88 protein-coding genes and 5 pseudogenes (2 of these 93 running past the window's edge) are annotated in these 115,343 nt (G+C 71.1%); 53 read left to right on the top strand and 40 right to left on the bottom strand.

Going from position 1 to position 115,343, the window contains the following annotated elements; translation table 11 throughout:
• Positions 1-108: the final stretch of an energy-coupling factor ABC transporter ATP-binding protein gene (locus QE416_RS03460; protein ID WP_373458834.1), read on the top strand. The gene continues 597 nt to the left of window position 1, outside the view; the window shows 108 of its 705 coding nt (coding positions 598-705); its start codon lies beyond the left edge, outside the window; the stop codon is at positions 106-108.
• Positions 102-698, top strand: a complete 597-nt coding sequence (locus tag QE416_RS03455; RefSeq protein WP_307313512.1) for an energy-coupling factor transporter transmembrane component T — start codon at positions 102-104, stop codon at positions 696-698. Before QE416_RS03460 ends, QE416_RS03455 begins: the two co-directional genes overlap by 7 nt.
• A 142-nt stretch (positions 699-840) precedes the next feature.
• Here the strand turns inward: QE416_RS03455 and cofE are convergent, their stop codons facing one another.
• Both cofE and QE416_RS03445 read right to left on the bottom strand, forming a co-directional pair.
• On the bottom strand, positions 841-1,623 hold the full coding sequence (cofE, locus tag QE416_RS03450; protein ID WP_307313510.1) for a coenzyme F420-0:L-glutamate ligase: 783 nt from the start codon (positions 1,621-1,623) through the stop codon (positions 841-843).
• Between the two features lies 1 nt (position 1,624).
• Positions 1,625-2,131: a GNAT family N-acetyltransferase gene (locus QE416_RS03445; protein WP_267788390.1), complete on the bottom strand. Its 507-nt coding sequence runs from the start codon at positions 2,129-2,131 to the stop codon at positions 1,625-1,627.
• A gap of 142 nt (positions 2,132-2,273) precedes the next feature.
• Between QE416_RS03445 and QE416_RS03440 the strand changes: the two genes are divergently transcribed.
• Complete coding sequence (locus QE416_RS03440; RefSeq protein WP_307313506.1) at positions 2,274-2,834, top strand: acyl-CoA thioesterase; 561 nt, start codon at positions 2,274-2,276, stop codon at positions 2,832-2,834.
• 13 nt (positions 2,835-2,847) lie between these two features.
• On the opposite strand, the gene QE416_RS03435 is transcribed toward QE416_RS03440, so the two are convergent.
• Both QE416_RS03435 and QE416_RS03430 read right to left on the bottom strand, forming a co-directional pair.
• Positions 2,848-3,825, bottom strand: coding sequence for an acetylxylan esterase (locus QE416_RS03435; RefSeq protein WP_307313504.1), 978 nt, complete (start codon positions 3,823-3,825; stop codon positions 2,848-2,850).
• Positions 3,826-4,092: 267 nt separating this feature from the next.
• The gene (locus tag QE416_RS03430) at positions 4,093-5,193 is read right to left on the bottom strand and encodes a S1 family peptidase (protein ID WP_307313501.1); all 1,101 of its coding nucleotides are present in this window, start codon (positions 5,191-5,193) and stop codon (positions 4,093-4,095) included.
• Between the two features lie 255 nt (positions 5,194-5,448).
• Here QE416_RS03430 and QE416_RS03425 point away from each other — a divergent pair, with 255 nt between their 5' ends.
• The 4 genes from QE416_RS03425 to rocD all read left to right on the top strand — a co-directional run bounded on the left by QE416_RS03425 (position 5,449) and on the right by rocD (position 13,190).
• A complete protein-coding gene (locus QE416_RS03425) occupies positions 5,449-9,147 on the top strand; it encodes an aldehyde dehydrogenase family protein (protein ID WP_307313498.1) in 3,699 nt (1,232 codons plus the stop codon).
• Between the two features lie 167 nt (positions 9,148-9,314).
• Positions 9,315-10,829 (top strand): alpha-N-arabinofuranosidase, encoded by a 1,515-nt coding sequence (locus tag QE416_RS03420; RefSeq protein WP_210076077.1) that lies wholly within the window; start codon positions 9,315-9,317, stop codon positions 10,827-10,829.
• Positions 10,830-11,091: 262 nt separating this feature from the next.
• Positions 11,092-11,976, top strand: coding sequence for a dimethylargininase (gene ddaH, locus QE416_RS03415; RefSeq protein ID WP_210076079.1), 885 nt, complete (start codon positions 11,092-11,094; stop codon positions 11,974-11,976).
• A complete protein-coding gene (gene rocD, locus QE416_RS03410; RefSeq protein ID WP_307313491.1) occupies positions 11,973-13,190 on the top strand; it encodes an ornithine--oxo-acid transaminase in 1,218 nt (405 codons plus the stop codon). The genes ddaH and rocD overlap by 4 nt, the downstream gene beginning before the upstream one ends.
• Before the next feature lie 135 nt (positions 13,191-13,325).
• Here the strand turns inward: rocD and QE416_RS03405 are convergent, their stop codons facing one another.
• Complete coding sequence (locus QE416_RS03405; RefSeq protein WP_307313489.1) at positions 13,326-14,864, bottom strand: molybdopterin-dependent oxidoreductase; 1,539 nt, start codon at positions 14,862-14,864, stop codon at positions 13,326-13,328.
• A 145-nt stretch (positions 14,865-15,009) separates the two neighbouring features.
• Between QE416_RS03405 and QE416_RS03400 the strand changes: the two genes are divergently transcribed.
• From QE416_RS03400 to QE416_RS03370, 7 genes and pseudogenes are all read left to right on the top strand, one after another.
• Positions 15,010-16,056, top strand: a complete 1,047-nt coding sequence (locus QE416_RS03400; protein ID WP_307313488.1) for an acyl-CoA dehydrogenase — start codon at positions 15,010-15,012, stop codon at positions 16,054-16,056.
• Positions 16,050-17,417, top strand: a complete 1,368-nt coding sequence (locus tag QE416_RS03395; RefSeq protein WP_307313487.1) for a PIG-L family deacetylase — start codon at positions 16,050-16,052, stop codon at positions 17,415-17,417. Before QE416_RS03400 ends, QE416_RS03395 begins: the two co-directional genes overlap by 7 nt.
• A 5-nt stretch (positions 17,418-17,422) precedes the next feature.
• Positions 17,423-18,133, top strand: a complete 711-nt coding sequence (locus QE416_RS03390) for a glycosyltransferase family 2 protein (RefSeq protein ID WP_307313486.1) — start codon at positions 17,423-17,425, stop codon at positions 18,131-18,133.
• 86 nt (positions 18,134-18,219) lie between these two features.
• Positions 18,220-19,401 carry a zinc-dependent alcohol dehydrogenase gene (locus QE416_RS03385; RefSeq protein ID WP_307313482.1) on the top strand — a complete coding sequence of 394 codons (1,182 nt, stop codon included), beginning with the start codon at positions 18,220-18,222 and terminating at the stop codon, positions 19,399-19,401.
• Between the two features lie 67 nt (positions 19,402-19,468).
• Positions 19,469-21,196: a circularly permuted type 2 ATP-grasp protein gene (locus QE416_RS03380; RefSeq protein WP_267788365.1), complete on the top strand. Its 1,728-nt coding sequence runs from the start codon at positions 19,469-19,471 to the stop codon at positions 21,194-21,196.
• Positions 21,190-22,122, top strand: coding sequence for an alpha-E domain-containing protein (locus QE416_RS03375; RefSeq protein WP_115917012.1), 933 nt, complete (start codon positions 21,190-21,192; stop codon positions 22,120-22,122). Before QE416_RS03380 ends, QE416_RS03375 begins: the two co-directional genes overlap by 7 nt.
• Before the next feature lie 46 nt (positions 22,123-22,168).
• Positions 22,169-23,015, top strand: a pseudogene (locus QE416_RS03370) (transglutaminase N-terminal domain-containing protein).
• A gap of 135 nt (positions 23,016-23,150) precedes the next feature.
• Here the strand turns inward: QE416_RS03370 and QE416_RS03365 are convergent.
• Complete coding sequence (locus QE416_RS03365; RefSeq protein ID WP_210076093.1) at positions 23,151-23,786, bottom strand: TetR/AcrR family transcriptional regulator; 636 nt, start codon at positions 23,784-23,786, stop codon at positions 23,151-23,153.
• A gap of 72 nt (positions 23,787-23,858) precedes the next feature.
• On the opposite strand from QE416_RS03365, the gene QE416_RS03360 reads away from it, so the two are divergent.
• The gene (locus QE416_RS03360; protein WP_307313475.1) at positions 23,859-25,328 is read left to right on the top strand and encodes an MDR family MFS transporter; all 1,470 of its coding nucleotides are present in this window, start codon (positions 23,859-23,861) and stop codon (positions 25,326-25,328) included.
• Between the two features lie 15 nt (positions 25,329-25,343).
• On the opposite strand, the gene QE416_RS03355 is transcribed toward QE416_RS03360, so the two are convergent.
• Positions 25,344-26,339 (bottom strand): LacI family DNA-binding transcriptional regulator, encoded by a 996-nt coding sequence (locus tag QE416_RS03355; RefSeq protein ID WP_307313472.1) that lies wholly within the window; start codon positions 26,337-26,339, stop codon positions 25,344-25,346.
• Positions 26,340-26,476: 137 nt separating this feature from the next.
• Here QE416_RS03355 and QE416_RS03350 point away from each other — a divergent pair, with 137 nt between their 5' ends.
• The 6 genes and pseudogenes from QE416_RS03350 (at position 26,477) to QE416_RS03325 (ending at position 34,172) form a co-directional block, all read left to right on the top strand.
• Positions 26,477-26,857, top strand: a complete 381-nt coding sequence (locus tag QE416_RS03350; protein ID WP_210076100.1) for an L-rhamnose mutarotase — start codon at positions 26,477-26,479, stop codon at positions 26,855-26,857.
• Complete coding sequence (gene rhaI / locus QE416_RS03345; RefSeq protein ID WP_210076102.1) at positions 26,854-28,020, top strand: L-rhamnose isomerase; 1,167 nt, start codon at positions 26,854-26,856, stop codon at positions 28,018-28,020. The genes QE416_RS03350 and rhaI overlap by 4 nt, the downstream gene beginning before the upstream one ends.
• Before the next feature lie 2 nt (positions 28,021-28,022).
• A complete protein-coding gene (locus QE416_RS03340) occupies positions 28,023-29,339 on the top strand; it encodes an MFS transporter (RefSeq protein WP_267788357.1) in 1,317 nt (438 codons plus the stop codon).
• Positions 29,340-29,369: 30 nt separating this feature from the next.
• A complete protein-coding gene (locus tag QE416_RS03335) occupies positions 29,370-31,418 on the top strand; it encodes a bifunctional aldolase/short-chain dehydrogenase (protein ID WP_307313469.1) in 2,049 nt (682 codons plus the stop codon).
• On the top strand, positions 31,415-32,848 hold the full coding sequence (locus QE416_RS03330) for a rhamnulokinase family protein (protein WP_307313468.1): 1,434 nt from the start codon (positions 31,415-31,417) through the stop codon (positions 32,846-32,848). The genes QE416_RS03335 and QE416_RS03330 overlap by 4 nt, the downstream gene beginning before the upstream one ends.
• 66 nt (positions 32,849-32,914) lie before the next feature.
• Positions 32,915-34,172: pseudogene (locus tag QE416_RS03325) on the top strand (alpha-hydroxy-acid oxidizing protein).
• Positions 34,173-34,815: 643 nt separating this feature from the next.
• On the opposite strand, the gene QE416_RS03320 reads toward QE416_RS03325, so the two are convergent.
• From QE416_RS03320 to QE416_RS03300, 5 genes are all read right to left on the bottom strand, one after another.
• Positions 34,816-35,811, bottom strand: coding sequence for a S24/S26 family peptidase (locus tag QE416_RS03320; RefSeq protein ID WP_267788353.1), 996 nt, complete (start codon positions 35,809-35,811; stop codon positions 34,816-34,818).
• A gap of 4 nt (positions 35,812-35,815) precedes the next feature.
• Positions 35,816-36,406: a hypothetical protein gene (locus QE416_RS03315; RefSeq protein WP_267788352.1), complete on the bottom strand. Its 591-nt coding sequence runs from the start codon at positions 36,404-36,406 to the stop codon at positions 35,816-35,818.
• Positions 36,407-36,537: 131 nt separating this feature from the next.
• A complete protein-coding gene (locus QE416_RS03310; protein WP_307313464.1) occupies positions 36,538-38,139 on the bottom strand; it encodes a DHA2 family efflux MFS transporter permease subunit in 1,602 nt (533 codons plus the stop codon).
• Between the two features lie 154 nt (positions 38,140-38,293).
• Complete coding sequence (locus QE416_RS03305; protein WP_307313463.1) at positions 38,294-39,667, bottom strand: MFS transporter; 1,374 nt, start codon at positions 39,665-39,667, stop codon at positions 38,294-38,296.
• On the bottom strand, positions 39,664-40,125 hold the full coding sequence (locus QE416_RS03300; protein WP_210076118.1) for a MarR family winged helix-turn-helix transcriptional regulator: 462 nt from the start codon (positions 40,123-40,125) through the stop codon (positions 39,664-39,666). The genes QE416_RS03305 and QE416_RS03300 overlap by 4 nt, the downstream gene beginning before the upstream one ends.
• An 88-nt stretch (positions 40,126-40,213) precedes the next feature.
• Here QE416_RS03300 and QE416_RS03295 point away from each other — a divergent pair, with 88 nt between their 5' ends.
• The 7 genes from QE416_RS03295 (at position 40,214) to QE416_RS03265 (ending at position 48,379) form a co-directional block, all read left to right on the top strand.
• The gene (locus tag QE416_RS03295) at positions 40,214-41,062 is read left to right on the top strand and encodes an alpha/beta fold hydrolase (protein WP_307313460.1); all 849 of its coding nucleotides are present in this window, start codon (positions 40,214-40,216) and stop codon (positions 41,060-41,062) included.
• Positions 41,063-41,377: 315 nt separating this feature from the next.
• Complete coding sequence (locus QE416_RS03290; RefSeq protein WP_307313459.1) at positions 41,378-42,577, top strand: inositol-3-phosphate synthase; 1,200 nt, start codon at positions 41,378-41,380, stop codon at positions 42,575-42,577.
• Positions 42,574-43,440: an SCO3242 family prenyltransferase gene (locus QE416_RS03285; protein ID WP_307313456.1), complete on the top strand. Its 867-nt coding sequence runs from the start codon at positions 42,574-42,576 to the stop codon at positions 43,438-43,440. Before QE416_RS03290 ends, QE416_RS03285 begins: the two co-directional genes overlap by 4 nt.
• Complete coding sequence (locus QE416_RS03280) at positions 43,437-44,948, top strand: EboA domain-containing protein (RefSeq protein WP_307313454.1); 1,512 nt, start codon at positions 43,437-43,439, stop codon at positions 44,946-44,948. The genes QE416_RS03285 and QE416_RS03280 overlap by 4 nt, the downstream gene beginning before the upstream one ends.
• Position 44,949: 1 nt before the next feature.
• Complete coding sequence (locus QE416_RS03275) at positions 44,950-45,834, top strand: TatD family hydrolase (RefSeq protein WP_307313451.1); 885 nt, start codon at positions 44,950-44,952, stop codon at positions 45,832-45,834.
• Positions 45,831-47,000, top strand: a complete 1,170-nt coding sequence (gene eboE / locus QE416_RS03270; protein WP_307313448.1) for a metabolite traffic protein EboE — start codon at positions 45,831-45,833, stop codon at positions 46,998-47,000. The genes QE416_RS03275 and eboE overlap by 4 nt, the downstream gene beginning before the upstream one ends.
• Positions 46,997-48,379, top strand: a complete 1,383-nt coding sequence (locus QE416_RS03265) for a nucleotide pyrophosphatase/phosphodiesterase family protein (protein WP_307313447.1) — start codon at positions 46,997-46,999, stop codon at positions 48,377-48,379. Before eboE ends, QE416_RS03265 begins: the two co-directional genes overlap by 4 nt.
• Positions 48,380-48,602: 223 nt before the next feature.
• On the opposite strand, the pseudogene QE416_RS03260 reads toward QE416_RS03265, so the two are convergent.
• From QE416_RS03260 to QE416_RS03250, 3 genes and pseudogenes are all read right to left on the bottom strand, one after another.
• A pseudogene (locus QE416_RS03260) lies at positions 48,603-49,608 on the bottom strand (sugar phosphate isomerase/epimerase family protein).
• A gap of 38 nt (positions 49,609-49,646) precedes the next feature.
• The gene (locus QE416_RS03255) at positions 49,647-50,837 is read right to left on the bottom strand and encodes a Gfo/Idh/MocA family protein (RefSeq protein ID WP_307317847.1); all 1,191 of its coding nucleotides are present in this window, start codon (positions 50,835-50,837) and stop codon (positions 49,647-49,649) included.
• A gap of 92 nt (positions 50,838-50,929) precedes the next feature.
• Positions 50,930-51,979 (bottom strand): substrate-binding domain-containing protein, encoded by a 1,050-nt coding sequence (locus QE416_RS03250; protein ID WP_307313446.1) that lies wholly within the window; start codon positions 51,977-51,979, stop codon positions 50,930-50,932.
• Positions 51,980-52,278: 299 nt separating this feature from the next.
• Here QE416_RS03250 and QE416_RS03245 point away from each other — a divergent pair.
• From QE416_RS03245 to QE416_RS03235, 3 genes and pseudogenes are all read left to right on the top strand, one after another.
• A pseudogene (locus QE416_RS03245) lies at positions 52,279-53,755 on the top strand (sugar ABC transporter ATP-binding protein).
• The gene (locus tag QE416_RS03240; RefSeq protein WP_267788320.1) at positions 53,752-54,801 is read left to right on the top strand and encodes an ABC transporter permease; all 1,050 of its coding nucleotides are present in this window, start codon (positions 53,752-53,754) and stop codon (positions 54,799-54,801) included. The pseudogene QE416_RS03245 and the gene QE416_RS03240 overlap by 4 nt, the downstream one beginning before the upstream one ends.
• Before the next feature lie 100 nt (positions 54,802-54,901).
• Positions 54,902-56,084: pseudogene (locus tag QE416_RS03235) on the top strand (ROK family protein).
• A 378-nt stretch (positions 56,085-56,462) separates the two neighbouring features.
• Here QE416_RS03235 and QE416_RS03230 read toward each other — a convergent pair.
• From QE416_RS03230 to QE416_RS03220, 3 genes are all read right to left on the bottom strand, one after another.
• A complete protein-coding gene (locus tag QE416_RS03230) occupies positions 56,463-57,728 on the bottom strand; it encodes an NEW3 domain-containing protein (RefSeq protein WP_307313443.1) in 1,266 nt (421 codons plus the stop codon).
• Between the two features lie 76 nt (positions 57,729-57,804).
• Entirely contained in the window at positions 57,805-59,076 is a 1,272-nt protein-coding gene (locus QE416_RS03225) for a hypothetical protein (RefSeq protein WP_307313440.1), read from the bottom strand.
• Between the two features lie 17 nt (positions 59,077-59,093).
• Positions 59,094-59,429 (bottom strand): hypothetical protein, encoded by a 336-nt coding sequence (locus tag QE416_RS03220; protein WP_307317994.1) that lies wholly within the window; start codon positions 59,427-59,429, stop codon positions 59,094-59,096.
• A 79-nt stretch (positions 59,430-59,508) separates the two neighbouring features.
• On the opposite strand from QE416_RS03220, the gene QE416_RS16450 reads away from it, so the two are divergent.
• Complete coding sequence (locus QE416_RS16450) at positions 59,509-60,039, top strand: hypothetical protein (protein ID WP_373458833.1); 531 nt, start codon at positions 59,509-59,511, stop codon at positions 60,037-60,039.
• A 170-nt stretch (positions 60,040-60,209) separates the two neighbouring features.
• Here QE416_RS16450 and QE416_RS03210 read toward each other — a convergent pair whose 3' ends face one another.
• Positions 60,210-63,743 carry a PQQ-dependent sugar dehydrogenase gene (locus QE416_RS03210; protein WP_307313437.1) on the bottom strand — a complete coding sequence of 1,178 codons (3,534 nt, stop codon included), beginning with the start codon at positions 63,741-63,743 and terminating at the stop codon, positions 60,210-60,212.
• Positions 63,744-64,161: 418 nt separating this feature from the next.
• Between QE416_RS03210 and QE416_RS03205 the strand changes: the two genes are divergently transcribed.
• The gene (locus QE416_RS03205) at positions 64,162-64,401 is read left to right on the top strand and encodes a Sec-independent protein translocase subunit TatA (RefSeq protein WP_307313435.1); all 240 of its coding nucleotides are present in this window, start codon (positions 64,162-64,164) and stop codon (positions 64,399-64,401) included.
• Positions 64,402-64,447: 46 nt separating this feature from the next.
• Here QE416_RS03205 and QE416_RS03200 read toward each other — a convergent pair whose 3' ends face one another.
• On the bottom strand, positions 64,448-65,371 hold the full coding sequence (locus tag QE416_RS03200) for a LysR family transcriptional regulator (RefSeq protein ID WP_307313433.1): 924 nt from the start codon (positions 65,369-65,371) through the stop codon (positions 64,448-64,450).
• Positions 65,372-65,442: 71 nt separating this feature from the next.
• Between QE416_RS03200 and QE416_RS03195 the strand changes: the two genes are divergently transcribed.
• Positions 65,443-66,420 (top strand): DMT family transporter, encoded by a 978-nt coding sequence (locus tag QE416_RS03195; protein WP_307313429.1) that lies wholly within the window; start codon positions 65,443-65,445, stop codon positions 66,418-66,420.
• On the opposite strand, the gene QE416_RS03190 is transcribed toward QE416_RS03195, so the two are convergent.
• Genes QE416_RS03190 through QE416_RS03180 form a run of 3 tightly spaced genes read right to left on the bottom strand, consistent with a single transcriptional unit; the run spans position 66,368 to position 68,249 of the window.
• Positions 66,368-66,628, bottom strand: a complete 261-nt coding sequence (locus QE416_RS03190) for a hypothetical protein (protein ID WP_307313427.1) — start codon at positions 66,626-66,628, stop codon at positions 66,368-66,370. The two genes, QE416_RS03195 and QE416_RS03190, sit on opposite strands and share 53 nt — an antisense overlap.
• Positions 66,625-67,596 (bottom strand): WxL protein peptidoglycan domain-containing protein, encoded by a 972-nt coding sequence (locus QE416_RS03185; protein WP_307313425.1) that lies wholly within the window; start codon positions 67,594-67,596, stop codon positions 66,625-66,627. The genes QE416_RS03190 and QE416_RS03185 overlap by 4 nt, the downstream gene beginning before the upstream one ends.
• A 44-nt stretch (positions 67,597-67,640) precedes the next feature.
• A complete protein-coding gene (locus QE416_RS03180) occupies positions 67,641-68,249 on the bottom strand; it encodes a hypothetical protein (RefSeq protein WP_267788303.1) in 609 nt (202 codons plus the stop codon).
• 451 nt (positions 68,250-68,700) lie between these two features.
• On the opposite strand from QE416_RS03180, the gene QE416_RS03175 reads away from it, so the two are divergent.
• The 6 genes from QE416_RS03175 to QE416_RS03150 all read left to right on the top strand — a co-directional run bounded on the left by QE416_RS03175 (position 68,701) and on the right by QE416_RS03150 (position 77,673).
• On the top strand, positions 68,701-70,347 hold the full coding sequence (locus QE416_RS03175) for a PA14 domain-containing protein (protein WP_307313423.1): 1,647 nt from the start codon (positions 68,701-68,703) through the stop codon (positions 70,345-70,347).
• Positions 70,348-70,429: 82 nt separating this feature from the next.
• Positions 70,430-72,049, top strand: a complete 1,620-nt coding sequence (locus tag QE416_RS03170) for a family 16 glycoside hydrolase (RefSeq protein WP_307317846.1) — start codon at positions 70,430-70,432, stop codon at positions 72,047-72,049.
• A gap of 72 nt (positions 72,050-72,121) precedes the next feature.
• Positions 72,122-74,275 (top strand): MMPL family transporter, encoded by a 2,154-nt coding sequence (locus tag QE416_RS03165; RefSeq protein WP_307313422.1) that lies wholly within the window; start codon positions 72,122-72,124, stop codon positions 74,273-74,275.
• A 105-nt stretch (positions 74,276-74,380) separates the two neighbouring features.
• On the top strand, positions 74,381-75,430 hold the full coding sequence (locus QE416_RS03160) for a biotin/lipoate A/B protein ligase family protein (protein ID WP_307313420.1): 1,050 nt from the start codon (positions 74,381-74,383) through the stop codon (positions 75,428-75,430).
• Positions 75,409-76,374, top strand: a complete 966-nt coding sequence (locus QE416_RS03155) for a site-specific DNA-methyltransferase (RefSeq protein WP_307313418.1) — start codon at positions 75,409-75,411, stop codon at positions 76,372-76,374. Before QE416_RS03160 ends, QE416_RS03155 begins: the two co-directional genes overlap by 22 nt.
• 315 nt (positions 76,375-76,689) lie before the next feature.
• Complete coding sequence (locus tag QE416_RS03150) at positions 76,690-77,673, top strand: LLM class F420-dependent oxidoreductase (protein ID WP_307313417.1); 984 nt, start codon at positions 76,690-76,692, stop codon at positions 77,671-77,673.
• Between the two features lie 124 nt (positions 77,674-77,797).
• Here QE416_RS03150 and QE416_RS03145 read toward each other — a convergent pair whose 3' ends face one another.
• From QE416_RS03145 to galT, 3 genes are all read right to left on the bottom strand, one after another.
• A complete protein-coding gene (locus QE416_RS03145) occupies positions 77,798-79,258 on the bottom strand; it encodes a carboxylesterase/lipase family protein (RefSeq protein ID WP_307313415.1) in 1,461 nt (486 codons plus the stop codon).
• 280 nt (positions 79,259-79,538) lie between these two features.
• The gene (galK, locus tag QE416_RS03140) at positions 79,539-80,702 is read right to left on the bottom strand and encodes a galactokinase (protein ID WP_307313414.1); all 1,164 of its coding nucleotides are present in this window, start codon (positions 80,700-80,702) and stop codon (positions 79,539-79,541) included.
• Positions 80,699-81,790, bottom strand: a complete 1,092-nt coding sequence (galT, locus tag QE416_RS03135; RefSeq protein ID WP_307317844.1) for a galactose-1-phosphate uridylyltransferase — start codon at positions 81,788-81,790, stop codon at positions 80,699-80,701. The genes galK and galT overlap by 4 nt, the downstream gene beginning before the upstream one ends.
• Before the next feature lie 132 nt (positions 81,791-81,922).
• Here galT and QE416_RS03130 point away from each other — a divergent pair, with 132 nt between their 5' ends.
• The 3 genes from QE416_RS03130 to QE416_RS03120 are packed head-to-tail and all read left to right on the top strand — an operon-like array spanning position 81,923 to position 83,579.
• The gene (locus QE416_RS03130) at positions 81,923-82,888 is read left to right on the top strand and encodes a LacI family DNA-binding transcriptional regulator (protein ID WP_307313413.1); all 966 of its coding nucleotides are present in this window, start codon (positions 81,923-81,925) and stop codon (positions 82,886-82,888) included.
• 47 nt (positions 82,889-82,935) lie between these two features.
• Positions 82,936-83,199 (top strand): hypothetical protein, encoded by a 264-nt coding sequence (locus tag QE416_RS03125; protein ID WP_307313410.1) that lies wholly within the window; start codon positions 82,936-82,938, stop codon positions 83,197-83,199.
• Positions 83,196-83,579 (top strand): PIN domain-containing protein, encoded by a 384-nt coding sequence (locus QE416_RS03120; protein WP_307313408.1) that lies wholly within the window; start codon positions 83,196-83,198, stop codon positions 83,577-83,579. The genes QE416_RS03125 and QE416_RS03120 overlap by 4 nt, the downstream gene beginning before the upstream one ends.
• A 120-nt stretch (positions 83,580-83,699) precedes the next feature.
• Here QE416_RS03120 and QE416_RS03115 read toward each other — a convergent pair whose 3' ends face one another.
• The gene (locus QE416_RS03115; protein ID WP_307313407.1) at positions 83,700-84,953 is read right to left on the bottom strand and encodes an MFS transporter; all 1,254 of its coding nucleotides are present in this window, start codon (positions 84,951-84,953) and stop codon (positions 83,700-83,702) included.
• 66 nt (positions 84,954-85,019) lie between these two features.
• Here QE416_RS03115 and QE416_RS03110 point away from each other — a divergent pair, with 66 nt between their 5' ends.
• Positions 85,020-85,580 (top strand): CGNR zinc finger domain-containing protein, encoded by a 561-nt coding sequence (locus tag QE416_RS03110; protein ID WP_307313406.1) that lies wholly within the window; start codon positions 85,020-85,022, stop codon positions 85,578-85,580.
• A 13-nt stretch (positions 85,581-85,593) separates the two neighbouring features.
• On the opposite strand, the gene QE416_RS03105 is transcribed toward QE416_RS03110, so the two are convergent.
• The 7 genes from QE416_RS03105 to QE416_RS03075 all read right to left on the bottom strand — a co-directional run bounded on the left by QE416_RS03105 (position 85,594) and on the right by QE416_RS03075 (position 93,489).
• Positions 85,594-86,034 (bottom strand): cupin domain-containing protein, encoded by a 441-nt coding sequence (locus QE416_RS03105; protein WP_267788287.1) that lies wholly within the window; start codon positions 86,032-86,034, stop codon positions 85,594-85,596.
• Positions 86,031-86,600, bottom strand: a complete 570-nt coding sequence (locus tag QE416_RS03100; protein ID WP_307313404.1) for a pyridoxamine 5'-phosphate oxidase family protein — start codon at positions 86,598-86,600, stop codon at positions 86,031-86,033. The genes QE416_RS03105 and QE416_RS03100 overlap by 4 nt, the downstream gene beginning before the upstream one ends.
• 206 nt (positions 86,601-86,806) lie before the next feature.
• A complete protein-coding gene (locus tag QE416_RS03095; protein WP_307313402.1) occupies positions 86,807-88,528 on the bottom strand; it encodes a glycoside hydrolase family 35 protein in 1,722 nt (573 codons plus the stop codon).
• A 24-nt stretch (positions 88,529-88,552) separates the two neighbouring features.
• Positions 88,553-90,073, bottom strand: a complete 1,521-nt coding sequence (locus QE416_RS03090; RefSeq protein ID WP_307313399.1) for an alpha-N-arabinofuranosidase — start codon at positions 90,071-90,073, stop codon at positions 88,553-88,555.
• 74 nt (positions 90,074-90,147) lie between these two features.
• A complete protein-coding gene (locus tag QE416_RS03085) occupies positions 90,148-91,488 on the bottom strand; it encodes a sugar ABC transporter substrate-binding protein (protein ID WP_210077022.1) in 1,341 nt (446 codons plus the stop codon).
• 145 nt (positions 91,489-91,633) lie between these two features.
• The gene (locus tag QE416_RS03080) at positions 91,634-92,569 is read right to left on the bottom strand and encodes a carbohydrate ABC transporter permease (RefSeq protein WP_373458832.1); all 936 of its coding nucleotides are present in this window, start codon (positions 92,567-92,569) and stop codon (positions 91,634-91,636) included.
• Complete coding sequence (locus QE416_RS03075; RefSeq protein ID WP_267788282.1) at positions 92,566-93,489, bottom strand: carbohydrate ABC transporter permease; 924 nt, start codon at positions 93,487-93,489, stop codon at positions 92,566-92,568. The genes QE416_RS03080 and QE416_RS03075 overlap by 4 nt, the downstream gene beginning before the upstream one ends.
• A gap of 110 nt (positions 93,490-93,599) precedes the next feature.
• Here QE416_RS03075 and QE416_RS03070 point away from each other — a divergent pair, with 110 nt between their 5' ends.
• The 3 genes from QE416_RS03070 (at position 93,600) to QE416_RS03060 (ending at position 99,912) form a co-directional block, all read left to right on the top strand.
• Positions 93,600-94,646: a LacI family DNA-binding transcriptional regulator gene (locus tag QE416_RS03070; protein ID WP_267788281.1), complete on the top strand. Its 1,047-nt coding sequence runs from the start codon at positions 93,600-93,602 to the stop codon at positions 94,644-94,646.
• 148 nt (positions 94,647-94,794) lie between these two features.
• Positions 94,795-98,685, top strand: a complete 3,891-nt coding sequence (locus tag QE416_RS03065) for a glycoside hydrolase (protein ID WP_307313396.1) — start codon at positions 94,795-94,797, stop codon at positions 98,683-98,685.
• A gap of 180 nt (positions 98,686-98,865) precedes the next feature.
• The gene (locus tag QE416_RS03060; RefSeq protein ID WP_307313394.1) at positions 98,866-99,912 is read left to right on the top strand and encodes an NAD(P)-dependent alcohol dehydrogenase; all 1,047 of its coding nucleotides are present in this window, start codon (positions 98,866-98,868) and stop codon (positions 99,910-99,912) included.
• 445 nt (positions 99,913-100,357) lie between these two features.
• Here QE416_RS03060 and pgm read toward each other — a convergent pair whose 3' ends face one another.
• Positions 100,358-102,004, bottom strand: a complete 1,647-nt coding sequence (pgm, locus tag QE416_RS03055; protein ID WP_307313391.1) for a phosphoglucomutase (alpha-D-glucose-1,6-bisphosphate-dependent) — start codon at positions 102,002-102,004, stop codon at positions 100,358-100,360.
• A 101-nt stretch (positions 102,005-102,105) separates the two neighbouring features.
• On the opposite strand from pgm, the gene pheA reads away from it, so the two are divergent.
• Positions 102,106-103,068: a prephenate dehydratase gene (pheA, locus tag QE416_RS03050; protein WP_210076900.1), complete on the top strand. Its 963-nt coding sequence runs from the start codon at positions 102,106-102,108 to the stop codon at positions 103,066-103,068.
• Positions 103,069-103,904: 836 nt separating this feature from the next.
• On the opposite strand, the gene QE416_RS03045 is transcribed toward pheA, so the two are convergent.
• Positions 103,905-104,954 carry an LLM class flavin-dependent oxidoreductase gene (locus tag QE416_RS03045; protein WP_307313388.1) on the bottom strand — a complete coding sequence of 350 codons (1,050 nt, stop codon included), beginning with the start codon at positions 104,952-104,954 and terminating at the stop codon, positions 103,905-103,907.
• Between the two features lie 203 nt (positions 104,955-105,157).
• Between QE416_RS03045 and QE416_RS03040 the strand changes: the two genes are divergently transcribed.
• Positions 105,158-105,583: an Asp23/Gls24 family envelope stress response protein gene (locus QE416_RS03040; RefSeq protein WP_307313387.1), complete on the top strand. Its 426-nt coding sequence runs from the start codon at positions 105,158-105,160 to the stop codon at positions 105,581-105,583.
• Positions 105,584-105,799: 216 nt separating this feature from the next.
• Here QE416_RS03040 and QE416_RS03035 read toward each other — a convergent pair whose 3' ends face one another.
• Together QE416_RS03035 and QE416_RS03030 are read right to left on the bottom strand one after the other, a co-directional pair.
• Positions 105,800-107,170 carry a deoxyribodipyrimidine photo-lyase gene (locus QE416_RS03035; protein ID WP_307313385.1) on the bottom strand — a complete coding sequence of 457 codons (1,371 nt, stop codon included), beginning with the start codon at positions 107,168-107,170 and terminating at the stop codon, positions 105,800-105,802.
• 304 nt (positions 107,171-107,474) lie between these two features.
• On the bottom strand, positions 107,475-108,764 hold the full coding sequence (locus QE416_RS03030; RefSeq protein WP_307313383.1) for a diacylglycerol kinase family protein: 1,290 nt from the start codon (positions 108,762-108,764) through the stop codon (positions 107,475-107,477).
• Positions 108,765-108,940: 176 nt separating this feature from the next.
• Here QE416_RS03030 and serS point away from each other — a divergent pair, with 176 nt between their 5' ends.
• Positions 108,941-110,206, top strand: a complete 1,266-nt coding sequence (gene serS / locus QE416_RS03025; RefSeq protein WP_307313381.1) for a serine--tRNA ligase — start codon at positions 108,941-108,943, stop codon at positions 110,204-110,206.
• Positions 110,203-111,102 carry an HAD family hydrolase gene (locus QE416_RS03020; protein WP_307313379.1) on the top strand — a complete coding sequence of 300 codons (900 nt, stop codon included), beginning with the start codon at positions 110,203-110,205 and terminating at the stop codon, positions 111,100-111,102. Before serS ends, QE416_RS03020 begins: the two co-directional genes overlap by 4 nt.
• Positions 111,103-111,144: 42 nt before the next feature.
• On the opposite strand, the gene QE416_RS03015 is transcribed toward QE416_RS03020, so the two are convergent.
• Together QE416_RS03015 and QE416_RS03010 are read right to left on the bottom strand one after the other, a co-directional pair.
• A complete protein-coding gene (locus tag QE416_RS03015; protein ID WP_210076906.1) occupies positions 111,145-111,435 on the bottom strand; it encodes a PLDc N-terminal domain-containing protein in 291 nt (96 codons plus the stop codon).
• A gap of 129 nt (positions 111,436-111,564) precedes the next feature.
• Entirely contained in the window at positions 111,565-112,824 is a 1,260-nt protein-coding gene (locus QE416_RS03010) for a DUF2254 domain-containing protein (RefSeq protein WP_307313377.1), read from the bottom strand.
• Positions 112,825-113,053: 229 nt separating this feature from the next.
• Between QE416_RS03010 and QE416_RS03005 the strand changes: the two genes are divergently transcribed.
• Together QE416_RS03005 and QE416_RS03000 are read left to right on the top strand one after the other, a co-directional pair.
• Positions 113,054-113,800, top strand: coding sequence for a cohesin domain-containing protein (locus QE416_RS03005; RefSeq protein WP_267788262.1), 747 nt, complete (start codon positions 113,054-113,056; stop codon positions 113,798-113,800).
• 41 nt (positions 113,801-113,841) lie between these two features.
• A protein-coding gene (locus QE416_RS03000) for an amidase family protein (RefSeq protein ID WP_307313375.1) crosses the window boundary here: on the top strand, positions 113,842-115,343 show its 5' portion. The gene runs 325 nt beyond the window's last position; 1,502 of the gene's 1,827 nt are visible here — the first part of the coding sequence; it begins with the start codon at positions 113,842-113,844; its stop codon lies beyond the right edge, outside the window.

Raw genomic sequence — 115,343 nt, 5'->3', positions numbered from 1 at the left:
CTCGCCCGACGATGCGAAGCCGCGGTGCTCTTCGCGGACGGTCGCGTGCTCGCCGCCGGCGCGGCATCCGGGATCGTCGATCGCTATGAGCGGTCGCTGACGTGCTGACCGTGTATCGGCCGGGGACGGGGGTGTTTCATCGGCTCCCCGCCGGCCCGAAGATGCTGGCGGTCGCGGTGCTCGCCCTCGCGGTGGCGGTGCTGCCGACCACCCTGTGGGCCGCGGGGGTCGCGGCGGCGGTGGCGGGGGCCTCCTACGCGGTGTCGGCTCTGGGGGCTCGGGAGCTGGCCAGACAGACCTGGGCCCTGCGATGGATCGTCGTCGTCACCGCGGCGGGGCAACTGCTGTTCCTCGGCATCGAACCCGCCGTCGCGAACACCGCGCGCGTGACGGCGGCGCTGCTGATCGCGGCCCTGCTGCCGTTGACGACGCGCGCGGACGAGCTGCTCGACGCCCTCGAGCGAGGACTCGCCCCGCTGCGGCGGGTCGGAGGCGATGCCGAGCGCGCAGCGCTGCTGCTCGCCGTCACGGTCACGACCGTGCCGGTGCTGGCGCGACGGGCTGCCGAGGTGCGCGAGGCGCAGCGGGCCCGCGGTGTGCGGCCGTCGCTGCGACTCTCGATCGTGCCGTTCCTCGTGCTGTCGCTTCGGCACGCCGACCAGCTCGGCGAGGCCCTCGCCGCCCGCGGGGTGCGCTGAGTCGGCGTCGAGACCGCGGGCGCCCACCGTCGGTGCGATGCGTCCTCTTCGCCGAACGGCTGCGGTCTCGACACGCGAGAGCGGTGGCAAGGCGCGGACGACGCGACCGCGGCGTCAGCACCCCGCGCGATGACCCGCCGCGTCAGCCCGCGGCGGCCCGCCCCGCGGCGAAGCCCTCGGCATAGGCCTCGTCGGCTCCCTGACGGAACATGTCCCGCACGGGATCGCGCACGATAGAGCGTGCTCCGGGCAGGTCGAGCTCTCCCACCAGGTCGCCGCGGCCGCGCACGACCGCCACGGGGCGGCGCGCGGCCTTGCCCTTGACGAGGTCGGTGGCCGCGGCGATCTCGTCGGCCACGCAGGGCAGGGTCACGACGAGGGGGCGGCCCTCGGCATCCGTCGTTCCGCGCAGGTCTTCGAACACGTGCACGCCGCCCGCGCCGATGGCGTGATCGGTCTGGCCCTCGCGCCAGGCGCGGCCGAGCGTGTCGGTGATCAGGACGCCGACGTGGGCCCCGGTCGCGGCGCGCAGCCCGGTCGCCAAGGCGCGCGCGGAGGCGTCAGGGTCGATCGGCAGCAGCAGCACGGTGCCCTCGGGGGTGTTGCTCGCGTCGACGCCGGCGGCGGCCGAGACGATGCCCAAGGGGTTCTCGACGATCCGCGTCACGTGCCCGGTGGGGGAGGTGCGCGATGCCACGAGACGCACGGTCTCGCGCGTGATGGCGTCCTCGCGGTCCGCGGCGTGGATGATCCGACCCTCGGCCTTCGACACGATCTTGCTGGTGACGACCACGATGTCGCCGTCGCGGAGCGACCCGTCGACACCGTCACGCAGGGGTTCGGTCGTGGCATCCAGGATCATCCGGACGAGGTCGTCGCCCGCGGTGATCTCGGGAATGCCGTCGAGGGCCCAGATCTGCAGCACGTCAGCGGACGAAGCGCACCTCGGTGAGCTCCTCACCGAGGAAGGGCTGCACCTGAGAGGCGCCGTCGAGGGTGAAGCCGTTGCGCGTGTAGAAGCGGTGCGCGCGGGGGTTGTCATCGGCGACCCAGAGGTACACGCCCTCACCGTCGTCGATCGCGGCGTCGAACAGCTGCTGGCCGATACCGGTGCCGTGGTACGCGTCGAGCAGGTAGATGAAGTACAGCTCGCGCTCGCGCGGAGCGTCGTCGTCGCGCGCCGGGCCCGAGCCGACGAAACCGACGATCTCGCCGTCGACGAGGGCCGCGTGCATGCGGTAATCCTCGCCCTGGGAGGCCCAGTGGGTCCAGAGTTCGGCCATGCGGCGAGGCGAGACGGCCTCGAGGGCGGCCTTGCTGATCAGGTGGTCGTAGGTCTCGTGCCAGCAGGTCGCGTGCACGCGGCCGAGGGCCTCGGCATCCACGTCTCTTACCGGACGGACGACGATGTCGGTTCGGGCTTCCGCAGTCATGGCGCGACTCTACGCGGGCGCTCGTCGCGGGTGAAATCGAGGCGCTCCGGCTCTCGGATGCGCTATACGCCGAGCTGGCCACCTTGTCGCTCGTCTACAACGGGATCGCCGATCCGTGGTCGGATCGCTACGCTCGCCCCTCGTGAACGTCCTCTGGCGCACCCTGCTGGTGCTCGCTCGTGCCCGCCGTCGTCTTCGTCGCGAAGGTCCCATCGATCCGAACACCGTGGCCCGCGTGTCGATCCGCGTCCTGCCCACCGACATCGATCTGCTGCGCCACCTGAACAACGGGCGGTACCTGTCGCTGTTCGACCTCGGGCGGTGGGATCTGTTGACCCGCACCGGTCTGCTCGCCGCGATGACGAAGCAGGGCTGGTACGCGGTGGTCGCCGCCGAGACCATCACGTTCCGTCGTTCCCTCGAGCTCGGGCAGCGGTTCGTGCTCGAGACCCGTCTCATCGGGCACGACGATCGCGCGGTCTACCTCGAACACCGCGCGCTGGTGAGGGGCGAGATCTACGCCCGGGCGATGATCCGTGCCCGCATCCTCCGCCGTACCGGCGGCACGGTCCCGCACGACGAGCTGTTCGCCGCCGTCGGGCGCCCCGAGGGGCTGCCCGACATCGAGTCGTGGGTGCACGACTGGGCCGCCGGTTCGGCGCTGCCCTCGACGAAGCGTCCGGCGCCCAGCGTCTGGGAATGACGGCGGCCGGCGATCACATCCCGAAGCGGGCGTCGAGCCAGGCCACCTGCTTCATCCAGTGGCGGTGGCCGCCGCCCTCGTGGCCGTTGTAGGGATACTCCTCGATGGCCGCATCGTCGGAGCCGAGCGCGTGGAAGGCGGCGAAGACGCCGGAGGGCAGCACCACGTCGTCCATGAACGCCACCGAGAAGTAGGCGGGCTGGGTGATGCGGCGGGCGAGGATCGCCGCGTCGACGTACGACAGGGTGCGCAGCACGCTCGCGGTGTCGTCGCGGTGCACGGCGAGGTAACGCGTGATCTCGGTGAACGGCGCCGAGGGAGTCCGCGTAATGGCATTCGGAAAGTCGCACAGGAACGGCACGTCGGGCATGACCGCGGCGACGGCTTCGCCCGCGAGGGCGGCCGCGGCGATCGAGAGCCCACCACCCTGGCTGCCGCCGGTGACCGCGATCCGCGAGGGGTCGACACCGGGGAGGGCTCGCACCTCGTCGACCAGGCGCACGGCGTCGGCGAAGAGGCGTCGGTAGTAATAGTCGTGGGGATCCCGGATGCCACGGGTCATCACGCCCGGGTACGCGGCGGCGGAGCCGTGCGGGTCGGGGGTGTCGCCCACGCTCCAGGTCGATCCCTGACCGCGCGTGTCCATGATGACGTGGACGTAGCCGGCGCTCGCCCAGTTGAGGCGTTCTCCCGGGAGGCCGCGGCCGCCGCCGTATCCGATGTACTCGACGACGGCGGGAAGCACTTCGTCGCCGTGGGGGCGCACGACCCACCCGCGGATCTCGTCGCCCCCGAAGCCGGTGAAGGTGAGGTCGAAGACGCTGAGGGCGCGCACCGGCACGTCGACCGGGGCGAGGGTGGCGGGCCGGGCTGCGGTCCGCGCCTGCGCGAGGGTGTCGGCCCAGAACGTGTCGAGGTCGGTCGGCGCCTCGAGCGCGGGGCGATAGGCCCGCAGCAGCTCGACGGGCATATCGGTGAAGGTGACGGCCATGGGTCCTCCTGGTACGCGGGGCGAACCGACAGTAGCAACGCGGCGTCGATGAGCGGACGCGACCCCGCGCGTCGACGACGTATCCGGTCTCGGCCGACGCGACCGCGACCGACCCGCCACTCTCCGACCGCGGCATCCCGGACAGGAGGCTCGAAAAACGGTGCCCCGGCCGCCGTGAGGCGACCGCGGCATCCCGGACAGGAGGCTCGAAAAAACGGTGCCCCGGCCGCCATGAGGCGACCGGGGCACCGGGGTACCGGGGGGGGATCAGCTGGTCAGCAGGCGCAGTCCGTAGGTCTGCAGGATCTCGTTCACGGGCTGGAAGTACGTCGTTCCGCCGCTCGAGCAGTTGCCCGAGCCGCCCGAGGTGACGCCCTGGGCCTGGTTGCCGGCGAGCAGTGAGCCGCCGGAGTCGCCGGGCTCGGCGCAGACGTTGGTGCGGATGAGGCCCGAGACCGATCCCTCGGCGTAGCGCACCGTGGAGTTGTAGGCCTGGATCTGGCCGCAGTGCCAGCCGGTGGTCGAGCCCGAGCGGCACACGGTCGCGCCGACGGCGGCGGCGGTCGAGCCCTTCACGGCGACGGAGCCGCCGGAGTAGTTCGACACCGAGCCGACGGGGGTGTGGTTGGGCGTGCTGACCCAGGCGTAGTCGTTGCCGGGGAACGAGGAGCCCTGGAACGTGCCGTAGGTGGTGCTGTCGCCCGCGTCGCCGCAGTGGCCGGCGGTGACGAAACCGCCCTGCACCGCGAAGCCCACCGAGCAGCGGCTCTGGTTGTTGATGTTGTAGGCGATGCCGCCCTGGATCGTCGCGAAGGTCTCCGGGGCCTCGGCTCCGGTCTCGAGGCGCACGGCGCCCGCGGGGGCGTCGAGCGTCGCGACGAAGTCGGCCGCGGCCTGGTCGCCGCCGGCCACCACGTCGACGACGAGGTCGTTCTGCTCGACGTCGATCCACCACGAGGGGATCGCGTCGGGAACGGGGCTCGCCGCAAGCTTCGCGGCGAGCGCCTCGAGGTCGTCGAGGGAGTGCTCCGCGGCGACGGGGACGGCGCCCGCCTCGGCGGCCGCTTCGCGAGCGGCATCCGTGGTCGCCGCGGCGTACACGGTGCGCGTCGACTCGTCGAGCCAGGTGCCGGCGAAGGCGTCGCCCGAGACGGCGGCGACCTCGTCGGCGGTCCCGGCCGCGTCGGCCTGGAAACGCAGGACGTCCTGCGCTCCGGCCACGTCGGTGCCGAGGTCGGCCGCCATCGCTTCGAGCAGCTGGGCGTCGACTCCGTCGACGGCCGCGCCGGGCGATGACGTGGGGGTCTGCGCCAGCGCGGGAGCGGTGGCGGCGGTGGTCAGGAACAGGCCGAGAGCGGTGGCGCCCACGACGGTTTTCGATATGCGGTTCACGTGGAGTGACCTTCCATCCAGGGGGATAAATGGCGGGGTACCCACCGCCATGAAAACACGACGCGGACGAAAAGCGAAGGAATTCCTGTGAATTTCTGATCAGAGTGCAAATATGTCGCCCATTCGGGGGACACGCGATTCGGCCCCCGTGAGCTGCGACCCGGCCGCCGATCCGCGGGTTGCGCGGCGGGCCGCCGAGGTGCCGCGCACGCGCTAATTAGGCTGACGGGCATGAGCACGAACGACCCCGGCGCCCCCGTTCCCGCGCTCTCTCCGGGCCTTCCGGCCCGCGCCGCTCGCGTCGCCGCGACGTTCTCTCGACGAACGGCCCCCGCCTCCGTGCCGCGTCGTGGCGAACTGCCCGCCGACCCCGCCGCCGCGGCGTTCCTGGCCGCAGCCGTCGACGGCGTCTCCCGTCCGGAGTCGCTGACCTCGGCCGCCTCCGCGCTGCACCGGCTCGCCGGTGACCTCCCCGCGTCTCTCCCGTGGTTCGTCCGCGGTGCCCTGCAGCTCGGCGGAGCCGTCGCGCCCGTCCTGCCGAGTCCCGCCGTACCGCTCGCTCGCCGCGCGCTGCGCGATCTCCTCGCCGCCCTCGTGCTCGACGCGCGCCCCGAGCGGCTCAGCCCCGCGCTCGATGCGCTCGGCTCACCGGTCGAGGTGCGCCTCGTCGGGCCCGCCGTCGTGGGTGACGCGGGTGCGCGACGCCGGGTCGACGGCATCCGTTCTCTTCTCTCCCGCGAGGACGTCCCGCGGGTCTGTCTCGCGATCTCCGATGTCGTGGTCAAGCCATCGCCGTGGGCCTTCGACGCCGAGGTCGAGCACGCCGCCGAGCGGCTGCTGCCGGTCTTCCTCGATGCGCTCGCCGCGCGCACCCACGTCACCCTCGTCGCCGAAGGACGCGACGACCTCGATCTCACCGTCGCGGTGCTCACCCGCGTGCTCGAGGAGCCGCGCCTCACCTCGCTCCGGGCCGGTGTCCAGCTGCCGGCGGCGGTCGCCGAGGTCCCCGAGGCCGTCCGGGAGCTGTCGGCGTGGGCGCGCGTGCGCACCTCCGAGGGCGGCGCCCGACTGACGCTGCGTCTGAGCGATGCCCCCATCGAGACCCCGGATGCCGTGTCGGCGGCGCGCCACGGGTGGCTCGCCCCGGCGGTCACGGCTCGAGACGACGTGGATGCCGCCCTCGTGCGCGGCCTGCGCGAGGCCCTGAGCCCGAGGGGGATCGAGGGCTTCGCCCTGGAGCTTGCGACCGCCGACCCCGAACGTGCCGCCCTCGCCCTGTCCCTCGCGACGGAGGCCGGGGCCGAGCTCGCGCTCGCCGTGCCGCACACCGCGCCGTGGACACCGGGGGAGGGGCACCTGTGGACGGCGCCGACCGCGTACCCCGACGACGTCGATGCCGTCGTCGCGCGCCTCGCCGCCCGCTACGCGATCGCGGTGGCCGGTGCCCCCGACCTGCCGCTGGCGGTGCCCGCGTCGGAGGATGAGCCCGACGAGAGCACGCCCGAGGACGCCCCCGAGACCGCATCCATCGCGGCCCGCGCTCGATGCGCCCTGGCCGCAGCCGACCTTCCCTCGCCCGCCGTGCGCGCTCCGCAGCGCGACACCGAGGCCGATCCGGCGATCCTGCGCGAGCGCGCGGCCGACGACGCCGCCGAGCCCGGACTCACGCAGGCGGTGCTGGGCATCGCGCGCGAGGCCGCGGCATCCGCCGACACCTCCGCTCTGGGCCCCGACGTGCAGCAGATGCTGTTCGGCGGACAGGCCTTCGTCGACACCGCCGTGTTCTCGGCTCGCGAGAGCGCGGAACTCGCGGGCGGCGCACCCGGGTTCCGCAATGTGCCCGACACCGACCCGACGCTCCCCGCCGACCGCGCCTGGTCGATGGCCGCCCTCGGCCGGGTCGCCGGTTCGACCGCCGGAGACGCCACGGCCGCCGCGGGACGCATCGACGACGAAGCGGGGCTCGACGCGGTCATCGACCGCGTGCGCACCGCCGCAGAGCCCTGGGGTGCGCTCGCCGCCGCCGACCGGGCCGCTGTGCTGCAGTCGGTCGCACGCAGCCTCGAGCAGCGCCGGGGCGAGCTGATCGAGGTTCTCGCCTCCGAGGGCGGGGCTCTGCTCGCCGAGGCCGACACCGAGGTGAGCCAGGCCGTCGACGCCGCCGCGTACTACGCCGCCACCGCGAAGGAGCTCGATCGCGTGCCCGGGGCCGTGTTCGTACCCGATCGGCTGAGCGTCGTCGCCCCGCGTTGGAACGCCCCGGTCGGGCTCTGCGCCGCCGAGGCCGTCGCCGCGCTGGCCGCCGGATCCGGGGTGCTGCTCACGCCCTCGCCGCGCGCACGGCGCTGCGGAGCCGTCGTGGCCGAGGCTCTCTGGGCCGCGGGGGTGCCGCGCGACCTGCTCGCCTATGTCGACCTCAACGAGGACGCCTCGGGCCGCGCGCTCATCGCCCACCCCGGCGTCGACCGCGTGCTGCTGGCGGGAGCCCGGACGACGGCCGAGCGCTTCGCCGCCTGGCGACCGGCCCTGCCCGTGCAGGCGCTCACCGCCGGGCGCAACGTCGCGATCGTCGCCCCCTCCGCCGACGTGGATGCCGCCGTCGCCGACATCGTCGCCGGGGCTTTCGCCCGAGCGGGCCAGGCCGCCACGGCCGTGTCGCTCGTCATCCTCGTCGGGGCGGTCGGTCGCTCGCCGTGGTTCACCGAGCAGCTCAAGGACGCGGTCTCGTCGTTGCGTGTGGGTCCCGCCGACGACCCGCTCTCCGACATCGGTCCGCTCGTCGAAGAACCCGCGGGCGAGGTGCGACGCGCCCTGACCGTCCTCGGCGACGGCGAACGCTGGCTCGTGGAACCGCGAGAGCTCGACCTCGGACCCGACACGGCCGGCCGCTTCTGGTCGCCGGGCGTGCGTACGGGCGTCACCGCCGGGTCTCACCTCACCCGGGCCGCGGTCGCGGCGCCGGTGCTCGGCATCCTGCACGCTCCCACCGTGACACGCGCGATCGAGCTGCAGAACGCGATCGGCTCGGGTTTCGTCGCCGGTCTCCACACGCGCGACGAGGCCGATCTCGAGCTCTGGCTCGACACCGTCGAGGCCGCCGTGCTGCGGGTCAACCGTCCCTCGACGGGGGCCGTCATCCAGCGCGAGCCGCTCGGCGGGTGGGGCGAGGCGTCCGTGGGCGACGGGGCGATGTCGGGCGGGCCGAACCGTCTCGTCACCCTCGGATCGTGGCGGCCGTCGTCAGGAGGGGCGTCGTCGTCGACCCTGCACCTGCGCGGACTCGACTCGCGCATCACGGCCCTGATCGAAGCGGCCCAACCGACCCTGTCGTACGAGGCGTTCGACTGGCTCCGTCGGGGCGCCCTCGCCGACGCCGTTGCGTGGGATCGCGAGTTCGGTCGCGTCCGCGACGTGTCGCGCCTGGTCGTCGAACGCAACCTCCGGCGTTACCGTCCGGTCGATGTCGCCGTGCGCGCCACCGCCGACGCCGCGTGGGAGGCGGTGCTGCGCGTTCTGGTGGCCGCGGTGCGCTCGGGCTCGGCCTTCAGCCTCAGTACCCCGGTGGGTCTTCCCGCCGCCGTCCGACACCTGCTGGGCGACAGCGGGGTCGCGGTCTCGGTCGAGAGCGACGCCGAGTGGTTGCAGCGTCTGGCGGGTGGCATCCCGGATGCCGCCGACGGCGATGCCGAAACCCTCGTCGTCGCCCCACGCCCCGGGCGCCTGCGCCTCGTGGGCCCCGCCGAGACAGTGGCGACGCTGCGCGCGGCCGTTGCCGAGACGGTCGCGGGCGACGTCTCGCTCACCGTGTACGCGGACGAGGTCACGACGGCCGGCCGCCTCGAGCTGCTGCCGTTCCTGCGCGAGCAGGCGGTGTCGATCGGCGCGTTCCGCTTCGGCGCCGTCGATGCCTGGAGCGCGTCGGTCATCTGACCGGCCCCGCGCTCCGCGCCCGACCCGCGCCCGACCCGCGCTCCGCGTCCGCGGCGGCCTCGCCGAACGACCGCGCCCTCGGCGGTACGGCGCCTCCGCGGGGTTTCGAAAACGTTTAGCGCGGCGCCCGCGCCGGGGTACCGTCGTCGAAACCGCGAGGAGCACCGATGACCGCTGCCCGACTGACCGTCGACCCCCGTTTCGCGATCGGCCCCGTGCGCCGGCGCCTGTTCGGGGGGTTCGTCGAGCACCTCGGCCGCCACGTCTACGACGGCCTCTACGAGCCCGACCACCCCGAAGCCGACGAGCGCGGGTTCCGCCGCGACGTGATCGCCCTCGTCCGCGAACTCGGGGTCTCGACGATCCGCTACCCCGGTGGCAACTTCGTCTCGGGCTTCCGGTGGGAGGACAGCGTCGGGCCCCGCGCCGAGCGGCCTCGTCGCCTCGACCTCGCGTGGCACTCGACCGAGACGAACGAGGTCGGCCTGCACGAGTTCTCGGACTGGCTCGAGGCCGTCGGCAGCGACCTCATGCTCGCGGTCAATCTCGGCACGCGCGGCACGCTCGAGGCGATCGACCTGCTCGAGTACGCCAACGTCCCGGGTGGTTCGGCGCTCTCGCAGCAGCGCATCGACAACGGCCGCGCCGCACCGTTCGACGTGCGCGTGTGGTGCCTCGGCAACGAGATGGACGGTCCGTGGCAGCTCGGCCACCGCTCCGCCGACGACTACGGAAAGCTCGCCTCCCGCACGGCGAAGGGCATGCGCCAGCTCGACCCCTCGATCGAGCTCGTCGTGTGCGGCTCGTCGGGTGCGCAGATGCCCACCTTCGGCGAGTGGGAGCGGGTGGTACTCGAGCACACCTACGACGACGTCGACATGATCTCGTGCCACGCCTACTACCAGGAGCACGACGGTGACGCGGCATCCTTCCTCGCCTCCGCCGTCGACATGGATCGCTTCATCGAGGCGGTCGTCGCCACCGCCGACCACGTCGGCGCGGCGCGCGGCAGCACGAAGCGCATCGGCATCTCGTTCGACGAGTGGAACGTCTGGTACATCGACCGCGTGGATGCCGTGAAACCCACCGCCATCGACGACTGGCCGATCGCCCCGCGCCTGCTCGAAGACGTGTACTCCGTCCTGGATGCCGTGGTCTTCGGCAGTCTGCTCATCTCGCTTCTGAAGCATGCCGACAGGGTGGCGTCGGCGTCTCTCGCTCAACTCGTGAACGTCATCGCGCCGATCATGACCGAGCCCGGCGGCCCCGCCTGGCGCCAGACGACCTTCTTCCCCTTCGCGATCTGCTCGCGCCTGGCTCGAGGGCGAGCGGTGCGACTGCCCCTCGAGGCCCCGACGCTCGACACCGCCCGCTACGGGACGGTTCCCGCGGTGGATGCCGTGGCCACCGTCGACGACGAGGCCGGAACCGCCGCGGTCTTCGTCGTCCACAGGGGGCTCGAACACCCCGTCGCCGTCGACATCGACGTCAGCGCCCTCGGCGAGGTGGAGGTCGTCGAGACCCACCTCCTCCACGACGACGACCCCGGTGCCGCGAACACCCTCGACGAGCCCGAGCGGGTGCGGCCGCGGGCGGTCGAGACGCGCCTGGTGAACGGCATCCTGTCGGTGTCCCTCCCGCCCGTCGCGTGGATCGCGCTGTCGCTGCGGCGCACGGGCTGAGGGACGCGGGTCTCGCGGGACGACCCTCTTCGCGCGCGCAAGGCGCGACGCCCGTCTTTCTCGCGGGACCACCGGCGGCAGGGCGGACCGCCGCGTCGCGCCGCTCGCCTCCGCGCGCACACGCGTGCGACAATGACACCGGCGTGCTCGGACCGACCTTTCCCCGCACGGCGCCACATGCAGCTGATGGGTGCCGCGCGGGTTCGAAGGGCCACCGAGCCCCAGGACAGCGTCCGCCGCACCTTTCCTCCGAGGAGCAGAGATGTCCGCTACCCCCGTCGCCACCCCCGCCGAGGTCACGCCCGGCGAGCGCGTGCAGCAGCACCGTCGGTACCTCATGTGCCGCCCCGAGCACTTCACGGTGAGCTACAGCATCAACCCGTGGATGGAGCCCTCGCGGCCCACCGACACGAACCTCGCCGTGCGGCAGTGGCAGTCGCTCTACGACACCTACACGCAGCTCGGGCACGAGATCGAGCTGATCGACCCGCTCGAGGGACTGCCCGACATGGTCTACACGGCCAACGGCGGCTTCGTGATCGACGGGGTCGCGTACGGTCCCAAGTTCCGCTTCCGTGAGCGCGCGGCCGAGGCCCCCGCGTTCATCGACTGGTTCGCCGCGAACGGCTTCGAGGTCGCCGAGCCGGTCGAGGTCAACGAGGGCGAGGGCGACTTCCTGCTCGTGGGCGACACGATCCTCGCCGGCACGGGGTTCCGTTCCACCGGCGACAGTCACCGCGAGGTGGGCGAGGTCTTCTCGCGCGAGGTCGTGTCGCTGACGCTGACCGACCCGCGGTTCTACCACCTCGACACCGCGATCGCCGTGCTCGATCCCGTGGAGGGCCCCGGCGGCGTCGAGAAGGCGAACATCGCCTACCTCCCCAACGCGTTCGACGATCGGAGCCAGGCGATCCTGCGCGAGCGCTACCCGGATGCCATCCGCGTGTCCGACAGCGACGGTGCGGTGTTCGGGCTGAACTCCGCCAGCGACGGCAAGAACGTCATCATCTCCCCCCGCGCCGTGGGATTCGAGGCGCAGCTGCGCGAGCGCGGATACACCCCCGTGAAGGTCGACCTGTCCGAGCTGCTGCTCGGCGGTGGCGGCATCAAGTGCTGCACGCTGGAGCTGCGCGGCGGTTCGCGATGAGCACCACCGTCGACAACCTCGGCGCTCGTCTGATCGCCGAAGAGGGCGCGCACCTCGCCCACAACTACCACCCGCTGCCCGTCGTGGTCTCGCGCGCCGAGGGCGTCTGGGTCACCGACATCGAGGGCAAGCGGTACCTCGATCTGCTGTCGGCCTACTCGGCGCTCAACTTCGGCCACGGACACCCGGCGATCCTCGCCGCCGCCCGAGAGCAGCTCGAGCGCCTGACTCTCACCAGTCGCGCGTACCACAACGACCGTCTCGGTCCCTTCGCCGCCGCGCTCGCGCAGCTCTGCGGCAAAGATCTCGTGCTGCCGATGAACACCGGCGCCGAGGCCGTCGAGACCGGGATCAAGCTCGCGCGCGCCTGGGGCTATCGCACCAAGGGCATCGCCCCGGATGCCGCGACGATCATCGTGGCGAACGGCAACTTCCACGGCCGCACCACCACGATCGTCGGCTTCAGCGACGACCCCACGGCGCACGACGACTTCGGTCCCTATGCGCCGGGCTTCGTGCACGTGCCCTACGGCGACGCGGATGCCATCGCCGCCGCGATCGACGAGAACACCGCGGTCGTGCTGCTCGAGCCCATCCAGGGCGAGGCCGGTGTGGTGCTCCCGCCCGAGGGGTTCCTGCAGCGGGTCCGCGAGATCTGCACCGAGAACAACGTGCTCTTCATCGCCGATGAGATCCAGTCGGGTCTGGGACGAGTGGGCGAGACGTTCGCGTGCGATCGCGAGGGCGTCGTGCCCGACGTCTATCTGCTCGGCAAGGCGCTCGGAGGCGGCATCCTGCCCCTGTCGGCCGTGGTCGCGAACGAGGACGTGCTCGGCGTCATCCGCGCCGGCGAGCACGGCTCGACCTTCGGCGGCAACCCGCTGGCCGCGGCCGTGGGCCTGCGTGTCGTCGAGATGCTGGCATCCGGAGAATTCCAGACCCGCGCGAAGGCGCTGGGGGCGCACCTCGAGGCGTCGCTGCAATCGCTGGTCGGAAACGGCGTCACGACCGTTCGCATCGCGGGCCTGTGGGCGGGCGTCGACATCGACCCCGCGTACGGCACCGGGCGCGAGGTGGCCGAGAAGCTGCTGACGCGTGGCGTGCTCGTCAAGGACACGCACGGTCAGACGATCCGCATCGCGCCGCCGCTGACCATCCGCGCGACCGAGCTGGACTGGGCCGTCGAGCAGGTTCGGCACGTGCTGTCGGCCTGAGCGCCGGACGGCCCCGCGCCCGCGCCCGCGCCGAGGCGTGCGTGTCCCACTTCGTGCGGACCCCGTGCGGATCTTCTGCACGAAGTGGGACACGGGCCGTCGCGCCGCGGACGGGCGTCGCGCCTCCGACCGCGCTCAGGCCACCGAGACCGTGCGTTCGTCCCAGCCTGTCGCGCCGTCGGGGGCGGGGGCGGCCACGTCGCTCGTCTGCGTCTGACCGTCGGCCGAGATCGCCCGGCACCGGATCGTGTGCGATCCGCTCGTGGCGTTCCACGGCAGGCTCCACTGCACCCAGGTGTCGGCCGAGATCGCGGTCGCCAGGGTCGCCGCCTGCCACGGGCCGTCGTCGATCTGCACCTCGACGCCCGAGACGCCCACGTGCGTCTGCCAGGCCACGCCCGCGATGACGGTGTCGCCCGCACCCACTCGAGCGCCCGACCGGGGCACGTCGATGCGCGACTGCAGCTTGACGGGTCCGCGTTCCGACCAGCCGCGCGAGGTCCAGTACCCCTCGGCCCGGTCGTAGCGGGTGACCTCGAGCTCGCTCACCCACTTCGTCGCCGAAACGTACCCGTACAGGCCCGGCACGACCATCCGCACGGGGAAGCCGTGCTCGATCGGCAGGGGTTCGCCGTTCATGCCGATGGCCAGCAGGGCGTCGCGGCCGTCGGTGAGGGCTTCGAGCGGAGTGGATGCCGTGAACCCGTCGACCGAGTGCGAGAGCACCATGTCGGCCTCGGCCGTCGGCTTCGCCCGCTCGAGGATGTCGCGAAGGGGAACGCCGAGCCAGCGGGCGTTGCCGATGAGAGACCCGCCCACCTCGTCCGACACGCACGCGAGGGTCGCGACGGTCTCTTTCTGGGGGAGAGCGACGAGGTCGTCCCACCGCAGCACGACCTCTTGCTCGACCATGCCGTGCACGCGCAGGGTCCAGGTCGCGGGGTCCACCTGCGGAACGACGAGGGCGGTGTCGATGCGGTAGAAGTCCGACGAGGCGGTGATGATCGGCCCGAGCCCGTCGATGCCGAGGTCGGCTCCGGCCGGGACGGGCGTGGTCGTCGCGGGCGAGGGCAGGCGCAGAGCGGAGCGCACCGCGCTGACGGCGCGCGCGCCCCCGCTCACCGCGACGGATCCGACGGCGGCGAGGGCGCCGGCCATGACGGCCACCCCCGACAGCGCGAGGACGCTGCGCCGCGAGACGCCGTCGTCGGTCGGGGCCTTCGTCGACCGTCGCCGGAGCCGGGCGACCAGCAGCCCGGCCACCAGAGCGGCGGCGGCTCCCGCGACCAGCGACGGGAGGGGTGACAGTGTCCCGGCATCCGCCCGCGTCATCGAGACGACCGCGCCGATCACGCCGAGCGCCACGAGGACGACCCGCCCCCACGGGGCCTTGCGCCGTTCGAGAACTCCGGCGACCCCGGCGACGATCAGCAGCAGTACCGCGATCCCCACGAGCAGGGCCGCCTTGTCGCCCGTGCCGAACAGGTCGATGGCCAAGTCTTTCGCCCAGGCCGGGGCGAGGTCGATCATGCCCCCGCCGATGACGGCGAACGGGCTCGCGGTGGGCGAGACGACCGCCGCGGCGAGCTCGCCGAGGCCGGCGCCGAACACGGTGGCGGCGATCGAGGCGACGATCGCCGCGAGATCACGGCGGCGGGAAGATGCGGGGGTCACGAAGGGAGCCTAGGGAGCCCCGGGCACCCGGGCGCCGCGCGTGCGATATTCACAGGCAACCGGCACCCGTCGCCGCACGGGGTCGCAGACGGAGGGCGGTGTCAAGCTTCTATCCGAAAGTCTCCGCGATCCCCACACTGACGCGGTGAAGTACCGCGACCATTCGGCATCCCCTCCTCTCCTGTCCGACGACGCCCCCGACCTCGACGATGTCCGCGAGGCGCTGGCGGGCATGGATGCCGTCGACGTGCCCGGCCGCGGCATCGCCGCGACCCTGGCCTGGGCGACGACCGTCACCCCGCCGCGCTCTCTCGGCGCGACCTGGGAGCTGCTGGCCTCGGTCTCGGCGCGCGACGTGGCCGCCGCGCGCGTGCTCGAGCCGCACCTCGACGCCCTCGCGATCCTCGACGAGGCCGCCCGCGAGGGGATCGACGTCGACCTCGAGCCCGGCGGGTCGTGGGGGGTCTTCGCGGCGGAGGGGCCCGGCACGCGCCTGGAGGCGCGACGCTCCGCCGGTACCTGGACACTGCACGGGACCAAGCCGTGGTGCTCGCTCGCCGCCCACCTCGATCGCGCGCTCGTGACCGCGTGGGTCGACGACGAACGGCGACAGCTCTTCGCCCTCGACCTGCGCGCCTCGGGCGTCACCGCGCGGACCGGCCCCTGGCACGCCCGCGGACTCGACCGGGTCGTCAGCGCGCCGATCGACCTCGACGGAGCGGTCGCCGTCCCCGTGGGGGAGCCCGGCTGGTACCTGCGTCGGCCCGGCTTCGCGCACGGCGGGGTGGGGGTCGCGGCGTGCTGGTGGGGCGGGGCCCTGCCGCTGCGTGACGCGTTGCAGGCGGCTGCAGCCGTCGACCGCGCCGACCAGCTCTCCCGCGTGCATCTCGGTCGTGCCGATACGGCGCTCTGGGCCGCCCGCACCGTCTTGCGCGAGACGGCGGCGGTCTTCGAGGCCGGGGGTGCGGCATCCGCCGGTCTACGTGCCGCCCGCGCGCGCACCGTGGTCGCCGACGCCGTGGAGACGACCCTCGTCCAGGCCGCGCACGCGCTAGGACCGTTGCCGCTCGTCGCCGACGAGGCGCACGCGCGGCGCGTCGCCGACCTGCAGGTCTACCTGCGTCAGCACCACGGCGAGCGCGACGTCGCGCGAATCGGCGCCGAGGTCACGACGGGAGCGGTCGCGTGGTGAGCTTCGACCATCGCGATCCCGGCACCGACGAGAGCGTCTGGGCCGAGGCTCTTCGCCGAGACCTGCCCCCGCTCGATCTCGACGTCGACCATCTGATCGTGGTGGCCGCGCACCCCGACGACGAGAGCCTCGGAGCCGCGGGTCTGCTCGCGACCGCGGCGGCCCGCGGCATCCCGGTCGATCTTCTCGTCGTGACCGACGGCGAGGGCTCTCACCCCGATTCGCCCACCCACGGGCCCGCGACCCTCGCGCTGATGCGCCGCCGCGAGCTCTACGATGCGGCGCGCATCGTGGGGCTGGTCGGTGAACCGATCTTCCTCGGCCTGCCGGACGGCGGGACGGAGGAGTATCGGGATGCCGTCTCCGCGGCGCTGCGCGAAACGCTCGACGCCGCGGCCGGTCGGCGCGTGCTGGTGCTGTCGCCGTGGCGGGGAGACGGGCACCGCGACCACCGGGTCGTCGGCGAGATCGTCGAGCAGGTCTGCGCCGCCCGCGGGGTGCGCTCGCTGGCCTTCCCGATCTGGCTCTGGCACTGGGGCGGCCCTGACGACGTGCCGTGGGACCGCGTCGAACGTCTCGTGCTCGAGCCCCGCGCGCGCGAGGCCAAGACCCGCGCCCTCGACGCGCACCGCAGTCAGCTCGAGCCGCTGTCGCGAGCACCGGGGGACGAGGCGACGATCCACGCCGGAATGCGCGCGCACGCCGAGCGCGACGCCGAGTTCTTCGTCGTTCCGGAGCGCCCCGCCGCCCCGGCGGCCAGTGTCGGCCGGGAGTACTTCGACGACATGTACGCCCGCCACGACGACCCCTGGGGCTTCGACTCGCGGTGGTACGAGGAGCGCAAACGCGCCGTGCTCCTCTCCGCCCTCCCGCGGCGCCACTACCGTTCGACCCTCGAGGCGGGGTGCTCGACCGGAGCGCTGACCGCGCAGCTGACCGATCGGAGCGATCGGGTGCTCGCCGTCGATCTCGCCCCCGCGGCCCTGGAACGCGCACGGACGCGTCTGGCGGGGCACGACAACGTCGAGCTGCGCCTCGCGACGCTTCCCAGCGCGTGGCCGGAGGGCGAGTTCGACCTGGTCGTGCTGTCGGAGGTGGCGTACTACTGGGCGGGAGTCGACCTCGATCGCGGGCTCACGGCGGCCGCCGCCTCGCTGAGCGTCGACGGTCACCTGGTCGCCTGCCACTGGCGGCATCCGGTCGCCGAGTATCCGCTCAGCGGCGACCAGGTGCACGACGCGCTCGCCGCTCGGGGCGACCTCGTGCGCCTCGTGCGGCACGACGAGGAGGACTTCGTGCTCGAGGTGTACACGCACCCGGGCGTGCGATCGGTGGCGGCCGAGTCCGGACTCGTCCCGTGAGGGCGGTGGCCGTGGTGATCCCGGCGCACGACGAGGAGGCCCTGATCGGGCGCTGCCTGGCAGCGGTCGACCGGGCCGTCTCCCACGCGAAGGAGCGCACGCCCGACCTGGATGTCGCGGTCGTCGTCGTGCTCGATGCGTGCACCGACACCACCGCCGCGCAGGTCCGGCGCTGGCCGGTCGAGGCGGTCGAGATCGGCGCTCGCCGCGTGGGCACCGCGCGGCGGGTCGGTGTCGCTCATGCGCTCGGGGCGCTCTCCGCGAGTCCGGCCGACACGTGGATCGCCATGACCGACGCCGACACCGTCGTGCCGTCGAACTGGATCACGCACCAGCTCGACCTCGCCGAGGCCGGGGTCGACCTCGTCCTCGGAACCGTCCGCCCCGACTTCGCCGACCTCAGCGCCCGCCACGCCGCGTACTGGCGTGCCACGCACCATCGGGGCGCACCGCCCGGGAACGTCCACGGGGCCAACCTCGGCGTGCGGGCGAGCACGTACGCCCGGGCGGGCGGCATCCCGGATCTCATCGAGCACGAGGACGTGGCCCTCGTCGGCGCGGCTCGGGCCCTCGGCGCGCGGGAGCGGGCGAGCGATGCGCACGAGGTCGAGACCTCCGGCCGATTCACGGGGCGCACGCCCGCCGGCTACGCGGCGTTCCTCGCGCGGGTGCACGCCTGGGTCGATGCGCCACCCCTGGCGGCCCCCGGCGCCTGACGCATCGGGCGGGGGCTCGTCAACCACCTCGGCCGTCGCGCACGCGCGTCGCAGACTGATCGTCCCCCGGAACGAGAGGCACCACCATGAAGGCACTGACCTGGCAGGGCAAGCGCAACGTGAGCGTCGAGGAGGTCCCCGACCCCGAGATCCTCGAGCCGACCGATGCGATCGTGAAGATCACCTCGACCGCGATCTGCGGCTCCGACCTGCACCTCTACGAACTCTTCGGCCCGTTCATCGACAAAGGCGACGTGCTCGGCCACGAGCCGATGGGCGTCGTCGTCGAGGTGGGCTCGGCCGTGACGAACCTGGCCGTCGGCGACCGCGTCGTCGTTCCCTTCAACATCTCGTGCGGTCACTGCTTCATGTGCCGCCGCGGCCTGCAGTCGCAGTGCGAGACGACGCAGGTGCGCGAGTACGGCAGTGGTGCGGCGCTCTTCGGCTACACGAAGCTCTACGGGCAGGTGCCCGGCGGTCAGGCGGAGTACCTGCGCGTGCCGCTGGCCGACTACAACCACATCCGCGTCGGCGACGACCTGCCCGACGACCGCTACCTCTTCCTCAGCGACATCGTGCCGACCGCCTGGCAGGGAGTGCAGTACGCGAACGTCCCCGAGGGCGGCACGCTCGCGGTGATGGGCCTCGGCCCGGTGGGGCAGTTCGCCGCCCGTATCGGCGTGCACCTGGGCTACCGCGTGCTCGCGATCGAGCCCGAACCCGAGCGCCGCGCGATGGCCGAGCGCCACGGCATCCTGACCTACGACCTGACCGACACGGTGGTCGACGAACTGATCGATCTCACCGAGGGTCGCGGAGCGGATGCCGTGGTGGATGCCGTGGGCATGGAGGCCCACGGAAACGGCGGCATCAGGCTGGCGCAGAACGCCGTGGGGCTGCTCCCCGATGCCCTCGCGCAGAAGGTCATGGACAAGGCCGGACTCGACCGCCTCGCCGCGGTCTACGCCTCGATCGACCTCGTGCGCCGCGGCGGCACCGTCTCGTTGAGCGGCGTGTACGCCGGTGAGGCGGACGTGCTGCCGATGAAGACGATGTTCGACAAGCAGATCGCCATGCGGATGGGGCAGTGCAACGTCAAGCGCTGGATCGACGACCTGCTGCCGCTGGTCGAAGACCCCGCCGACCCGCTCGGCGTGATGGACCTGGTGACGCACCACGCCCCGCTCGAAGATGCCCCGGGCCTGTACGAGACGTTCCAGAAGAAGGAGGACGGCTGCATCAAGGTGGTCTTGCGCCCCGGCGTCTGAGCCGTGCGGCGGCGCCGCGCGCGGGTGGGAAACGTGTGCGCAACACGGCGCTGAGTAGAGTCGACGCATGGGTGACCTGTTCGACGGTTACGGCTCCACGCTGGCGCCGCGCAAGACCGCTTCCGGCATCCCGGCGTTCGACGAGATGTTCGGCGTTCCGGCGAGTCCCGGAGATGCCGCCCCCTCGCGCGAGGCGTATCGGGAGCTGTACCAGACGCTCGCGCAGATGACGCAGGAAGAGCTGCGCGGGCGCACCGAGTCGCTCGCCAGCTCGTACCTCGCGCAGGGCGTGACGTTCGACTTCGCGGGCGAGGAACGCCCTTTCCCGCTGGATGCCGTGCCCCGGGTCATCGCGTACGACGAGTGGTCGCGCATCGAGGCCGGCGTGAAGCAGCGCGTCAAGGCTCTCGAGGCGTTCCTCGACGACGCCTACGGCAATCAGCACTGCGTACGCGACGGCATCCTGCCCGCGGGTCTCATCTCGTCGTCGCAGTACTTCTACCGTCAGGCCGCGGGTATCCGCAGCGCCAACGGCGTGCGCATCCAGGTGTCGGGCATCGACCTGATCCGCGACGAGCACGGCGAGATGCGCGTGCTCGAAGACAATGTGCGCGTGCCCTCGGGCGTCTCGTACGTCATCTCGAACCGCCGCGTCATGGCGCAGACGCTGCCCGAGCTGTTCGTCTCGATGCGGGTCCGCCCCGTCGGCGACTACCCGAACAAGCTGCTCGCCGCCCTCCGCGCCTCGGCCCCGCCCGGGATCGACGACCCGAACATCGTCGTGCTCACCCCGGGTGTCTACAACTCGGCGTACTTCGAGCACACGCTGCTCGCGCGCCTCATGGGCGTCGAGCTCGTCGAGGGGCGCGACCTGCTCTGCATCGGCGGCAAGGTGTTCATGCGCACGACCCGAGGCCCCCAGCGCGTCGACGTCATCTACCGCCGCGTCGACGACGACTTCCTCGACCCGCTTCAGTTCCGCGCCGACTCGATGCTCGGCGCCCCCGGGCTCATGCTCGCCGCGCGTCTGGGAAACGTCACGATCGCGAACGCGGTGGGCAACGGCGTCGCCGACGACAAGCTGCTCTACACGTATGTTCCCGACCTCATCCGGTACTACCTCGCCGAGGAGCCGATCCTCAAGAACGTCGACACTTGGCGGCTGGAAGACCCGGGCGCTCTCGAAGAGGTGCTCGACCGTCTTCCCGAGCTGGTCGTGAAGCCCGTCGACGGTTCGGGCGGAAAGGGCCTGGTCGTGGGGCCCGACGCCTCGCCCGCCGAGCTCGACGCCCTGCGCAAGCGGCTTCTGGCAGACCCGCGCGGGTGGATCGCCCAACCCGTCGTCATGCTCTCGACCATCCCGACCCTGGTCGAAGACGGCATGCGCCCTCGCCACGCCGACCTGCGCCCCTTCGCGGTCAACGACGGCGACGACATCTGGGTGCTGCCCGGGGGCCTCACCCGCGTCGCCCTCCCCGAGGGGCAGTTGGTGGTGAACTCCAGCCAGGGCGGCGGCTCGAAGGACACCTGGGTCGTCGGCGGCTCGGCCCCCTCCCACGTGGAGTACGGGCAGGGCAACGGCGTCTCGGGACTCGTCGCCGACCAGGCCGCGGTGACCGAGGCGATCCCGATCGTCTACGACGGTCAGCCCGCCCCCTCGACGTCGCCGCGCGACCCGCGGCCCGGCTCGACCTCCGGCAAGGAGCAGCAAGAGCAACAGCAGCAGGATGCCGCCGTGCAGCACGGTCCGCAGGCCGAGCAGCAGCAGCAGTCGCAGGAGGTGCCCGGATGCTGAGTCGCATCGCCGAATCGCTGTTCTGGATCGGGCGCTACATCGAGCGCAGCGACGGAACCGCCCGCATCCTCGACGTGCACCTGCAGCTGCTGCTCGAGGACCCGTGGATCGATGAGGACACCGCGTGCCGTTCGCTGTTGAGCGTCATGGGTTCTGCCTGGCCCGAGAACGTCGACTCCGTACGCCGCGACGACGTCCTCGCCCGTCTCGCGGTCGACCGCATGAACCCGTCGAGCATCGCCTATTCGCTCACCGCGGCGCGCGAGAACGCCCGGCGCGCGCGCGAGATCGTCTCGACCGAGCTGTGGGAGATCCTCAACACCACGAACGCCCGGATGCCCCGGCGCCTGCAGACCGACAAGGTGCACGAGTTCTTCCAGTGGGTGCGCGAGCGCGCGGCCCTCGCGATCGGCATCGTCGACTCCTCGACGAACCGCGACGAGGCCTGGCAGTTCTTCACCCTCGGGCGCAGCATCGAGCGCACCGACATGACCGCGCGCTTGCTGGCGACGCGCTCGCTCACCGAGGTCTCGGGCCCGTCGTGGACGACGATCCTCCGCTCGTGCGGCGCGTACGAGGCGTACCTGCGCACCTACCGCGGCATGCCGAGCGCCCGCAACGCGGCGGAGTTCCTCCTGCTCGACCGGCTCTTCCCTCGCTCGATCATCTACTCGATCCAGCGTGCCGAGGACTGCATGAGCGCCATCGACCCGCGCGCCGACCGCGTCGGTCACTCCAACACGGTGCTCCGGGCTCTCGGCCAGATCCGCAACGACCTCGAGTACCGCCCCGTCAGCGACATCCTGGCGGAGCTGCCCGAGCACATGCAGCGCGTGCAGACGGTGACCCGGGAGGCGTCGGAGGCGATCCGCTCGCGGTTCTTCCCGACGCAGGCCGAGCCGAGCTGGATCGGAGAGATCTCATGACGGATGCCGTGGCCACTGCCCGGATGACGACCTCGGGGAGCCGTCGATGAAACGTCTGCGCATCGAACACCAGACCGGGTTCGTCTACCCGGGCGACGTCGTCGCCTCGTACAACGAGGCGCGCATGCTGCCGCACTCGACCGACAGCCAGTTCGTGCTGAGCTCGTCGCTCGACATCGAGCCGTCGACCTCGGTCAACCAGTACGTCGACTACTTCGGCACGCGGGTGGCGGCGTTCGACGTGCTGTCTCCGCACGGGGCGCTCACGATCACCGCGCGCTCCCTCGTCGAGGTGCGTCCGCGTCCCATCGAACACGCCGACATCACGTGGGAGCAGCTGGCCTCCGAGGCCGCCCGCTCGATCACGACCGTCGAGCAGTTGACGCAGACCCGTCGCACGACCCCGCACCCCGAGGTGGCGGAGCTCGCCCGCTCGATCGCCGCGCAGCACGACCGGCCCGGCCCCGCGGCGCACGCGATCGCCGAGGCGATCGGCAACGCCATCGACTACATGCAGGGCGTCACGGGCGTGCATTCGACGGCGGTCGACGCGTGGGAGGCGCGAAAAGGCGTCTGTCAGGACATCGCCCACATCGCGATCGGGGCCCTGCGCGAGGTCGGCATCCCGGCCCGCTACGTGTCGGGCTACCTGCACCCGAAGCCCTCCGCCGAGGTGGGCGAAGCGGTGACGGGGGAGTCGCACGCGTGGGTCGAATGGTTCGCCGGCGACTGGCAGGGCTTCGACCCGACGAACAACATCGAGATCGGCGACCGGCACGTGCTGGTGGGTCGCGGCCGCGACTACAACGACGTGCGCCCCGCTCCGCGGCGTCTACGCCGGCCCCGGCAAGAGCAACCTCAAGGTCAAGGTCACGATCACACGCGAGACCTGAGGTCCCCGGGCAGGTTCGGACGCGGGCCGTCGTGCGGAGTCCGTGCTCGACAGGCCGGGAGCCGGCATCCCGAACGGGCGTGTCGACCACGACGTCCGCGGGACGGCGCGGCACGGCGGAACGGGATGCCGCAGGTCAATCCTGCGGGCCGACCGCGGATGCCGCGGCGCCGAGCAACCGCTGGACGTCGCGGTGCACGGCGAGCAGGTCCGCCGTCTCGCCGCGGTCGGCGCGGCGGGCCCACTCGTCGAGCGCGGTTCGCATCTCGAGCGCCGCGAGGCCCACGGCGGCCCGCACGGGGAGCTCGCTCAGGCCCACGCGTGCGGCGATCTCGGGGATGAAGCGGTCGGACGAGGTCGTCTCGCGGCGGATGGCGGCGCCCAGCAGCGAGGGCTCGTGACCGATCAGCCGACGCACGCGGAGAAACCTCTCTCGCGCTCGGGCGTCCGCGTGCAGGCGCGCCAGCTCGAGGGCGAAGACGTCTCGGAGAGCGCGGGTGAGGGTGCCGATGTCGTCGCCGTCGGCACCGACCTCGGCGAGGGCGGAGACGAAGCGCTCGTCGTCGATGAAGACGGCGTCTTCTTTCGTGCCCGCCAGGCGGAAGAACGTGCGCGCCGACACTCCCGCTCGAGCGGCGATCTCGTCGACCGTGGTGCGGGCGACCCCCTTCTGCTCGAAGAGATCCAGGGCTGCTTGGCAGATCTCGAGGGTGGTCTCGCGTCGACGACGCTCTCGTAATCCCTCGCCGGCGGGTGCCGCTGCGGTCTCCATATCGGCTACAGTAGTCCATGTCTTATTGGCAGTAACTGCCAACTTGTCTTGAACTGCTCAGATTGGTCTCTCATGGTCGCCACCGGAACCGTCCCCACCGCCGCGCCACCCGGAAGGACCGCCGCCCGCCCGGGTGCGGTCATCGTCCTGCTGGTGGTCGCCGCCTTCGTCGTGATCCTCAACGAGACGATCATGGGAGTCGCGCTTCCCGAACTCATGCGTGAGCTCGACATCACCGCGGCCACCGCCCAGTGGCTCACCACGGCGTTCCTGCTCACGATGGCCGTGGTCATCCCGGCCACGGGCTTCCTCATCCAGCGCTTCCCCCTGCGCACCCTGTTCTTCACCGCGATGGGTCTGTTCACTCTCGGAACCGTCATTGCAGCCTCGGCCCCCGGCTTCGGCGTGCTGCTGATCGGACGCATCGTGCAGGCGTCCGGTACGGCGATCATGATCCCGCTGCTGTTCACGACGGTGCTCAACGTGGTGCCCGCGAACCGCCGCGGACGCATGATGGGCCTCATCTCGATCGTGATCTCGGTCGCACCCGCCGTCGGCCCGACGGTCTCGGGGCTGATCCTTTCGGTCTTCCCCTGGCGCGCGATGTTCATCGTGATGGTGCCGATCGCCCTCGTGGCGATCGCGCTCGGCGCCCGCTGGGTCAAGAACCTCACCGAGACGCGTCGCGTGAGCCTCGACGTGCTCTCGGTGGTGCTCTCGGCCCTCGCCTTCGGCGGCATCATCTTCGGCCTCTCGAGCATCGGCGAGGCGGCCGGCGGACACGCGCTCGTGCCGATCTGGGTCCCGCTCGTGGTCGGTGCGGTGGCGCTGGCCGGCTTCGTCGTGCGTCAGCTGCGTCTGGGCGCGACCGACCGCGTGCTGCTGAACCTCGCGGTGTTCCGCCACTCGACCTTCACCATCGCGGTCGTGCTCGTGGTGGTCGCTATGACGGTGCTCTTCGGGGTGTTGATCCTGCTGCCGCTGTACGTCCAGAACGTGCTGGGTCTCGGCACCTTGTCGGCCGGTCTCATGCTGCTGCCGGGTGGTCTGCTGATGGGGCTCATGGCGCCGCTCGTCGGCAACCTCTTCGACCGCTTCGGTGCCCGGCCGCTCGTTCTTCCGGGGGCGATCGTGGCGAGCGTGGCCCTGTGGGGCTTCGCGACCCTGTCGGTGGACACGTCGATCGGGTTCGTCATCGCCGTGCACTGCGTGCTGAGCCTGGGGCTGGCGTTCATGTTCACCCCGCTCATGACCTCGGCCCTCGGTTCGCTCCCTCGCCACCTCTACCCGCACGGCTCGGCGATCGTGTCGACCGTCCAACAGCTCGCGGGGGCGGCCGGTACGGCGGTGTTCGTGACCCTCATGACGGTGGGCGCGGCGGCGTCGGCGGCGCAGGGCACCGGTGTCGTGGATGCCACGGCCTCCGGCATCCACACCGCCTTCTTCGTCGCGGCGTGCCTGTCGCTGGCGGTCATCGTGCTCGCTGTGTTCGTGCGGACGCCGAAGCAGGTCGAGGGCGCCGAGGCGACGCCCGCGCACTGACGGGCGCGCGGTGCGTCAGGAGCCCGTCGAGGCGCGGGCGATGAGCTCGGGGCGGTAGCGCACGGTCCGTGGCGCGGCGGTCGGGTCGCCGATGCTCTCGAGGAGCAGATCGACCGCCGTCGCCCCGATCGCGTGAGCGGGCTGCCGGATGGAGGACAGCGGGACGACCGTCGCCTGGGCGAAGTCGATGTCGTCGTAGCCGATGAGGGCGAGGTCGTCCGGCACGCGGACCGACCCGAGGATCGTGGCGCCCTGCAGCACTCCGACGGCGAGCAGGTCGTTGGCGCAGAAGGCGGCATCCGGTCGGTCCTCCGCCGGGCGGGCGGCGATCCGCTCGCCCACCGCACGACCGGCCAGGACCGTCAGTGCCGGCGTCGCCAGCACCTCGAGGGTGGCGCCCGGTACCTCGTCGAGCGCGCGGCGCGCGCCGGCGAGGCGGTCGGCGACCTGGCGGACGGAGGCCGGCCCGCCCACGAAGGCGATGCGGCGTCGACCGCGTGACAACAGGTGGTGTACGGCGAGATAGCCGCCCTCGACGTCGTCGACGGAGACGGCGGCGATGCGCGCGTCGGGCAGCTCGCCGTCGACGAGGACGAGGGGGATGCCGGCGGCGGCCAGGGTGGGTGAGGCGAGATCGCTGGGTGTGAGCAGTACGCCGCGTACGCGCTGCTCGCGGAAGAGATCGAGGTAGGCGCTCTCGCGGGCACCGTCATGGCCGCCGTTGCCGAGCAGTACCGTCATGCCGTGCTCCGCGGCGCGGTCTTCGGCGCCGCGGGCGACTTCGGCGAAGAAGGGGTTCGCGCTGTCGAGGACGATCAGGCCGATCGAGCGGCTGTTTCCGGCCCGAAGCTGGCGGGCAGCGTCGTTGCGCACGAATCCGAGGTCGTCGATGGCCTCGTGGACGCGCTCGACGGTCGCGGCGGACACCTTCTCGGGGCGGTTGAGCACGTTCGAGACCGTGCCCACCGAGACGCCGGCGGCGGCGGCGACGTCTTTGATGCTCGGCGTCATCGTTTCTTCCCGGTTGTTGACGAACGTGTGGCGTCCAGGTTACTCTCTGAAACGATTCACCGATTGGAACGATTCAACATCGAATCGTCGGGCACCGTCAGCCCCCTCCGATCCGTGGACGACCACGAAGGAGTGACATGACAGCCCGCGTTGCTTTCACGCTGCGCGTCCGAGCCGAGCTCGCCGACGCGTACGTCTCCCGGCACAGCCCGGTGAGCGCCGAGATGCTCGCCGAGATCGCCGCGGCCGGACGCCGCAACTACTCGCTGTTCCTCGACCGCGCCACCGGCACCCTGTTCGGCTACTACGAGACTGACGACGCCGCCGCCGCGCAGCAGTACCTCGCCGCCTCCCCGATCGCCGCGGCCTGGGAAGCCGAGATGGCCCCCTTCTTCGCCGACCTCGACGGCCGCCCCGACCAGGCGGCCACCCCCCTCGTCGAGGTCTTCCACCTCGCCGATCAGCTCGCGGACGCCGGATCCTCGGCATCCGCCCCGAACGAAAGCATCCCGTCATGACGACGCTGTCACCCGACGTCCTCGCGACCCTCGAGAAGCAGGCGATCGAGCTGCCCTCGTGGGCCTTCGGCAACTCCGGCACGCGCTTTCGCGTGTTCCCGACCGCCGGCACCCCGCGCGACCCCTTCGAGAAGATCGCCGACGCCGCCGAGGTCAACCGCCTCACCGGCCTCGCCCCCTCGGTCGCCCTCCACATCCCGTGGGATCTCGTCGACGACTTCGACGCCCTGCGTCGGCACGCCGAGGACCTCGGGGTGCGCCTCGGCACGATCAACTCGAACACGTTCCAAGACGAGGACTACAAGTTCGGCGCCCTCACCCACCACGACGAGCGGATCCGCCGCAAGGCCATCGAGCACCACCTCGCCTGCATCGACGTGATGGATGCCACGGGCTCGCGCGACCTGAAGATCTGGCTCGCCGAAGGGTCGAACTACCCGGGTCAGAACGACATGCGCGACCGCCAGGACCGCCTGAACGACTCCCTGCGGCAGATCTACGCCCGCCTCGGCGACGACCAGCGTCTCGTGCTGGAGTACAAGTTCTTCGAGCCGTCGTTCTACCACACCGATGTTCCCGACTGGGGGACCTCCTACGTGCAGGTGGCGTCGCTCGGCGACAAGGCGATGGTGTGCCTGGACACGGGACACCACGCACCCGGAACGAACATCGAGTTCATCGTGATGCAGCTGCTGCGGCTCGGGAAGCTCGGCTCGTTCGACTTCAACTCCCGCTTCTACGCCGACGACGACCTCATCGTCGGTGCGGCCGATCCGTTCCAGCTGTTCCGCATCCTCGTCGAGGTCGTGCGCGGTGGCGGCCTGAACAACCCCGAGGTCGCGTTCATGCTCGACCAGTGCCACAACATCGAGGACAAGATCCCCGGGCAGATCCGCTCGGTGCTCAACGTGCAGGAGATGACGGCCCGCGCCCTGCTGCTGGATCGTGACGCACTCTCATCCGCGCAGCAGGCGAACGACGTGCTCGGCGCCAACGCCGTGATGATGGACGCCTTCGCGACCGACGTGCGCCCGGCCCTGGCCGAATGGCGCACCGCGCGGGGCCTTCCCGCCGACCCGATGGCGGCGTACGCCGCCTCCGATTACCAGACCCGCATCGCCGCCGACCGTGTCGGCGGCACCCAGGCCGGATGGGGAGCCTGATCATGACCACGACCACCACCAAGCGGCCGCTCTCGGCCTGGAAAGCCACGATCGCCGTGGCGATGTCGAACTACATCGAGGCGGGCGCGATCATCGCCCTCGCCACGAGCCTCACGCTCTGGCAGGAGTCTTTCGGCTTCAGCGACGGCGTCGTCGGCGTCATCGCGGCCCTTTCGGCCAACGCCTTCGGCTCGGCGATCGGAGCCGCCATCGGCGGCCCCCTCTGCGACCGTCTCGGCCGCAAGTTCATCTACACCTACGACCTCATCGTGTTCATGGTCGGTGCCCTTCTCGTCGCCTTCTCGGGCAACGTCGGCGTGCTGCTGGCCGGAGTCATCCTCATGGGTATCGCCGTGGGCGCCGGGGTGCCGGCATCCTGGACCTACATCGCCGAGGAGGCGCCCAGCGAGCACCGCGCGGCCCATGTCGGAACCGCCCAGCTGGCGTGGTCGATCGGACCGGCCATCGGCTTCCTCCTCGCCGTCGTGGTGGCCCCCCTCGGCCTGTGGGGCTCGCGCCTGATCTTCCTGCACCTGTTCGTCATCGCCGCCGTCACCTGGTGGGTGCGGCGGGGCTTGCCCGAGTCGCGCCGGTGGAAGCAACAGCGGGAGGCGGCGACCAACGCCGGCGAGCGCATCTCGTTCTTCAGCGGTCTGGCGGGGCTCCTGCGCGAGCGGAAGAACTGGACGGCGCTGCTGTTCCTCCTCGGCGTCTACGGCCTGTGGAACACCGTCGCCGGGCAGGCGGGCATCTTCCAGCCCCGGGTCTACGACGCCTCGGGCCTGCACGACCCGGTGCAGCAGAACCTCCTGCAGGTGCTGGTGTGGACCCTCACCGCGGCCGCGACGTACTTCGGGTTCATGCGCTACGGCGATCGCGTGAGCCGGCGCTGGCTGTACTTCGGCGGAGCCGCTCTCGGCGTCGTCGCGTGGGCCGTGCTGATCTACGCCCCGCCCGGACTGGGCTCGCTGCTGTTCTTCGCGGTGGCGTGGGGTGTGTCGGCCGGACTCGGCGCGCAGGCCTTCTACGGCCTGTGGACGGCCGAACTGTTCGCGACCCGCTACCGGGCGAGCGCGCAGGGCGTGCTGTTCATGCTCGCTCGCGTGATGGTCGGACTGCTGAGCCTGGTGTTCCCGATCCTGCTGGCCCAGACCGGGCTGGCCGTGCTCGGGCTCATCATCCTCGCGCTGCTCGTGGCGGCGCTCGTCATCGGCACCGTGTGGGCGCCGAAGACCGAGGGCAAGTCGCTCGATGAGATCGAGCACGAGCGGTACGGCACCGGCGTGCCGCTGTCGACGCCCGTCCCGCCGAATCTCTGATCCGCTCCCGTCCGATCGAAGGGCTTCCCCATGACCAGTTCCCCCTCCGCCGACACCGCCGCCGCCCTCGTCGCGCGCAGCAACCGCCTCGGCTCCGACCCCAAGGTCACCAACTACGCCGGCGGCAACACCTCCGCCAAGGGCACCGACACCGACCCCGTCACCGGTCAGCCGGTGGAGCTGCTGTGGGTGAAGGGCTCCGGGGGTGACCTCGGCACCCTCACCGAGAAAGGGCTCGCCGTGCTGCGCCTCGACCGCGTTCGCGCGCTCGTCGACGTCTATCCCGGCATCGAGCGCGAAGACGAGATGGTCGCGGCCTTCGACTACTGCCTGCACGGCAAGGGGGGAGCAGCGCCCTCGATCGACACTGCCATGCACGCACTGGTCGATGCCGCGCACGTCGACCACCTGCACCCCGACGCGGGCATCGCGATCGCGACGGCCGCCGACGGCGAGGCTCTGACGCAGAAGATCTTCGGCGACGCGGTCGTGTGGGTGCCGTGGCGTCGCCCCGGGTTCCAGCTGGGCCTGGACATCGCCGCGATCAAGGAGAAGAACCCGCGGGCGATCGGCACGATCCTCGGCGGCCACGGCATCACCGCGTGGGGAGACACCTCGGAAGAGGCTGAGCGGAACAGCCTGTGGATCATCGACACGGCGCAGGCGTACATCGACGAGCACGGCGCCGCCGAGCCCTTCGGCGGCGTGCGCGAAGGATTCTCCGCCCTGCCCGCGTCGGAGCGCCGCGCGAAGGCGGCGGCCCTCGCCCCGACCATTCGCGGCCTCGCCTCGACCGACAAGCCGATGGTCGGCCACTTCACCGATGCCGACGTGGTGCTCGACTTCTTGGCATCCGAGAAGGCTCCGGCCCTGGCCGAGCTCGGCACGAGCTGCCCCGATCACTTCTTGCGCACCAAGGTCAAGCCGCTCATCCTCGACCTGCCGGCCGACGCCGCGGTCGACGACGCGATCGCCCGGCTGAAGGAACTGCACGTCGCCTACCGCGCGGACTACCAGGCGTACTACGACGCGCACGCCGACGTCGACAGCCCCGCGATCCGCGGCGCCGACCCGCTCATCGTGCTCGTGCCGGGCGTCGGCATGTTCTCGTACGGCGCGAACAAGCAGACCGCCCGGGTGGCGGGGGAGTTCTACGTCAACGCGATCAACGTCATGCGCGGAGCCGAGGCCCTGTCGACGTATTCTCCGATCTCGGATGCCGAGAAGTTCCGCATCGAGTACTGGGCGCTCGAAGAGGCCAAGCTCCAGCGGATGCCGAAGCCGAAGACGCACCAGGGGCGCATCGCGTTCGTCACGGGCGCGGCATCCGGAATCGGAAAGGCCATCGCCACGCGCCTCGCCGCCGAGGGCGCGTGCGTCGTCGTCGCCGACCTCGACCTCGACAAGGCCCGGGCGGTCGCCGCCGAGCTCGGGTCGACCGACGTCGCGATCGGGGTCGCCGCGAACGTGGCGGATGCCGAGGGCGTGCAGGCCGCGATCGACGAGACCGTGCTCGCTTTCGGCGGCATCGACCTCGTCGTCAACAACGCCGGACTCTCGCTGTCCAAGCCCCTGCTCGAGACCACCGAGAAGGATTGGGACCTGCAGCACGACGTCATGGCGAAGGGCTCCTTCCTCGTCTCGAAGGCCGCCGCGAAGGCGCTCATCGAGCAGCGCGTGGGCGGGGACGTCATCTACATCTCGTCGAAGAACTCCGTCTTCGCCGGGCCCAACAACATCGCGTACTCGGCGACCAAGGCTGACCAGGCGCACCAGGTGCGACTGCTCGCGGTCGAGCTCGGCGAGCACGGTGTGCGCGTGAACGGCATCAACCCCGACGGGGTCGTGCGCGGCTCGGGCATCTTCGCCGCCGGCTGGGGCGCCAACCGCGCCGCGACCTACGGCGTCGAAGAGAAAGACCTCGGCCAGTTCTACGCCAACCGCACGATCCTCAAGCGCGAGGTCGTGCCCGAGAACGTCGCCGACGCGGTGTATGTGCTCACGGGCCCCGAGCTCTCGCGCACGACGGGCCTGCACATCCCCGTCGATTCGGGCGTCGCCGCGGCTTTCCTGCGATGAGCAGCGCCGAGCCGGTCGGGGCCGCGCCGATCGGAGCCGTCCGTGCGGTGGCGGCCGTGGACCTGGGCGCCACCAGCGGCCGTGTGATGATCGGTCGGGTCGGCGACGCGGTGCTCGAGCTCGAGCAGGTCGCCCGCTTCCCCAACGGGCCCGTCGAACGCGAGGACGGGTGGCACTGGGACATCGAGGCCCTGTGGCGCCACGTGCGCGCGGGTCTCGCCGAGGCGCTGCGCCGCGAGCCCTCGATCGAGAGCGTGGGCATCGACTCGTGGGCCGTCGACTACGGACTGCTGCGCGACGGCGAGCTCGTCGCCGAGCCGTTCCACTACCGTGACGACCGCACCGCGCGCGGAGTGGATGCCGTGCACGCGGCCGTTCCGTTCGAGCAGCTGTACCGCCGGAACGGGCTGCAGTTCCTGCCCTTCAACACGCTGTACCAGTACGCCGCCGATCCCCAGCTCGCTACGGCGGAGTCGAGCCTGCTCATTCCCGACCTGTTCGCGGAGCGTCTCACCGGCAAGCGGGTCGCCGAGCGCACGAACGCCTCGACGACCGGGTTGCTCGACGTGCACACGGGGGAGTGGGACGCCGCGCTCGCCGAGGCGCTCGGCACCCCCGCCTCCGTCCTGCCCCCGCTCGTGGACCCCGGAGAGACGATCGGGAACGCGCCCGAGGATCTCGGGGGCCTGCCGGTCGTGGCCGTCGGCTCGCACGACACCGCCTCGGCCGTGGTGGCGGTACCGATGTCGTCGCCGCACGCGGCCTACATCTCGTGCGGCACGTGGGGCCTGGTGGGTCTGGAGCTCGAGGCGCCGATCGTGACGGATGCCGCGCGTGCGGCGAACTTCACCAACGAGGGCGGTGTCGACGGGCGCATCCGCTTCCTGCGCAACGTCACGGGCCTGTGGTTGCTCAGCGAGACCGTGCGGGCGTGGTCCGAGGCCGACGGCGCACCCGTCGACCTCGGACAACTGCTCGCGGCCGCGGCGTCGGTCGCGGCACCCGCGCGCCTGTTCGATGCCGACGACCCCTCGCTCGCCGCCCCCGGCGACATGCCCGCGCGGATCGCGGCCCTGCTCGGCGGTACCGCCCCGGGGCGCTCGGGCCGCCCGATGTTCGCACGAATCATCGTTGAGAGCATCGCCGAGGCGTTCGCGACGACCCTGCGCACGGCCGAGAGGCTCGCCGAGCGCGAGATCGACGTCGTGCACCTCGTGGGCGGCGGGGCGCTCAACGCCCTGCTGTGCCAGGCGACGGCCGACCGTTCGGGCCTTCCCGTGCTCGCGGGGCCCGTCGAAGCGACCGCGCTCGGCAATGTTCTGGTGCAGGCCCGCGCGCGGGGGTGCTTCGGCGCCGACGCCTCTCTCGAAGACCTGCGAGCCCGCGTATCGGCGGCCTACCCTCCGAAGCGCTTCTCCCCACGATCCTGAAACCCCTTCCCGACCCGCCCGAGCGGGCATACGATGTGGTCAGACCACACGAAAGAGAGATCCCCCATGGTTCAGCGTCAGCTGCCGAAGGTCGGCGAGCTCCTCGAGCTCATGCAGTTCAAGAAGCCCGAGCTCGACGCGCGAAAGCGCCGTCTCGACGCGGCGCTGACGATCGCGGACCTGCGCGCGATCGCCCAGCGTCGCACCCCCAAGGCCGCTTTCGACTACACCGACGGTGCGGCCGAGGGTGAGCTGTCGCTCGACCGCGCGCGCCGCGCCTTCGAGGACGTGGAGTTCCACCCCGACATCCTCCGCCCCGCGGCCGACGTCGACACCTCGTGCGAGATCCTCGGCGGGCCCTCCGCGCTCCCGTTCGGTATCGCGCCCACCGGCTTCACGCGTCTGATGCAGACCGAGGGCGAGACGGCGGGAGCCTCCGCGGCGGCCGCCGCCGGCATCCCGTTCACGCTCTCGACCCTGGGGACGACCTCGATCGAGGACGTCAAGGCGGCCAACCCCGTCGGCCGCAACTGGTTCCAGCTCTACGTCATGAAAGACCGCAGCATCTCGTACGGCCTCGTCGAGCGAGCCCGCCGCGGCGGGCTTCGACACCCTGCAGTTCACCGTCGACACCCCCATCGCCGGCGCCCGTCTGCGCGACAAGCGCAACGGCTTCTCGATCCCGCCGCAGCTGACCGTCGGCACCATCGTCAACGCGATCCCGCGGCCCTGGTGGTGGATCGACTTCCTCACCACGCCCAAGCTCGAGTTCGCATCGCTCAGCACGACCGGGGGCACTGTCGGCGAGCTGCTGAACGCGGCGATGGACCCCACGATCAGCTACGACGACCTCGACGTCATCCGCGGGATGTGGCCCGGGAAGCTCGTGGTCAAGGGCGTGCAGAACGTCCAGGATGCCGCGCGCCTGGTCGACCTCGGCGTCGACGGCATCGTGCTGTCGAACCACGGCGGGCGCCAGCTCGACCGCGCCCCCATCCCCTTCCACCTGTTGCCGAAGGTCGTGCGCGAGGTGGGCAAGGACGCGACGATCATGGTCGACACCGGCATCATGAACGGGGCCGACATCGTGGCATCCGTCGCTCTGGGGGCGAAGTTCACCCTCATCGGCCGGGCCTACCTCTATGGCCTCATGGCGGGCGGGCGCCAGGGCGTCGACCGCACGATCGCGATCCTGCGCAGCGAGATCGAGCGCACGATGACCCTGCTCGGGGTCTCGTCCCTCGCCGAGCTCGAGCCGCGTCACGTCACCCAGCTGACGCGGCTGGTGCCGGTGGCCGACCAGGCGGTCGACGCGCGGGTGTGACGCCGGCTGCGCGACCTCGATGATTCGCGCATCCTCCGGCGGTTCGGCATGGATGCGGCTGAGGTTGGGCGGATCGCTGAGGGTGCGGTGGCGTCGCGGCCGGGGTCGAGCCGCGCGAGTCTCCGCGGTTCGCTGAGGGCGCGCCGGCGTCACGGCCGGGGTCGAGCCGCGCGAGTCTCCGCAATTCGCACATCTTCTGGTCGTTCGGGGTGAGTTCGACTGAGGTTGGGTGGATCGCTGAGGGTGTGCCGGTGTCGCGGCCGGGGTCGAGCCGCGCGAGTCTCCGCGATTCGCGCATCCTCTGGTCGTTCGGGGTGAGTTCGACTGAGGTTGGGCGGATCGCTGAGGGTGCGGCGGTGTCGCGGCCGGGGTCGAGCCGCGCGAGTCTCCGCGATTCGCTGAGGGTGCGCTGGCGTCGCGGCCGGGGTCGAGCCGCGCGAGTCTCCGCGATTCGCGCATCCTCTGGTCGTTCGGGGCGAGTCCGGCTGAGGTTGGGCGGATCGCTGAGGGTGCGCCGGTGTCGCGGCCGGGGTCGAGCCGCGCGAGTCTCCGCGATTCGCACATCTTCTGGTCGTTCCGGGCGAGTTCGACTGAGGATGTGCGGATCACGGAGGCCGTGCGCGCCGCGTGCGGGCGGGGGTGATCACCGACAGAACGGCCGGCCGAACCCGAGCAGCACGCCTCCCACGGGCACGCTCTCACCCGACTCGGCCGACCACTGCTCGCCCACGTTCGTGCGCACGGTGACCCGGTCGGTGCGAAACAGCGAGTACGAACCGTCGTCCGGCACGCGGGCGGCCCGGAACCGCGGGGGGATGTCGGCGATCACGACGCGTCCGTTGACCAGCAGGTCGAAGCTGCGGGGCTCCCACCCGTCGTATGCCCAGGTCACCACCGCTCCGCCGTCGTTGTAGCAGCCGAGCGTTTCCGGACCGGTGACGCGACCCGCGGTGACGGTTCCGGATGCCGCGGACTCGTCGCTGAACGACGCGGAGGCCGGGGTGCTCACGGTCACCCCCGCTGTCGCGACGGCGACCGCGAAACCGAAGCCGCGTCGGAACAGGCGAGACCTGGCGGGTGGCGCGCGCAGAGCTCGACGGGTCGGAGGGGTGTCCTCGGGCGGCGGGGACGGGTCCTCAGGATCGTCGTCGACTCCGCGGCGCAACGCGACCGCGAGGCAGAGGGCGAATGCCGCCACGACGCCCGCGAGCGGGAGGACCTCGCCGGTGCGCAGCCACACGATCGGCATGCCGATCCCGGGCACCCGCAGCACCCCGACGCCGAGGACGGCATCGGGGTGCAGCGGGGTCGAATCGGCGTCGGGGTTGGCGTCGCCCTTCGTGACGAGATCGCCGTCGGGGCCGAGCTCGGCGATGCGGTGCAGGCGCAACCGGTCAGCCCAGTCGGGGTCTGTCGCCAGCACGACACGACCGGGAAGGAGGGCCTCCCGCGGAACGGGTCGTGACACGACGATGTCGCCCACCTCGATCGCCGGCGTCATCGACGCCGTCATCACGGTGGTCGGCAGCCACCCCAGGGCGACGGGTGCCGCCGCCCAGAACGCCAGCGCCAGTACCAGCGCCACGACCGCTCGCGCCGCCGCCACCCCCGCGATGGAAATGATGCGACCAGAGCGCACGGACTCAGCTGTTCTGGGCTTCCCAGACGAACGAGGCCGAGGCGGTTCCGCCCTGCACGGCATTGGGTGCGTCGTCGGCGAGCTTCCACGTGATGCGGAAGGTGCGCGTCTCGCTCCCGCCCCCGGTCGGGCTCCACGCGGTGACTCCCGAGCCGTACGAGGAGAACGTTCCGGTGAAGCCGGAGAGGCGGCCATCGAACACCGTGCGCTGCGAGGCGAAACCGTCGCAGGTGCCGGAGCCTCCGCCGGTGCCCTGCTCCACGCGCAAGATCAGGTGATCGGCCAGGCCTGCGGTTCCCGAGACGTCCGCGGCGTAGAGGCGAACCTGCGAGGCGAGGGTGCCGGTCGAGGTGACCGCGATGCAGTTCGTCCCCCCATCTCCCGGCTTGGCGTTGCCGGCGGTGAACAGTGCGCGGCCCGCGTCGTCGTCGTCGAGCTGGACGGTCCCCGCCCGCCAGCTGTTCTGCCCGTTGGAGGTGGTGTCGGAGAAGGCGGCGTACGAACTCGTCGACACCAGCAGGCCCGCCGCGACGAATGCCGCGGGAAGGGCGATCGCGGTGGCGATGCGAGAGGAACGGCGTGTGAATTTCGGCATGATGAATCTCCCCACAAGATCAGTAAGCGAATTAGACACCGGCACGATAAAGGAGCCGCCGCGTGGTGAACCCGCGAGCCCACGGGCTTGACAGGCCCCACGGGGATATGGCATCCATTCTTCTGGATGGACTACTCGGTTCGCACGTCGCCGTCGTCGCGCCGCCGCGCACCCGCGCCGAGCGTGACGGTCGAGGCGAGCCCCAGGGTCAGGAAGGCGGCCGCGGTGAAGGCCGCCGCTCGGGTTCCGTCGCTGAACGCCGCGCGGGCGTTGATCGCGAGATCCTGCGTCTCCGGTGAGGCGCCCAGGCCCGCGATCGCGGCGCCGGCGCTGTCGACCACCTCCGAAACCACCTGGTCGCGCGGGGCCGCGGGGATCCCTCGCTCGTCGAGGGTGGATGCCAGCACCCCCGCCGTGGTCGAGAAGAGCACCGTGCCGAGGATCGCGACACCGAGCGCTGCCCCCAGCTGGCGCGAGGTCGACTGCGTACCCGAGGCCTGTCCGCTCGCCGAGGGAGGGACGTCGGCCAGGACGACGCCGGTGAGCTGCGCCGTGGCCAGGCCCACACCGAGTCCGTAGACGAAGAGGAAGGGCACGAGCGGCCCCCAGCCGGCATCCGGTCCGATGGTGAAGGCAACGCCCGCGACGCCCACGATCTCGGCGAGAAGCCCCCCGCGCACCACCCAGACGGGCGCGACCCTGCCACTGAGAGCACCCGCGAACCCGCTCGCCACGAACGAGCCGACGGCCAAGGACAGCAGCAGCAGGCCGGTCTGCAGCGCATCGAAGCCGACGACGAACTGCAGCCAGAGGGGCAGCGCCAGGATGATGCCGAACTCTCCCAGAGACACGACGGCCGCGGCGATGTTGCCGTTGCGGAAGGACGTGATCCGGAACAGGCCGAAGGCCAGCAGGGTCGAGAGTCCCCGACGCTGGCGCCGCAGGCCCCACGCGATGAAGGCAACCAGAGAGATCAGGGCCACCGCGAAGGCGATCGGGATGGGGGAGAGCGAGAGCGGCCAGGTCCAGCCGCCCACCGAGGGCGTCTGATCGAGCGTCCACCACCCGTACGTGCGGCCCTCGATGAGTCCGAAGACGAGCGGGGCCATCGTGAGCACCGAGAGCAGCGCGCCGACGCCGTCGATGCGCTGGGCCTTCTCGCTCCGGGACTCCGCGACGGTCAGGGCGACGCCGATCACGATGACGACGCCGAGGGGGATGTTGATGCCGAAGGCCCACCGCCAGGAGAACGACGTGGTCAGCCACCCGCCGAGGAGGGGACCCACCGCGGCCATGCCGCCGATGGTCGAGCCCCACACCGCGAAGGCGATGCCGCGCTCGCGCCCGCGGAAGGTGGCGTTGATGATCGACAGGGTCGTGGGCAGGATCATCGCGCCGCCCACGCCCTGGATCAGTCGCGAGAGGATCAGCAGGCCGCCGGTGGGCGCGAGGGATGCGGCGATCGATGCCCCCGCGAAGATCACGACGCCGAGCTGCATCAGCCGTCGTCGCCCGAAGCGGTCGGCGAGGCTGCCGAACACGAGCAGGAACGAGGCGAAGACGAGGGTGTAGGCCTCTTGGACCCATTGCACCTCGGTCGAGGAGATCTTCAGCTCGTCGACGATCGAGGGCACGGCGACGTTGACGATCGTCGAGTCGACGATGATCAGCGACACGGCGATGCTGATGAAGACGAGCCCCGCCCAGCGGCGCCCTGCCTGTGTGTGGTTCATGTAGCTAGCTTATCTAGCTATATCGAGGGGCGGGAGGGCTTTCGCGAGCGGCGACGATCGCCCCCGCGGCGGGGCGGCGGGGCGGCGGGGCGGCGGGGCGGCGGGGCGGCGGGGCGGCGGGGCGGCGGGGCGGCGGCGCGCTGGGGCGAGGGCGTCAGCCGCCGTGGCGTGGGCGCGGCGTCGCACGCGGCGAACGTTCGCCCGGCGGAAGCGGAATCGGCGTCGTGCCGGCGACCTCGTCGCTGAAGTCCTCGGGCTCGGCCGCGACGGTCGCGATGGGCCGAGTCTCGTCGAGCGTGAGGCGGAAGCGCTTGGTCTCGTGTCGGTGCAGACGGCCCGACATCGCGGTCCAGGTCGCGCCGATGGCGCACGCGACGACCGCCACGATCGCCGCCAGCGCGATGGCCACGCGAGGACCGAACTGCGCCGCGACCGCGCCGACGATCGGGGCGCCCACGGGGGTGCCCCCGAGGAGGATCGCCATGTACAGCGCCAGCACGCGACCACGCAGGAGGGGGTCGGTCGTGGTCTGCACGTAGCCGTTCGCGGTGGTCAGGGTCGTCACGACGCAGAAGCCGGTCAGCACGAGCGTGGCCGCGTAGGCGCCGTAGCTGGGCGCGAAGACCGAGAGGGCGGATGCCACGGCGAAGCCGCCGGAGCCGACGATCACCACCCGCATCCGGGCGCGCTCGCGTCTCGCGGCGAGGAGGGCTCCGGCGAGGGAGCCGATCGCGACGAAGGAGCTCAGGAGGCCGAAGCCGTCGGCGCCGCGATCGAACTCGAGGGCCATCGTCGAGGCGAAGATCGGGAAGTTCATGCCGAAGGCGCCGAGGAGGAACACCATCACGAAGATGACCACGAGGTCGGGTCGCCGTGCGACGTAGCGGAAGCCGTCGGCCAGGCGAGCGGGGCCGCCGCGGCGGTGACGGGCGACGAGCTCGTGCGGGCGCATGAGCAAGAGAGCGCCGAGCATCGCCAAGAAGGTGAACGCATTGACGAGGAAGACCCAGCCGGTGCCGACGAGCACGATCATGATGCCGGCGGCGGCGGGACCGATGAGGCGGGCCATGTTGAACGACGCCGCATTGAGGGCGACGGCGTTCGAGGCGTTCTCCTGTGAGACCAGGTCGGAGACGAAGGCCTGCCGCGCCGGGTTGTCGAAGGCCGTGACGACACCCAGGGCCAGTGCGAAGCAGAACATCAACGGCAGGGTCATCGCCCCGCTCAGCAGCAGGATACCGAGTGACACCGCCAGCAGCAGAAGAGCGCTCTGCGTGCACATGATGAGCTTGCGGCGGTCGAACCGGTCGGCGACCCACCCGGTGATGCTCACCAGGAGCAGCGGGGGAGCGAACTGCAGGGCCATGGTGATGCCCATGGCGGCGGCGTCATTGTTCGTGAGCTGTGTCAGCACGACCCAGTTCTGGGCCGTGGACTGCATCCATGCGCCGACGTTCGAGACGAGGGCTCCGATGAACCAGACGCGGTAGTTGAAGATCGACAGCGACCGGAACATCGATGTGCTCATCTGTCGGCCACCTTCCTCATGATCGTCGTGGCGCGGGCCAGCGCCTGTCTTTCTTCGGGGGAGAGCTCGGCGAGAGCCTCTTCGACGAAGGCGTCTCGTCGCCGGACCGTCTCATCGACGATGCGGCGGCCGAGATCGGTGAGGTCGATGCTCACGCGGCGTCGGTCGACCTCATCGGGAATGCGGGTCAGGTATCCCGCGTCCTCCAGCAGCGACACCGTGCGGTTCATCGACGGGGCGGTGACGCGCTCGCGGTCGGCCAGCTGGCCGAGCGTGTGCGCCCCGTGCACCGTCAACGCGGCGAGGACGGCGAACTGCCCGTCGCTCATGGTGTCGACGGCCCGCTGCGCCCGAAGGCGCCGGGCGAGCCGGAACGTGGCCATGCGCAGCTCGGACGCCGCTGCGCTGTGGTCAGAACTCAAGTCGGGAAGGGGGGATTCGTCGACGCGATCATTCATGTTCCTAGACGTCAGATTATCTCATTAGCCTTGCTAAAGGAACGGGCGGACCCCGTTCTCCCCGCGTCCGCCGCCCTAGACTCCCCCCATGCCCGAGTTCGTCGACGCCTATGGCATCTCGATCGTCTACGACGTCTACGAAGCGGCCGAGCCCCGGGCGGTGGTGCAGCTGCTGCACGGTGTGGGGGAGCACGCGGGGCGCTACGGCGCACTTATCGAGGCGCTCGTCGACGCGGGCTACACGGTCTATGCCGACGATCACCGCGGTCACGGGCGCACGGGGCTGCGGCAGTGGAGCGGTGACCGGCGCAAGCTCGGACGGCTCGGGCCCGGCGGACTCGGAGCCGCCCGCGACGCGGTGTGGACCCTCACGCAGCGCATCCGCGCGGAGCACCCCGACCTGCCTCTCGTGCTGCTCGGACACTCGTGGGGTTCGTTCCTCGCGCAGATGCTGCTGGATCGGCATCCCGAGGCCTTCGACGCCGTGGTGATGACCGGCTCGGCCCTGCGGGTCCCCGGTTCGCTCAACGCGGGGGATCTGAATGCCCCGTGGAAGCACCTGCGGGGCTCGGGCATGCAGTGGCTGTCGAGCGATGAGCAGGTGGGTCGAGACTTCGTCGCCGACCCGCTCACGACCTCCACGCCGCTCGCGCGCCTGTTCGGTCCCCTCGAGACGGCGAAGCTCCTCGGGCGGCCGCGACGCGACCTCGAGCGCGACGTGCCCCTGCTGCTCATGGTCGGTCGCGACGACACCGTCGGCGGGCCGCGCAGCGTGCACAGACTGGCGGACGCCTACACGCGTCGCTCCGGACTGACGGATGTCACGACCCTCGTGTACCCGGGTGCCCGTCACGAGATCTTCGCCGAGCGGTGCCAGGCCGAGGTGCAGGCGGATCTGCTGGCATGGCTCGACGAGCGGATGCCGCAGCGCCGCTGACCCGAGCGGCGTGTGCCGCTTCTCGATGCGCGGGCGTGAGGTCCGCGTGCAACCGCTACGCGGGGCGGAAGAGCATCCGGCGTCGAGCCGGCTTCGGATATTGCGCCCTTATCTGACAACTTTTGGTTGCCTTTCTGCAAAAGCCTCACTACTGTCGAACAGACCAGGACACCTCGACGACGAGTCCCCCCGACCACCCCCGGGCCGCCCTCCATCCCCCACCGGAGCGCCCCACCCGCACAGCTCCCACCCGCGGAGTCGCGCCGTCGCGCGTGCCCGGCAATCGACGTCCCTCAACGAAGAACGGACCCTCACGTGAACACTTCGGACACCCGACACACCGCCGACGTCGGCGCCTGGTTCATCGGCGCACGAGGCTCGCTCGCCACGACGGCGACCCTCGGCATCCACGCCCTCGCCGCGGGGGTCGCAACCCCCGTGGGGCTCACGACCGAGACCGACGCGGTGCGCGTCGACGAGTTCCCCGCGATCGCCGACATCGTCGTCGGCGGCCACGACATCTCGACCACCCCGCTCGAGGATCGGGCGCGCCAGCTCGCCGCGGGCGGCATGTTCCCCGCGGCCCTCGTCGACGCGGTCGCCGAACGCCTGCGCGAGACCGATCGGAACCTCCGCACCGTCCCCGCGATGACCGCGACCCAGCAGGAGGAGATCGACCTGCTGGCGGCCGACATCGTCGACTTCCGCGAGCGGTACGACCTGCGCGAGGTCGTCGTCATCGACGTTTCGTCCACCGAGCCCCTTCCCCCCTACCACCCGGGGTTCGAAGACGACGAGCTGCTGCAGGCGGCCCTCACGACGCCGGGCGTGCGGGTGCTGCCGCCCAGCTCGCGCGCCGCCCTCGCCGCGATAGCCGCCGGAGCCGCGTACGCGGCCTTCACCCCCTCGGCATCCCTCAACCTTCCCGTCCTGCGCGACCGCGCCGAACGGGCGGGCATCGCGTACGCGGGTCAGGACGGCAAGACCGGAGAGACGCTGCTGCGCACCGTGCTGGCCCCGATGTTCACGGCTCGCGGGTTCCGCGTGCAGTCCTGGGCGGGCACGAACCTGCTCGGCGGAGGCGACGGGGCGACCCTGGCCGACCCAGAGGCGGTGCGCTCCAAGCTCGTGTCGAAGAACCGCGGTCTGCACGCCCTCGTCGGCGACGACGTCGTGACCCCCCTGCACATCGACAACGTGCCCGACCTCGGCGACGTCAAGACCGCGTGGGACCACGTCAGCGCAACAGGTTTCCTCGGCAGCCGCGTGACGCTGCAGACCACCTGGAGCGCGTACGACTCGGCTCTGGCGGCGCCCCTGGTCATCGACCTCGTCCGCGCCCTCTCGCTCGCGACCCGCGCCGGTCATGCCGGTGTCGTCACCGCCCTCGGCTGTTTCTTCAAGGACCCGTGGGGCAGCGACGTCCACGGTTTCGGCGAGCAGACCGCCCACTTCGTCTCGTGGGTGCACGAGACCGCCGCCGCCGTCGCGGCAGCTCGGGTCGCCGCACCGTGACCCGGGTCGCGGACTACCTCGACCTCGTCCGCGCCCCCGCCTCGCTCACCGTCCTCGGCGATGCCCTCGTCGGTGCGCTGAGCGCGCGCGGGCCGGGCGCGGACCGACCCCTGCGCGTCGGTGCCCTCGCGGTCTCGTCGGTCTGCCTGTACAGCGCCGGCATGGCGGTGAACGACTGGGCGGATGCCGACCTCGACGCGCGCGAACGCCCGGAACGCCCCATCCCCTCGGGGCGGATCAGCCGTGGCCGCGCCCTCGCGGTCGGCGTGTGCCTCACCGCCCTGGGGGTCGGCTCGGCGTTCGCCGCGGGTCGCGCCTCGGGCCTGGTCTCGGTCGCGTTGGCCGGCGCGCTGTGGGCGTACGACACCGTGTTCAAGCCCACCGCGGCAGGCCCCGTGGTCATGGCCGCGTGCCGGGGGCTCGACGTGATGATGGGCGCCGCGGGCCCGGGGTGGCGCTCGGCGGTGGTCCCCGCGGGCGCGGTCGCCGCGCACACCGTCGCCGTCACCGCGATCTCGCGGGGCGAGGTCGACGGGTCGACCGCGACCACCGGTCGCGCCGCCGCGGCCGCGAGCGTCGCCGTCGCGGCATCCGGTCTGCTCGGTGGGGGAAACCACCCCGCCACCGTGCTCGGGGGAGCGCGCTACCTCGCCGCGGTCCTGCCCGAGCAGCTGCGGGTGGCACGTCAGCCCGGAGCGGCCGAGGCGCGAGACGCCACCCGCGCCGGCATCCGCGCGGTCGTCCCTCTGCAGTCGGCGCTCGCCGCCCGTGCGGGTTCGCCGCTGGCGACCGCCGCCCTGCTGGGCGTCGAGACTCTCGGCCGCTGGCTCGGCCGCCGCCGATCGAGGGGAGACATCACATGAGCTGGACCTGGGGTTACGGCACCAACGGCTTCACCGACCACCCGCTGCCCGCCGCTCTCGACGTGCTGCAGCACCACGGCTACGGCGCGGTTGCGCTGACCCTCGGCCACCCGCACCTCGACCCCTTCGCCGCCGACTGGCGTGCGCAGACCCAGGCGCTCGCCGCCGACCTGCATCGCCGCGGCCTGCGCGTGGTGGTCGAGACGGGAGCCCGCTACCTGCTCGACCCGCTGCGCAAGCACCGCCCAACCCTCGTCGACCGTGAGGCCGGCCCGCGCCTGGCGTTCCTGCGCCGTGCCGTCGAGATCGCCGCGATCCTGGGCGCCGACTGCGTGTCGCTCTGGAGCGGGGTCGTGCCCGATGACGTCTCGGTCGATCAGGCGCGCGTCCTGCTCGAGGAGCGTCTTCTCGAGCTCGCCGCGTTCGCCGCCGACTCCGGCGTCGCCCTCGCCCTCGAGCCCGAGCCCGGCATGCTCATCGAGACCGTGGCCGACGCCCTCGCGCTCCGCGCCCGCCTCGGCCACCCCGAGAACCTGGGCCTCACCGTCGACCTCGGCCACTGCGTGGTCGTCGAGCCCGAGGGAGTGGTCGGCGCCCTGCGCGCGGCGGGCGCCCTGCTGCGCAACGTGCAGGCCGACGACATGCGGCCCGCGGCGCACGAGCACCTGCCCTTCGGCGAGGGGGAGCTCGACCTGGATGCCGCCCTCTCGGCGCTGCGCGAGATCGACTACACCGGGGTGGTCGCGGTCGAGCTGCCGCGGCACGCGCACGCAGCGCCCGAGCTGGCTCGCGCGAGCATGGCCGCGTTGGTGGCGGCGGCGGAGCGCACGGCGTCCGCGGGACTCGCGGGGGGAGGAGAACCCGCAGGGGGAGAACCCCGCACCCCCGTGGCATCCTCCGTTCCCGGGTCGAGCGCCCCCGCGACACCGGTACCGCACCCCTGGACCACCCGCGCGGTCGAGCAGGTGCGGACGGATGCCACTCGCGCGCCGCGCCTGTTCGCCTCGGCGGGCCGCGAGGTGGGGCGCGCTCCCCTCTCCGCCGAGCCCTTCGCGCCGAGCGCCGACGACGCCGCCCGCGCGGCCATCGTCGCGGCCCTGGCCGACAGCGGAGACGACCCCGACGTGGTGCTCGCGCTGTACCGCCGCGGCGACGACGCCGAGCGCCGGGGCGTGCTGCGAGGGCTCGACGCGATCGAGGCGCCCCCGGCCCCCTGGCGCGAGGCCGGTCTCGAGCTGATCGCCGACGCCCTGCGCGCCAACGACACCCGGCTCGTCGCCGCCGCGCTCGGGACCTTCGCCGCGGAGCACCTCGACGACCACGCGTGGCGTCACGGCGTGCTGAAGTGCGTGTTCCTCGGCATCCCCCTCTCCGTCGTCTCGGGCCTCGGCGCCCGCGCCGACGACGAGCTCGCCGCGATGGCCGAGCGCTTCGCCACCGAGCGCCGCGCCGCGGGCCGCCCCGTGCCCGACGACCTCTCTCTCCTCCGTGCTCGCGAAAGGGCCTGACATGCGCATCTTCGACCCCCACATCCACATGTCGGCGCGCACCACCGACGACTACGAGGCCATGTACGACGCGGGCGTGCGCGCGCTCGTGGAGCCGGCGTTCTGGCTGGGCCAGCCGCGCACGAGCGTGGGATCGTTCCTCGACTACTTCGACGCGCTGATCGGGTGGGAGAGGTTCCGCGCCGCGCAGTTCGGCATCCGCCACCACTGCACGATCGCGCTGAACCCGAAAGAGGCGAACGACGCGCGCTGCCGCGAGGTGATGGCCGAGCTGCCGACCTACCTCGCCAAGGACGGGGTCGTGGCGGTGGGAGAGACCGGGTACGACTCGATGACCCCCGAGGAGGACGAGATCCTCCGCCAGCACCTCGCCCTCGGCATCGAGTTCGCCCTCCCCGTTCTCGTCCACACCCCGCACCGCGACAAGACCGTGGGCACGCAGCGCACGCTGGACGTGGTCGCCGAGTCCGGCATCCCGATGCAGCACGTGCTCGTCGATCACCTCAACGAGACCTGCGTCGATGCGGTGGCCGACAGCGGCGCCTGGATGGGTTTCTCGATCTATCCCGACACGAAGATGGACGAGCAGCGCGTGGTCGCGATCATGCAGCGCATCGGCCTCGACCGCGTCATCGTCAACTCCGCGGCGGACTGGGGCCGCTCAGACCCGCTCAAGACCGCCAAGACGGGCCTGGCGATGCTCGACGCCGGTTTCAGCGACGACGACGTCGACCGGATCCTGTGGCGCAACCCCCGCGACTTCTACGCGCAGAGCGGCCGCGTGAACACCGATCCGATCGAGGGCTTCGCCCCCGCGAGCCAGGGCCCCGACCTGTTCGAGGGCAACTCGGTGCTGCGCGGCACGGCGTCGCGCCAGGGGGCATGAGGGTGGAGCTGTCGTACTGCACCAACGTCCACCCCGCCGAAGACCTCGACGGTATCGTCCGCCAGCTCGACGAGCACGCGGGCCCGATCCGGCGGGCGGCGGGTCTCGACCGCCTCGGCGTCGGACTGTGGATGCCGGTGGACGTGGCATCCTCCCTCTCCGGTGACCCGGGGGCCCGTGCGGTTCTCGCCGACGCTCTCGAGCGCAACGCTCTGGAGTTGCGGACGGTGAACGCCTTCCCGTATCGCGGGTTCCACGACGATGTCGTCAAGCTCGCGGTCTACCGCCCCGACTGGACCACGCGCGAGCGGCGGGACTACACCCTCGACTGCGCGCGCGCCCTCGCCGCCCTGCTCCCCGAGGGCGCGGAGGGGAGCATCTCGACGCTCCCGCTGGGGTGGAGAGCGGGGTGGGATGCCGCGGCCGACCGCGCCGCCGACGAGAACCTCACCCGACTGGTCGAGGACCTCGCCGTCCTCGAGAGCGAGACGGGTCGGACGGTGCGGGTCGCGATCGAGCCCGAACCCGGCTGCATCCTCGACGACGTCGCCGACGTGGTGGCGTGGCTCGGCGCCCGCCCTCACCTCACGGACGGGGGGCGTCTCGGCCTGTGCCTCGACACCTGCCACCTCGCCGTCTCGTTCGCCGACCCCGCCGCAGCCGTCGCGGACGTCGCCGACGCCGGCATCCGGATCGTCAAGGTGCAGGCCTCGGTCGCCCTCGAGGTGCCCGACCCCGCCGACCCGCGCACGATCGAGGCGTTGCGGCCCTTCGCCGAGGAGCGCTACGTGCACCAGGTGCGCGAGGCCGGGGGCACGCGACGGGCCGACGACCTGCCCGAGGTGCTCGATGCCGCCGAGCCGTGGCCGACCGACCGCCCCTGGCGTGTGCACGTGCACATCCCCCTGCACGCCCGGCCCGCAGAGCCGCTGCACGCCACGACCGAGGTGCTGCTCGCCGCGATCGACGCCGTCCTCGAGGCCCCCGGCGGCGGTGACGCCCACCTCGACGTCGAGACCTACACCTGGTCGGTGCTGCCCCGCGAACTGCAGCCCGAAACGCTCGTCAGCGGGATCGCGGCCGAACTGCGCTGGGCGCACACGCATCTTTCCCGCGCTCTCGCCGGGGTCCCCGCATCCGCGATCGACGAAAGGATCCGCGCGTGAACAAGGTTCTGCTGCTGGACATCGTGGGGCTGACCCCGCGCGCGCTCTCGGCGATGCCCCGGCTCTCCGCCCTGGGCCGCTCCGGCGGGCACCTGGGACTCGACACGATCCTCCCGGCGGTCACGTGCAGCGTGCAGTCGACGATGCTCACCGGCACGATGCCCCGCGAGCACGGGATCGTGGGCAACGGCTGGTACTTCCGCGGTCTCGGCGACCCCCTGCTCTGGCGCCAGCACAACAAGCTCGTCGCGGGTGAGAAGGTGTGGGAGACCGCCCGCCGCTCGCGCCCCGAGCTGAGGACCGCGAACCTCGGCTGGTGGTTCGCGATGGGCGCGACGACCGACATCACCGTGACGCCGCGCCCGATCTACCACGCCGACGGGCGGAAGAGCCCCGACGCCTACGTGCGACCGGCCGCCCTGCACGACCAGCTCGTCGGGGCGCTGGGGGAGTTCCCGCTGTTCCAGTACTGGGGTCCGACCGCGACCATCCGGAGCAGCGCGTGGCTGGCCGAAGCGACCCGGGGCGTGATCACCGAGCGGTGGGGGCCGGCGCCCGATCTGGCGATGGCGTACCTGCCGCACCTCGACTACGACCTGCAGCGCTTCGGACCGAACGGCCCCCAGGCCGACCACGCGGCCCGCGAGCTCGACGACGCGATCGCCCCGCTGCTCGACGACGCGGCCGACCGCGGCTACACCGTCGTGGCGGTCTCGGAGTACGGCATCGAGCCCGCCTCGCGCCCCGTCGACATCAACCGGGCCCTCCGCCGCGAGGGGCTGCTCGAGGTCTACGTGCAGGACGGCCGCGAGCAGCTCGACCCCTGGACCTCGCGCGCCTTCGCCGTGGCGGATCACCAGGTGGCCCACGTCTACGTTCCGGATGCCGCCGACCTCCCGCGCGTCACGGCACTGTTGCGCGGGCTCGAGGGCGTCGATGAGGTGCTCGACCGCGACGCGCAGGCGCGGTACGGCCTGGATCACGAGCGCTCCGGCGAACTGGTCCTGGTGGCCGAGCCCGGGGCCTGGTTCACCTACTATTTCTGGCTCGACGACGAGCGTGCGCCCGAGTACGCGCGGGGCGTCGACATCCACCGCAAGCCGGGCTACGACCCCGCCGAGCTGTTCTTCGACCCCGCCGACCGGCTCGCGAAGGCCAAAGCCGGGGCGAACCTGGTGAAGAAGAAACTGGGCCTGCGCTACGCCATGAGCACGGTGCCGCTCGACCCGTCGTGCGTGCGCGGGACGCACGGGCGCCTGTCGTCGTCGCGCCGCGATGGACCGATGCTGGTCACGAGCGACGCCGGCCTGCTGCCCGACGCCGAGTCGCTGCCCGCCGCGGGCGTGCGCGACCTCGTGCTGCGCGGGCTGGGCGTCTGAGGCGGGCGCCGCCTGTGGCGCGGGCGGTGCGCCGAGAACAGGGGATGCGCCGAGAACAGGCCGTTCGGGGCGGATACGTCCTGTTCTGGTGGCATCCCCCTGTTCTGGTGACGCGCGACCTGGCCGCCCCGGTCCCCGACGAAGGTCACGGCCCGCACATGCGGAGGGGCCGGATGCCATGGCATCCGGCCCCTCGTCTCGCTTCCGACCGGTCCCCCCCGGATCAGCGCTGGCTGAACGCCGCGTCGAACGCCGCCCCCGACGGCTCGTACGACGACAGCTTCCGCACGAATCCGAGCGCCTCGGGCGCACCGACCAGGCGGTCCATGCCCGCGTCCTCCCACTCGACCGACAGCGGGCCGTCGTAGCCGATCGCGTTCAGCATGCGGAACGCGTCCTCCCACGGCACATCGCCGTGACCGGTCGAGATGAAGTCCCAGCCGCGACGCGGGTCGGCCCACGGCAAGTGCGACGACAGGCGCCCGTTGCGGCCGTTGCCCAGGCGCTTCTTCGTGTCCTTGCAGTGCACGTGGAAGATCTTGTCGCGGAAGTCCCACAGGGAAGGCCACCGGATCGATGTCCTGCCACACCATGTGCGAGGGGTCCCAGTTCAGGCCGAACGCCTCGCGATGTCCGATCGCCTCCAGCGCCCGCTTGGTGGTCCAGTAGTCGTAGGCGATCTCCGAGGGGTGTACCTCGTGGGCGAAGCGCACGCCGACCTCGTCGAACACGTCGAGGATCGGGTTCCAGCGGTCCGCGAAGTCCTGGTAACCGGCATCCACCATCTCCTCGGTGGCGGGCGGGAACATCGCGACGTACTTCCAGATGCTCGATCCCGTGAAGCCCGTGACCGTCTTCACGCCCAGCTTCGCGGCGAGGCGCGCGGTGTTCTTCAGCTCTTGTGCGGCACGCTGGCGCACGCCCTCGGGGTCGCCGTCGCCCCACACGCGGTCCGAGACGATGTCGCGGTGTCGCTGGTCGATGGGATCGTCGCAGACCACCTGTCCTTTGAGATGGTTCGAGATGGTCCAGACCTTCAGGCCGTTGCGCTCGAGGACGGCGAGCTTCTCCTGCACGTAGGCCTCGTCGTCCCAGCGCCAGGGGTCGAGGTGGTCTCCCCAGCAGGCGATCTCGAGGCCGTCGTAGCCCCACTCTCCGGCGAGGCGGGCCACCTCCTCGAAGGGCAGGTCGGCCCACTGGCCGGTGAAGAGCGTGATCGGTCGCGTCATCGCGTCGTCCTTTCGTCGGTGCGGGTACGGGATCGGGTTCAGGATGCCGCGAAGGCGCGGTCTGCGGCAGGGGCGGCGGCGAGATCGGCGTCGACCCCGGTCCACACGCCCTCGCTCTCGGAGCTGCGCGCGACGGCGTCGAGCACCTCCTGCACGTGCAGGCCGTCCGCGAAGGACGGGGTGGGTGCGGTGCCCGCGGCGACCGCCTCGACGAAGTCCTTCGCCTGGTGCGAGAACCCGTGTTCGTAGCCGAGCATGTGACCGGTCGGCCACCACGCGGCGACGTAGGGGTGCTCGGGCTCGGTCACGAGGATCCGGCGGAAGCCCTGTTCGGCGGCGGGGGCCGTCGCGTCGTAGAACTGCAGTTCGTTGGGGCTCTCGAGGTCGAACGACAGCGAGCCGAGGGAGCCGGAGATCTCGATGCGCAGAGCGTTCTTGCGACCCAGGCGGAAGCGCGAGGCCTCGAACGAGGCGAGGGCGCCGCTCTCGAGACGGCCGGTGAAGAGAGCGAGATCGTCGACGGTGACGGCTCCGCGCTCGGTGCCGGCGGAACCGGAGAGTCCGGACGCGGAAGCGAGGACGGGACGCTGGGCGACGATCGTCTCGAGGATGCCGGCGACGCGGACCACGCGCTGCCCGGTCATGAACTCGGTGAGGTCGACGGCGTGAGCTCCGATGTCGCCGAGGGCGCCGGAGCCGGCGCGGTCCTTCTGCAGGCGCCACGTGAGCGGGGCCTCGGCGTCGCTCAACCAGTCCTGCAGGTACTCGGCGCGCACCTGGCGGATGTCGCCGAGACGGCCGGCGGTGATGAGATCGCGGGCGAAGGTCGTGGCGGGCAGGCGTCGGTAGGTGAAGCCGACCATCGATCGGATGCCGCTGGCGGAGGCGGCCGCGGCGGCCTCGGCCATACGGCGGGCTTCGTCGACGGTGTTGGCCAGAGGCTTCTCGCACAGCACGTGCTTGCCGGCGGCGAGGGCGGCGATGGCGATCTCGGCGTGCGAGTCGCCGGGGGTCACGATGTCGACGACGTCGATGTCGGAGCGGTGGATGACCTCGCGCCAATCGGTCGCACTCTCTCGCCATCCCCAGGTGTCGGCGGCCGTTTGCGTGCGGGCGGCGTCGCGCCCGACGAGCACGCTCATCTCGGGGGCGAGGGGGAGGTCGAAGAAACGAGGAGCGACGCGCCATCCCTGGGAATGCGCGGCGCCCATGAATCCCGCACCGATCATGGCGATGCGAAGGGGCTGGGTCACGATGACGTCTTTCTGTGGGGGGACGAGGGACGGGGCGCCCGCGACGAACGCGGGCGCCCCGGACCGGGTCAGGACTGGAACGAGAGGTCGATGAAGGACGCGACGTTGTCCTTCGTCACCACGGGGGCGTCCAGCACGATGCGGTTGGGAACGCTGGGGGTGATGAGGTCTCCCGCGGTCTTGCCCTGGGCGATCAGGCGTGCCAGCGCGATGCCGTCGGCGGCCTGCGTCGACGGGTAGATCACCGTCGCCTTGAGGACGCTGTCGTCGGCCTGGATGGACTCCATGGCGTTGCGGCTGCCCGCACCGCCGACCATGATGAACTCGTCGCGACCGGCCGCCGTGACGGCGGCGAGCACGCCGATGCCCTGGTCGTCGTCGTGGTTCCAGATGGCGTCGATCTTGGGGTTGGCCGACAGCAGCTGCGAGGTCGAGGCCTCGCCGCCCTGCACGGTGAAGTCCGCGGCGACGCGGGGGCCGACCTTCAGGCCGCAGTCCGACAGGGCGTCGGCGAAGCCCGCCGAGCGGTCCTGCGTGAGCGGCAGCGAGTCGATGCCCGCGATCTCGCCCACGATGGCGTTGCTGTTGCCCTCAAGCTGCGAGCAGATGTAGGTGCCGGCGCTGACGCCCATGCCGTAGTTGTCGCCGAGGATCGTCGAACGGGCGGCGAAGGGGCTCGAGAACTCGCGGTCGACGTTGATGACGGGAATGCCCGCGTTCATCGCCTTGATCGCGACCTCGGTCAGGGCGGCGCCGTCGCTGGGCAGCAGCACGATGGCATCCACGCCGTCGTTGATGAAGGTCTCGACGGCGGCGATCTGCGCGTTGACGTCGTTGGTGCCCTCGGCGACCTTCAGGTCGACGTCGGGGAAGCTCTCGGCGGCGGCGAGTGCGCCGGAGTTGATGGCGCCGAGCCAACCGTGGTCGGCGGCGGGGCCGGAGAAGCCGATGGTGACGGTGTCACCGGCGGCGGCGTTCTCCTCGGTCGTGGTGCCCTGGTCGACGACGTTCTGGCTGTCGCCGCCCGAACCGGTGCAACCGGCGAGCAGGCCGACCGAGGCGATGACGGCGATGCCGGTCAGGACGAGTCGCGAACGCGACTTCCACTGTGAGCGCATGTTTCCTCCTTGAAATGTGATGCAGCTGGGGTCATCGCGGCCCCGGGTCACTCCGGAAAGAGGGGTCCACTCTGACGCGGCTCACGCTAGCAGAAGTGTCGTCCCGGCGAGCATCTTTTGTTTTTTTATCCGCATAAGTACCGCTGGCGAGCCTTTGTGCCTGAAGAGTGCTCGCGTGCGCGCGGGAGACGGCCGCCCGCTTTCCCTCGGAACACGGGTCGCGCGACGACGAGGCGGCGTGTTATGTTCGCCGCGTGATCAAAGTTGACCATCAGTCGTCATTACTCACCGTCCGAGGCGTGACCAAGTCCTTCGCCGGCGTCCGCGCCCTGCGCGGTGTCGATCTCGACATCGTCGCCGGAGAGGTGCACTGCGTGCTGGGCCAGAACGGCGCGGGCAAGTCGACTCTCATCAAGACGCTCGCGGGCGTCCACCGCCCCGACGAGGGCGAGATCGTCTGGCTCGGCGAGAACGTCGAGATCGCCGATCCCGACGCGGCCATCGAGCTCGGGATAGCCACGATGTACCAGGAGCTCGACGTCGTCGACGGCCTGACGATCGCCGAGAACATCTTCCTCGGGCACGAGCTCGCGCGCGGCGGTTTCACCCAGCGCGCCGAGGCGGCCCGTCAGACGAAAGAGCTCCTTCGCCGACTCGGCCACGCCAACCTCTCGCCGAACACCGAGGTCGGCTCGCTCAGCGCCGCGAACAAGCAGATCGTGAGCATGGCGCGCGCCCTGTCGCACGACATCAAGCTGATCATCATGGACGAGCCCTCCGCCGTGCTCGACACCGAAGAGGTCAAGAACCTCTTCGCGGTCGTGCGGGAGCTCACCGCGGCGGGTATCGCCGTCGTCTACATCACGCACCGGCTCGAGGAGATCCGCGAGATCGGCGAACGCATCACCGTTCTGAAGGACGGCCGTACGACCGCGGTCGGCCTCTCCGCCGCCGACACCCCCGAAGGCCGAACTCATCCGGCTCATGACCGGGCGCGAGGTCGCGAACGTCTTCCCGGAGCGGGTGCCCGTGGCATCCGATGCACCCGTCGTGCTCGACGTGCAGGGACTCGGACTCGACGGGGTCTTCTCCGACGTGTCGTTCTCGGTGCGCGCCGGCGAGGTCGTGGGGTTGGCGGGACTCGTCGGATCGGGCCGGTCGGAGATCCTCGAGACCGTGTACGGCGCCCGCCGCTCGAGCGCCGGCTCGGTTCGCGTGCGCGAGAAGGTGCTGCCGCGCGGGTCCGTCCGCGCCGCCGTCGGGGCGGGCATCGGGCTGTCTCCCGAGGAGCGCAAGAGCCAGGGGCTCGTGCTCGACGAGCCGATCTTCGTCAACATCGCCCTCGCCTCGATGAAACGCTTCGCCAAGGGCGGGTTCCTCGACGACCGCGCGGCGCGCAAGGTCGCGCGCGAGCAGATCGACGCCTTCGAGCTGCGCCCCGCCGATCCCGATCGACCCGCCCGCACCCTCTCGGGCGGCAACCAGCAGAAGATCCTGCTCGCCCGCTGGCTCGTGCACGGCACCGAGGTGCTGCTGCTCGACGAACCCACCCGCGGCGTCGACGTCGGCGCTCGCGCCGAGATCTACGCCCTCATCCGCGATCTCGCCGCCGCAGGCAACGCCGTCGTCGTCGTCTCGAGCGAGATCGAAGAGGTGCTCGGCCTCGCCGATGTCGTCCTCGTCGTCGCCGACGGTCGGATTCTGCGCACCCTCCCCTCCCACCAGATCGACGAGCACGGTGTGCTCGATCTCGTCATGAAAGGATCCGCCGCGTGAGCGAGCCGACCACCCCGACCCGTGCACGCACGGTCCCCACAGAGACCGGGGCCGTCGCGGCCCCGGCTCCCGCGCCGGCCTGGCGCCGCTTCCTCTCCGGTTCGGCCGGTCGAAACATCGGCCTCGTCGTCGCCCTGCTCGTGATCGTCGTCGTCGGCGCGATCACCGCCCCCGGTTCGTTCACGAGCGTCGACAACCTGCTCGTCATCCTCCGCCAGGCCTCGATCATCGGCGTGATCAGCATCGGCATGACCCTCGTGATCATCGCCGGCGGCATCGACCTGTCGGTCGGCTCGGTCATGGGCCTGGCCTCGGTCGTGGCCACCCTCGCCGCCGTGCAGGATCTCGCCGACAACCTGCACTGGAGCGTCATGGTCGTCATCGCTCTCGCGGTGGGCGTGGGCGCGGGCCTGATCAACGGCATCGTCATCGCCTACGGCAACGTCGTGGCCTTCATGGCCACCCTCGCCATGCTCGTGGGCGCCCGGGGCCTCGCCGAGATCCTCGCCGAGCGTCGCACGCTCGTCGTGCAGGACCGCGGCTTCATCACCTTCATGAACGCCGACATCCTCGGCGTCGACATCCTCATCTGGATCTTCGCGATCGTCGCGGCCCTGGGCTGGGTGCTGCTGAACCGCACCACGTTCGGTCGACGCACGGTCGCCGTCGGCGGCAACCGCGAGGCCGCGCGCCTCGCCGGCATCGACGTGCGCCGCCACACGATGTGGCTCTACGCCATCACGGGACTGTGCGCCGGCATCGCGGCCGTCATGATCCTCGGCCGCACCACGGCCGGCACGTCGACGCACGGTCAGCTCTACGAACTGGATGCCATCGCGGCGGTCGTCGTGGGCGGCACGCTGCTCGTCGGCGGCCGGGGCACGATCACCGGTACGGTGTTCGGCGTCCTCATCTTCGCGACGCTGTCCAACGTGTTCATCCAGAACAATCTCTCGTCTTCCGTCCAGGCGGTGGCGAAAGGTGTCATCATCGTGGTCGCGGTGCTCCTGCAGCAGCGCTTCTCCCGTCCGCCGGGACGAGGCTGACGACCCCTTGTGCCGACGGCGGCTGCGTGATTCGCGTAGCCGCCGTCCGTAAGTGGATGGAATGCATTGCTACTAATGGTGTACTGAGGGCGTGAAGAGGATGACGACAGATTCGGTGCAGTCGGTCAACGGCGTGAGCCAGTTGTTCCAGCTGCTGCGAGACGGCGTACCGCGTACGCGTGCGGAACTGGCCAAGTCGACCGGGCTCGCCCGATCGACGGTCGCCGTCCGTGTCGACGAGCTCATGCGGATGGGCCTCATCACCCCGGTCGCCGACGCCGTGTCCACCGGCGGGCGTCCCCCGTCGCAGTTCGCCATCAACCCCGCCGCCAAGGTCGTCGTGGCCGTCGACCTCGGCGCGTCGCACGCCACGGTCGCGATCGCCGATCTCACCGGCAAGGTGCTCAGCGAGCGCACCGGCGAGATCGACATCGCCACGGGCCCCGAGCCCGTGCTGACCTGGCTCGTCGAGACCGCCCTGGCGCTGCTGTCCGAGTCCGGACGCTCGACCACCGACGTCGCCGCCATGGGCATCGGCGTCCCCGGGCCCGTCGAGCACTCCACCGGCCAGCCGGTGAACCCGCCGATCATGCCCGGGTGGGACCGCTTCGACATCCCCGGCTGGATCTACCAGCACATGCCCGTCCCGGTCCTCGTCGACAACGACGTCAACATCATGGCCCTGGGCGAGCGCAGCATCGCCTGGCCCGCCGTCGACCACTTCATGTTCGTGAAGGTGGCGACCGGCATCGGCACCGGCATCATCTCCGACGGCCGCCTCCAGCGCGGCGCCCAGGGCATCGCCGGCGACATCGGCCACGTCCAGGTCGCGCGCGGCGCCGACATCCCGTGCCAGTGCGGCAACCGCGGGTGCCTCGAGGCCCTGGCATCCGGCCCCGCGATCGCCCGTGCGCTGCGCGCGCAGGGGATCGAGGCGCACACCGGCTCCGACGTGGTCGATCTCGTCAAGCGCGGCAACATCGACGCGATCCAGGCCGTGCGCCAGGCGGGTCGCGACATCGGCGAGGTGCTCACCACGTGCGTGAGCCTCATGAACCCCTCGGTCATCGCCATCGGCGGCTCCATGGCCCGCGTCGGCGAGCACCTCATCGCGGGTGTTCGTGAGGTCGTCTACACCCCGCTCCACGCCCCTCGCCACCGAGTACCTGTCGATCGTGCAGTCGGTGGCCGCCGAGAAGGCCGCGGTGATCGGCGCGAGCATGCTCGCCGTCGAGCACGCCCTCGCCCCCGAGTCGCTGAACGCCGCGTTCCTGCGCGCCTGACCCGCCGCGGGCGGGGGTCGCGGCCGGGCTCGGTGCGCGTACCCAACGGCGGAGTGTTTGTTCGACATGCCGGTTCGGGATGCCGGGTGCCCGGCGCGTCGTGATGTTTTCCGCCGGTGGGCTCGGTGTGGCTTCCACGGTCGGCTGGGGGAGTCGGGTGACCCGCGAGCCGTCGGTCTCGGTGGTCGCCGGGGCCGGGGCGACCTGCGGTCCGGGCGCCTGTACCTAACGGCGGAGTGTTTGTTCGACATGCCGGTTCGGGATGCCGGGGGTCCGGTGCGTCGTGATGGTTTCCGCCGTTGGGCTCACCGTGTTCGCCGGAGCCGTCGGTCGGTCGCTCGCGGCGCGGAGTGTCCCTCTCCACGCCGCGAGCGGGTCTCAGGGCGAGCGGCGCGAGGCGCGAGTGATGGACGCGGGTGTGGTGGCATCCGGCGTACCAGGGTCGGCGCCCGCCCCGGCGGGCACCGGTTCTTGCCGGGCGTCGACGCCCGACCCGGCACCCGATCCACCCGACCCGGCACCCGATCCGCCCGACCCGGCGTCGACGCCCGGCCCGGCATCCGATCCGCCCGACTCGGCATCCGCCCCCTCGGCATCCGCCCGCGCGGCGGCCACCGCGGCGGCGATCTCGCGCGCGTGAGCGGCCTTGCGTCGTCGCGCGGCGACGATGCGCCAGGCCACGAGCAGGGCGATCGCGGCGAGGATCGCGAGCGCGGTCCACGGCACGGCGGCGGTGGCGGCGGCGGCCTGCGACACGAGCGGATCGAGGGTCGAGGGTTCGGCGCCCGCGAGCGTCCGCGAGACCACCTGCGAGGTCGCCTGCACGTCGGCCGACAGCAGCACCAGCGGCACGACCCCGGCGACCTCGACGGTGCGCTGCAGCGAGCTGCCCGGGAGCAGTTCGGGGGCGTCGTCGGCCGCGGTCACGCGCGCCCAGCCGAAGGGTCCGCCCAGGGCGACCTCGACGTTCGGGTCGAGGCGGGTGTTGCCGGTGTTGGTCAAGGTGTACGTGACCGTGGCGGAGCCGGTCTCGGCGGGGTTCGCGGTGCCGTGGTAGTCGACGGCCACCTCGCCCACCGCCAGCGCGGGTGCGAGATCGCCCTGCACCCGCAGGTGCACGCGCGAGCCGAGGCGCCGCTCGGTGACGGTGCCGTTGTCGGCGGTGACGAGCATGGATGCCACGATGCCGGCGGCGTAGTCACCGGGGGCCGCGTCGGCCGGGACGGCGACGGTGAAGGGCACCTCGGCGCTCGCGCCGCTGTCGAGGGTGAGCTCGGGGGACGCGATCGAGACCCAGCGGCCGAGGTCGGTGGACTCCGCGCCGCCGGCGAGGATGTCGAGGGCTCCGTCGTCGGTGAGGAAGCCGTCGGCGGCGTAGACGCGCAGGGTGATCGGCTGGGGGCTGCGGTTGGCGACGTACAGGGCGTCGCCGACGGTGCCGCCGGGCAGCAGGTCGTAGGCGTAGTTGGGGCGGTCTCGCCCCTGAGCGGTGTCGGCGGGTTTGACGCTCCAGGTCACCGTGGTCTCGGCGGACGGAGCGGCAGCCGCGGAGGCGGCGAGGGGTGTTCCCAGCAGCAGCGCGAGGCCGGCGAGGAACGACAGGAGCAGTCGGAGCGGGCGGGGGGAGATCTTCGCCTGGGACATGGGCGCGGCTTTCGTGTGGAAGGGGTTCCGTCGGGGCCGCACGTGGCAGAGAGCGCGGCCCCGACGGGGTGGGGGATCAGCTGAGGGCGGTCAGCGTCACGGTCGCGGTGTAGGTGCCGCGGGGGGTCTCGAGCGGGAGCTTGAGATCCAGGTCGGCACCCACGAGCGAGGAGCCGCGCTCGTGGCCGTCGTTCGCCTGAGCGAGGGTGCGGGCGACCGACAGGCCCTGGCCGCTGTCGAAGCCGGAGGGCACGGGAGCGCCGGCGATGGCACCGCCCTGCGTCTCGAGCACCTCGGGGGTCCAGCCGAGGTACTTGCTCGACACCTCCTGGCCCCCGGCGGTGAAGTTCGACACCTGAGCGGTCAGCGACCATCCGGGGTTGCCGGCCCGGGTGTCCTGCACGCGGATCGGCACGATCTCACCCGACGCGGCGTAGTGGTCGAGGTTCTCGGTCGCGACCCCGAGGTCGACGAGGCGCGAGGTGCCCTCGATCGACCACGTGAGCTCGCCCGAGCCCTGGTCGGGGACCGTCACCGCGATGGCCTGGTCTCCGGCGGGAGGCGCGGTCGGCGCCTCGCCCGTGTAGTCGCCCGTGGTCGAGCCGGCGCGGACTCCCGCACCGAACGCGGCGGCGGGGGAGTTGCCGTCGAGCGCGAGAGCCCCATAGACCGTGGTGTTCGCCACGCGCAGGTTCGCGGTGTTCCCGGTGAGCGACAGGCCCCCGCCGATCGAGTTGGCGAACGCGTCGGAGCCGCCGTCGGCAGTGGCGCCGATGAGCACGTCGCGCGAGCTGCCGCTCACGGTGACGTCTCCCTTCACGACGGCGCCGGTCATCGACACACCCCAGCCCGAGCCGTCGACCGACACGTCGGCGCCGACCGAGGAGCGCACGACGTCGACGTAGTTCGCCCGCTGGGTGAGCAGCGAACCCGAGATCGCACTGTCGACGACCTCGACGTCGATACCGCCGGCCTCCACCGAGCCCCCGACCTTGAGGTCATTGACGTAGAGGAAGCCCACGGTGGTGTCGGCGGAGTACGCGCTGATATCACCGGCGACGCTGGTTCCGTCGAGCGAGACGCCGTACGCGTCGGTGGCGACGACGTCTCCCGTGACGGTGACCGAGGTGGCATCCAGCCATCCGCCCGCCTCGACGACGATGTCGCCCTCGACGGTCGCGCCGCCGAGCACGCAGTCCGCGCCGCCGGGGACGATCAGATTCCCCGAGACGGTCTGGCTGCCCAGGTCGTCGGTGCAGGTGAGGTCGGCCGCGTACGCGGGAACGGCGACGACGCTGCCCCCGATGACGAGGAGTCCGACGGTGGTGAGTTTCGTGATTCTGTTCATCGGTTCTTCCTCGTCGCTCAGCCGCGCAGGGCTGCGATGTTGTCGTAGCTGCGGTCGGCGTTGGCGAGCGAGTCACCGGGGTTGACCGGCACCGTGGAGGCGTTGTCCTGTTCGAACATGCCGAAGCGCTGGCCGCGGTCGCGCAGCTGCGACAGGAACGCCGTGTAATCGATGTTCCCGGCGCCGAACTCGACGATGTCGTAGCCGTTCGCGCTGCTCGGGTTGAGCTTGCCGTCCTTCAGATGGAGGATCGGGAAGCGGCGGGGGTCGCGCTTGATGTAGTCGATCGGCTCGAACCCGGGGTACAGGTGCTTTCCGACGTGCGCCCAGTAGACGTCCATCTCGAAGAACACCGTCTCGGGGTTTGAGGTTCGCCCAGTACAGGTCGTAGATGCGCTCGTTCGTGTCCGTCGTGAAACCCCACTCCTGGGCGTGGTTGTGCAGGTAGAGCTTGATGCCCGCCGCGCGCCCCTTCTCGCCCATCTGGTTCCACGTGCCGATGGCCTGCATCCAGGCATCCTTGGCGAGGGGTCCGCCGTACCCGCCCGCGATGGGCCCGCCCTGACCCAGGTGCGGCATGCCCAGCACGTGCGCGATCTCGAGCTGCTGGTCGATGTTGGCCGGGGTGAGGTTGACGTGCGCACCGGTCGCGCGCAGGCCGTTGTCGTCGAGCAGCTGGCGGATCTCCTGCGGGGTGATCGCGCCGACATTGCCCTGCGTGTAGCCCGCGAACTCGATCTCCGAGTAGCCGATGCGGGCCAGCTCCTCGAACACCGCGCGGAAGCCCAGCGAGCTGACCTTGTCGCGGACGGTGAAGAGCTGGATGCCGATGCGATTGACGGGGACGAGACGCTTGCCGGCGCTGACCGGGGGAGCGGCCGCCGCGGCGCGGGCGCCGAGGGCGGTGGACGCCGAGGCGGCGGCGGGCATGGCGGCGGCGCCGATGCCGATGGCGACGGATGATGCCGCCAGGGCCTTGAGCAGGGTGCGCCGGCTCATGGGCCGATCCGGCACCGTGGGGTGCGCGTGGTCGTGGTGGTGACTCATGACTCTCCTTCGAGGTGGGTCCGCCCCGGGGCCGGGGACGACCGTGGGGGTGGTGGGGGCCGCGGTGCGCGACCCCCACCGGGGTGTTACTTCTTGACGGTCAGGGTCGCGCTGCCGCTGCTCTTCGCGATCCCGGTCGAACCGGTGTAGGAGGCCTGCACCTGGTAGGCGCCCTCCGCGCTGAGCTTGGGCAGGGTCACCTGTACGGTGCCGTCTGCGCCGAGCGTGCCGGTGAGGGTGGTCACGACCGCGTTGTTGCGGCGGATCGTTACCGTGGCGTCGCCGGTCGGGACGATGCCCGTCGACGAGGTCACCTGGACCGTGGCGGTGGCGGCCACGGCGGGCTTGACCGGCGTGGGCGAGACGGCGACCGAGGTCGTCGACTTCGCCTGCGAGACCGTGAGGCGACCGATGCCGGCCGATCCCTTGAAGGTCTCGTCGGCCCCGTAGGTGGCCCGCAGGGTGTGCGTGCCGACCGGGAGATCCGCCGGGAGGGCGACGACGGCGTTGCCGTTCGCGTCCAGAGTCGCGCGACCGAGCTCGGTCTCGCCGACGGTGAGCACGACCTCGCCCGTGGGGGCGCCGCCCTCTCCGCGCACCGACACCGTCACGTCGCCGGGGGCGCCGTAGGTGACGCGCGGGGAGCCGAGCGAGACGAGCGTGCGGGTGTCGACGGTCGGCTCGTTGGGAGCGTCGAGGTCGATCGTGAACGACACGGAACCGAGCTCCGAGACGTTGCCGCCGGTGTCGGTGGCCCGGTAGCGGATGTCGTAGACACCGTCCTGGTCGAACGTCACCCCGTACTGCTGGTTCGCCGCGAGGGTGATCCAGGTCGCGCCGTTGTCGCGCGAGTACTGGACGCTCGCGAGCGTGCCGTTGTCGGCGGCCTGCACCGAGAAACGGACCGGCTCGTTGAACACGCCGCCGACACCCGTGGGGGTGGCGGGGGCCAGCGTGTGCGCGACCGTCGGGGGCGTGACGTCTCCGACGCCGTCGCCGACCATCGTCAGCGCGTCGACGGCGAGCTCGTCGGCCGAGGTGATGTAGAGCGCTCCGGTGCCCTCGGGGGCCTCGAAGGCGATCTCGACGTCCTGCCAGCCGTTCCCCGCGGGGATGGTGGCGGTCGCGAAGGGCTCGGCGTCGGCCGCTCCCCAGCGCAGCTGCACCTCTCCCGCGCCGCTCGCGCGGACCACGGCGCCGTCGATCCCGGCGAAGTTCACCGGGTCGAAGGCGAGGGAGTCGCCCGCTCCGAGGCCGCGGACGGCGTTGCCGCCCGAGGCGTCGGCGTCGGCGTAGACCGTGACACCCTCGCGGCGGATCGCGTGCTCGGCCTGCTGCAGCTTGGGGTTCAGGCGAACGGTCGCCTCACCCGTGGCCGCCGGCAGTCCGTTGGCGCCCGCGTCGGTGTAGGTGACCACGACCGCGCCGTAGAGCAGGGCGCCGGGGCCGTGCTCGGGCGAGTTCGGGTCGGTGCGGAAGACGCCCGTGCACCCCGTGCCCGAGACCTCGGGGTGGGCGTGCTCGTCGTGGCCGAGACCGTAGGTCCACGTCACGCGGGAGCACTCCGTGGCGTCGCCGTCCTCGGCATCCGTCGTCGTGACCTGGAAGGGAATTGCCTGCCCCCAGTCGAAGAACGCGCCGTTGCCGGGGAAGGCCACGGTCACCTCGGGTGCCTGGTTGCCGACCGAGATGGTGCGCGAGGTCAGGCCGAAGCGTCCACCCGGGTCGGACACGCGCAGACGCGCGGTGTAGTTGGCGATGTCGGTGTAGGTGTACGACGCCGTGACGCCGGTGGCGTCGAACGAGCCGTCGCCGTCGAAGTCCCACTCGTAGGTGAGGGCGTCACCGTCGGGGTCGGTCGAGGTCGACGCGTCGAACTCCACGGTCAGGGGAGCCTGCGACGACGAGGTGGGGGTCGCGGTGAAGCGCGCCTGGGGCGACTTGTTCCCGGCCACGTAGTCGATGCGGTACAGGCCGGCATCGGGGTTCGCGCGGAAGAAGCCGTCACCGTAGTCGAGCACGTACATCGAGCCGTCGGGCCCGATCTCCATGTCCATGGGGTTGTCGTGCGTCGGCTGGCCGAGGGTGCTCAGCGCGGCGTTGGGCAGGAAGTCCTCGATCGCGCTGACCTCGAAGGTGTCCCAGTCGAGCGTGAACGCGGCGATGTAGTCCTGCGAGAACTCGCCCATGAAGGCCTTGCGGTCCCAGTGCTGGGGAAGCTTCGTGGGCGAGGGGTTGGTCTCGTCGTAGTGGTAGACGGGTCCGCCCATGGGGCCCTGGCCGTTGCCGGCACCGAAGTTCACAAGCTCGTCCCACGGCTGGTCGCCGGGGTTGTCGCCGTACCAGAGGGTCGCGGGCTGCGCGGGGGGAAGGTCGGTGAGACCGGTGTTCCAGCGCGACTCGTTCTTGAGGTTGGCCGGGTCGAAGAACGCGCCCGGCGTCGCCGTGGCGAAGTCCCAGTCGTTGTACGCCTGGTTGTCGGCGTGCACGTAGGGCCACCCGGCGTTCTGCGGCTCGTCGAGGCTGATGGCGTTCCACTCCACCAGGCCCATGGGTCCGCGGCCCGCGGTGTCGGCGACGGCCTTCGTCGCGTCGGGTCCGTAGTCGCCCCACGACAGCGAGTTGGTCTCGATGTCGACCTCGATACGGAAGGGGTTGCGAACACCCATCACGAAGATCTCGGGGCGGGTCAGCTCGGTCCCCGGGGCGAAGAGGTTGCCCTCGGGGATCGTGTACGAGCCGTCGTCCTCGACGTGGATGCGCAGGATCTTTCCGCGCAGGTCGTTGGTGTTACCGGCACCGCGGCGCGAGTCGAAGCCGGGGTTGTACCCGGGGGCGTCGTTGTTGGGGGCGAAGCCGTTGGCTCCCGGAGTGGATGCCGGGGTGTTGTCGCCCGTGCTCAGGTAGAGGTTGCCGTCGCCGTCGAAGCCGATGTCGGCACCGACGTGGCAGCACTGCCCGCGCTGGACCTCGACGTCGAGGACGACCTGCTCGCTCGCGAGGTCGAGGGCGTCTCCGTTCCACTGGAAGCGGGCGAGACGGTTCACGCCGACCCACTGGTCCCAGTACGACTCGTCGGCGCCGGCGGGGAGCGTGTTGGGGGAGTTGCCCGCCGGGGTGTCGGCGACGCCGTCGCCGTCGGCGTCGCGCGGGGAGTACACGAGGTACACCCAGTTGTTCTCGGCGAAGTTCGGGTCGAGGGCGACCGTCTGCAGGCCGTCCTCGGAGTTGGCGTAGACGTCGAGCGTGTTGGTGACGCGCGTGACGCCGGTCGCCGGGTCGGTGAGGCGGACGTCGCCGTTGCGGGCGGTGTGCAGCACGCGCTTGTCCGGCAGCACCGCGAGGTCGATGGGCTCGCCCACGTCCTTCGTGAGCAGCACGCGCTCGTAGTTGCTCCAGTCCAGAGCGCCGCCGTTCTCGCCGGTGTCGCCGGGGTCGGGGGTGCCGGGGTCGGTGGGGTCGCCGTGGTCGCCCCCGGGGTCGGTCGTGCCGTGGTCGTGCCCGTCGTGCGCGAAGGCCGGGGCGGGTGCTGCGGCGAGGGCGCCCAGGCCCAGCGCGGTGGCCGCGAGGGCCGCCGTCAACCGGGACCGGACGACCGGATGCCGAGAAGTAGAGTTCATCGTGAAACAGCTCCTGTGAATGCGTTCGAGTTGTTTTCACCGGGTCGCCACACAGTCGGTCTCAACGGCTGGTCGTGGCGGCCCGGGCTCTTCGTGCGGTGGCGGTCGGCCACACGCGGTGCATGCTCCTTACTCTTCGTCGAGTGGGAGGGGTCGCCGATCACCGCCTCTCAGGGCGGTTCGTTGGGCGAGCCTCGGGGGGATGAGGCGTCCTGCGGTGCGGGACGTCGCTCGTCGTCATCTTGACGGATGTTTTTCCATAGGTCAATCAAAAGATGCGTAACGTGCGCACAACAAAAGTGCGCCTGCCGCGAGTCTTGTGGTTCGCTTCCGTCGCGGGCTAGCATCGCCGGACGGTGCGTCTCGCGCCGATCCCCCACCCGTCGGCGAAGAGGCCGGCACGGCCGAGGAGGCCCCCATGCTCCATGGACTGACCGGATGGCATCTGCTGATCGTTCTCGCGGTGATCGTCCTCTTGTTCGGTGCTGCCAAGCTGCCGGCCCTGGCTCAGAGCGTCGGAAAGTCGGCCCGCCTGTTCAAGGGCGAGCTCAAGGCGATGAAGGACGACGACTCGGTGCCGCTCGACCACGCGGTCGCGCCGGCGCACCCCGAACCCCGGTCCACGGCGGTCGTCGCGGATCCGCCTCCGACGCGCTGAACACTCCGCGACGATGGGGTGCACCCGCCGCGCCGCGCTCCGCGGATCAGACGGGGTCGATGCCTGAGACGTGCGCCGACGCCCGCGCCGACACGGCGCGCAGCGCCGACAGCACGCGCCGCACCGCGGCGTAGGCCAGCGCGTCGGGTCGCGCCAGCGCGTCCACGTGGCGCACCAGGGCGAGGTCGGCGAGCGGTCGCAGCACCAGCCCGTCGACGGCGAGGGGCGTCGTCGTGGTGCGCGGCATGACGGCGATCGCCGCGCCGGCGCGCACGACCTCGGCCGTCACCGAGAACTCGTTGATGCGGTGGGCGACGTCGAGAGGGCGCCCCACGTGCGCGGCGAGATGGTCGAGCACCCCGGCGAGCGGGAACCCGGGGTGCACCGACACCCACCTCTCGGCGACGAGGTCGGCCGCACGCAGCTCGTCGCGTCGGGCGAGCGGGTGGTCTGCCGGAAGGGCGATGTCGAGCGGCTCTTCGAGCAGCGGCACCGTGACCACGCGGTCCGCGGGCCACGGTTCGTCGTGCGCGAGGCGGTGCGCCACGACGAGGTCGTGGTCGGCGGTCAGCCCCGGAAAGTCGCGATGAGCCACATCGGCGTCGGCGAGGTGCAGCGGCGGCGTGCCGTCGAGCTCGCGCAGGAGGGGCCCGAAGAGCGTGAGCGCGGCGCTGTGGAAGGCCGAGACGCGCACCGGGCGATCGCTTGCGTCGAGGAACGCGCCCACGGCCTCTCGCGCCGACACGAGAGCCTCGTCGACCCGCGCGCCGGCGGCGGCGAGGGCCTCTCCGGCGGGCGTGAGGGCGAGGGTGCGCCCGTGCCGGGTGGTCAGCGGAACGGGCACGTGTGCCTGCAGCGCGGACAGCTGCTGCGACACCGCCGACGCGGAGACGTGCATGCGCTGCGCCACGGCGGCCACGCTTCCGCGGTCTCGGAGCTCGCGCAGCAGGCGAAGATGACCGACATCCATAAGGACGAACTTACGACACGGTGAAGAAGGAGCCCGTTGTTCTTCCGCGTCGCCCGCGTCACGGTGGGGGCATGCCCCGCCGCGTCCCGGAACTCGTCGTCGACCTCCTCCTCGTCGTGGTCGCCGCGGTCTGGGGCGCCAGCTTCCTCGCCGCGAAGGAGTTGGTGTCCGAGACCGGCGTCGCCTCCGGCGTGGCTCTTCGCTTTCTCGTGGCCGCGATCGCCCTCGGCATCCTGTGTCTGGCGAGACGGGAACGGATGCCGCGCGGCCGAGGTCTCGCGATCGCCGCTGTGCTCGGGTGCTCGCAGGCGGCGATCATCGGGCTCGAGACCGCGGGCGTGCACCTGACCTCGGCGACCAACGCCGGGCTCCTCATCAGTCTCGCCCTCGTCTTCACCCCGGTGCTGGAGAGCGTCGCCGCACGCTCGTGGCTCCCGCGGTCGTACTTCGTCGCAGCGGTCGCCGCGGTGGTCGGCGTCGCCCTGCTCGTCTCGGGAGGGGGCCTCCGCACGCCCAACCTGGGCGACGTGCTCGTCATCGCCGCGGCGGTCGTCCGCGCCGTCCACGTCACCGCCAGCGGGCACCTCACCCGTGGCCGACACGACAGCACCCTCGCCGTCGTGTTCGTGCAGCTGCTCGTGTGCGCCCTCGCCTCGTCGGCCGTGGCCGGTGCCGACCTGCCGCGTGCGGCCGCCGGGCTCTCGGCATCCGGATGGATCGACGTGCTCTTCCTCGGGCTGCTGTGCTCGGTGTTCGCCTTCGTGGTGCAGCTGTGGGCGGTGCGGCGCACCTCGGCGACCCGCGCGAGCATCCTGATGGGCACCGAGCCCGTGTGGGCGCTCGCCGTGGGCGTCGCCATCGGCGGCGAGGCGGTCGGCGCCCCCGGGCTGATCGGTGCCGCGCTGATCATCGCCGCGTCGTACGCGGGACAGGCGATCGAACGACGGCACCGCCGCTCGCGCGAGGCGGCGCAGGGTGGTGCCGTCGTCGGGCCGATCAGCTCCGCGCGGGTCCCGGTCGACGCCACCGCGCCCACGCCGTCGCCGTGAGACCCGCTCCGACCAGTGCGACCGCGAGGAGGACCGACGCGATCTCGCCACCGGTCAGGGGCAGGCCGCCCCCGGGGGATCCGGGACCCGCGCCGGGCGGTGGGGAGCAGTCGACCGTGCAGGTGGCGCTCGGCAGAGGGGTGATCTCGACGGTGATGCCGACGCCGTCGTCGGCGACGGCCGCGGGGAACAAGAGCGTGTCGCTCATGAGACCTCCACCGCCTCGCGCCGACCCTCTTCACGGGCGCGCGCCACGAGGTCGTCGAGACGGCGGCGGGAACGGCGACGCCCGGACGCGGCGGCTGCGACGATGAGGGCGAGCCCGACCGCGGCGGCGAGGTGCAGCCACGGCATCGCCCAGACGGTGACGCTCTGCGTCACGGGCGTCGCGGCGAGCATCGAGTCGGGCACCGCGGCATCCACCGTCACGTCCTTCGTCAGCAGGAAGAGCGGCCACGCGGGCTGGGGCTCGGTTCGCACGTCCCGCGATTCGCCGGGCAGCAGCACACCGCGTTCCGTCGTCGTCGACTCCACCGCGTCGGCCACGGCGAGAGCGGTGTTCCCGGTGTTCTCCGCCGTGTACGCGTAGGTGATCGACCCCGGCGCGAAAAGGTTCCACGACGGCGTGTATTCCGCGCGGACCTCGCCGACGCCCACCGCGGGGGCGAGCTCGCCCGTCACACGGGTCGAGACGCGGAAGCCGACGCGGCTGTCCACTCCCACTTTCGTGCCGTCCGCTCCCGCGGAGGTGGAGCGAACGGATGCCGAGACCCCGGCCGCGTGATCGCCCGGGGTGGCGTTCGGTGGCACGACGATCTCGAACGAGACGACGCGCGTCTCGCGGGGAGCGAGCGTGACCGACGGTTCGATCGTGATCCAGGTGCCCGCATCGACCGAGGTGCGATCGGCCGGGAGCATCGTGAAGCGCCCGGTCTCGGTGTAGTAGCCGTCCGCCGCGTCGAGGGCGAAGGTCGCCTCGCTCTCGCTGAAGTTCTTCACGGCGAGATGCTCGGTGACGCGCTGGCCCGGATCGATCTCGACCTGCATGACCCGTCGACCGTCCGCTCCCTCGGCCGAGGCCGGGGTGACCGACCAGGTGACCGAGCCGGCGGTGTCGTCCGCCAGGACGGGAGGGGCCGCGGCGATCGCGGCCGCGGCCACGATGAGCCCGGCCACCGTGGCGGACCCTCCGCGTGAGAGCGCCGCCCTCATCGCGGCGCTCACCCCTCGAGCAGGGTCAGCGTGATGGTCGCCGAGTAGGCGCCGGGCGCGACGGTCGCCGGCGTCTGCAGCACGAGGCCGGCGGAGGCCGAGTACGCCCCACCCGCGGCGGCGGCGGAGTTGTCGGCGTTGGCGAGCAGTTCGGCGTCGACGAAGCCGCCGATGCCCGGGTCGACGGGGTCGCCGGGTGCGACGAGCGCGGAGTCGCCCGCGACGATGGTGGGATACCAGCCGAAGCTGTCGGCCGACGAGATCGCGGGCTGGCCGGCGTCGCCGGCGAAGTCGCTGATGGCGCCCATGACGTACCAGTACGCCTCCGGGTCGACATTCTCGGGAAGGCGGGTGTCGGTGACGGTGACCGTCGGCAGCGTGCCCGTGAAGGTGCGGTCGGTGCCCGACGCCTCTCCCTCGGTGAGGGTGGTGGCATCGTCGGCGACGGTCAGGGCCAGGACGCCGGGCTCGGCCGCGGGGGCGATCTCGACCTGCACGTCGACGGTGTCCTCATCGGCGGCGAAGGCGCTGCCGCCGCCCGCGGCTGCCAGGATGCCGACGCCGAGAGCGGCGACTCCGATGCGGGCCGTCAGGCCGCGACGCGAGGTGGGGGACATGGGTGCTCCGTTCTTCCACCGCGAGGCGGTGGAGTCGTCGGCGGGCGCCGGCGGGTGGTCGGGACGACCGGCGTCCCGCCGGTCGGTGAACGAGGGGCCGTCGTTTCGGGCGGGCGCGGCGGACTCCGGGGAGCCTCGTGGCGGCGCTGTCACGGGTCGGTTCTGCGGGTTCGTTGTGACAGTAGTGCGGCTTACGTGCGGCGTCAAGCAAAAGATGACTGGCGTTTGGAAGCTCTCTGAGATGCGCTTTTCCGGGGCAAATCGAGGCCGCGGTGGGCAGGAGCCCTTCCGTGAGCGGGACTGCGGGGGTCAATTCCAGCAGTTGTTAACGATATTTAGTCAAGTTTTGTAGACGTACCGGCAAAAGACTTCTACAGTGACCACGGTCGAGGGCGACCTGTGCGATCCGAGCGGTCGACGCCGTCCCCGCCGCTGATCCGAAGGAGCAATGATGCCCGTACCCGCTGTCTTGTCCGGCCCCCGCCGGCGCAGCACCCGCGTCGCGAGAACCCTCGTGGCCGGTCTCCTGGGCGGAGCACTCGTGGCCACAGGAGCGATCCTGCCCGCCGGTGCCGCCGTCGCCCCCGCCGTCAACACCCCGGCGGACCTGCCCAAGCAAGAACCGGGTGTGACGCTTCGCACCTACTCCACCCCGCCCCTCACCGAGCTCTGCACGCTCAAATCGGGACAGACCCCCAACGTCGACAAGCTCATGTCGACGATCGACTGGAGCACCGACGAGCAGTTCGGTGCGGGTGACAACTTCATCACGCACGCCCTGGCCAATCTCACCGTCAGCACCCCCGGCTCGTATACCTTCCGTCTGACGAGCGACGACGGTTCGCGCCTCACTCTCGACGGCACGCAGCTGATCGACAACGACGGCCTCCACGGAGCGGAATCGGTCGAGGGCACCGTCACGCTCGACGTGGGCGTCCACGACCTCTTCGTGGAGATGTCCGAGGCCACCAACGGTCAGCAGCTCACGGTCGAGTGGAAGACCCCGGGCTCGTCGAGCTTCACCGTCATCCCGAACGACGTCCTCAGCACCGAGGCGGGCGTCGTGCGCGTCACCGCCCCCGGGACGAAGTACTGCGAGGGCAGCACCGACTCCGCCGGAGACGGTCTGCGCCTGGATGCCGTGAATCCCGACTACACGCTGGTGAACCTGCGCCCCGAGGGCTTCAACCCCAAGGTCTCGGGGCTGGCCTTCCTCGGCAACGGCGACCTCGCGGTGCTGACCACCGGCTCGGTCAACTCCGGTGGCTGGGACACCTCCACCCCCGGCAAGGTCTTCGTGCTCAAGGGCGCCCAGGCGGCCGACGGCCCCGAGGACGTCACCGTCGTCGAGGCGGCCGGCGGTCTGCTCAACCCCATGGGCATCGACGTCATCGACGACAAGATCTACGTCTCGGAGCGCTACCAGCTCACGGAGCTCAGCGACGCGAACGGCGACGGCTCGTACGAGACGAAGCGCAAGGTCGCGGAGTACCCCTCGGGCAACAACTTCCACGAGTTCGCCTTCGGTCTGATCCACGACGAGGACAACTTCTACGTCAACCTCTCCGTCGCGATCGACAACGGCGGAGCCACGACCAACCCGCAGCCCGCGAAGAACCGCGGCACCTCCGTGAAGATCGACCGCGCCACCGGAGCGATCAGCTACGTGGCCGGGGGTCTGCGCACCCCCAACCGGCGTCGCCTTCGGTCCCGAGAACGAGCTCTTCGCGATGGACAACCAGGGTGCCTGGCTGCCGGCGAACAAGCTCGTCAACATCAAGCAGGACCGCTTCTTCAACCACTACACGAACCCCGCCGGTCCCTTCGACACCAACCCGGTGACCCCGCCGGTGGTGTGGATCCCGCAGAACGAGATCGGCAACTCCCCGAGCACGCCCATCATGCTGAAGGATGGCCCCTTCGCCGGCCAGATGATGTTCGGCGACGTCACCTACGGCGGCCTGCAGCGCGCCTTCCTCGAGAAGGTCGACGGCGAGTTCCAGGGAGCGGTCTTCCGCCACTCCGCGGGCTTCGAGGTCGGCGTGAACCGCGTCATCGAGGGTCCCGACAAATCGCTCTACATCGGCGGCACGGGTGAGGGCGGCAACTGGGGCGAGGCGGGCAAGCTCACCTACGGTCTGCAGAAGCTCGTCCCGAACTCCACGCAGGACACCTTCGACATGAAATCGATGAAGGTCGTCGAGGGTGGGTTCGAGATCGAGTACACCCAGCCCCTGTCCGACGAGACGGTGGCGAACCTTGCCTCGGCGTACCGCGCCGAGCAGTGGCGCTACCTGCCGACCTCCACCTACGGCGGTCCCAAGATCGACGAGGAGATCCTCTCGCTGACCAGCGCCACGGCATCCGCCGACCGCAAGACGGTCACGGTCGCGTTCGACGGCCTCAAGCAGGGGCGCGTCGTGCACCTGCGCTCGCCGCAGCCCTTCGCCGCAGCCAGCGGTGACAAGCTGTGGAGCACCGAGGCCTGGTACACGCTCAACTCGCTGCCGGGCTACGTCTCGCCGGCCGACCAGGGATGGTACGAGGCCGAGGCGGCCCGCCTGATCGGCGGCGCCAAGTTCGACGCCGAGCACAGCGGCTACTCGGGCGCCGGTTTCGCCGGCGGCATGTGGCAGGCCGGCTCCGCGTTCGAGTTCACGGTGAACGCCGAGAACGCGGGCACCGTTCCGGTCAACGTGCGCTACTCCAACGGCCCCAACCCGGCCCCCGGTTCCAAGGACGTGAACCTCTACGTCAACGGGCAGAATCTCGGCCGGTGGGACTTCCCCTCCACGGGTGACTGGAAGACCTGGGCCACGATCACGCGGGACATGCCGTTGGTCGCCGGGGCGAATACGATCGCGCTGAAGTACGACTCGGGCAACAAGGGCAACATCAACGTCGACGTCCTGTCGATCGGCACCGCCGACATCTGCGCTCCGGCGCAGGTCGAGGACGGGTACCGCTCGCTGTTCGACGGCACGCTCGAGAGCCTGAACGCCGGTTGGCGCATGGCGGGCCCCGGGGGCTTCGGTCGTCAGAACGACTGCAGCATCCGCGGCGAGGGCGGCATGGGGCTGCTCTGGCACAAGGCGCAGGAGCTGAACGAGTACAGCCTCAAGCTGGACTGGAAGCTCATCGCCGACCACAACGGTGGCGTCTTCGTCGGCTTCCCCGACCCGCAGAACGACCCCTGGATCGCGGTGAACCAGGGCTACGAGATCCAGATCGACGCCTCCGACGCCGCCGACCGCACCACCGGTGCGATCTACACCTTCCAGGGTGCGGATGCCGCGGCGGTCGAGGCTTCGCTCAAGCCGGTCGGGTCGTGGAACGCGTACGAGATCGTCGTGAAGGGGCAGAGCATCAAGATCTTCCTCAACGGCACGCTGGTGAACGATTTCACCAGCACCGATCCCGCGCGCGACCTGTCGCAGGGCTTCATCGGCCTGCAGAACCACGGCGGCGGCGAAGCGGTGTCGTACCGCAACGTCCGTGTCATGGAGATCGACGAGCCGGCACCTCTCGCGGTGACGGCCTCGGCCGAAGTCCGTTGCATGGCGAAGAAGGCGACGCTGACGGTGCGCGCCACCAACACCGACACGGTGCCGGTCGACGTGACCCTCGAGACGGCGTGGGGCGAACGGGTCATCCCCGCCGTCCAGCCCGGGAAGACGGTGTTCCACACCTTCACCACCCGTGCCGTGTCGGTCCCCGCCGGTGAAGCGACGGTGTCCGCGACCGGCGACGGTCGCACCGGCGAGGCCACGGCCTCGTACGCGGCCAAGAGCTGCGGCTGATCCCCCCCCGGCGCCCTCGGTGGCGGACTCGCGTCCGTCGCCGAGGGCGCTCCCCCTGTCCCAGAGGTCCCCATGCTCTCCTCCCTCGGCCGCCGCGTCAGCCGGCATCGCCTGATCGTCCTTCTCGCGTGGGCCCTGCTCGTGGTCGTCGGCGGCGCCCTCGCGGGTGACGTTTTCGACCGCACCGTCTCGGTCGCCGACGCCCCCGCCGGCAGCGAGTCGCTGGGCGCGAGCGAGCGCCTCGACGCCCTCGATCCCGAGGGCGAGATCGTCACCGCCGTCGTCCGCGGTGCGGACTTCTTCTCCCCGACGCTGCGCGACAGCGCGACCGCGGTGATGTCGTCGATCCGCGCCGTGCCCGGGGTGGCCGAGGCCACCGACGCCTACACGGCCGGCGGGGCGATCGGCGACGACGGGCGTTCGTCGCTGGTCGTCGTCGAACTCGCGCGGGGCCTCACCGGCGACGAGGCCGTCGCCACGGCATCCGCTGTCTCCGGCCTGCTCAAGGGGATCGCCGCCCCCGAGGTGCTCGTCGGCGGCCCCCTCCTGGCCGAAGAGGCCTTCGTCGACCGCGCCACCGCCGACGCGGCCCTCGGCGAGAGCGTCGCGATCCTCGTCCTCGTCGTGTTGCTCACCGTCGCGCTCGGGTCGTTGCGCATCGCGCTCGTCCCCGTGGTCGCCGCCCTCGCGGCGATCGCACCGACCCTCGCGATCCTGGGCCTTCTCGCCCGCGTCGTCGACGTCAACGAGTTCGCGGTCAACGTCGTCACGATCCTCGGCCTCGGTCTCGCGGTCGACTACAGCCTGCTGGTGGTGCTGCGCCTGCGCGAGGAGCGTGCGGCCGACCCCGCCGTCCCCCTCGACGACCTGATCGCCCGTACCGTCTCGGGCGCCGGTCGGGCGGTGCTCGTGTCGGGTCTCGCCGTGACGGTGGCCCTTCTGGGCATCCTGGTGCTCGGCGACCCGTTGCTGTCGGGCATGGCGCTGGGCGGGGCCGTGGTCGTGGTCGTGGTGACCCTCGCGGGTCTCACCCTCGTCCCCGCGGCGCTCTCGCTCCTGCACCGCGCCCTCCCTTCCGCCGGAGCGCGCACCTGGGCACGCCCCTGGGGCGGTCGCACCGCGCGCGAGGGGGTGCTCGCCCGTTCCACGCGCCTCGCGCAGCGGCGCCCGGGCCTCGTCTCCGTCGCCGCCGCGGCCCTGCTGATGCTGCTCGCCGCCCCCGTGGCATCCCTCGCCCTCGACGACTCCGACATCCGGTCCCTTCCCGCGGACGCCGAGGAGCGACGGGCGTACGAGGCGACGACGACCGGCTTCACCGGGATCGGGATCGAGCCCGTCACGGTCGTGCTCGACGGATCGATCCAGGATGCCGCCGTCACCGGCGTCCTCGATCGGATCGCCGCCCTGCCCGAGGTCGCCGACGCCGACGTGGTGCAGCAGCTGCCGCCCGAGGTCACCGCGGTCGCCTTCACCCCGACGGGCGACAGCGCGACGGGGCCGGCGGCGCAGAGCCTCGTCGAAGCGGTGCGCGAGCTCGACTCCCCGGTCCCCCTCGAGGTCACGGGGCCCGCCGCCTTCCTCATCGACACACGTGATCACCTGGCCTCGCGCCTGCCGTGGGCGCTCGCGATCGTCGCCGCCGCGAGCTTCGCGCTGCTGTTCGCCCTCACCCGCTCGGTCGTCGTTCCGGTGAAGTCCCTCGTGCTGGCGGGTCTCACCGTGGCCTCGACCCTGGGAGTGCTCACCGCGATCTTCGGGTGGGGGTGGGGAGCGCCCTTGCTCGGGTTCGAGCCGACGGGCGCGCTCGATGTGACCACGCCCCTGCTCATCGGGCTCCTGGCCTTCGGGTTGACCATGGACTACGAGGTGTTCCTGCTGGCCCGCATCACCGAACGCTGGCGTTCGCGCGATCTTCTCGTCGACCCGCGCTCCGCGAACGCCGAGGCCGTTCGCCACGGCATCACGCGCACGGGTCCGGTGGTGACGCTGGCCGCCGCGGCGATCTGCCTCGTCTTCCTCGGCTTCGCGTTCGGCGAGCTGGTCGCGATGAAAGAGATCGGGGTCGGGATGATCGTGGCCGTCGTCCTCGACGTCACCGTCGTGCGCGGGCTGTTGCTGCCCGCCGTGATGACGCTCCTCGGGCGCGCCAACTGGTGGCCGGGTACGCGACCGGCCGTCCCCGCCCCGACCGCGCCGCTTCCGACCCTCGAGACCGCCTCCCGCTGACATGTCGGCGTCGAGTCGACACCGTCTCGTCGGCGGGATGCCGTCTCGCGTTCCCCGCGGTCCCGGTCCGCCGCGCGCGCGGTCACACCGCCGTAGGCTGGAGTCATGCACGGCGAGTACAAGGTCCCCGGGGGAAAACTGGTCGTCGTCGACCTCGAAGAGCGCGAGGGTCGCATCCACGGCTTCCACCTCGCGGGCGACTTCTTCCTCGAGCCCGACGACGCCCTCGACGACATCGACGCCGCCGTGAACGGCCTGCCGGTGGAGTCCGACGTCCCCACGATCGCCGCGGCGATCCGCGCGGCCCTTCCCGAGGGGGCGCAGCTGCTCGGATTCACCCCCGAGTCGGTGGCGACCGCGATCCGCCGCGCGCTGGTGACCGCCCCCGGCTGGGCCGACTTCGAGTGGGAGGTCGTGCACGACCAGCCCGTCTCGCCCCGCATGAACCTCGCCCTCGACGAGGTGCTCACCACCCGCGTGGGCGCGGGGCTGCGCAAGCCCACGCTGCGCCTGTGGGAGTGGGACGAGAGCGCCGTCGTCATCGGCTCGTTCCAGTCCCTGCGCAACGAGGTCGACCCGGCCGGTGCCGAGAAGCACGGCTTCGACATCGTCCGCCGCATCTCGGGCGGTGGCGCGATGATGATGGCCGCGAACTCGATCGTGACCTACTCGCTGTACGTGCCGGCATCCCTCGTCGCCGGTATGACCTTCGCCGACTCGTACGCCTTCCTCGACGACTGGGTGCTGCAGGCGCTCCGCTCACTGGGCATCGACGCGGTGTACCAGCCGCTCAACGACATCGCGGGCCCCCACGGCAAGATCGGCGGCGCCGCCCAGAAGCGCCTCGCCAACGGCGGGGTCCTGCACCACGCGACCCTCAGCTACGACATGGACGGCCAGGTGCTCACCGAGGTGCTGCGAATCGGCCGCGAGAAGCTCAGCGACAAGGGCACTGTCTCGGCCGCCAAGCGCGTCGACCCGCTGCGCAGCCAGACGGGCCTTGCCCGCGCCGAGGTCATCGAGCGTTTCATCCAGACCTTCACGACCCTGTACGGGGCGACCACCGGGCACATCAGCGACGAGGAGTACGCCGAGGCCCGGGCTCTCGTCGACTCCAAGTTCGCCACCGACGCGTGGCTGCAGCGCGTCCCGTGAGCGCCGACGACCTCACCGACGCGCCCGCACCGGGCGGCGTCGAGATCCACCACGCCGACAACCTCAGCATCACCCCGGCCTATGCCGACGGCTCTTTCGCGCTCGTGTACCTCGACCCGCCGTTCAACACGGGGCGCACGCGCTCGAAGGCGGTCGAGTCGGCGACGCGTAAGGCCCCGGTCGAAGAGGCCCCGGATGCCGAGCGGCTCGAGCCCATGGCATCCGATCCCAACATGCTCGAATTCCCCGCCGAGGAAGAGCCGCCGCCGCCGGTCGTGCAGCGCGGCTTCCACGGCCGCGAGTACGCGCGCCTGCGCGGCGACCTGCGCACCTACGACGACCGCTTCGACGACTACTGGGGCTTCCTCGAGCCGCGGCTCGTCGAGGCGTGGCGGTTGCTCGCCGACGACGGCACCCTGTACCTGCACCTCGACTACCGCGAGGTGCACTACGCCAAGGTCATGTGCGATGCGCTGTTCGGGCGCGACAAGTTCCTCAACGAGCTGATCTGGGCGTACGACTACGGCGCGAAGACCAAGCGTCGTTGGCCCACCAAGCACGAGACGATCCTGGTCTACGTGAAGAACCCGGCGAAGTACTTCTTCGACTCGGATGCCGTGGACCGCGAGCCGTACATGGCCCCGGGTCTCGTTACCGCCGAGAAGGCCGCGCGCGGCAAGATGCCCACCGACGTGTGGTGGCACACGATCGTGCCGACCACGGGTCGCGAGAAGACCGGGTACCCGACGCAGAAACCCGAGGGCGTGCTGCGTCGTATGGTGCAGGCGTCGTCGCGCCCCGGCGACAGGGTGCTCGACATGTTCGCCGGCAGCGGCACGCTCGGCGCCGTCGCCGCGCCGCTCGGGCGTCACTCGGTGCTGATCGACGACAACGCCGATGCGGTGGCCGTGATGCACAAGCGCCTGGAGCCGTACGCGAGCTGAGGCCCCGTCGCCCGCGGCTCGCTCGTGGAGTCGGTGATTCGCGCAACTTCAGTCGCGGTGGCTGTTGTGGGGGTGAGGTTGTGCGTATCGCGGAGGTGAGGCGCGCCCGCGCCGTGGTGCGCGTCGTGGCCCGTGGTCGCTCGCGGCTTGCTCGTGGAGTCGGTGATTCGCGCAACTTCAGTTGCGGTGGCCGTTGTGGGGCTGAGGTTGTGCGTATCGCGGAGGTGAGGGGCGCACGCGCCGCATTCAGGCCCGCCGCGGCGGGTTCGGGCTCGACCGGTGCCCGATGTCGGTGCCCCCGCCTAGGGTGAGCCCATGGACTTCGGCATCTTCGTTCCCCAGGGCTGGCGCTTCGACCTCGTGGGGATCGACCCCGCCGAGCACTGGCGCGTGATGAATTCCCTCGCGCAGAGCGCCGACGACGGCCCCTGGGCCTCGCTCTGGGTCTACGACCACTTCCACACCACGCCGGTCCCCAGTGCCGAGGCCACGCACGAGGCCTGGACGCTCATGGCCGCCTTCGCCGCCGCCACCGACCGCGTCCGCCTCGGTCAGATGTGCACCTGCATGGGGTACCGCAACCCGGCGTACCTCGCGAAGGTCGCGGCGACCGTCGACGCGATCTCGGGCGGCCGTACCGAGATGGGCATCGGCGGCGGCTGGTACGAGCACGAATGGAAGGCCTACGGGTACGGTTTCCCGCCCATCGCCGAGCGCCTCGGACGCCTGCGCGAGGGCGTCGAGATCATGCACCAGGCGTGGACCACGGGCGAGGCGACTCTGTCGGGCACGTACTACGAGGTCGACGGAGCGATCGTCCAGCCCCAGCCCCTCCAGCCGGGCGGCGTCCCGCTCTGGATCGCCGGCGGCGGCGAGAAGGTCACGTTGAAGATCGCGGCGAAGTACGCCTCGTACACGAACTTCGGCGGCTCGCTCGAAGAGTTCGACCACAAGTCCGAGGTGCTGCGCGGGCATTGCGAGGCCCTCGGCCGCGACGCGTCCGAGATCACCCGGTCGACGAACTTCAACACGATCGTGGCCGAGACCGAGGCCGAGGCATCCGACCGCCTGGCCGCGGTCGTCGCGCGCCTGCGCCCGCACGTGGGCGACGAGCGGGCGGATGCCATCGAGGCCGACTACCGCTCGTCCGACGCCTTCGGCACCCCGGAGCAGATCGTCGAACGCCTGCGCGAGCGCGCCGACCACGGCCTCGGTTACGCGATCCACTACTTCCCCGAGGCCGCCTACGACACCTCGGGCATCTCGCTCTTCGAGCGCGAGGTCATGCCGCATCTCTGACCCCCCGGCGTCGGAGCGGCCCTCCGTGGCCGCAACGGATTCGGGTAAGTGCAGCGGTGAGCCCGCGGCATCCGATTCTGGTGCGCGTCTCCAATTGTGCGGCGCGCCCACCCACGCTGAGCGCTCAGACCAGCGGGGCGACCTCGGCGTAGGCGTCGGGTTCGACGGCGGGGGCGGATGCCGGGGCACCGAACACCCGTGCCCGCCGGGTCTCGACATCCCAGGCCGGCCACCCCGGGTCGTGGTCCCGCGCGAACGAGACCGCCGCCCCGTGCATGAGCGCGGCCAGGTCGGGCGGAGGGGTGCCCGCGATCGTGGCGACTCCGTCGGCGTCGAGGTGGTCGAACCAGAACGGGACGTCGAGGCAGTGGCACGCGACGCCGATGGTCGGCACGGGCGACGCCCACGCGAAGCGATACACCCAGGTCGGGGCCGTACCGCGCGCCCGAGCCGTCTCGAGCACGGTCGAGCGGATGACGCGGTCGGTGAAGAAGCCGCCGAGCACGGCCGCGGTTCCGCGTCTCCGGGTGCGCTCGAGGTAGGCGCGTCGTCGCGTGCGCCGCAGACCGAGCATGGCCAGGGCGAGCGGAACCGGGACCACCCGGAGCGCGCCGGCGTAGCGCGCGGTGAGCGCCGTGAACTCGTCGTCGGTCGACCCGATCACCAGCGGTATGTCGGCGCAGGCGCCGTCGGAGAGAGCGTCGAGCGGATGCCGGGGCAGCACGTCGCCGTCGATGACCGGCCCGAGCGGCAGACCGTCGTCGAGCAGGGTCGCCAGCGACGTGACTGCCCGGGCGAGGTGCGGGGCGAGGGCGCTCCTCTGCGCCGCGAGGACGCGCTCTTCGGTCACGGAGGCGAAGCCCCGGCGGTCGGGGCGGACCCCCGCTCTGTCGGCGACACGAGCGGCGAAGCGCTCCGCCGAGGCGAGCGTCACCGCGCCGATCGCGGGCGAGATCGCCATCGCCCCCGAGAAGAGACCGGTTGCCGCGGGACTCGTCATCAGCGCCAGCACCGACCCGCCGCCGGCCGACTGACCCGCCACCGTGACCCGGGCCGGGTCGCCGCCGAAGCTGCGGATCTCGTCGCGCACCCACTCGAGGGCGGCGATCTGGTCGCGCAGACCCCGGTTGGTGGGGGCGCCGTCGATGAGCCCGAACCCGTCGAAGCCGATGCGGTACGAGATCACCACCGTGATCACCCCGTCGCGCGCGAAGGCGTCGCCGTCGTACCAGCGGCTCGCGGGGGATCCCGAGGTGAAGCCACCGCCGTGGATCCACACGAGCAACGGGAGGGCGGCATCCCGGTCCCGGTCCGCCGGAGCGAACACGTTGACGTTCAGTGTCGCCTCTCCCGGGACGCTTGGCTCGGGGATGAGGGTGATGCCCATGTCGCCCCGCTGCGCGGTCGGTCCGAAGACGGTGGCGTCGCGCTCGCCCTCCCACGCGTCGATCGGCACAGGAGCGGCGAAGCGCAGCGCTCCGACGGGAGCCTGAGCGAACGGGATGCCGAGGAACACGGCGGTGGTGCCGCGCCGGAAGCCGCGGACAGTGCCCTTCGAGGTGTGAACGAGCGCAGCGGCATCCATGTCTTCATCCTGCCCTCGCGCAGCGGTGGTGCTCCACCCGCGCAGCGCGCCAGCGCGACGGTTCGCCGGCGGGGGCCGTCCGTCGTAATCCGTTGCGTCCCCGACCGGGTGGTGCCGGTGCCTGGCGAACCTTCGACCCACGCAGAAACGCGATCCGCGCGCAGAAACGCGAGCAGAGCGCGTTTTTGCGTGCGAATCGCGTTTCTGCGTGAGGGGTCCGGGTGGGGTGGGGCCCGTCGCGTGCGCAGCAGCCGGCGTCGTGGCCGAAACCGCCGGAGGGTCAGGCGTCGCGGCGCGCGCCCTCGGAGGCCGTCACCGTGAAGATGTTCGGAGCACGGAAGCCGGATGCCGTGAACGCGGCGCGCAGCGCGGCGGTCGCCGCCGGAACGAGCCCGGTGGGGATCAGTGCGATCGCCGCTCCGCCGAAGCCGCCGCCGGTCATGCGCGCCCCCAGCGCCCCCGAGGAGAGTGTCGTCTCGACGGCCAGGTCGAGCTCGGGGACAGAGATCTCGAAGTCGTCGCGCATCGAGACGTGCGAGGCGACGAGCAGGTCGCCAATCGCGGTGGGGCCGTCGGCGTCGAGAGCGGCCACGGTGTCGAGCACGCGCTGGTTCTCGGTGATGACGTGGCGGACGCGGCGGAAGGTCACGTCGTCGAGGATCTCCTCGGCGCGCGGCAGGTCGTCGACGGTGAGGTTGCGCAGCGATCCGACGCCGAACGCCGCCGCTCCCCGCTCACACGCCTCGCGACGCTCGCGATAGCCGCCGGTGGAGTGGGCGTGCTCGACGAGGGTGTCGGTCACGAGGATCGAGAGCCCCGCGTCGGCGAAGCCGAGGGCCACGGCGCGCGTCTCGAGGCTGCGGCAGTCGAGGAAGGTCGCGGCATCCGCCACGCCCAGCATCGAGGCCATCTGGTCCATGATCCCGGTGGGGGCGCCCACGGCGTCGTTCTCGGCGACGCGGCCGACGCGAGCGAGGGCGACCTTGTCGAGACCGGCCGTCCACACGTCGTTCAGGGCGGAGGCCACGGCCCCCTCGATCGCGGCCGAAGACGACAGGCCCGCGCCCACCGGCACGTCAGAGGCCAGAGCGATGTCGAGGCCGCGGGCCGCGGCATCCGGAGCCTCCCGCAGCAGCGCCCAGGCCACACCGAGCGGGTAGCCCGCCCAGTCGAGGCCACCGCCGGCGATGCGCGCATCGAGGTCGGCGAGCGAGACCTCCACGGCGTCGGGAGCGAAGGTCGAGCGCACGCGGATCACGTCGTCGTCGCGCAGGGCGACGGCGGCCGCGGTGCGCTGGGCGATCGCGAAGGGGAAGACGAAGCCCTCGTTGTAGTCGGTGTGCTCGCCGATGAGGTTGGCGCGGCCGGGGGCCGACCACACTCCGACCTCGGCGGCGTCGGTCAGCGTGGTGAGCAGGGCGCGGGCGTCGTCGACGGCGGTCATGCCGTCACCTCCGGAACGGTGTCGATGGCGGCGCGCAGGCGTTCGGCCTGCGACTCGGGGGTCACGTCGCCGATCCAGGCACCCATGGCGGCCTCGGATCCGGCGAGGTACTTCAGCTTGTCGGCGGCGCGCCGGGGCGACGTGATCTGCAGGTTGAGGCGCACGGCCTCGCGTCCGCGTCCCACCGGCGCCTGGTGCCAGGCCGCGATGTAGGGCGTGGGGGTGTCGTACAGCGCGTCGATGCCGCGGAGCAGCCGCAGGTAGAAGGGGGCGAGCTCGTCGCGCTCGGCGTCGGTCGTCTCGGCGAGGTCGGCCAGGTGGCGGTGCGGCAGCACGTGCACCTCGATGGGCCAGCGGGCGGCGAAGGGCACGTACGCCGTCCAGTGTTCTCCGCGCAGCACGACGCGCTCACCGGCCTGCTCGAACTCCAGGATGCGTGCGAACAGGTCGTCGGAGGTGCGCGAGATCGTGTCGAGCAGGCGGTGCGTGCGCGGGGTCACGTACGGGTAGGCGTAGATCTGGCCGTGCGGGTGGGGGAGGGTGACGCCGATCTCCTGCCCGCGGTTCTCGAAGGGGAACACCTGGCGGATGCCGGGCAGAGCCGACAGCGCCGCGGTGCGATCGGCCCAGGCCTCGATCACGGTGCGGGCGCGGGTGCGCGAGAGCGAACCGAACGAGCCCTCGTGCTGGGGGCTGAAGCACACGACCTCGCAGCGGCCGACCGAGGTGCGGGTGCGGCCGAGACCCAGGTGTTCGAGGTCGTCGTCACTGCGGGGCGGGTCGACGGCCGCGGGGGCATCGCCGATCGCGGTGTCGAGGGCGGGGCCGAACGAGGGCGACTTGTTCTCGAAGACCGCGACGTCGTAGAGCGAGGGGATCTCGGACGGGTTGGTGGGCGTCTGCGGCGAGAGGGGGTCGAGGTGCGCGGGCGGCAGGAACGCGCGGTTCTGCCGATTGGATGCCACGGTGATCCAGTCGCCGGTGAGGACGTCCTGCCGCATGGTGGCGGTGGCGGGCCGGGGGTCGAGCGTGCGGGCGTCGACCGAGCGCTCGGCGCCGAGAGCCGTGCCGGGGTCGTCGAAGTACATCAGTTCGCGACCGTCGGCGAGACGCGTCGAGCGCTTGATCACGCCTGCGCTGAGGGTCTGCGCGGAGGGGGTGTCCGTGTTCACGATAACACGCTACATCTGGGGCGTGATATCGTCAACATAGGGGGAGCGATGCGCGTATCCATGGCCGATGTGGCCGCGAAGGCCGGGGTCTCGGCGCAGACGGTGTCGCGCGTGGTCAACGGCAGCCCCCGCGTCGATCCCGCCACCCGAGCCCGGGTCGAAAAGGCCATGGCCGACCTCGGCTACCGCATGCACCGTGCGGCGCGCGCGCTGCGCACGGGCCAGACCTCCACGATCGGACTCGTCGTGTCGACCCTCGCCTCGGTCGGCAACTCGCGCATGCTGCAGGCCATCTCCGAGGCCGCCGCCGCTCGCGACTACGCCCTCGCCGTCGTGACCGTCGGTGAACGCGGCATCCACGAGGCTTTCGCCCGACTCCGCTCCCAGGGCGTCGACGGCGCCGTCGTGCTGAACGAGGCGACCGAACTCGCGCGCGATGCCGCACCCCCCGCCGACCTGCACCTCGTGGTCGTCGACTCCCCGCCCGACGAGCGCTTCTCGATCGTGCAGACCGACCACTCCGGGGGAGCGCGTGCGGCCACCGCGCACCTGCTCTCGCTCGGGCACGCGAGCGTGCACCACGTCGCCGGTCCCGCCCGCTCCTTCGCCGCCGCCGAACGCGAGCGCGGCTGGCGCGACGCCCTCGCCGACGCCGGGGTGGCCGCTCCCGCACCCGTTCGGGGCGACTGGACCTCGGCATCCGGGCATCGCGCGGCAGCGCATCTCGGCGACGCCACCGCCGTCTTCGTCGCCAATGACCAGATGGCGCTCGGCGTTCTGCGCGCTTTCGCCGACGCGGGTCGGGGCATCCCCTCCAATGTCGCCGTGGTGGGCTTCGACGACATCGTGGATGCCGCGGAGTTCCGCCCCCCGCTGAGCACGGTGCGCCAGGACTTCGACGCCCTCGGCGGTCGCGCCGTGGCCGCTCTCGTCGCAGCGATCGAGGGGGGAGCCCCCGTCGTCGAGACGGTGCCCGCGGCCCTCGTGGTGCGTGCGAGCAGCGGGAGCAGGTGACGAGTCAGAGGTGGTACACCTCATTTCCTCGGTGGTACACTGACCGCATGCCGACCACCCGACCGCGCACGCAAGTGACGCACACGCGAGCGGTCGAACAGGCCCTGGAGATCGCGCGCTCTCGATGGCCCGACGAGTCGCCCAGCGCTCTGCTCATGCACCTGGTCGTGCGGGGTGGGCAGGCGATCCAGGATGAGCAGTCGCAGCGTGCGATCGATCGTCGCGCCGCGGTGGACGCGGCGGTCCAGCGATTGGCGGGGATCTATCCCGATGGGTATCTCCACGAGCTCCGCGGGGACTGGCCCGAGTGATCGTTCTCGATGCCGGAGTCGTCATCGCCCTATTCAGCCCCGACGATGCTCACCACGACCGGGCGAAGGCTCTCTTCGCCCGACAGGCGGGGCCCTTCCTCCTGCATTCGCTGACCGTCGCGGAGACCCTCGTCGCCGCCGCGCGTGTCGAGCGGGAGGGGGAGTTGTGGGACGCCCTGCGCAGCCTCGGGGCAGAGGTGGCGGCGATGGGGCCCGATGAGCCCCTGCTGCTGGCGCGATTGCGTGCCACGCACGCATTGAATATGCCCGACACGTGCGTTCTCGCGGTGGCGGTGCACCTGCGTGTCCCCCTCGCCACCTTCGATACGCGACTGGGCGCCGTGGCCGACGAGATGTCGCTCTTGTTCTCCGTCGACTGACCCGGCGCAGATCCCCTCGTCTTGCTCGGCGCGCCTGGCCCTCTGTCCGTTGCGGGGCGAGGACGCACTCCCGGATGCCGCGGAGCCCGTGATCGCGACGCCGTGAGGCGCTGCCGTCGGTCAACCCAGAGCGATGCTCGCGGTGGTGCGGACGGTGCGAAGCGGCGAGGCCGCCACCCACACGACGGTGAGGGCCACCCCGACGCAGCCCGCGGCGATCCCGGCTCGAGTGCCCAGCGCTTCGCCGACGAGGCCGCCGAGGCCCGCACCGATCGCGACGACGCCGTACGAGATCCACCGTACGGTCGCGTTGACCCGCCCGAGCAGGAGGTCGGGCGTTCGCAGCTGCCGCAGGGTGAGGGCCACCACGCTCGAGAGCGAGGTGCCCGCGCCGTTGACCGCGAACACGCCCACGAGCACGCAGACGATCACGGGCGTCGACCACGCGGCATCCACGAACGGTAGGGCGCCGAGCACGAGGCTCTCCGCCCCCGCGCAGGCGATGAGCACCGGTCCGACGCCGAAGCGCCGCACGCTCGCGGGGGCGGCCGCAGCGCCCACCACGGCTCCCACCGCGCCGAGGCTGAAGACGAGGCCGAGATGCCCCGCCGTCAGGCCGAGCTCGCGAACGGCGTGCACGAGGAGCAGCACGGTGATCCACTGGGCGAACAGGTTGTAGATCGCCGAGAAGCCCACGAGCGAGACCAGGTAGCGGTCGCGTCGCACGAAGCTCAGTCCCTCTCGCAGTTCCGCGAGGGCGCCGCGCCGCTCGCGGAGGGGGTCGGGCTCCCCGGCGCGGATGCCGATGAGCGCGACGGCCGAGACGGCGTAGGTGACGGCCTGCGAGAGGAGGGCCCACGGGGCGGTGAGGGTCTGCACGAGCCACCCGCCCAGACCCGGCCCGCCGACCTGTGCGGCCGAGGCCGTCGCCTGTAACCGGCCGTTCGCCGCCTCGAGTCGGTCGCGGGCGGCGACCGTGGGCAGGAACGATTGGTAGGCCACCTCGAAGGCGACGGTGAAGGCCCCGATCACGAAGATGAGCCCGAGCAGCACGGGAAGGGTCAGAGAGCCGCTCACGGCAACGGCGACGAGCACGATGATGAGGGCTGCTCGAGCGGCATCGGTGGCGATGAGGACGGGTCGCCGCCGCCGGCGATCGACGATGACACCGAGGGGGAGCGCGAGCAGAAGGAACGGCAGCCACCGGGCGACCCCCACCAGTCCGGCCTCCGCCGCCGTCGCGTGCAGCACCACCACGGCCAGCAGGGGAACGGCGAGGTCGCCGATCTGGCTGCCCACGGCCGAGGTCGTCTGCGCCAACCAGAAGCGGTCGAAGTCGCGACCCAGACGTTTACTAACGCGTGTTTCCGTCATCACCCATTAACAATGTCGGTCGCGAAGTAACGCGTCAACAGTTTTTCGCGCATTAGGCTGTCGGGTATGGGCGCGACGACGTTTCCGCGGGTCGGGGGCCACCCGGCCTTCGACCTGGTCGACACGGTGCACTGGCGACTCGACGACGCCCGCGCGATCGACACGCTGCCGGACTTCGGGGCGGTGCTCGAATGGTGCACCGAGATCGGGCTGATCGCCGATCCGGGCATCGTCCGCGCGACACCCCGAACGGCCGCGGCGGAGCACGCCGCGATCATCGCGCTGCGCGAAGCCGTCTACGAGGCCGTCTTCGAGGACTCTCCGGATGCCGTGGCCCTCATCGCCCGTGAGCACGTCGACGCTCTGCGCCGTTCAAGCCTGGAGCGCGGCGACGACCGGTGGCAGTGGCATCCGCCCGCCGATGTGACCGGTCCGCGCGCGGCCATCGCCCTCCTCGCCCACGACCTGCTGACCTCCGATCTACGCGCGGCGCGCCAGTGCGGCGACGATGCGTGCGGCTGGGTGTACCTCGACACCTCCCCCCGGCACAACCGCATCTGGTGCACCGCCGCCGGCTGCGGCAACCGCAACCGCGTCAAGCGCCACCACGCGAGATCGCGCGCCTGAGGCGAGACCGCCGTCAGGCCTCGGCGCCCCACGGCATCGGCCGCTCGGGATCGCGAGAGCTGTCGTCGGGCAGGGGCGGAAGAGCCTCGCCACCCGCGCGGATGCACAGCCACCGCAGCTCGCTGTCGCCGCCCGGGGTCGCGCGCCAGGTGCGCCAGACGTTCTGCCCGACCCGCACGACGCTGCCGGGACCGACGTCGACCACGTCGTCGTCGAGGCCCATCTGGCCGCGCCCCTCGAGGAAGACGTACAGTTCCTCGACCCGGGTGTGCGTGTGCCAGTAACCGGCCTCTTCTCCGGGCAGCAGAGCGTTCGCCGTCATCCCGATGAACTGCATGGTCAGCTCCTGGTCGACGACGCGCCGCCCGTCGCGGGAGCGCGCCGGGGCGAACCCCCCGAAGTGGTCGCGCCAGTCGTCCAGCCCGCCGATCTCGGTGACCTCGTAGTCGCTCATCGGTTCTCGCTTTCGTTCGCGGGTTCGGTCAGCCGCCAGCCCTCGGCGGTGCGCCGGTAGATCGTGCGCAGGTGCCGGCGGTCGGGGGAGCCCTGCCAGAACTCGACCCGGTCGGGGACGAGTCGCCAGAGCACCCACCCGCCCGGCTCGATCCCGTCGCGGGCGGCGGCGGACCGGGCGGCGAGGTCGGCCGCGCTCTCTTCGGCCGAGGCTTCGACCACTCGCCCGCGCACGCGCACGGCTCGCAGCACCGCCGGCCACCAGAAGTTCAGCGCCGCGGCGGGCTGGGTGGCGAGTTGCGCACCCTTGGCGGAGGCGCGCGGACCGGCGAAGGCCCACCCCTGCGGCCCCAGATCCTTGAGGATCAGCGTGCGGGCGTCCGGGATGCCGTCGGCATCGACCGTCGCGAGGGTGGCGCCGTGCGCCTCGGCGACGCCGGCGTCCACGGCCTGCCGGATCCACCGTTCGAACAGGGCCTCCGGTGCGACGGGGAGGGCCTCGGCATCCTGCTCGGGGGGAGTCCCGGTGAGGGAGGGGATCGACCGGAGCCACGCAGCCATCGTCATGCCCCCATCCTGCTCCTCCCGGGCACGCGCCTCTCCCGCGTGAGGCTCCAAGAACCGCCGCTTTCGGCGCTCCGGACGCGACAAAGGCGGCGCCTCACGCGAGAGCAGGCACGAAAGGCGCGACGAGGACAGGGGATGCCACGAGAACAGGCCGATCCGCGCGGGATCGGCCTGTTCTCGGCGCACGCGCCTGTTCTCGTGACGGACTACTCCTCGAGCTGCCCCAGCGACGGTTCGGCGACGAAGCGGGCGACGGTCTCGACCGCGTGCTCCAGCTCGAGGACGACGATCTCGTTCGCACCCGCACGGGTCGCGGGACCCGGGATGTAGAGCGTGTTCTGCGGCACGTTGTTCCAGTACCGGCCGAGGAAGAAGCCGTTGACGAAGGCGTAGCCCTTGCCCCACGAGGTGGTGTCGAGGAACAGATCGGCGGGCACGTCCAGGTCGAACGAACCGCGCAGCAGCACGCGGCCCACTGAACCGGCTCCCGTTCCTTCCGCGGCTTCCAGGGCGACGGGCGTCGCCGTCCAGCCCGTGAGCGTCTCGCCGTTCAGGGTGACGGGTCCGAACAGCCCCTTGGCCTCGCCGAGGCGATCGGCGTAGTTCACGCGGCCCTGGTCCTCGACGAGGACCGTGAGCCGAGCGCCCGCGGGGATCGTGAGGGCGCGCTCGTGCAGCGTCCGCGAGAGTCGACCCACGGGAGTGTCGTCCACGTGCACCCACGCCAGATCCCGCACCTCGCCGAACACGAGCGCCGCGGGACCCGAGAACGCGGGCAGCTCCACGTCGTACCGCACGAGCGGGCCGAGGTGGGCGATCTGCTCGAAGCTCGGCGGGTCGTCGGCGATGGCCACGGGGGTGGGGGCCGGCATCCAGTCTCCTTCTCCCGACAAGCCCACCTCGAAAGCGGGTGCCTGCGGGCGGGGAGCGGGGACGACCTCGGGCACCGGGGCGTACTTGGCGATGACGTCGCGGAAGGCGTGGAACTTCGCCGTCGGGTGGCCGGACTCGTCGATGGGGGCGTCGTAGTCGTACGAGGTGACGATGGGGTCGAAGCGGCCCTTGTCGTTCGCGCCGTTCGTGGTGCCGAAGTTCGTGCCGCCGTGCACCATGTAGATGTTCACCGAGGCCCCGGCGGCGAGCAGCACGTCGAGGTCGTGGGCGGATGCCGCGGGGTCGGTCGTGTGGTGGATGCTGCCCCACCAGTCGAACCAGCCGTCCCAGAACTCGCTGCACATGAGCGGGCCGGTGGGCTGGTGCTCGCGGAGGGTCGCGAGGCGCTCCTCCGACCGCGAGCCGAACGATCCGGTCAGGTGGAGGCCCGGCAGGCTCCCGGCCTCGAGCATCCACGGCATCGGCTGGTCGACCGTCGTCAACGGCACCGTGATGCCGGCGTCCTCGGTCACGCGCACCAGCTCGCGCAGGTACGTCTTGTCGGACCCGTAGGCGCCGTACTCGTTTTCGATCTGTACGAGCACCACATTGCCGCCGCGATCGATCTGGCGGGGCGCCACGATCTCGTAGACCCGACGCAGGTACTCCGACACCGCATCGATGAACTGCGGTTCCGAGCGACGGATGCCGATGCCCGGCGTCGAGGTCAGCCACACCGGCAGTCCACCGTTGTGCCATTCCGCGCAGATGTACGGGCCCGGGCGCACGATCGCGTGCAGGCCTTCCTCGGCGATTAGGTCGAGGAAGCGGCCGAGGTCGTTCCACCCCGTGGCATCCCACTCCCCGCGAACGGGCTCGTGGGCGTTCCACGCCACGTAGGTCTCGATGGTGTTGAGCCCCATGGCCTTGGCGGTGCGGATGCGGTCGGCCCAATGGTCGGGGTGGATGCGGAAGTAATGCAGCGTTCCGGAGATGACCTGGTGGGGCTTCCCGTCGAGCAGGAAGTCGGTCTCACCGATGGAGAAAGTCGTCACGATGTCTTTCGGGTTCTCAGGGGATCAGTCGACGAGGCGCGCGCGCAGGCGCACCCATGACAGAGCGGGGAGGGTGAAACGCAGGATGCCGTCGTCGCCCACCTCGACGTCGAGTCCGACGGGGGCGACGGGCTCGCCGTCGGCGGAATTGGTGGTGTGGCGGTCCCCGCCCTCGGGGATCGTGACGACCACGGCTTCGACGGCGTCGACCCGGCCGAGGTCGAGCTCGACCGGGGTCGGGGCCTCGAGGTCGCGGTGCACGAGGAACACCGACACCGTGTCGCCGTCAACGGTGGCGACCGTGTCGACGGCGTCGACCGGGCCGAGCCGCGGGGTGTCGATGGTGGCGCCGTCGACACGCGGGACGACGACGCGACCGGATGCCGCCTTGGCCGTGAGGGCGAAGGGGTGGAAGGTGGTCTGCCGCCAGGCTGCGCCGCCGTCGGGCTCGGTGCGGATGGGGGCGATGACGTTCACGAGCTGCGCGAGGTTCGCCATCGACACGCGGTCGGAGCGGCGGATGAGCGTGATCAGGAGCGAGCCCACGACGACGGCGTCGGTCACGGTGTAGTCGTCTTCGATCAGGCGCGGCGCGATCGGCCAGTCGCCCGTGAACACGCGCGGCTTGTCGACCTCGTTCCAGCGGGTCTGGTTCCAGACGTTCCACTCGTCGACGCTGATGCCGATCGGGCGGCCGCCGGGGGTCGTCGCCCCGACCTCGTCGATGATGTCGGCGACCTCGCCGATGTAGCGGTCCAGGGCGACTCCGCTGGCGAGGAAGCTGGCGGGGTCGGCGGGGTCTTCCTCGTAGTACGCGTGGACCGAGATGTGATCGATCAGTCCCGCGGTGTGGCGGAGCACGGTGCGCTCCCATTCGCCGAACGTCGGCATCTCGTGGTTCGAGCTGCCCGCGGCCACGAGCTCGACCGTCGGGTCGATGAAACGCATCATGCGTGCGGTCTCGGCGGACAGGCGGCCGTACTCGTCGGCGGTCTTGTGGCCGATCTGCCAGGGGCCGTCCATCTCGTTGCCCAGGCACCACAGGCGGATGCCGAACGGATCTTCGCGGCCGTTGTCGCGGCGGCGGTCGCTCAGAGCGGTGCCGGCGGGGTGGTTGGCGTACTCGAGCAGGTCGGCGGCCTCGGCCACGCCGCGCGTGCCGAGGTTGACCGCCTCCATGACCTCCAGGCCCGCGGCATCCGCCCACTCGGCGAACTCGTGCAGGCCCACCTGATTGGTCTCGGTGCTGTGCCACGCGGCATCCAGCCGAACCGGACGCTCCTCGCGCGGGCCCACACCGTCCTCCCAGCGGTAGCCCGACACGAAGTTGCCGCCGGGGTAGCGCACGACGGTGGCGCCCAGCTCGCGCACGAGCTCGAGCACGTCGGCGCGGAAGCCCTGGCCGTCGGCGGTGTCGTGCCCGGGTGAGTGGATGCCGTCGTACACGCAACGGCCCATGTGCTCGACGAACGAGCCGAACAGGCGGCGGGGGACGTCGGCTCCGACAGCGGTGCGGTCCACGACGATACGGGTGGGGGAGGTCATTCGGGTCTCTCCTGGCGAGGGAAGGGAAGGGGCGGGCCGCATGCGTGCACGCGGACCCGCCCCCGGGGAACTGCTTACTTGTTGACCGAGAAGCCCTGGTCGTTTCCGTACTGGACGAGCTGGTCCTGCCACGCGGTGAGGCCCGCGTTCAGGTCGCTCTTCTTCGAGTAGGCCTGGCCCACGGTGTCGCCGTAGATGCTGTTGGCGTACACCTGGAAGGGCAGGTAGCTCCAGCCCTCGCGGACCTCGCTCGAGGCCTGCGTCAGCACCTGGTTGATCTGCTGGCCGCCGAAGTAGTCCGACTTCTTGTCGACGAAGGCGGGGTCGCTCAGCTGCGCGGTGGTCGAGGGGAAGCCACCCGACTCGGCGAAGATCTTCAGGCTCTCGTCGTCGTTGTTGAGCCACTTGAGGAAGCCGGCCGCGAGCGCGGGGTTCTTGCTCTGCTTGGTCACGGCCTGGCCGCCGCCGCCGTTCTCGGCCGTCACGGCCTTGCCGTCGTAGGTGGGGATGGGGGCCACGGCCCACTTGCCCGAGCCGTCCTTGACCGAGGACTCCAGGACGCCGGGCATCCAGGCGCCGATCACGAGAGAGGCGATCGAACCGTCACCGAGGCCCTTGAACCACTCGTCGCTCCAGCTGGGGGTGTTGGAGATCAGGCCGCCTTCGATGAGACGGTTCCAGTTGTCGGCGAACTTCTTCGAGCCCTCGTCCTGAAGGTCGATGGTGACGTCGGTGCCCGAGGTCTTGAACGGGGTGCCGCCGGCCTGCCAGATCATGCTGGTCGTGAAGCCCGAGTCGCCGTTGTCGGCGGTGATGTACTTCGTCGGGTCGGCGGCGTGCAGCTTCTCGCCCGCGGCGACGTACTCGTCCCACGTGGTGGGGACGGCGATGCCGTACTGGTCGAAGACCGACTTGTTGTAGAAGAGGGCCATGGGGCCCGAGTCCTGCGGCAGGCCGTACAGCTTGCCGTCGAAGTTGACCGAGCCCCACGGGCCGGTCGCGTAGTCGTCCTTGAGGTCGGCGAAGCCGTACGACGACAGGTCGACCAGCGAGTCCGAGAGCGCGAACTGCGGGAAGGCGTAGTACTCGATCTGCACGACGTCGGGAGCGCCGGAGCCCGCCTTGATGGCGTTCTGGAGCTTGGTGTACTCCTCGGTGTTGGTGCCCGCGTTGACGTAGTTGACCTTGACCTTGGGGTACTTCGCCTCGAAGGCCTTGACCTGCGCCTCGGCCGAGGGGGTCCAGGACCAGTACGTGATCTCGCCGCCGGCCTCGAGGGCCTTCTCGATGTCGTCGGCCGATCCGCCGGCAGCACCGCCGGCGTTACCGCCCGAGCACGCGGTCAGCGCGCCGACCGTCAGGGCGGTGGCGGCGACGGCGAAGACGGCCCGCCGAGCGGCGGTGCTCTTGCGCATGAATGTCATCGGTTCCTTCACTTCGTTGTTGTGGAGTCGGGGCCGAGGCCCCGGGGGTGTTGTGTGTTCCGGGGCAGGACGCTCCGGTGGTGTGGTGTTGCGGGTCATCCGGGGGGATACCCCGGTCAGGGGGAGCTGGGGCGGATCATTCCTTCACGCTGCCGGCGGTCAGGCCCGACTGCCAGAAGCGCTGCAGCAGGAGGAAAGCCGCGACGATCGGGATGATCGAGAGCAGCGATCCGGTGATCACGAGGTTGTAGATGGGCTGCGCGGCGACGCCGGTCGCCTGCGCGTTCCACTGGTTGAGGCCGACCGTGAGCGGGTACCAGGCGGGGTCGCTCAGCATGATCAGCGGGAGGAAGTAGTTGTTCCAGGTCGCCACCACCGCGAACAGCAGCACGGTGACGATGCCCGGGGTGAGCAGGCGGATCGAGATGGTGAAGAAGGTGCGGAACTCCCCCGCCCCGTCCATCCGGGCGGCTTCGAGCAGCTCGGTGGGGATGGCGTCCGTCGCGTAGACCCAGATCAGGTAGAGGCCGAACGGGCTGATGAGGGAGGGGATGATGATGGCCCACGGGGTGTTCGTGATGCCCAGCTGGCTGAACAGCAGGAACGTCGGCACCGCCAGAGCGGTACCCGGAACGGCGATCGCGCCCAGGACGACGGCGAAGACCGCCTTGCGGCCGCGGAAGTTGTACTTCGCCAGGCCGTAGCCCGCGAGGGTGGCGAGCAGGGTCGCGCCACCTGCGCCGACGACGACGTAGAGCAGCGTGTTGCCGAGCCAGCGCAGGAAGATCCCGTCGCGGTAGGTCAGGGTCTGCACGATGTTGTCGCCGAGGGCGAAGTCGCTGCCGAACCACAGGCCGAACGTCGAGAAGAGCTCGGGCTGGGTCTTGGTGGAGTTGATGAGCAGCCACGCCAGGGGCACGAGCGTGTACAGCAGGTAAAGCGCCATGACGATGCTGAGGACCACGGACTTCTTGCTGTGCGTGGGGGAGCTGCGCGCGAAGCGGCGGCGCGTGCCCTGGCGGGAAGTGGTCACGGCCACGGTGTCGGTGCGGGGTGCGGTCGCGGTGGTCATCGCGCCTCCTGACGGGAGCCGCGCAGCTGCACGACGTAAGCGATGACGGCGGTGATGACGCCCATGATGATGGCGATCGTGGCCGCGTAGTTGTACTGCTGGCCGGCGAACGAGAGGTTGTAGGCGTACATGTTCGGCGTGAAAAACGTCGAGATCACGTTGGGTGCCAGGGGCTTGAGGATGTTCGGTTCGTTGAAGAGCTGGAAGCTGCCGATGATCGAGAAGATCGTCGCGATCACCACGGCGCCGCGGACGGCGGGGATCTTGATCGAGAAGATCGTGCGCCACGCACCCGCTCCGTCGATGGATGCCGCTTCGTACAGCTCGTTCGGAATGGTCTTCAACGAGGAGTAGAAGATGAGCATGTTGTAGCCGACAAACTGCCAGGTGACAATGTTGCCGATCGACAGCAGCATCCACTCCGGCAGGAACGGCTGCACGACCTGTCCGCCGAGGAGGTCGTTCAGGTTGCGGGTCAGACCGAACTGGTCGCCGTAGATGTAGCCCCACATGAGTACGGCCACGACGGCGGGCACCGCGTAGGGCAGGAAGATCACCATGCGGTAGAAGCCGGCGGCGTGGAGGCGCGCGCTGTCGATGGCGAGGGCCGCACCGAGCGCGAGCAGCAGCATGATCGGCACCTGCACCACGAGGAAGAGCAGGACGCGTCCGAAGCCGTCCCAGAACTTCGCGTCGCCGAAGGCGGCGATGTAGTTGTCGAGCCCCACGAAGGCGTTGCCGCCGATCAGCTGGTCGCGGAACAGGCTGAGGTACACCGAGTACGCCAGCGGTGCGAGAAAGACGAGCGCGAAGACCAGGGCGAACGGGAGGACGAACAGCCAGCCGCGGTCGTCGATTCGGGTGCGCCGCTTGCGCCGGGGGGTGCGCAGGGCGGGCGGGGGTGCCGCGGTGGTCGTCATCGTCCAGTGCCTCTTCGTTGGTGCGCATTTCGGTCGGGTGGCCGAGATGTTGACGTAAACATAACTCGACACCGCTAGTGTGTCAACGTCAACATTCCGAGGGAGCCTGCATGAGCGAGACGACGACGACGTCGACCGCGATCCCGACACGCGAGCGGCGGCGCGAGGTGTCGATGGCCGACGTGGCGGCAGCCGCGGGGGTGTCGGGTCAGACCGTCTCGCGCGTCGCCAATGGCCGCACCAACGTCGACCCCGAGACGCGCCAGCGTGTGCTCGATGCGATGTCGACCCTGGGGTACCGCCCGAACAGCGCCGCCCGCGCGCTGCGTTCGGGGCGCTTCCGCAGCATCGGCGTGATCATGTTCTCGCTGAGCTCGTACGGCAACACGCGCACCCTCGACGCGTTGGCGTCGATGGCCGCGGCATCCGGATACTCCATCACCCTCATCACCGTGCAGTCGGCGTCTCAGTCCGATGTGTCGGGGGCGTTCCTGCGCCTTCACGAGCACGCGGTCGACGGAATCGTGATCTTGATCGAGACCCACCGGCTCGGCGAGAACGAGCTCTCGCTGCCGACGGGGCTGCCGGTCGTCGTCGTGGATTCGAGCGCCGACTACCCCTACGCCGTCGTCGACAACGATCAGGCCCAGGGCGCACGCCTGGCCACCGAGCACCTGCTCGATCTGGGGCATGAGAGCGTGTGGCACGTGTCGGGACCGCCCGAGTCGTTCGCCGCGGAACGTCGCCGCGACGCATGGCGTTCGGCCCTCGAGGATCGCGGATGCCGTGTGCCCGAGGTGCAGATCGGCGACTGGACGGCCGAGTCGGGGCATCGCATCGGGCGGGAGCTCGCGGAGGATCCGGCCGTCACCGCCGTCTTCGCCGCGAACGATCAGATGGCGCTCGGCGTCATCCGCGCGCTGCACGAAGCGGGACGCGACGTGCCACGCGAGGTCAGCGTGGTCGGCTTCGACGACATGCCGGAATCGGCGAACTTCTGGCCGCCGCTGACGACCGTGCGCCAGCGTTTCGAACGCGTCGGCGAAGAGGCGATGAGCGCCCTCATCGCCGACATCGAGGGCGACGCGGGCGAGCACACCCGCACCCTGGTGCCCACGTCGCTGGTGGTTCGCGCCAGTTCCGGCCCGCGCCCCTGACTCGCGCGATCGGGTGCGGCCGCGCCGGGCGACACATTCCGCGCACCCGTTGCGGTCATCCATAGCGCTCCCTTAGGCTCGGTGTTGACGTCAACATGTTGACGTCAACACCCCCCACCTGAGGTCGCACCGCTGCGGCCGGATCGGAATGACGATGAAGTCAGCTCGACTGTTGTCGATGACCTGTGCCGTGGCGCTGGCCGCCGGCGCGATCACCGCCACGGCCGCCGTGGCACCTCCGCCCGCCGAGGCGGCCGCCGCCGCTCCCGTGCGCATCACCCCCAACCCCGCCACCGCCTCCGAGAAGCCGTTCGAAGGGTGGGGCACGAGCCTGGTGTGGTTCGCCAACGCGACCGGCAACTACCCGGCCGACGTCCGCCAGAAACTCTTCGACGCCGTCTTCGGCGACGACGGGCTGAACCTCAACATCGCGCGCTACAACATCGGCGGCGGCAACGCCTCCGACGTCCCGTCGTACCTCCGCCCCGGCGGCGCGGTGCCCGGTTTCTGGAACCCCGACCTGAAGGCGACCGATGCCGAGGGTGCGATCACGTCGAACTACGCCGATCGCGAGCGCTACAAGGCGGCCTGGAACCCCGACGACCCCGCCGCCTACGACTTCACCAAGGACTCCGCCCAGCGGTGGTGGCTCGACGCCCTGAAAGGTAAGATCACCCACTGGGAGGCCTTCAGCAACTCCCCGCCGTACTTCCTCACGCAGAGCGGATACGCCTCGGGCGGCATCAACAACGCCACGAGCGAGCAGCTCGCCACCGCCGACATGGACAAGTTCGCCGGCTACCTCGTGAACGTCGTGGACGAGCTCGAAAAGGCCCACGGCATCACGTTCGACACCATCGACCCGTTCAACGAGCCGAACACGAACTACTGGCAGACCCAGATCCCCGACGGCGCGACCTGGCCGACCGGTGGGCGCCAGGAGGGCGCCCACATCGGGCCTCAGGCGCAGGATGCCATGGTCAAGGCCCTCGCGGCCCGCCTCGGGCAGTCGAGCACCACCACCGACGCCGTCATCTCGGCGATGGACGAGACCAACCCCGGGATCTTCGCGACCAACTGGAACACCTGGTCGGCGCAGTCCAAGAGCCAGGTCGACCAGCTGAACGTGCACACCTACGGCACCGACGGTCGACAGGTCGTGCGCGACATCGCCAAGGCCGCGGACAAGCCGCTGTGGATGAGCGAGGTCGAGGGCAACTGGACCGCCCAGGACAAGGGCTTCGTCACCGACGACATCGAGAACGGTCTCGGCATGGCCCAGCACATCGTGGGTGACCTGCGCGAGCTCGAGCCCGACGCCTGGGTGTTCTGGCAGCCCGTCGAAGACCTCTACAACATGGAGAAGGTCGAGAAGCTCAACTGGGGCAGCGTCTTCATCGACTTCGACTGCAACGCGCAGGGGCAGTCGGAGCGTCGACTGAAGGACGGCGACGCCGACCCCTCGTGCCGGGTGCTGACGAACGAGAAGTTCAACACGGTGCGCAACTTCACGCACTACATCGCGCCCGGTGACCACCTCATGGCCACCGACAACGCGCAGTCGACCGCGGCGATCGACGCCGACGGACAGGGCGCGACGATCGTCCACGTCAACGCCGAGGCCGCCGAGCGCACCGTGCAGATCGACCTGCGCGATTTCGGTACCGTCGCCCCCGGTGCGACCGTGACCCCGATCGTCACGACGCAGTCGACGGCCGACGCGCCGTCGGTCAACGCGTTGAAGACGGGGCAGCCGGTCGCCGTCGACGCGGCATCCCGCACCGCGACGCTCACCATCCCCGCGAAGTCGGTCGTGACGTTCGAGATCGACGGCGTCTCGGGGGTCTCTGCCGACGCCGCCGCGTTCCGCAACGGTCAGACGGTGCAGCTGACGGGTCTGCAGAGCGGCCTCGCCCTCGACGGCGCTTCGAACCTCGCCGTGCGCACCCTCGCCACCACCCCCGACGCTGCCCGCGCCCAGTCGTGGACGATTCGCACGATCGATGGTGAGGGCACGAACCGTCACCGGTTCACGCTGCAGAACGGGACGGGGAAGTTCCTCGCCTCGAGCGGCACCGGCACGGCTCTCGTGGATGCCGACCCGGCTGCGGCCGCGACCGATCCGGCATTGCAGTGGATGGCGTCGACGACCGACGGGACGTACTTCTCCCTGTTGAACGTTGCGAGCGAACGCGTGCTCGACGTCAACGGGGCGAGCACCACCCCCGGTGCCTCCGTGGGACTGTGGACCTCCAACGGCGGCGGAAACCAGCAGTGGCGCATCGCCGGGACCTCGATCATCGGGGCCGAGCCGGTGTCGGTTTCGACGGGCGTGGGCGTGAGCCCCACCCTGCCCGGTACCGTCACCCTGCGCTACGCCGGACCTACCCTGCGCAGTGCCGCGGTGAGCTGGCAGACCGACGGCGTGGACTTCTCGCGCCTGGGCACCGTCCAGGTGCGCGGGACCGGCACCGACCTGTTCGGTAACGCCTTCGAGGCCACGGCCACGGTCGAGGTGGGCCCGTACACCGCCACCCGGCCGGCATCCGTCACCGTTCCCGCCGGCAGTGCGCTCGACGTGGTGCGGAGCCAGGCCGACGGCAGCGTGCAGGCCGAGCTCAGCCCCTCGGGCTCCGGCTTCTGGGTTCCGGTCCAGTGGAGCTGGGACGGGCTCACCGACGCATCCTTCGCTCAGACGGGGACCGTCGAGGTGACGGGCATCGCAACCGGGCCCAGCGGCGAGAAGCTCGACGCGCGCCTGACGGTCATCGTCACCGCGGCGTCGGAGCGCAACGTCGCCCCGCAGAGCCAGCCGTCGGCGACCTTCACCGAGAGCTCGCAGTACGGCGTCGCGAACACCATCAACGGCAGTTCGACCGACAAGGGCTGGTCGAACTGGCGCTCGGGCACGAAGAACGAGCAGGACACGCTGAGCTACGCGCTGAAGCAGCGCGAGACCCTCACGCACGTCGCCGTGCAGTTCTACCGCGACGGCAACACCATGAGCTGGCCCGCGACGATGCGTGTGGACCGTCGCGTGAGCGGCGGGGAGTGGATCCAGGGCGATCTGGTGACCGTGCCCACCCCCTCGAGCGGTGCGCCGAAGGTCGATGTGCCGGTCACCGGCGCTGCCGACGAGGTCCGCGTGGTCATGAACGCCCGTTCGCAGACGCACATGATCGTGTCCGAGGTCGAGATCTTCGCGGCGGCTCCGGCTCCCGCGGGCATCGCCGATCTCGCCCGCCTCACCGTCGGTGACACGGCGGTCGAGGGGTTCGCCCCCGACGTGCTCGACTACACCGTCTCGTCCACGGGCGCGGCATGGCCGACCCTGCACGCCCTGGCCGTCGACGAGGACGCGAGCGTCGTCATCACCCAGCCCGGCGCGTCCGAGTCGGCCGACACGGCACGGGTGGCGGCGCTCGCCGCGACCGGCGGCGTCGGAACCGTGCAGGTCACGGCCCCCGACGGCACCTCGCGCACCTACTCGGTCACCGTGAACCGGACCGTCGGCGTCACCAGCGTCACCGTGACGGGCGAGCCCCGCGTGGGCTCCACCCTGCGGGCGACGGTCGTGACCGATCCGGCCGAGGCGGCCGCGGCGTACTCGTGGATGCGCGACGGCGTCGCCATAGACGGTGCCACCGCCGACAGCTACGCGCTGACGGCGGCCGACGAGGAGCGTCAGATCACCGTCGAGGCGACCGCGACGGCGGCCGGCTTCGCGGCGGGCACCGCTCGATCGGCTGCGGTCGTCCCCACGGCGGCGGTGTCCGACCCGGGGACGGGCGGCGGAACGGACGGCGGATCGGGAACCCCGGGCGCCGGTACCGGCTCCACCGGACCGGGTGCCGGAGCCGGCAACGGCTCGCCGGCGGGCTCCGCGAACACCGGAGCGGGCTCTGCGGCGAACGGGCGCGACCTGGCCACCACCGGCCAGAACACCGAAGGCGTGCTCGTCCTGAGCATCGGAGCGCTCGTCCTGCTCCTGCTCGGAGCCGGGGCGGTCGTGCTGAGGCGTCGCCGCTCTCACGTGTGACTCTCTGAAACCGAAGGCCGTGTCGGTCGCCTCCCCGCGACCGGCACGGCCTTCGGCGTCGCCGAGGGGCCGGGGTGCCGGCATCCCTTCCCCTTCGCGCACATCCGTGCAACCCCGAGCCGTGCGGCCCCGACCCGGGGGAGGATGGATGCATCCGCATCGACCCTCCTGAGGAGAACCATGCACGTCAATGCCTACGCGGCGTCGTCCGCGACCTCGCCCCTCGAGCCCACGACCATCGAGCGTCGTGACGTCGGCCCGAAGGACGTCCTGATCGACATCGCCTACGCCGGCATCTGCCACTCCGACATCCACACCATCCGCGGCGAGTGGGGCAACGTCCCCTACCCGCTGACCGTGGGCCACGAGATCGTCGGCACGGTCGCCGAGGTCGGTTCCGAGGTCACCAGCCACAAGGTCGGCGACCGCGTCGGCGTCGGCTGCATGGTCAACTCGTGCCGCGAATGCGAGAACTGCCTCGCGGGCGAGGAGCAGTACTGCGAGAAGGGCAACATCGGCACCTACGGGGCCAAGGACGTCGACGGCACGATCACCCAGGGCGGCTACAGCGAGAAGATCGTCGTCGACGAGCACTTCGTGTTGCGCGTTCCCGAGTCGATCCCCTACGACAAGGCCGCCCCGCTGTTGTGCGCCGGCATCACGACCTACTCGCCCCTGAACCACTGGAACGCGGGCCCCGGCAAGAAGGTCGCCGTCGTCGGTCTCGGCGGTCTCGGCCACATGGCCGTCAAGATCGCCCACGCCATGGGCGCCGAGGTCACCGTGCTCTCGCAGACGCTCAGCAAGAAGGACGACGGCCTGAAGATGGGCGCCGACCACTACTACGCGACGAAGGACGAAGAGACCTTCGACAAGCTCAAGAAGAACTTCGACCTCATCATCAACACCGTCAGCGCCCCGCTCGACCTCAAGCAGTACCTGGGCCTTCTCGCCCTCAACGGCACGATGGTCAACGTCGGCGCCCCGCCCGAGCCGCTGCCCATCCAGGTCTTCACCCTGTTCACCAACCGCCGTTCGTTCGCCGGTTCGTCGATCGGCGGCATCCGCGAGACCCAGGAGATGCTCGACTTCTGCGCCGAGAACGGCATCGCGCCCGAGACCGAGCTCATCTCGGCCGACCAGATCAACGAGGCCTACGAGCGCGTGCTGAACAGCGACGTGCGCTACCGCTTCGTCATCGACGCGAAGACCTTCGCGCCCGCCTGACCCCGGCTCCGGCCCCGGATGCCACGGCCCCGACGTTCGCGAGAGCGTCGGGGCCGCGGCGTTCCCGGCGTTCCGCCTGGGCTCGTCGGCTCATCGACTCGTCGCCCCGGTTCGGCCCGCGCGCGTACCGTCGTGCGGAGTGCGTGCCGGACACGCCGGCTACGCGCCTCGGCATCCCGGCGTTTTCCCTCCAGCTCCGCCCGAAGGTACCGACCGGCTCCGCCCGACGGCGCCGACCGAGTCCGCCCGACGACGCCGTCCGCGGGCGGGCACCGCGCGTACCGTGGTGCGGAGTGCGTGCCGGACACGCGGGCTACGCGCTTCGGCATCCCGGCGTTTCCCGGCCGACTCCGCCCGACGGTACCGACCGACTCCGCACGGCGGCTCGCCACACGCGAAAGCGGCGCCACCCCTCGGGGCGACGCCGCTTCCGGCTGCGAAAGACTCAGGCCTGGCCGAGTGCCGCCGAGACGACGGCCCGCGCCTCTTCCTGCACCGCGCGCAGGTGCTCCTCGCCGCGGAGGGACTCGGCGTACAGCTTGTAGACGTCTTCGGTGCCCGAGGGGCGGGCGGCGAACCACGCCGACTCGGTCTGCACCTTGAGCCCGCCGATCGCCGCGCCGTTGCCGGGCGCGTGCGAGAGCTTCGCGGTGATCGGCTCACCCGCGAGCTCGGTGGCGGTCACGGCATCCGGAGACAGCTTCGACAGAGCCGACTTCTGCGCGGGCGAAGCCGGGGCATCGACGCGCTGGTACGCCGAGGCGCCGAACTCGTTCTCGAGCTCCGCGTAGCGCTGCGAGGGAGTCTTGCCGGTGACGGCGAGGATCTCGGCGGCCAGCAGGCAGAGCAGGATGCCGTCCTTGTCGGTGGTCCAGACGGTTCCGTCCTTGCGCAGGAACGACGCTCCGGCCGATTCCTCGCCACCGAACGCGACGGAACCGTCGAGCAGACCGGGCACGAACCATTTGAACCCCACCGGGACCTCGAGCAGCGTCTTGCCGAGTGAGGCGGCGACGCGGTCGATGATCATCGACGACACGAGCGTCTTGCCCACGGCGGCGTCGACCGGCCAGTTCGGGCGGTGCGAGAACAGGTAATCGATGGCGACCGCGAGGTAGTGGTTGGGGTTCATCAGCCCGGCGTCGGGGGTGACGATTCCGTGGCGGTCGGCATCGGCGTCGTTGCCCGTGAGGATGTCGTACTCGTCACGCGCGGCGACCAGCGACGCCATGGCCGAGGGAGACGAGGGATCCATGCGGATCTTCTCGTCCCAGTCGAGGGTCATGAACTTCCAGGTCGGGTCGACCTCGGGGTTCACCACGGTCAGGTCGAGTCCGTACACCTCGGCGATGAGTGCCCAGTACTCCACCGACGCGCCGCCCAGCGGGTCGGCGCCGATACGGACCCCGGCGTTCTCGATGGCATCGATGTCGATGATGGATGCCAGATCGCGCACATACGCGTCCCGGAAGTCGTACTGGCCCAAGCCGTCGAGATCGATGTCGGCGTGACGCGTGCGCTTCACGCCCTCGAGGCCCGCGGCGATGAGCTCGTTCGCGCGGTCGGCGATCCAGCCGGTGGCGTCGGTGTCGGCGGGGCCGCCGTGCGGCGGGTTGTACTTGAAGCCGCCGTCGCTGGGCGGGTTGTGCGAGGGCGTGACGACGATGCCGTCGGAACGGCCCGGGTCGTCGGCGGCCAGGTCACGGTTGTACGTGAGGATCGCGTGGCTGAGAGCCGGCGTCGGCACCCAGGCATCGCGCGAGTCGACGCGCACGTCGACGCCGTTGGCGACCAGCACCTCGATGGCGCTGCGTTCGGCGGGCAGCGACAGCCCGTGGGTGTCGCGGCCGAGGAAGAGCGGACCGGTGATGCCCTGTGCGGCGCGGTAGTCGACGATCGCCTGGGTCGTGGCGAGGATGTGGTCCTCGTTGAAGCTCGTGCTCAGCGACGACCCGCGGTGACCGCTGGTGCCGAAGGCGACTCGCTGCTCGGGCACCGCGGCATCCGGCTTGCGGTCGTAGTACGCCGCGATCAGTTCGTCGATGTCGATGAGATCGGATGCCTCTGCGGGCTGCCCTGCGCGACTGCTCATACGTCCAGTCTGCCCGCTGCATCCGACATGCGCACACGTCGTGACGCATTCCGAGCGAATCCGTCGGTGAGCGGCCTGCGTGACGCGGCTAGGCTGAGCCGGTGCTGCCCGACACAGACTCCGCGCCCGCCCGCCGTACCTATAGCTACCTGGGGCCGGCCGGAACCTTCACCGAGGCCGCCCTCGCCCAGGTTCCCGAGGCGCGCGACCAGATCTGGCGGCCCGTCCGTAACGTCGGCGAAGCACTCGCCGATGTGGTCGAGGGCCGTTCGGATGCCGCGATGATCGCGATCGAGAACTCCGTCGACGGCGGCGTCTCCACCGCGCAGGATGCCCTGGCCACCGTGCCCGGACTGCGCATCGTGGGCGAGTACCTCGTGCCGGTGAACTTCGTGCTCGTCGCACGCCCCGGAACGACTCTCGACGACGTATCGCTGATCGCCGCGCATCCCGTGGCCTACGCGCAGTGCCTCAAGTGGCTGAGCGAGAACGTGCCCGCGCACGCGCACCTGCCGGCCGAGAGCAACGTCGCGAGCGCCCTCGGCGTCCTCGACGGCACGAGCGCCGCCGACGCGGCCATCGCCGCTCCCGGAATCGTCGCCCACCACGACGTGACGGTGCTCGCCGAGAGCATCGGCGACAACCCGAACGCGGTGACGCGCTTCGTGCTCGTGAGCCGCACCGTCGCCCCCGCGCCTCCCACGGGCGCCGACAAGACGTCGCTGATCGTCGAGCTGCCCGAGGACCACCCGGGTGCCCTGCTCGAGCTGCTCGAACAGTTCGCCACGCGCGGGATCAACCTGAGCCTGTTGGCATCCCGCCCCATCGGCGACGCCCTCGGCCGCTACCGCTTCGTGATCGACGCCGATGGCCACGTGCTCGACGAACGCATGGCCGACGCGTTGCTGGGTCTTCGCCGTTTCAGCCCCAAGGTGATCTTCCTCGGGTCGTACGCCCGCGCCGACCGGGCGATCGTCCGCTACCCGCAGCGCTACAGCGACGACGTGTTCGTCGAGGCGCGCGACTGGCTGCGCGGCCTGCTGAGCGGCGAGCCCGAGGCCTGACCCCCGGTCGGGCGCCGCCGGGCCGCCGCCCCCGGGCCGTCGTGCGGATGTCGTGTTCGACATGCCGTCTCCGGATGCCGTGACTCGGGGTGTCGTCGACGGCCTCCGCCGGACGGCCCGTCCCGCCGGGGCCCACGCCGGTTCTGCCGCCGCCGGGCCGCCGCCCCCGGGCCGTCGTGCGGACGTCATGTTCGACACGCCGTTTCCGGATGCCGTGAGTCGGGGTGTCGTCGGCGGCCTCCGCCGGACGGCCCGTCCCGCCGCGGCCCACGCCGGTTCTGCAGCTGCCGCCGGGCCGCCGCCCCCGGCCGTCGTGCGGATGTCGTGTTCGACACGCCGTTTCCGGATGCCGTGACTCGGGGTGTCGTCGACGACCTCCGCCGGATGGCTCGTTCTGCCGAGGCCTGACCGCCGGTTCTGACGCCGCCCCCTGGGCCGCCGCCCCTGGCCGCCGCCCGCGGGCTGTCGTACGGACTTGTTGTTGGACACTCCGTTTCCGGATGCCGTGACTCGGGGTGTCGTCGACGATTTCCGCCGGACGGCCCGTCCCGCCGACGCCCGCGCCGGTTCTGACGCCGCCCCCCGGGCCGTCGCCCCCGGGGCCGTCGTGCGCACGTCGTGTTCGACACGCCGTTCCCGGATGCCGTGACTCGGGGTGTCGTCGACCACCTCCGCCGGACGGCCCGTCCCGCCGCGGCCCGCGCCGGTTCTGCAGCTGCCGCCGGGACGCCGCCCCCGCCCCGTCACGCGGATCTCCCGCTCGACATGCCGTTTCCAGACGCCGTGATTCGACGTGTCGCCGACGACCTCCGCCGGACGGCCCGTCCCGCCGCGGGTCAGGCCGCGACGGTCGCGGGAGCCGCGATCAGCTCGAGCGTCTGCGCGCGGCCCTCGGACGTCTCGCCCTCGTACGCGCCCGCCACGGGAGACACCATGATCTCGTCGACCCCGTGCTGTGCGGCGAAGGCGCTGAGCTGCGAACGCACGTCGTCGCCCGTGCCGACGAACCACTTCTGCCGGGTCGAGGCCATGATCGACTCGGTCATCGCGTCGAACGGGTCGGCCTTGGCGGCCTCGATCGTCTCGAGCGGCGTGAGGGGGCGGTTGGTGCGCAGGCGTGCCATCATGCGCAGCTGCGGTATCGCGCGCTCCTCGGCCTCCTCCGACGTGGGAGCGGCGACGACGTTCGCGGTGACGAAGGTGCGGGGGCCCTCACCCGACTCGTTCGGCACGAACTGGTCGCGGTAGAGCCGCAGAGCGTGTTCGAGGCCCTCGCCCGCGAAGTGGTTGGCGAACACGTACGGCAGACCGAAGCTCGCCGCGAGCTGCGCGGAGTAGTCGCTCGACCCGAGCAGCCAGACCTGGGGCATTCCGGATGCCGCGGGCGTGGCCTTCACCTGATACTCGGTGCCCGAGGTGAAACGAACGGTGGCGCCCTCGGGGGAGGTGAGCGCCATGATGTCGGTGACGTGGTCGGGGAAGCGCGAGACGTCGCTCGTGGTACCCGACCGGTTCAGCAGCTGAGTGATGACGGGGTCGCTGCCGGGGGCGCGGCCGATGCCGAGATCGATGCGGCCCGGGGCCAGGGCCTCGAGGGCGGCGAACTGCTCCGCGACGATGAGGGGCGAGTGGTTGGGCAGCATCACGCCGCCCGAGCCGACGCGGATGCGCGAGGTGCGCGCGGCTGCCGCGGCGATCAGCACCGGGGGAGTGGTGGATGCCACGGAGGGCATGTTGTGGTGCTCGGCGAACCAGTAGCGGCGGTAGCCGAGACGGTCGGCGCGCTCGACGAGGTCGAGGGCCGCACTCACCGCTTGGGCACTGGTCTGCCCGTGCCGCACGGGTACGAGGTCGAGAACGGAGAGGGAGGGGATCGCGTCGTTCACCTTGACGGCAACGCGGCGACGGCATCCGATATTCCTCCGTGTCAGTGCGGAGCCCCGCAGAGGCGCCGTGTCGTGACGGCCGGGGGAACGGCATCCATCCTCAGCCTTCTCTCAGAAAAAAGGCGTGACGAATGCGCGGCCCGCCGCGTCTCATCTATGACATCGCGGGACACACGGTCCCGGAACGACGGAAGGAAGCGAACATGGCCGAGAACACCACCACCGCCACGACCACCCCCGCCCACAAGGACGGCGGCTCGACCGTCATCGTCGACGCCGTCGTCGCCAAGGTCGCCGGCATCGCCGCGGCCCAGGTTCCCGGCGTCCACGCCCTCGGCGGCGGTGCCGCTCGCGTCATCGGCAACATCCGCCAGGCGGTCGGCGCCAAAGACCACGCCCAGGGCGTGAGCGTCGAGGTCGGCGAGACCGAGGTCGCCGCCGACATCTCGATCCAGGTCGACTACCCCGAGCAGCTGCAGCGTGTGGCATCGGACGTGCGCGCGGCCGTCCACCAGGCCATCACCGAGCTCGTGGGTATGAAGGTCGCCGAGATCAACGTGACCGTGGTCGACGTCTTCATCCCGGGCGACGACGACGAAGACCAGGCCGACGAGCAGCGCGTCAACTGACAGTCGTTCCGAGAGGGGCGTCGCCGAGAGGCGGCGCCCCTCTCGCGTACCCGGATGCTGGTTCCCCGGCACTCCATGAAAACTGCTTCCGCCTCTGCCTCGGCTAGGTGAGCGGGGGTTCACCTGGCACGGATCGATTCGACCTCGGACGGCGCACGGGCACTCATCGGTGGCGAGCCGCGCGGAACGGCGCCCGGCCGGACGAGACCCCGGGTGTCAGCTCCCGTGCCGCACCTGGGCGTACGCGTCGAGCGCGCGTTTGCGCGTTTCGCCGAGGTCGACCATCGGCTCCGGCGGGTTCTCGTCCAGGTATTCGGGTGCCCACTCGCGCACGTACTGATCGTGCGCGTCGAACTTCTTGCGCTGTGTCTCGGGGTTGAACACGCGGAAGTACGGGGCGGCATCCGCTCCGCTTCCCGCGACCCACTGCCAGTTGAAGGGGTTGCTCGCGGCATCCGCATCGACCAGGCAGTCCCAGAACCACTGCTCGCCGTGTCGCCAGTCGATCAGCAGGTTCTTGATGAGGAAGGATGCCGTGACCATGCGCACGCGATTGTGCATGACGCCGGTGTGCCAGAGCTGGCGCATCCCGGCATCGACCACGGCCACCCCCGTCTTGCCCTGCTGCCAGGTCTCGAGGTGGGAGCGGTTCAGCTTCGGCCAGGGGAAGGCGTCGAAGTTGCGACGCCAGTTCACCGTCGCGATGTCGGGCGAGTGGAACGTGACGTGCCAGGCGAACTCCCGCCACACCAGTTCGGACAGGAAGCCGCCCGCGCTTTTCGCGTGCTCCCCCGATCCCTTGTGCTCGAGGGTCTCGTGCCACACCTGGTACGGGCTGAGCTCGCCCCAGCGCAGGCGCGGGGACAGGTTCGAGGTGGCGCCGCCCGCGAACTCGTCGCGATACTTCGAGTAGTCGCCGAGGTCGTCGTCGAGGAACTCCTTGAGACGCGCCTTCGCCGCCGGTTCCCCGGGCTCCCAGGTCTCGCGCAGACCTCCGGCCCAGTCGGGCTTCGACGGCAGCAGGCCCCATGACGACAGCTCGTCGGAGTCGACGGATGCCGACACCCCGGGCACCTTGCGCGCCTCGGGCATCGGTGGACGCGGGGCCGCAAGCTTCTGTACCGCCCGGGCGAACGGGCTGTAGACGCCATAGGGCTTGTCGGACTGCGTGCGCACCGTCCACGGTTCGTACAGCAGGTTGGCGGCGAACGAGGCGACGGTGACCCCGCCGTCGTGGAGCTTCTCTTTGATGCCCGCGTCGATCTCGCGCTCGACCCCGCCATAGCGCCGGTTCCAGAACACCGCGCCGGCTCCGACCTCTTCGACCACGGCCGGGAGGACCTCGGATGCCTTGCCCCGGCGGAGTACGAGGGTGCTCCCGCGTTCCGCGAGGCGCTCGCCGAGCGACGTCAGCGACCCGTGCAACCACCACCGCGCCGCCCCGCCGATCGCGCGAACGCCATCGGACTCCTCGTCCAGCACGTAGAGCGCGATGATCGGTTCGTCGCGATCGAGGGCGGCTCGTAGTGCCGGATTGTCGGTCAGGCGCAGGTCGTCACGGAACCAGACGATCGATGGTGAGGCCATTCCCCGACGCTATCGATCACGGCATCCGGCTCTTCGGGCTTGACACCCGCCGTGCGGTCGCGCCGCCCGCCGCTCGGCTGGACCAACGAGATCACGTGACCTCGCGCCCCGACGCGCGGCCGGACCAACGAGATCACGTGACCTCGCCGACGCCACGCGCCGTGGCGCGTGCGTTCGGCCAGATCACGTGATCTCGCGCCCCGACGCGCGGCTGAACCGGCGAGATCACGCGACGTCGCCGACGCCACGCGCCGTGGCACGTGCGCTCGGCCAGATCACGTGATCTGGCGCGAACCCCGCCCCGTCAGAGCGTCGAGGTGTCGTGGCCCTTCGGCAGCGCGACCACGAGCCCGCCCGCGATGATGCGGGTGTAGATGCGCGTCGCCTCACCGAACTCGTCGCCGTCCAGCTCGATGGGTTGCGCGGGACTCGTGGCCAGCTCGATGCCGGTGCCACGGAGGTAGCGCACCGAGGTGTCCTTGCGACGCTCGAGCACGCGGCGGCCGGCGCGGAATTTGCGCAGCACCGAGTTGTCCCACACGATGCTGCGCCACACGCCCAGCCAGCCCAGCACACCGCTCGGCTGGAGGACGGCCACGTCGAGTCGGCCGTCTGCGACGGAGGCATCGGGGATGAGCGCCACGCCGCCCTGCAGGGCCCCGCAGTTCGCGAAGAGCACGCTCTGCACTTTCGCCGAGTGCAAGCGGTGTCCGTCCAGCTGGTACATGACGCGGAAGGGCTTCGCCGAGACGAGCGAGCGCGCCGCTCCGTCGACATAGGCGACCCAGCCGACCTGCTTCTTCAGATCGTCACGCGTGTTCTGGATCATCGCGGCGTCCAGGCCGATTCCGGCCATGACCGAGAAGCCGTGCTCTTCGACCTCGCCGTCGACGCGTCGGATGCGGGCGATGCCGGTGTCGATGGAGAGGATGTCGCCCTCGAACGTCGCGCGGATCATCGCGTCGGTGTCGGTCAGCGGGAGGTTGAGATTACGGGCGAGCAGGTTTCCCGTGCCGCTCGGGATGATCGTGAGCGGGACGCCCGTCGAGGTCAGAGCCTCGGCCACCGCGCGCACCGTGCCGTCGCCGCCGGCCACGAGCACGGCGTCCACCTTCTCGTCGAGAGCAGCACGGGTCGCGTCGTCGCCGAGGTCGTCGACCGTCGTCTCGTAGAACAGGGGCTCGGCCCAGTCGGCGGCGACCGCGAGCTCGGCGACGCGCGCGCGCAGCGTCTCGGGCTCGACCTTGGTGGGGTTGTAGACGAGGGCGGCGCGCTTCTTCTGGGTCGGCTCGGCATCCATGGGTGCCTCGTCGCCCTCAGCGTTGACGCGCTGGGTCTTGCCCGGCGTCTCTTCCGAGGTGTCGGGGGCGACGTCCTCGGGCTGGCGGATGACGTCGTCCGGCTCGGCCGCGTCCTTCGGGTGGGGGGCGTCTTTGCGTGGACGGTCGCCGACGTCGTCGCCCAGGCGCGCGGCGTGGAAGTGATCGTCGGAGCCCTCGGCCGCGGCGGCATCCGCCTTCACCTCGGCGGGGGCATCGGCGGAGACTGTTTCAGGAGCGTCCGCGTCGTCACGCGGCTCGTCAGGGGCGGCCATGGCATCCACCATAGGTGCGTGCTCGGTCCCGCCACCCCTGGCCGGGCGGGCTTGACGGAGGGATGCCGAAGACCCATGTGCCGCGGAGATGAGCCTGTCGTTGCGCGCTGCGGCACCCGCAGCGCGTGGTCGGGACGACGCAGGATCCGCCCCGGCGGCGACCATAGGATGGACGCGTGATCGACCTGACTCTGCTGCGTGAAGATCCCGAGCTCGTGAAGCGCTCCCAGATCGCCCGCGGGGAGTCGCCGGATTCGGTGGACGAGGCCCTCGCCGCCGACCGCGACCGCCGCGCCGCCATCACCGCCTTCGAAGAGCTGCGTGCGGCGCAGAACGCGCACGGCAAGCGCGTCGCGCAGGCACCGAAAGACGAGAAGGCCGCGCTCGTGGCAGAGGCGAAAGAGCTCAGCGAGCGCGTCAAGACCGCTCAGCACGCCGTCGCCGAGGCCGAGGCCGCCGCCGACGACGCCCTCGGCAAGATCGAGAACATCGTTCTCGAGGGAGTCCCCTCGGGCGGTGAAGAGAATTTCGTCACGCTCCGCACGCACGGCGAGATCCCCACGTACGACTTCGAGCCGCTCGACCACCTCGCCCTCGGCGAGAAGCTCGGCGCGATCGACATGGAGCGCGGCACGAAGGTCTCGGGCAGCCGCTTCTACTTCCTCACGGGGATCGGCGCGCGTCTCGAGCTCGCGCTCATGACCCTCGCTCTCGACCGGGCGTTGCAGGCCGGTTTCACCCCGATGATCCCTCCAACGCTCGTGCGTCCCGAGGTCATGCGCGGCACCGGGTTCCTCGGCCAGCACGCCGACGAGGTCTACCACCTCGACAAAGAAGATCTCTACCTCGTGGGAACGAGCGAGGTTCCCCTCGCCGGGTACCACATGGACGAGATCCTCGATCTGGAGCGCGGCGCCAAACGCTACGCCGGGTGGTCCACCTGCTACCGCAGCGAGGCGGGCTCGTACGGCAAGGACACCCGCGGCATCATCCGCGTGCACCAGTTCAACAAGCTCGAGATGTTCGTCTACACCGACCCGGCCGACGCCGAGGCCGAGCACGAGCGCCTCGTCGCCCTGCAAGAGGCGATGCTGCAGGACCTCGGTCTCGCCTACCGGCTGATCGACGTCGCGGCCGGCGACCTCGGCTCGAGCGCCGCGCGCAAGTTCGACATCGAGGCGTGGGTGCCCACGCAGGGCGCCTACCGCGAGCTCACCAGCACCTCGAACTGCACGACTTATCAGGCCCGTCGCCTCGACACGCGTTTCCGCCCGGACGGCGGCAAGACGCAGCCGGTCGCCACCCTGAACGGCACCCTGGCCACGACCCGCTGGATCGTGGCCCTGCTCGAGACGCATCAGCGCGCCGACGGGTCGGTGACGGTGCCCGAGGTGCTGCGACCGTACCTCGGCGGTCTCGAGGTCATGGAGCCGATCGCGTGACCGACGAGGCCGCCCTGCCCGATACCGGTGTCGTCGAGAGCGCGCCGAAGCAGGAGGCGGCCGACCTGGTCGCCGATCTGGCCGACGAGGCGCCCGCGGGGCGCATGCTGATCGCCCTCGACATCGACGGCACGGTCCTGCTCGAAGACGACACCCTGAGCCCCGGGGTCGTCGAGGCGGCGGCCGGAGCTCAGGCTGCCGGCCACGAGGTCATGCTCGCCACCGGTCGCAGCTGGGACAGCACCCGCCCCATCATGGACCGCCTCGGCATCCGTCCCGAGTATGCGGTCTGCTCGAACGGTGCGATCGTGATGCGCCGGGTCGGAGACGCCGACGCCGCCGTGTACGAGCGTGCTCACGTCGAGACGTTCGACCCCACAGAGGTGCTGACACTTCTCGGCGAGCACCTGCCCGATGCGCACTTCCTCGTCGAGCTGCCCGACGGCTCGCGACTGTTCACCGACTACCTCGACGACTGGAACCTGCAGGGCGCGAACAAGGTGTCGTTCGCCGAGCTCTCGCTGCAGCCGGTCTGCCGGGTGGTCGTGGTGGCGCCCGAGCAGACCGACCAGGATTTTCTCGAGCTCGTCGAGCGCATCGGCCTCAGCCAGGTGTCGTACGCGATCGGGTGGACCGCATGGCTCGACATCGCCCCGCAGGGCGTGGACAAGTCGACCGCCCTCGAACTCGTGCGCGGCTGGCTCGGCATCGCACCCGAAAGCGTGCTGGTGATGGGCGACGGCCGCAACGACATCGAGATGATGCAGTGGGCGATCCGCAACGGCGGCCGCGCGGTCGCGATGCACCAGGGTCCGCCCGAGGTGCACGCCGCAGCCGGCGAGGTGGGCCTCTCGGTCACCGAGGGCGGCGTCGCCGCGATCCTGCGCGCTCTCTGATCGGGCAGCGCCCGGCGGTGCGCCGACCGGCCCCCCGCGGGGTCAGACCCGCGCGGAGCCGCTCGCGACGTGCGCGGCGCGGTCGGCGAGGTACGCGGTGCGGTCCACGACGGTCGCGGGACGGCTCGCCGCCCGGTGGTCGACGACGCGCGCCGCCTCCCACGCGACGAGACCGATCGGGGGCAGCAGCAGCAGCGCGGTCGCCCAGGCGGCTCTGAGGCCGACGGACGCCTGCGGGTCACGGATGACGACGATCGCGGCAAGGATGGATGCCGCGTAGACCAGCGCGAAGACGGCGAGAACGATCTGCGCGGACAGTGTGGTGACGACCATGATGACCTCCTCAACTCGAACGGCCCGGCGGGTCGTGGGGTGATGTTCCCGGTCTACGCCGGTCGCAGGGAGGGTTCAATCTCTGCGCGCGCGTGCGCAGCAAGTCCATAACTGCGGCGTATGCGACACTCAGACGCCGCGCGAGCCCCACGCCTCTCGCGCGGCGGCACGCAGGGTGCGCGCGTCGGAGCGGTCCAACGCCCTCCGACTGCGAGCGAAGGCCGCGCGGGCGGCATCCCGGAAGACCTCGGCCCGGTCCGGAGCGGATGCCGCGAGCGAGGCGAGGCACTTCTGCAGGCGCACCTGTACCTCGACGTCGGCCGCTCCATCGCGCGCCAGAGGGCGGAAGGCGTCGTCGACCAGGTCCGTGAGGTGCGGCGCGGGGACGAACACCCGCTCGAACGCGACGGACGGATCGATCTCGACGGCGAACGCTCGGGAGAACACTCGCTGCAGGGCGGCGATCACCTCGATCGCCGTTCCGGGATCATTGGTCGCGGCCGAAAGCGCGCGGCTGCCAATCTCGGTGAGGGCGATGACCCCGAACCGCGGGTCCTGTTCGTACGTCCGGTGGTGCTCGATGCGGAACGCCCGGCGCACCGCCGCCTCGACGGCGTCGTCGACTCGGCCGGCGACGAGGGCGACGGGCACGCGGGCGTCGGCGATGCGTCCGGGTGTGGCGTGCACGTGCACCTCGAGATCGTGCTGGCGGGCGACGCGGTCGAGTCCTGCGACGTCGACATGAGTGACGTAGCCCACCTCAGTGGCATGCACGGCGACGGCTCCCGAGGGCGGCGCGATCGAGGTGCGAGCCCCCAGCGTCGGCCGTTCCGCGTGCCACTCGAGGGAGGCCGTGGCGGCTTTCTCCACGCGATCGATGACGTCGGCCATCCGCCCGAAGGTCGACAGGTGCGAGATCCATCTCAGCAGGGTGAAGACGACGATCCCGATGACGACCAGTGTGCTGACGAAGAGGATCGCCCGCCCTTGCGGGTGGTAGTAGCCCGTCGACAGGGCGACGATCCCGACGAGCGAGAAGGTGAAGGCGCCGACGAAGGTCGACACGGCGTTCTGCGACGTCGTGTCGGCGATCAGCAGGGGCGTCGAGCGGGGGGTCGCCGTCGTCGTCGCCGAAGAGAACGCCGTGACCATCGCCGTCACCGAGAAGGTGCTCACCGTGAGCATCGCCGTGGCGATGATCTGCAGCAGCGAGCCCACGGCATCCTGGCCCAGCTCCAGACCGAACTGGAACGGCAGGAGCGGTCCGAGAAGACCCGCGGCCAGGGCCACGACGACGCCGATGACCGTGAAGAGCGCCGCGCGCACCCACACCTGCCTTCCGAGTCGGAGGAAGAAGGATGCCAGCGGGCCGCGGGTCGTCATCGCCATGACGACGACGCTATCCGGCGCGTCCTCCCGAACGCGGGGGCTGGACGAGACCCGTCACGCACCTGAGAACGCCGTTTGATGCGCCTATGGATATGCGATGGAAATGTGCGGCAACTTGTCCGACATGCCGCCCTGCCAGAGTCGGGGCACCCCTCACGATCTCCGGATGCCGAGAGGCCCGCGCGGCCCGCGATCGTGCTCGTTCCATCACCCGAGGAGCCTGCCCCCCATGTCTTCACACAGCCCCGTCCCACGCCCGAGAGCGTCACGCCGTCTCGGCGTCGTCCTCGTGGCGGCCCTGGCCCTCTTCGGGCCTCTGGCTGCCGCGCCCGCGGCTCACGCCGCGCCTCCCGCCGCGACGCTCTCGCTCGCGCTGAGCCCGACGAGCGTCACCGCGGGCGAGTCGTTCGTTGCCACCATCACGGGGGCGGCGGTGAGCGACCTGTACTCGTACGACCTGGAGCTCACCTACGACCCCGCGTTCGTCGAGCCCGGCGCCGACGCGCCCACCGGTCCCGCCGGCGGATTCACCTCGAGCGTCACCGGGCCCGGCACGCTCACCGTCTCGCACACGCGCCTCGGGTCGTCTCCGGGACTCTCGGGGGCGAGCGATGTGGTCCTGGCATCCGTCCCTCTCCGTTCTTTCGCGGCGGGGTCCGCCCTTGTCCAGCTGTCGTCGGTGCGTCTGGTGTCGTCGACCGGAGCGGTGGTGACGGCGACCGCCGTGGCATCCGGAACCGTCGTCATCGCGGCAGTGCCCGCTCCCGTGCCGCAGCCCTCGGTGTCGCAGCCGTCGTCTCCCTCGGCCTCCGCATCGGCCACGGCCACCCCGGCGCCCGCGGCCCAGGGCCCGGGTGACCTCGCGACGACGGGAATCGATGCGACCCCGTGGTTGATCTCCGGCGCCCTCGGTGTCGCCCTCGTCGCCGGAGGCGCGCTGATCGTGCTCCGCCGTCGTCAGGCGGTGCGCGAATGACCGCGTCCCGCTCGTCCGTCCCCTCTCGTGAAGGATCCGTCATGACCCCCCTGGCCCGCCGTGTTCTGGCCGTGTCCGTCTCGCTCGGCGTCGTCGTCGCCGGGGCCGTCGTCGCTCCGGCCGCTGCCCTCGCCGCTCCCGCTCCCGCTCCCGTCGAGGCTCCCTTCCAGGCGCCGTATTACACCGAGCTCGACGTCACCGGCGATGAGCAGGTGACCACGGCCGACCTCGAGGCCCTCGCCCCGCACCTGGGGGCGACCTCGGGCGGTGCCGGATGGACGGATGCCGCGCGCTTCGACCTCGACGACGACGGTGCCGTGACGGCATCCGACCTCGCTCTTCTCTCGGAGCGCATCATCTACGACGACGGCCCGTTCGAGATCGTCGAGGCCGACGCGGTGGCGATGCAGGCGGCGATGAACGCCGGTGTCATCACGTCGGTGTCGCTCACCCAGCAGTACCTCGACCGCATCGCGGCGTACGACAAGGTCGTTCGTCCCGCCGGTGTGCGCCCGCTCAACTCGATCATCACGACGAGCGAGGTCGCGCTGAAGGCTGCCGCGGCCGCCGACGCGATCCGGGCCGAGAAGGGCATGACCGGAATGCTCCTCGGCATCCCCGTCGCCCTGAAGGACAACTACAACACCGTCGACATGCCCACCACCGCCGGCTGCGGCTGCTGGAACGGCAACCAGACCTCGACCGACGCCACGATGGTGAAGGGTCTGCGCGCCGACGGAGCGGTCATCGTCGCCAAGGCCTCGATGGACGAGTTCGCCATCAACCTGTCGTCGCAGTGGTCGGCCTTCCAGCCCAACGGAACGGCGCTGACCGTCTCGAGCCCCTACGACACCACCCAGACCTCGGGCGGATCGAGCGGAGGCACGGGAGCCGCGATCGCGGCCAACCTCGCCGGCATCGGCTTCGGCACCGACACCGGTGGGTCGATCCGCATCCCCTCGACGTACAACCAGCTCGTGGGCGTCCGTCCGACGGTGGGCCTCGCGAGCCGCGACGGCATCGTGCCCCTCGCGCTCTCGCAGGACACGGGTGGTCCGATCGCCCGTTCGATCCAGGATGCCGCGATCGCCCTCGACGCGGTCGTCGGCGAAGACGCGGGTGACCCCGTCACCGCGCGGCAGGCCGGCAAGGTGCCGGAGACCTACACGTCGTACCTCGACAGCGGGTCGCTGAAGGACAAGAAGTTCGGGTACTTCCCCCGACTGGTGGGCACGAACACATCGACCGTTGCGGCGTTTGAGAAGGCGGTAGACGCGCTGGAAGCGAAGGGGGCGACGGTCGTCGAGCTGACCCCACCCACCGGGTTTGACGCCATCGTGGGCGAGGGCAGCGGCAGTGTTCCGGAGTTCAACCACGACCTGCAGAACTACATCAACGCGTACCTCAACCCCGCGGTGAGCGCGCGGAGCCTGCTCGCGATCTCGCAGTCGCCGAACATCGTTCCGACTCGCGCGAGCAATCCCTACGGTCAACGCGCAGCCGTGACGGAGTCGACCTACCAGGCCTGGGCTGGTCCGCAGGG

The organism is Microbacterium sp. SORGH_AS_0421 (assembly GCF_030818635.1).
GTDB lineage: Bacteria > Actinomycetota > Actinomycetes > Actinomycetales > Microbacteriaceae > Microbacterium.
The sequence above is the reverse complement of the archived record's forward strand: the minus strand, read 5'-3'. Positions and strand labels throughout refer to the sequence as shown.

Bases quoted from the DNA above. Each gene is read 5' to 3' on its own strand.
- QE416_RS03445 (WP_267788390.1), bottom strand. From the start codon at position 2,131: ATGACTGCGGAAGCCCGAACCGACATCGTCGTCCGTCCGGTAAGAGAC.
- QE416_RS03435 (WP_307313504.1), bottom strand. From the start codon at position 3,825: ATGGCCGTCACCTTCACCGATATGCCCGTCGAGCTGCTGCGGGCCTAT.
- QE416_RS03425 (WP_307313498.1), top strand. From the start codon at position 5,449: ATGAGCACGAACGACCCCGGCGCCCCCGTTCCCGCGCTCTCTCCGGGC.
- QE416_RS03420 (WP_210076077.1), top strand. From the start codon at position 9,315: ATGACCGCTGCCCGACTGACCGTCGACCCCCGTTTCGCGATCGGCCCC.
- ddaH (WP_210076079.1), top strand. From the start codon at position 11,092: ATGTCCGCTACCCCCGTCGCCACCCCCGCCGAGGTCACGCCCGGCGAG.
- rocD (WP_307313491.1), top strand. From the start codon at position 11,973: ATGAGCACCACCGTCGACAACCTCGGCGCTCGTCTGATCGCCGAAGAG.
- QE416_RS03385 (WP_307313482.1), top strand. From the start codon at position 18,220: ATGAAGGCACTGACCTGGCAGGGCAAGCGCAACGTGAGCGTCGAGGAG.
- QE416_RS03380 (WP_267788365.1), top strand. From the start codon at position 19,469: ATGGGTGACCTGTTCGACGGTTACGGCTCCACGCTGGCGCCGCGCAAG.
- QE416_RS03375 (WP_115917012.1), top strand. From the start codon at position 21,190: ATGCTGAGTCGCATCGCCGAATCGCTGTTCTGGATCGGGCGCTACATC.
- QE416_RS03365 (WP_210076093.1), bottom strand. From the start codon at position 23,786: ATGGAGACCGCAGCGGCACCCGCCGGCGAGGGATTACGAGAGCGTCGT.
- QE416_RS03360 (WP_307313475.1), top strand. From the start codon at position 23,859: ATGGTCGCCACCGGAACCGTCCCCACCGCCGCGCCACCCGGAAGGACC.
- QE416_RS03355 (WP_307313472.1), bottom strand. From the start codon at position 26,339: ATGACGCCGAGCATCAAAGACGTCGCCGCCGCCGCCGGCGTCTCGGTG.
- QE416_RS03350 (WP_210076100.1), top strand. From the start codon at position 26,477: ATGACAGCCCGCGTTGCTTTCACGCTGCGCGTCCGAGCCGAGCTCGCC.
- rhaI (WP_210076102.1), top strand. From the start codon at position 26,854: ATGACGACGCTGTCACCCGACGTCCTCGCGACCCTCGAGAAGCAGGCG.
- QE416_RS03340 (WP_267788357.1), top strand. From the start codon at position 28,023: ATGACCACGACCACCACCAAGCGGCCGCTCTCGGCCTGGAAAGCCACG.
- QE416_RS03335 (WP_307313469.1), top strand. From the start codon at position 29,370: ATGACCAGTTCCCCCTCCGCCGACACCGCCGCCGCCCTCGTCGCGCGC.
- QE416_RS03330 (WP_307313468.1), top strand. From the start codon at position 31,415: ATGAGCAGCGCCGAGCCGGTCGGGGCCGCGCCGATCGGAGCCGTCCGT.
- QE416_RS03315 (WP_267788352.1), bottom strand. From the start codon at position 36,406: ATGCCGAAATTCACACGCCGTTCCTCTCGCATCGCCACCGCGATCGCC.
- QE416_RS03310 (WP_307313464.1), bottom strand. From the start codon at position 38,139: ATGAACCACACACAGGCAGGGCGCCGCTGGGCGGGGCTCGTCTTCATC.
- QE416_RS03305 (WP_307313463.1), bottom strand. From the start codon at position 39,667: ATGAGCACATCGATGTTCCGGTCGCTGTCGATCTTCAACTACCGCGTC.
- QE416_RS03300 (WP_210076118.1), bottom strand. From the start codon at position 40,125: ATGAATGATCGCGTCGACGAATCCCCCCTTCCCGACTTGAGTTCTGAC.
- QE416_RS03295 (WP_307313460.1), top strand. From the start codon at position 40,214: ATGCCCGAGTTCGTCGACGCCTATGGCATCTCGATCGTCTACGACGTC.
- QE416_RS03280 (WP_307313454.1), top strand. From the start codon at position 43,437: ATGAGCTGGACCTGGGGTTACGGCACCAACGGCTTCACCGACCACCCG.
- QE416_RS03275 (WP_307313451.1), top strand. From the start codon at position 44,950: ATGCGCATCTTCGACCCCCACATCCACATGTCGGCGCGCACCACCGAC.
- eboE (WP_307313448.1), top strand. From the start codon at position 45,831: ATGAGGGTGGAGCTGTCGTACTGCACCAACGTCCACCCCGCCGAAGAC.
- QE416_RS03255 (WP_307317847.1), bottom strand. From the start codon at position 50,837: ATGATCGGTGCGGGATTCATGGGCGCCGCGCATTCCCAGGGATGGCGC.
- QE416_RS03250 (WP_307313446.1), bottom strand. From the start codon at position 51,979: ATGCGCTCACAGTGGAAGTCGCGTTCGCGACTCGTCCTGACCGGCATC.
- QE416_RS03230 (WP_307313443.1), bottom strand. From the start codon at position 57,728: ATGTCCCAGGCGAAGATCTCCCCCCGCCCGCTCCGACTGCTCCTGTCG.
- QE416_RS03225 (WP_307313440.1), bottom strand. From the start codon at position 59,076: ATGAACAGAATCACGAAACTCACCACCGTCGGACTCCTCGTCATCGGG.
- QE416_RS03210 (WP_307313437.1), bottom strand. From the start codon at position 63,743: ATGAACTCTACTTCTCGGCATCCGGTCGTCCGGTCCCGGTTGACGGCG.
- QE416_RS03205 (WP_307313435.1), top strand. From the start codon at position 64,162: ATGCTCCATGGACTGACCGGATGGCATCTGCTGATCGTTCTCGCGGTG.
- QE416_RS03200 (WP_307313433.1), bottom strand. From the start codon at position 65,371: ATGGATGTCGGTCATCTTCGCCTGCTGCGCGAGCTCCGAGACCGCGGA.
- QE416_RS03195 (WP_307313429.1), top strand. From the start codon at position 65,443: ATGCCCCGCCGCGTCCCGGAACTCGTCGTCGACCTCCTCCTCGTCGTG.
- QE416_RS03190 (WP_307313427.1), bottom strand. From the start codon at position 66,628: ATGAGCGACACGCTCTTGTTCCCCGCGGCCGTCGCCGACGACGGCGTC.
- QE416_RS03180 (WP_267788303.1), bottom strand. From the start codon at position 68,249: ATGTCCCCCACCTCGCGTCGCGGCCTGACGGCCCGCATCGGAGTCGCC.
- QE416_RS03175 (WP_307313423.1), top strand. From the start codon at position 68,701: ATGCCCGTACCCGCTGTCTTGTCCGGCCCCCGCCGGCGCAGCACCCGC.
- QE416_RS03170 (WP_307317846.1), top strand. From the start codon at position 70,430: ATGAAATCGATGAAGGTCGTCGAGGGTGGGTTCGAGATCGAGTACACC.
- QE416_RS03165 (WP_307313422.1), top strand. From the start codon at position 72,122: ATGCTCTCCTCCCTCGGCCGCCGCGTCAGCCGGCATCGCCTGATCGTC.
- QE416_RS03160 (WP_307313420.1), top strand. From the start codon at position 74,381: ATGCACGGCGAGTACAAGGTCCCCGGGGGAAAACTGGTCGTCGTCGAC.
- QE416_RS03150 (WP_307313417.1), top strand. From the start codon at position 76,690: ATGGACTTCGGCATCTTCGTTCCCCAGGGCTGGCGCTTCGACCTCGTG.
- QE416_RS03145 (WP_307313415.1), bottom strand. From the start codon at position 79,258: ATGGATGCCGCTGCGCTCGTTCACACCTCGAAGGGCACTGTCCGCGGC.
- galK (WP_307313414.1), bottom strand. From the start codon at position 80,702: ATGACCGCCGTCGACGACGCCCGCGCCCTGCTCACCACGCTGACCGAC.
- galT (WP_307317844.1), bottom strand. From the start codon at position 81,790: ATGTACTTCGACGACCCCGGCACGGCTCTCGGCGCCGAGCGCTCGGTC.
- QE416_RS03130 (WP_307313413.1), top strand. From the start codon at position 81,923: ATGCGCGTATCCATGGCCGATGTGGCCGCGAAGGCCGGGGTCTCGGCG.
- QE416_RS03125 (WP_307313410.1), top strand. From the start codon at position 82,936: ATGCCGACCACCCGACCGCGCACGCAAGTGACGCACACGCGAGCGGTC.
- QE416_RS03115 (WP_307313407.1), bottom strand. From the start codon at position 84,953: ATGACGGAAACACGCGTTAGTAAACGTCTGGGTCGCGACTTCGACCGC.
- QE416_RS03110 (WP_307313406.1), top strand. From the start codon at position 85,020: ATGGGCGCGACGACGTTTCCGCGGGTCGGGGGCCACCCGGCCTTCGAC.
- QE416_RS03105 (WP_267788287.1), bottom strand. From the start codon at position 86,034: ATGAGCGACTACGAGGTCACCGAGATCGGCGGGCTGGACGACTGGCGC.
- QE416_RS03100 (WP_307313404.1), bottom strand. From the start codon at position 86,600: ATGACGATGGCTGCGTGGCTCCGGTCGATCCCCTCCCTCACCGGGACT.
- QE416_RS03090 (WP_307313399.1), bottom strand. From the start codon at position 90,073: ATGACCTCCCCCACCCGTATCGTCGTGGACCGCACCGCTGTCGGAGCC.
- QE416_RS03085 (WP_210077022.1), bottom strand. From the start codon at position 91,488: ATGCGCAAGAGCACCGCCGCTCGGCGGGCCGTCTTCGCCGTCGCCGCC.
- QE416_RS03080 (WP_373458832.1), bottom strand. From the start codon at position 92,569: ATGACCACCGCGACCGCACCCCGCACCGACACCGTGGCCGTGACCACT.
- QE416_RS03075 (WP_267788282.1), bottom strand. From the start codon at position 93,489: ATGACGACCACCGCGGCACCCCCGCCCGCCCTGCGCACCCCCCGGCGC.
- QE416_RS03070 (WP_267788281.1), top strand. From the start codon at position 93,600: ATGAGCGAGACGACGACGACGTCGACCGCGATCCCGACACGCGAGCGG.
- QE416_RS03065 (WP_307313396.1), top strand. From the start codon at position 94,795: ATGACGATGAAGTCAGCTCGACTGTTGTCGATGACCTGTGCCGTGGCG.
- QE416_RS03060 (WP_307313394.1), top strand. From the start codon at position 98,866: ATGCACGTCAATGCCTACGCGGCGTCGTCCGCGACCTCGCCCCTCGAG.
- pgm (WP_307313391.1), bottom strand. From the start codon at position 102,004: ATGAGCAGTCGCGCAGGGCAGCCCGCAGAGGCATCCGATCTCATCGAC.
- QE416_RS03040 (WP_307313387.1), top strand. From the start codon at position 105,158: ATGGCCGAGAACACCACCACCGCCACGACCACCCCCGCCCACAAGGAC.
- QE416_RS03035 (WP_307313385.1), bottom strand. From the start codon at position 107,170: ATGGCCTCACCATCGATCGTCTGGTTCCGTGACGACCTGCGCCTGACC.
- QE416_RS03030 (WP_307313383.1), bottom strand. From the start codon at position 108,764: ATGGCCGCCCCTGACGAGCCGCGTGACGACGCGGACGCTCCTGAAACA.
- QE416_RS03015 (WP_210076906.1), bottom strand. From the start codon at position 111,435: ATGGTCGTCACCACACTGTCCGCGCAGATCGTTCTCGCCGTCTTCGCG.
- QE416_RS03010 (WP_307313377.1), bottom strand. From the start codon at position 112,824: ATGGCGATGACGACCCGCGGCCCGCTGGCATCCTTCTTCCTCCGACTC.
- QE416_RS03005 (WP_267788262.1), top strand. From the start codon at position 113,054: ATGTCTTCACACAGCCCCGTCCCACGCCCGAGAGCGTCACGCCGTCTC.